Source organism: Ktedonobacter racemifer DSM 44963, assembly GCF_000178855.1.
Taxonomy (GTDB): Bacteria; Chloroflexota; Ktedonobacteria; order Ktedonobacterales; family Ktedonobacteraceae; genus Ktedonobacter; species Ktedonobacter racemifer.
The window spans coordinates 1,614,624-1,729,966 of the sequence record NZ_ADVG01000002.1 but is presented as its reverse complement, the minus strand read 5'-3'; the positions used below and the strand labels follow the sequence as shown (position 1 = coordinate 1,729,966).

The following is a 115,343-nucleotide window of genomic DNA, read 5'->3' as shown; positions in this document are numbered from 1 at the left end:
GTCCCGTTTCTCATTTGTGATGGACGTGGTTGGAGGATACTTCTCGGTCTCTGGCTCCTGGCGTTTGGGCCTGGAGTTCAGCTCTTCTACAGTGTATGCGCGGCTGATATGTTCCTGGCCAGGAGCACCAGTGAATGTCACCTGGGGAGTCGCTGCGTGCTGTTGCTGCTGGCTAGAAGACGTCGCAGTCACAATAGAGGCCAGGGGCGAGGCAATATTTGTGGCCTGCCCATAATTGTTAGGACGTGAAGGCGCCTCCGTACGCCGGCCCGGGTTCTCTGGGGGCATATTTGTAGGCCGCTCAGCGGGCATCCCCTCGATAGGAGCAGGGCGTAACGGTTGTGAGAATAGCTGCTCACTTACCTGTCGTGGTGGAACATCGGTAGCTGGATGAGTGGCATAGGCCGTTGTTTGTTGAGCCTGGGGGGCGACCTGAGAAGGCTCGTGCGCTGTTTGAGGGGCGCGGGCGAACAGACCCTGTTCCCCTAAGAATGGGCGTGCCCGGACGTGCATATCCTGTTCCGGTTGGACCATAGGCTGAGCGAAGGAAGGCTGCTCGCTTGCCTGATAAGCAACGCGTGCCTGGGCAGGTGCCTCGCTCCGTGTATACTGGGCAGGTGGAGGTGATACTGTTGCCTGCTGGGTGGACTGGATGGGGCGAAACGCCTGTCGCTCAGGAGTTGGCTGCATCGTGGGATGATTTTCAGCGGGCGGAGCCTGTCGTCCCTGAATGAGGCGCGAGAGTTGAGCCAGGCCAGATTCATTGGGAGCATCTACCTGGCCATTTGCCAGGCGCTGAAGGGTATTCAGGCCCGAGCTACCCAGGGGAGCCGCGGATGGTTGGGAGGAAGGATTGGCAAAGGAAGAGAGAATAGCGCTCTGAGCCTCGTATCTATTGTCAGATGTACCTGATTGGGAGGGCGTATTCGGCGCGCTCCAGGTACGCTGATTAGGATAGAGCACGGCATGGATTTTGTCCGTGTAGGAGGACTGAGCAGGATCTTCCATCATATTTGGCGTCTGGGGAGGCGTCATAGCGGAGGTGGGTGAGGAATATTGACCTGTGTTGTTGAAGGTTCCAGGAGCAGGCTGGTGAAAGCCAGAGACGCTACTTCGTAGAGGCGTAACTGGCTGCTCTGGTGATGAGTGCGTGCGATATGACTGTCCGGGTGTTTGAACAGGTTGTGTTGGACGTGGCGTCGCCGTTGGCGAGGCACCTGAATTGTTCGGAGCAGAGGGCGAAGAGGTGCGCGTCAGGCGTGGCTGGGTCGTTGAGGACGTGTTCGCTTGCTCTGAGGGAATGCGAGCGCGTACGGCGTCAACAAGGCCCATCACCCCAAGCATGCCATCGACCTCGACCTCGGCTGGTGTCGTATTGATATGATCATCTAAGTCGCGTGGCCCATAGCCTGCGATATTGGTGCAATTGAATGTCAGAACTTGAATGCCACGACCACGGCGTTGCGTATCTAAAGCGACCCAAAATTCGCGACGCGCGGCTGCCGCCTGGGCAAGATCGACCAGAATAAGCCGGATTGGGAGGCGGGCGATGGCATCAAAGACTTCAACGGCGGTACGTGCGGTATGACAATCGTAGCCCGCGAGTTGTAGTTCACCAATAAGTAAACCCGCTAACTGCTGATCTCGTTCAAATAGGAGAATGTGTGGTCCACTGGTACTAGCATTCATAATTTCGCTCCGGTCACTGCACGTTTGGGTTCTACTGGTGCAAAATTTTGCTCTATTATCAGACGTTGAGAAGGCGTGGCCGTGCTACATAACTCAACGGCATCGGGTGCGCAGAGAGAGTAAATATAGCCATTATTGGCGCTTAGTATAGCATATTGCTGCGAGTGTGGTATAGCAAATGTGACTAATGACGCATCACAGACACATGTGTTGCGCTTTTTGTATACCCTGAGTAACAGGGGGATGAGCCCTCTTCCTCTCCATAGGCCTCTGCGTATTGGAAGGCCAACTTTTTTTGTTTACACAGGTATATGCTCTGGTTGTATCATACCTTGTGTCCAGGTGGAGAGACTGTTTCTGGAGATGTCCTAGTACCATTTGGAGGTTTCTACCTATGAATCTATTGCGAGCGGATGAGGCCGCACCCGTTATTGCACTGCTGACCGACTTTGGCGTGGAGGATGGCTATGTGGGTGTTATGAAAGGGGTGATGCTGGGGATTGTTCCTGGCGTACAATTCCTGGATCTTACGCACCATATTGCACCTCAGCAGGTCGTCCAGGGTGCATGGCTGCTCTCGACCCACTATCGCTATTTCCCTAAAGGCACGATTTTTCTTTGTGTTGTCGATCCTGGTGTCGGCAGTGAGCGGCGAGCGGTCGCGCTACACGCAGGCGAATGGCTATTTGTGGGACCCGATAACGGACTGTTTACCTTTATTTTAGCTGAGCAGACATTGCACCAGGCTGTGGCCCTGACAACCCCTGAATATCGCCTCCCGACCGTGAGTAGCACTTTTCACGGTCGGGATATCTTTGCCCCAGCCGCCGCACACCTCGCGCGCGGAGTGGTTCTGGACCAGCTAGGACCCGGTCTGGAGGCTTCAAGCTTACGCCGCCTGGACGGACTGCTTGCTACCCGCCAGGGGAACGAGGTACAGGCCAGCGTAGTGCATGTAGACCATTTCGGCAACCTGGTTACCTCGCTACCGATGCAACTGATTCCAGAGTTCTTTAGTGCTCCCGAGGCCGTCTTAGAGTTTCCTGAACTGGGTGTTCGTGTGAGTGAGCGACGCACCACCTTCGCCCTGAGCGCCGAGAGCCAGGTGCAGCAGGGCGCATTCATGCTGGCCGACAGCTCCGGCTATCTCCTGGTTGCCATCCAGAATGGGAATGCAGCCCAGGTTCTCGGCATCAAGCGCGGAGCACGCCTTCAATTGCATCTCTGATGCGTACGTGACCAGGCAAAATGTCCTTTGGTGTTTTCTGCAACGTGTCTCGTCCTGGCCAGGGTTGATGGGCAAGGCGTGCTGTTTTACGCATGTTCATACAACAATTCCACATCTAGGCAGCTTCCATTTGGGATGCTTTGAAGTGTTGGAATTGTTTAGATGAGAGATGATGCAATTGATAAATTTCCACCAATTGCGTGTAGAATATAGTATCATAGAAGAGAATAATGTACAAGCGGATAAAGCAGGAGAGGGGCGATCCTCCCTTGTCCCTTGCGGTCGAGCACAGGAGCAAAGTGTTAAAAACTGCTATACTAACGATTTTATCTTCTCCGTAGAATTGTATGAGACAGAAAAATATGGTATAATTTGCCTATAACCCTAAGGAGGGTTTTGGTTCTAGACAAGGTTCAAAAATAATGAGGGTGGTGGTCAATAACTGCAAACTGAGTACATGCCTTTGAAATGTGTTGGAACAGGAAAGGACAACGTGTAACATTGCAGGAGCATCTGTAGATGCGTGTGACAACGCTACCTGGTTCTATTCAGTATAAGGGTTGGACTAAAATTATAGTAAACTCCAACCACAATATCCGCCAAAAAGTTGGAAAGGGCTGGTTCTCTTGCGACGTGTGTCGAGAAAGAAACTGGCCCTTTCAGTTTCCTGGTCACTGTCAAGCGGGGAGAGGGGAGGTCGAGGTGGTTCCGGTTGCAATGACAGTTCCTGCGCCATCCTCGTATAGTGTCTGTGCCCAACCAAAAGGAGTCTTTCCCTGGCTGTCTTATTCGTAGTATCAGTTCCTAGAGTAGCAACCATGGGGTGAAACGAATCCTGCAAGGAGGAATAGACGTTTCATCCTCGCGAGCGCTATTCAATCGTACAGCAAAGAGAGGGTAAGCCATGGATCTGGTGAAGCGGTTGGAAGAATATCGAGATCGTGAGCGAGAGCTCATGTGGGAGGGAACCTTCGCGCAATACTTTGAGATTGCGACTAAGAAGCCTGAAGTTGCCCGCCTATCGCATGAGCGCGTTTACCATATGATCATGGACGCGGGCGTCGAGACGACCCGCAACAATGAGCAGCACTACAATTTCTTCAGTCAGGAAATCTTTGGTATTGAAAAGCCTCTTCAGCAGATCGTTGACTACTTCCACTCGGCTGCTCAACGCCTGGAAGTGCGTAAACGTATTCTGCTTCTGATGGGCCCTGTAGGTGGTGGTAAGTCCACCATCGTCACCCTGCTTAAGCGTGGTCTGGAAGAATACAGCAAAAGCATGGTGGGCGCGTTGTACGAAATTAAGGGCTGCCCCATGCACGAGGAGCCCCTGCACCTGATCCCCCACGAACTACGCTCAGATGTGGAGCGTGAGTTTGGCATCTATATCGAGGGCGACCTCTGCCCCCACTGCCGCTACATGGTCGATACGCAATTTAAAGGACGTATCGAGGAAGTACCCGTCAAACGTGTGGCTTTTAGCGAGAAGTATCGCATGGGCGTGGGTACCTTCACCCCGTCTGATCCCAAAAGCCAGGATATCAGCGAGCTGGTCGGTGGTATCGACCTGTCAACGATTGGCGAGGTTGGCGTCGAAAGCGATCCACGCGCTTACCGCTTCGATGGCGAGTTAAACATCTCAAATCGAGGAATAATGGAATTCGTGGAAATGTTGAAGACGGATGAGAAATTTCTCTATGTTCTGCTGACGCTGAGTCAGGAGCAGAATATCAAGACCGGGCGCTTCAGCATGATCTATGCCGACGAAGTTGTAATCAGTCATACTAATGAGCATGAGTATCAGTCGTTTGTGGGCAATAAGAAGTCGGAGGCGCTTCAGGACCGCATTATCCTGGTCAAGGTCCCCTATAATCTGCGTGTCTCCGACGAGGTCAAGATCTATGAGAAACTGCTGAAACAGAGTGCCCTCAAAGACGTCCATATCGCGCCCTATACGCTGCGTATTGCAAGCGTCTTCGCGCTGCTCACCCGCCTGGAGCCTTCGAAGAAAGCTGGCATGAGCCTGATGAAGAAGCTGAAGCTCTATGATGGCGAGGATATGGAGGACTTCAAGCAGAAGGATGTGCGCGAGCTGCAAGAGGAAGCGGTGCGCGAAGGCATGGACGGTATCTCGCCGCGCTATGTCATTAACCGCCTGTCAAATGCGCTGGTCAAGCACAATGTGACCTGTATTAACCCCATCGACGCTCTGCGCGCGCTCCGTGATGGCCTGGATCAACATACCAGCATTACGCGTGAAGAGCGCGAGCGCTACCTCAACTTCGTCAGTGAGGCGCGCAAAGAGTACGATGAACTGGCTAAGAAAGAGGTCCAGCGGGCCTTCGTCTACTCCTACGAGGAGTCGGCGCGCACCCTGCTGAACAACTACCTGGATAACGTCGAGGCCTACTGCAACAAGACGCGTCTGCGCGATCCGATCACTGACGAGGAGATGGAGCCTGATGAGCACCTGATGCGCTCCATCGAGGAACAGATCGGCGTCTCGGAGAACGCGAAGCGCTCCTTCCGCGAAGAAATTCTCATTCGCATCTCGTCGCTGGCACGCAAGGGGCAGACCTTTGACTATACCAGTCATGAGCGTCTCAAAGAAGCGATTGAGAAAAAGCTCTTTGCGGACCTGCGCGACGTCGTCAAGATTACCACATCCACTCGTACCCCCGATAAAGAACAGTTACGCAAGATCAACGAGGTCGTTAACCGCTTGATGGCGGAGCACGGCTACTGTCATGTCTGCGCTAACGAAATTCTCCGGTATACGGGCAGTCTCTTGAACCGATAGTTACGAACCGGGCTGATGCAGTAGGGAATATGGATGCACGCGCGAGCCTTGTGCTCGCGCCGTGCGCCGCAAGCTAGTGGCATACCCGGGCAGAGATGCCTTCACGCGCCTCTTCTTGCTGAGGCCGGGTCACCCCCGCCTTTCCCATCACCTACAGTGTGTTCCCCTGGTTGCTCGATAGTAAGGAGAACGTACCATGTCTGTCTCACAGCACGATTGGTCGTTGCACCGGAAAGGACAAATAGACCAGGAGCGCCACAAGGAGAAGATACGCGACGCCATTAAAAAAAACCTTGGTGAGATCGTCTCAGAAGAGAATATTATTCTTTCGGATGGCAAAAAAGTTGTACGCGTGCCCGTGCGCTCCCTGGATGAATATCGCTTCCGCTTTGATCCCGGCCGCCAGACGCACTCTGGCCAGGGCAATGGAAAGAGCAAGGTTGGCGATGTCGTTGCCCAAGAGCCGCGCCCTGGCAAGGGGAAGAAGGGGGATGCCGGAAAGGATGCGGGCTACGACTACTATGAGGCCGAAGTCTCGATGGAGGAACTGGCCGCGCTCATCTTCGAGGACCTGAGTCTACCCAATCTGGAAGAGAAGCACCAGCAGGAGATGGAGACCGAGGCGGTTCGCTTCACCGACGTGCGCAAGAAGGGTCCCATGCCCAACCTGGATAAGAAGCGCACGATTATGGAGAATATCAAGCGCAACGCCTCCAAGGGAGAGGCCCGCTTCAAAGACATCAAATCCGAGGACCTCCGCTTCAAAGTCTGGGAGCCAACCATCAAATTTCAGTCAAATGCGGTAGTACTGGCAATGATGGATGTCAGCGGTTCAATGGGTGAATTCGAGAAATACATTGCAAGAAGTTTCTACTTCTGGATGGTGCGCTTCCTGAGGACAAGGTACAACAATGTGCACATTGTCTTTATCAGCCACCATACGGAGGCCAAGGAGGTGACGGAGGAGGAGTTCTTCCACAAGGGTGAGAGTGGTGGCACGCAGGTATCCTCGGCGTATGAGCTGGCACTCCAGATCATTCAGGAGCGCTATAACCCGAATGACTGGAACATCTACCCCTTCCATTTCTCTGATGGCGATAACCTGCCGTGGGATAACGACCGTTGTGTCCAACTGGTAAATAAGCTGATGGAGCAGTGCAACATCTTTGGTTATGGCGAGATACGCGAGGGCCACTATCGCTCGCCCAGTACCTTGATGTCGGCCTATGGCAAGATCAACGACAAGAAGTTTACCGCCGTGACCATCTCGGATAAGAAAGAGGTCTATCCCGCGTTGCGCAAATTCTTCGCCCAACGAGAGCCGGTGCCATCCAGGTAGTTAGGAGAACTCGTATGACAGGTATCGAATCCAATCGCGACCTTGAGCGCTTGCGCGATTCTATTGAAGGGGCCTGGGAGATCGCCCACGAGTTTGGCCTGGACCCCTTCCCAACGCACTTTGAACTCGTTCCAGCCGCCATCATGTACGAGTTCGCCTCCTATGGCCTGCCGGGACGTTTTAGCCATTGGACACATGGTAAGGCGTATTATCGTCAGAAAATGCAGTATGACCTGGGCTTAAGCAAAATCTATGAGATGGTGGTCAACACCAATCCTAGCTATGCCTTTCTCATGGAGATGAATGACATGCTACAAAATACTTTTGTAGCAGCCCATGTCTTTGGTCATACAGACTTTTTCAAAAATAACGCCTACTTTCAGCATACGTCCAGGCGCATGATCGACAAGGTCAGTATTCATGCCGAGCGGATCGCCAAGTACGAATTCGATCATGGTAAGCAAGAGGTGGAGCGTTTCCTGGATGCGGCCCTCTCCATTCAGGAACATATCGACTACAATCTGCTGCTGCATCACGATCAGGAGTCCAAGGAAAGCAAGTTCGTCAAGCAGTCGACCGATTACGATGATCTCTGGGAACTGGATACGCGTCTGAAGCAGGCGACAGAGGAACATGAAGAGCGCGCGAATAAGCCTGTCAAGTTTCCCGAGAAGCCGGAGAAGGACCTTCTCCTCTTCCTCATGCAGCACTCGCCCCACCTGGAGACCTGGCAGCGCGACATTATCGAAATCGTGCGTAGCGAGATGCTCTACTTTTTTCCCCAGATGCAGACCAAGGTCATGAATGAGGGCTGGGCCTGCCTGGTTGGCGAGAGCCTGGTGCTAACTGAACATGGCCTGCTGCGCTACGATGAGTTGCACAAACGGCTTGCCGAGGGGCAGAGCATCCAGGTTGCCAGCGGTGAGCGACAGTGTGATGTTGTCAGCGATCGGCATATCCAGCGTAACGCCAGGACCATTCGCCTGCGTACCCGTCGAGGGCTGATCCTGGAGGGGGCCGAGGGCCACAAGCTCAGCGTAGGACCAGGGCAGTGGATGGAGCTGAAGGATGTACGCGTGGGGCAGCGCATCCCACTTAGCGTGGGTAGCAATGTCTGGCCTGCTGAGCACGTCACCATTACTCACCCTACGCTGAAAACCTGGGCCACAGTAGAAGACGTCGCGCAGACAGCAGGTGTAGGCGTGCATACAGTTTATCGCTCGCTACGTGGGCAGACCACATATGCTCAGGAGCGTATCACTGAGGCCGTGACGCGTACCGGCTATACAGCGGGAACTGCTGGTAAGGCGCTCTATGCCAGCCGCTTCCCCTTGCAGGCTCCCACGCATGTCACTGAGGAGTTCGCCGAGTTCCTGGGCTACCTGGTCGGTGATGGCAACATTCATAGTCAGAAACAGGCCATTGGCTATACCAGTGGCGATCTCGAACTAGCCAAGCGCTATGCGGAGCTGGTGATGCGCCTCTTTGCCATTGAGGCACGTCCTGTATGGGATGATAAAACTGCGAATGGTAAGGGTGGTCGCTGGCGCGTTGTCTTCTATTCAGCGAACGTGCTGGACCTGCTGCAAACGCTGGGGATCGATTTGCAGGCTAAAGCTCGTACAAAAGCCATTCCTGACGTCATCTTACGTTCGCCCAAATCCGTGGTCAGTGCCTTTTTGCGAGCCTACTTTGACTGCGATGGCTGTGCCTCGCGCAGCGATGGCGTAATTCTCTCAACCTTTAGTGATGAGATCGCGCAGGCGCTCCAGGTGATCTTGCTCAACTACGGTATTCTCTCACGACGTTATGGTGTCAACATTCGTATTAAAGGCCAATCGGCTCGCCTTTTCGCACAGGAGATTGGCTTTAGCCTGGAGCGTAAGCAGCAAAAATTGAGCCAGTACCTGGAGAGCCATCGCTGGTTCTTAATCGAAGATCCAACCGATGAAGTCGTTAGCATTGAGCCTGGGGTTGCTGATGTTTACGATATCACTGTGGAGGAGACGCATCGCTATATCGCTAGTGGCATGCTGCACCACAACAGCATCTGGCACTCGCGTATCATGCGCGAGCTGGGCGATAGAAGCGTGATTACCGATTCGGAGACGATCGAGTTCGCGCAACTCCACTCAGGCGTGCTCTCGCCCTCGAAGACCTCGCTCAACCCGTACTATATCGGTTTCAAGGTCTTTGAGGATATCGAGCAGCGCTGGAACACTCCCAACAAGGAGGAGCAGGACAAGTTTGGGCGCAAGCCAGGGGCGGGCCGAGAGAAAATCTTCGAGGTGCGTGAGCTGGATAACGATGTCTCATTCTTGCGCAACTACCTGACCGAGGATCTCATCAAGGACCTGGATCTCTATCTCTACAAGAAAGAGGGAGATGAGTGGGTCGTTGTAGAGAAAAACTGGCAGAAGGTGCGCGACTCGATTGTGGGTAGCCTGACCAACTTTGGCTATCCCTACCTGGTGGTGGATAACGGCGATTATCGCGGCAATCGCGAACTCTACATCAAACATATGCATGAGGGCCAGGATCTCGACCTCAACTACGCGGAGAAGACCCTGCAGCATGTGTATGTCCTGTGGGGGCGCCCGGTCCACTTGGAGACCATCTTTGATGGCAAGCGTATCCTGCTCTCTTATGACGGTGAGCGCAGCAGTAAGAGTACGTTAGAGAAGTAGAGCTCGCTCTCTAGCACAGCATGAAAGGGTCCCCTCCACAAAAGCAGCCGTGGAGGGGACCCTTTTTTGAGAGAGAAAGTGGAGGTTGGAGAGAACAATTTTGCCCGCCTCGCGCGCTCTCTCATCTGCTAGTGGTTACCAGTAGCGCTCCTCTTTCCAGGGATCGGCGTGATTGTGATAGCCACGAATCTCCCAGAAGCCAGGGCGGTCCTGCTCCATGAACTCCAGCCCATCCAGCCACTTGGCGCTCTTGTAGGCATAGAGCTTGGGAACAATCAGGCGTACAGGGCCACCATGATCACCTGGCAGGTCTTTCTCATCATGTTTGAGTGCGATAAGAACATCGTCATCATCGAGCGCTTCAAGCGGCATATTGGTGGTATAGCCAGTCCAGGAGTGGGCCATCACATAGTGTGCGTTGGCGAGTGGGCGCGCGCGTTGCAGAATCTCGCGGATATGTACGCCCTCCCAGGTATTGTCATAGCGACTCCAGGTGGTCACGCAGTGAAAATCAGCGGTCAGCGTCGTGCGCGGTAATTGGAGAAACTCCTCCCACGTCAGCTCAAATGGCTCTTCGACGAGGCCCGTGACCTTAAAGCGCCAGTCTGGGGGCAAGCCCGCTGGCGTACGCTCGTAGCTGAGTACGGGCCATTTTTTGGTGAGATATTGACCAGATGGTAAGCGATCCTTGCCATCTGGGAGTTTCTCTGTGACTGTTTTGCGACCGAAGAGATTCATCGATAACGGCTCCTTGCTGTGCTTCTTTCATCGTGAAAGATGACTGGCTTGTACAATCTATGTAGACAAAATATCTGCGGAGTTTCCTTCTCTCTATGTCGTCTAAGAATGACGAACTCACATTGTCAATTCAGGTCACCTTTTTTAACGTTTTTATAACAGCGATTATTTCCTCTAGATCTCTCGCCACCAACATCACCTTACCCTTAAAAGGTGTCGCAGACGTTGAGAGTACCTTATAAAGAGAGGCTTGTATCAAAATTTATTGAGCAACCACAAAACTGTCGGGTCAAAGGCTTGATTCTTCGTTTGAAATAGTGGAAGCTATTTACACCTCACACATAGCATAGCACGTATATACATTGAGATTTTTTGCTACGTTAGCAGATATCGTCGTTCATTAGGAGAACTAATCATGGTCATCTTCCTGCTGGCGCTCATTGGCACGGTCATCGTGATGGTGATTTTAACGCTTGGGCGCCTGGTGTTTGGCCGGCGCGAGCGGTTCGAGCGCGGCAAATTTACGCGCTGGTTCCTTGGATATACTATCTTTAATTTCTTATTGAGCCTCTTGATCCTGTACTTCTCGCTTCCGGCCTTGACGGGTCCCTTCTGGGGCTGGCAATGGGTGCTCTGGCCCCTGTTTTTGAGTAGCCTGGGTAACCTCTTTACTTTTGCGGCCCCGGTGATGGAGGCTGCGTCAAGCGCAGCGGGTGGTGTGCGCATCAATTTGCAGCAGTCCTCTATTGGGCGGGCCGCGACTCGCGGGGTCTCGCGTGGCACCATCGCGGCGGGCATCCTAGGCCTGGTGGTGGTTGGCGTTATTGGTATCGCCGCGCCCGCGCTCATCACCATTTTTACAACCTGGTTTGATGTCAATACAAAGGCCCTGGCGGCGATTCCCCAGGTCACGATGCAGGCCAGCGATAAGCTGCCGCCAACCGATCAGAATCATATCGTGCTGGCGAGCAAGAGTGTCGCGGCCTATAAAGGGCAGCAGGTGCTGGGCTCGAATGGGCAGAACCTGGGGTCCGCTTACGGCATTAATTCAGACAGCTATACGCTTCAGTCCATCAAGGGCCACCTCTACTATGTGGCTCCGTTGAGCTACAATAACATCTTTGTAAATCTCTCAAATCCGCGGACGCCCGGATTTGTCGTCGTGGACGCCGAGAATCCCCAGGCCGTACCTAAGCTGTACACCGAGCAGGTTCAGGCGGGTACCTCTCTTGCCTACCTGCCTGGCGCGTTGCTGAACCAGGATCTCCTGCGCCATGTCTACTTGAATGGCTATACTTATGGTAAACTGGTTGACCCAACGCTAGAACTGGATGATAACTATCACCCGTACTGGACGGTCTCGTTGATGCAGCCTATTCGTGGCTATGTTGGCGATGTCCTGACCGAGGTGCTCCTGGTGGATGCGCACACCGGAGTGATTACGAAGTATGCCCCCAACAAGGTTCCCGCCTGGGTGGACCGGGTCATGCCTTCCGATACAGTACAACAGTATCTCTCCTGGTGGGGGCGCTATCATGCCGCGCCCTGGTTTAACCCATCGGGCGCCGGTCAGCAGGTAACCGCGAGCGACCCTGAGTTACTCTACAATAGTGTAGATCGTCCCGTCTGGCTTGTGCCAATGACCTCGTCTTCGAGCAGCGATAATTCAAGTACGGGTGTCTTCCTCTTTGACACGCATAAGAATCAGGCAACCTTCTATCCCTTACAGGGCGTTGGCATCGGTGATAACGTTATTAAGACCTTCCAGTCGACGCGCTCTAACATTCGCAACTATAGCGTGGCAAGCGTGCAGTTATACCAGATCTATGACAGGCCCACCTGGGTCGCGATCTATGTACAGGATACTGGCCCTTCCACCAGTGATACCTCGAATAGTGGTAATAGCGGTGTGGGATCACAGACCACGGGCGCGATCTTTCAGGCGGTAGGTATTGTTGATGCCAGGAACCTGAACGGGAGCAATGTTCAGTTTGATACCTCGCTCTCGCAGGCTTTGCAGGACTACCAGCAGTGGCTGACACAGTCTGGTGGTGGAGGCAATGTACCCGCCACGGGCCAGACACAGACGGTCACGGGCAAGGTCTTACGCGCCTCGGCAGTGCAGCAGGGAAGTAATACCGTGTACTATATCCAGCTTGAGGGGCAGCCGTATATCTTTACTGCTAACCTCTCGCTTTCTCCAAAGCTACCGCTGGTCCAGCCCGGTGACACGGTCACTGGAACATTTGAGAAGACAGATAACCAGGTAGTAAACTTCAAGACCTTTGACGATACCAGCATTAACCTGGGGCAGAGCGGGCCTACCTCAACTCCGACTTCCAGCCCAACGCCGGTATTAACCCCAATCCCAACGACTTCACCTAAGAAGTAAGCCTACTGGGCAGGTAGCATAATGGGTCCTGGCAGCCACAGGCTGCCAGGACCCATTATGCTACTAATAGCCTCGCTGATGCTCGTAGACGTTGCGCAGTGGCTGACCAGCGCGGTAACGACGCAGATTGTCGGAGAAGAGATCGGCCAGGCGAGCCTCATAATGCTCGGTGGCGCCAGAGATATGCGGGGTCAGAATCACGTTGGGAAGATCGTAGAGTGGGCTTTCGGCGGGCAGGGGTTCTGTGGCGGTGACATCCAGGCCCGCGCCAGCGATCCAGCCCTCTTGGAGCGCGCGCAGCAAGACCTCCTCGTCAATGACTTTGCCACGGGCGATGTTGACCAGGTAGGCATGAGCCTGCATGGCGCGTAGCTCGCGCTCGCCGATCAGTTTCTCTGTGTCCCGAGTAAGGGGAACGGCGATGACGACATAGTCACTCTGCTGCAATACCTCAAGCATACGGCTCTGGGGGAAGAGCTGATCGACATCGGGGTCTTGCTCTCCATCTTTAGCCGAGTGGCGGGTTGCCAGTACTCGCATGCCAAAGGCGCGCGCGACCTGGGCGATGCGACGCCCAATATTGCCCATGCCGATGATGGCGAGCGTTTGCCCATGGAGTTCACGCTCGCGGAAGGGCACCTGGTAGGTTTCGGGGAAATACAGCTCTATGTTGCGCGGCCAGGCATGCCGCCTCTGCATATCGACCAGTTGAGGCCAGGCTCGATTAAACATGATCATGCTGCCAAAGACATACTCGCTAATATTCGTGACATGAATACCCGAGCCAGTGGTGACGAGAACGCCACTGTCGGGGGTGAGAATGCTGTTCTCGCGCAGGCTATCGATGCCTGCGGCAGGTGACTGGAGCCAGCGAAGCCTTGGCGCCATCTCACGCCAGTTTTTTGGCAGGAAGCCGCAGATAATTTCGGCGTCTTTGACGCTACGGTTAAACTCCTCTCTATCCTCTATGACGTGAATATCAGTTTGTGCCGCAGCGCGCAACTTCTCCAATGAGGTCTGGCTAAAGCCAAAGCGGCTAACAATCGGGGGATAAGCTGTCATATAATACCATCCTTAATTTTTAGGGTCCATGCTGACATGGACTTCTCCTGCTCGCGCAGAGTCCATGCCAGCATGGACCCTACATCTGCATATTTTTTAGAACTATTCGGCAGTAGAGACGTTTGCCTGGCGTCGGTGGATGAGCCATTCGACGCCGAAATCGACGAGAGGGCGTTGGCGTAGGAGGCGGCACGTGGCTGAGCCAACCTGACCGATGATAGCAGCTCTTGAATGCTCAAAATCCGCTCCCAGCTCGGGAAAGATGTCGGAGTCGATATCAATATCTCGATAGGTTTTCCAGACCCGCTGGCCATTTTCAATAATGGGCGCGGCCCGCTCGATCTCACTCCCGCTGGGGGCGCGATACTCGGCCAGGTGGAGCGTTGTGCAACTATCATAGCCTACTCCTAGGAGTAGGATGGAGCCATCTAACTCGTACATGCGAGCCAGGGGAGAGCCCTCACCCAGGCCATAATCCAGGCTGTGATGCGCAATAATACGTTCCGCGTGCTTTCCCCAGGCCGCGAAGGAGACATTGGGGTGCGCGCTACGCAGCGTGTCAGGGTGGGCGCGAAAGACCTCTACGACCGCGCCCATCCCGCGCGTGGGGGTAAGATGTGGATCATAGGCAGGCATCGTCTCCTGAATGATTGGCCACCATTCGCGAGGTACGGGCGGACGTTGCCAGTGGGTTGGGTCGGAGAGGTCACCGCTCTGGGTGGGCATGACCAGCGTCCCCTCGCTAGTCAGGACGTCCATCAAGGCCTGTACGACCGCCACAGCCCCGCCACAGACCCAGCCAAGCGAGCTAAGGGAGGAATGGACCAGAAGTGTCATGCTTGGCTGTACACCTAGCTGGCGCAGATCGTGCGCCAGGCTCTGGCGCGTGCGTGGCTTGGGTGTCTCTTGAATCATTGTGTGTTCGCTCACGAGAAAATATCCTTTGCATTGTTGCGTCTCTCTGCTTGGTATTATACATAGAAATGGATGATGAAGGCGATTGCGGGCCATTGTCTGCAATCGCCTTCATCATCCATTTCTATGACCCACAGGCTATTTGTCGTTTCTTCGATATCTCGCGCGTTTGTGCCAGCTAATTTGTCCACATTGGCTTGAGAGGCGCCTTCATGCCTGTTGACCTCTCAGATAAATTGGCGTGGCATCTTACTTCATCTATTCACTTCTGTTCAGAGGCGGTGAAATGGCCAGTCTTTCTCTCATAAAATGGCGCGCCTCTCTCGAAAACCGCTTCCGAAGCAGCGTGAGTTTCTGTAAGCATAACTTCGCCCGAATCCCAGTTTGACGATATCTTCGCCAGTTTTGACTTGCGACAGATAAAAGCCCCTTTCGGCAAGAAAATGAGCCAAACGACATTGCCTTCTGCTCTCGCGATGAGTTTGGGATCAATTCGCCGTCCTATGAGTGAAAAGTGTTTACGATACTTGAAAAGGGCATCAATTATTAAAATTGGAAAGTGGTCGCTTGTTTGACAATCCTTCTCCATTCTGAACCAGATGGAAGGGTGGCTTGGCCTGATTGGAAAATCAATCAAGGACAAGCAAAAGCGATGACTTTTTTGATTACTAATTGGCAGCGATTCTAAGGTTATCAAGTTATCAAAAACATGAAAAGTGATCGATCTCATAGTAACCGTCATCTTCACCCAGGCGCGAGGTGCCTGGATGAAGGAAGCGAAAGTCGAAAGGACACCATCTTATGCGCAAAATTATCGAATCTACCCTGATCTCAGTAGACGGCGTTTTCGCAGGAACAAACTTCTCGGAGTTTTTTGCGTACCAGGACGAGACGTATCTGGGGGACGGATTGGGTCTTCTGCTCTCCAGTGACGCAATCTTAATGGGGCGCAATACCTACGAGAGTTGGGTAAAGATATGGCCCGGAAGCACCCATCTGTGGGCAGAGAGGCTCAATGCGATCCCGAAATATGTGTTTTCCTCGACATTGGAAACAGCCGCATGGAACAACTCGACCCTCGTTCGAGGCGATGTGGTGGCTGAGGTGAGCCGGCTCAAGCAGCAGGAAGGAGGCAATCTGCTCATCTTTGGTCATGGTCTTCTTGGTGAAACGCTGCTCAAGCACCACTTGCTCGATGTGCTGGATCTCTCGGTCCATCCGCTGGTTCTGGGTCACGGGAGGCAGTTCTTCCGGGAGGACGAAAACGCCAAATTGAGGTTCGTTGCGGCCAAGAGCTTCTCGACAGGCATTGTCACGCTCACCTATGAACCACAATCTGAAGGGAGGTAGGGACACACGATGAGCCAATGCCGGTTTTTCCGGCGCATATCTTCGCCCAAATCACATCTATGAGCGAAATGAAAAAAGGAGAGAAAAATGGGAGCGTTACTTTCGAATAAAAATGCGGTTATCTACGGGGCTGGTGGAGCTATTGGCGGTGCTGTTGCTCGCGCCTTTGCCTGCGAGGGTGCCACGGTCTTCTTGACTGGACGCGACCTTAAAGAGGTGGAATCGGTGGCCGATGAAATCAGAGCCGCTGGGGGTAAAGCCGAAGCGGCACAAGTCGATGCGCTCGACGAAGCTGCCATAGATAAGCATCTCAGCGACATGGAGGCTTCGGCCGGTAGCGTTGACATCTCGTTCAACGCGGTCGGCATCCCGGATACGAAGATTCTGGGTGTCCCTCTGGCCGAGCTGGATGCCAGGCAGTTCTCCCTGCCGATCACGACCTACACGACGTCGTACTTCCTGACCGCACGCCAGGCCGCAAGGCACATGATCCCGAATAAATCGGGGGTGATCATGACCGTTACCGCACTCCCCTCACGGATGGGCTCCCGATTGAACGGAGGCTACGGTTCGGCGCAGGCCGCCAAGGAGGCACTCACTCGAGATCTATCCGCCGAGCTCGCACCTCAGGGCATTCGCGTGGTCGGTCTGCGGCCACACGGCATGCCGGAGACAAACAGGATGAAGGAAGCCTTCGATGCCAAGGCATCGGGCATGACCTGGGAACAGTTCCAGGGGTACCTCGCCAGCACGACCCACCCGCGACGGGTCATGACGCTCGAGGAGATGGCAAACATGGCGGTCTTCATGGCGTCCGATAAGGCGAGCGGGATGACGGGAACTACCGTCAATTTGACCATGGGCAGCCTGGATGACTAGCGTCATTGTCCGGAGCTTCATTCCGGCGTACCTCGATCATCGGGTCGGCAGAAACGATGCATGGCCTGCTGGCAACGCTGCATCAAAGTAGTGAAGAGCTTCTGGCACCAGAACCAGCAAGCCATACAGTCGATATGTATGATTGCCCTGGGGTGAAAGAAGCGCCAGGTACTATCGTCATACGTGAGAGAGCATACCTAGCCCTCCCTGGGCTAGATATGCTCTCTCACGTATGGAAGGGTGGGCGGCAGGGCGAAGGACGAGAAGCTGGACAGTTCCAGGAACGTGACCATGTTTGCGATCTGCCCTTCCACCACACCCAGCACCATCAGACCAAAGAGCTGATAGCTGTCGGCCTGGGCCTCCTGCCGGTAGAGCCCGAAAGCCGGGCTGCCATTGGCGCGTGTCGGAAGCAGGCGCCAGTGCCTTCCAGGCACGCGGATCCTTGTCGAGAGTTCTGTGGCGATGGCTGCTCGTCCCTGGAGCCAGACGGGAAGCGGCGGCATGGTGAACCAGGCGTCCTCTCGCAACAGCGCCACCAAGCCAGGGATGTCCGCCTGCTCCCAGGACGTCACATAGCGGTCAAGCAGGGATTGGAATTGAGGGATTGGGAGAGCGGTCTCTTTCTCTGAGGGGCTGTTGCACTCCTGCAAAGCGCGTCGGGCCCGCTGGAGACCGGAATTGACAGCGGCGACCGAGAGGTTGAGCCATTCGGCCACCTCGCTGGCGGGCCATTCCAACACCTCGCGCAAGAGAAGAATGGCCCGCTGCGCTGGCGTTAAGCGCTGCAGCGCCACCAGAAAAGCCAGGGTGGTTCGTTCGTTCCTCTCCGCTCGGTCTTGCGGATCACTGTGCTGAGAGGCTTCCAGATCATCAGGGAATGGCTCAAGCCAGATTGGCTCCCGCACTCGTTGCGGGGAGGGACTATTGGGATCACTCCCCGGGTGTGTCTGTGTGGGCAGAGATCGTCGAGGAGCACTCCTGAGCCGATTCAGGCAGAGATTGGTGGCGATACGGTACAACCAGGCCCGGTATGATGCCGGACTCGTGAGGGTGGTGCGTTTCTCCCAGGCGCGTAGCAGGGTTTCTTGCACCAGATCTTCGGCGTCATGGAATGAGCCCAGCATCTGATAACAATGCACAAGCAGCTCGCGCCGGTATGCGCTCACCAACGCCTCGAACGCATTCTGATCGCCCGCCTGAGCGGCGAATACCAGGGCGGTTTGGGTTGACATTTCCATTGCAGTCTCTCTTCCTCTCGTCTGGCGGCCATCTGGTCCGGCCTGTTGACCTGTGTTTGAGCCTCGATGCCGCAGGATATGGTGGGTCTGCTTTACCTCAGCAAATCAACCTTTTTCAGGCATTTCTTGGCGCATTCTCCAAATATCTTGGCGAACGTGTTGCGGAATCTGACACGTGAAGAGAAATGGGAAACAGCAAGAGCGTTCTTTGCGATGCTACGCCATATTATGAGAGAAGCCGATTCGCTGAACGCGCAGGGCCTCGTGGCAGATTATCTGGAAAACCGTGTTTTTCTCCCGATAAATGACACTATTTGAGGGGGAGCTTGGCGCGCTCATACTGGCGAGGCCAGGCGATATCATGGCCCAGCTCATGCGCGGCGCGCAGCGGCCAGTGAGGATCGCGTAGCAACTCACGCGCCAGGGCGATCACATCCGCCTCGCCGCTGGCTACAACCTCATTGGCATGTGTAGGCTCTGTAATTAAGCCAACAGCGGCGGTGGGAACGCCAGCCTCGCGCCGTACTTGCTCGGCGAAGGGGATCTGGTAGCCTGGCTTGAGCGGAATCTTTGCCAGGGCATTGCCGCCAGAGGAGACGTCTACTAAGTCAACACCATGCGCTTTGAGTGCCCTGGAGATCTCAACTGTCTCCTCAATGGTGAGTCCACCCTCGGTCCAGTCGCTGGCGGAGAGGCGCACGAGCAACGGCAGGTGCTCAGGCCAGACCTGGCGTATGGCATCAGTGACCTCGAGTAGGAAGCGCATGCGGTTCTCTAGCGAGCCACCATACTCATCCGTGCGTTTATTGGAGAGAGGTGATAGGAACTCGTGGGCAAGATAGCCATGAGCACCGTGGATCTCGACGATCTCAAATCCCGCCTTTAAGGCGCGCTCGGCAGCGATCTTAAAGCTGGTGACGACCTGCTGGATCTCTTCGTGTGTCAACTCCTGAGGAAGAGGATAGTTCTCAGAGAAGCGTACCGCGCTGGGGCCGATGGTTTGCCAGCGGCCATCTTCTGAGGCCAGCTCGCCGCTTCCGCTCCATGGACGATAGGTGCTTGCTTTTCTACCCGCATGAGCTAACTGGATCGCCGGCGAGGCTCCCTGCTCTTTGATAAAGCGGGTAATGCGTGCCAGGGGCGCGATATGCTCGTCGCGATAAATACCCAGATCCTGGGGCGAGATACGTCCCCGCGCCTCGACTGCGGCTGCCTCCGTCATAACCAGTGCGGCCCCTCCAACGGCAAAGCTGCCCAGATTGACGAGGTGCCAGTCATTGGCGAAGCCATCTTCAGCCGAGTACTGGCACATAGGCGCGACCATGACACGGTTGCGCAGCGTGATGCCACGAAGCTGAAAGGGACGGAAAAGGGGGGGAATGCTGCTCTCTTGACCAGGCGTCAGCGTAGCTTCTTCAGCTATATGCATAGATAAAACAACTCCTTGACAACGAATCTATGTGAAGCGAGTAGAGAAAACACGCTTGTATGGTTTGTTTAGAGTACCTAAGTTTCGCCCAAAATAACAACAATCTGGAAGGGAGCAAGCAGCTCCTGCAAGGGATAGAGGAGTGAGTGAGCCAGGGGAGCGTCCTGATTGAGCTCGATCTCAACCACCTGATGCAACGCATTGAAACGGAGCAAACCGCTGACATGAAAGACATCACGCACCATACGCAAGATGCCATAACGATGGATTTTTGGGCTGTTCAGCCAGCGACGTGCCCAGACCACCACGTTGTGAGCCAGTGAGCCGAGCAGCGCCAGCATGTACTGCGCCTCAAAGCGCTTCTTATTGCGTTTCGTCAGTCCCAATCCCTGTTTATCACCCTTGAAGGAGGTTTCGATGCCTCCACCACGCTGATCATAAAAGGTCACATAGGCCAAGAGCACCGCCGTGGGATCAGCCGCTTGCGATGCCTCCCATCCCAGAAGGGGAAGAACCTGCTCAATCGAGAGCGAACACATCAGAATGCCATAAGCAAATGTGCCATCTCTTCTGCGACAGCGTACCGCAATACGTCGCATGGGACGGACGTAGCCAGCGGCTTCCTCGCTCACCCAGCCAAAGGAACGTTCCGACCAGGTGGGGTCCTGGACCCATTCCTTGACCGTTTGAGACAGTCGCGTGATACGTCGTCCCGAGTATTCTTTCGCCATGACCTCGTAGCCTCGGGAGAGCAGCCAATTGAGGTCGTCCTCGGTTCCCGCACCTGCATCGACACGGATAATGGTCCGTCTGCGTTTGGCATCGTCCAATTGCAAGGTCGTCTCAGCAGTCTCTACCAGCGGTTGCAGAGCCTTGATCAGTTGGACATTGCCTGCAAAAAGCTGATCGACCACGACTTCTTCATACTGGGTCGCCAGCACACGACCCAATTGCCGCCCTCGGCGATGATAGAGTCCTGCAAAATAGCCGCGCGTGGCAAACGCCGCTTTTGGTCCACAAGGCATGCCCGTCAGGTCCACGTCCAAGAGTTGAAAAGCGGCCTGATAGTCATGATGAAAGCCTTGGCTCTGAGCGCGGTAGATCTCATCGAGCGCCTGATGCAACTGAAGGACATTTTCCTCAGCACAGGCAGAAAGCGTCTCTTGCACCACCGACTGCTCAGCACAAGAGGTTCGACCGAAGGCTCGTTGCAAGCCCGGATCGGCTCGCAGCCGACTGTTGATTTCTACCAGTCCATGGGCTCCAGCCAACAGACTGATAAACGCATCCATCAGCTTGTCGAGAGGCGTATGCTTGATGGTTTTCTGCCTGATCTGCACTCTCTTGCGGATCGGGCTCAAGACATCCAATTGCTGCAATTTGGCTCCTATGGCGGCCAGGATGGCGCATCCAGTGAAATGGTTCGTTGTTGTTGTGATAGACTCGTTCATGGTGATACTCCTTTTTCTAATGAAAGCTCCTTTGTTCCTTCATTAGCTATGGAGTATCGCTCTGCTTTTTGCAAGCTCTGCACTGGCTCGCTGGACTGTCGTCAATTTGGGCGAAACTTAGGTAGAGTAAATTACTTATGAATACAAACAGCGAAGTTGCCAATGGTTATTCCCATGCAATTGACCAGTGCACTCGACAAATTGTAGGGTCCAAGCTTGCTTGGACTTTGTACTCGACAAATTGTAGGGTCCAAGTTTGCTTAGACTTTGTACGGGAGCAGAAAAGAAGCCCCCGCCCCTGATAGGGGGGAGAGGCTTCCGTGTAGTACAGGAAGGCATTCAGTCCACGGAGGAAGTGGTGGAATGGCGTATGCTAGGACGAGACGGTGAAGGCCGCATCGTCGATGAAAAAGGCGCTCGGGGCGCTGGCGTTGCCCTGGCTTTTCCAGACGACCTGCACCTGCTGGCCCTTAAAGGGAAGCAGGGCCTTGCTGACATCTCCGCTGACTTGCTGCCAGTCGCTGTTGGCGTTACAACTGGTGGCAACTTTGGTAATGACCTGCCCTCTGGTATCGCTGATCTGGGCTGTCAGTGTATCGTTGCAGCTCCCATTCTCACCCGTGGCGCCACTGAGCCAGAAGCTAAGCGTCATACTCTTGGCATTACCTGGGAGCGTAATGGTCTGAGAAAGCTGGTCGTCGCAGTTGTTATAGCCACAGAAGTAGCCGCTCGCGCTTCCACCATGCACACGCGTACCATCGATAAGCTGGAAGCCTGCTGCGGAACTCTCCTGCCAACCAGTCTGACCCTTTTCAAAGTTGCCATTATTCAGGAGTTGTGTCGTCGTGGTGCCGCCAGTACCCCCACCTCCCCCGCCGCCAGTTTCGCCATTGGCCAGGTCCTGGGCAATATTCCCGGCATCGGGTGTTCCCATGCCGCTGGCAAGGTCGTAGCCCTGGGTGGCTGGATAATGCAGGTTATTGCCAGTTGTGATGTCATGGTAGGGAGGCAGGGTCTGCTGCGCTGTAAAGAGGCTATAGAGCGCGGTGTGGGCATTGCCTAGCGTGGGTTTATTCTGTCCCTGTAGAGACTGGTTGATGTCCGTGGTGATGCCAGCCCAGAGCGGAGCTGCCGCGCTGGTGCCTCCAACGACTCCCCATTGCCCGGTGACAAACACGGAGTAGCCAGTATTGGGATCGGCATCGGCAGAGACATCTGGAACTGTGCGATTGGCGTTCTTCTGTACGCCATTCTGATAGGCGGGGCGGGTGAAGTGGTTACTGATGCCGCCACCGCCACCAACGCCCTTCGGGCCACGTCCCTGAGAGTTGGGATTACTCCAGACCGACTCGCTCTGGTAGGCCCCATTTGCGTCTACCTGGAGGGCGGTACCACCAACCCCTACGACATTAGGATCGCTTGCCGGGGAGTCCACCGCCAGTTGATTGTCGTTGCAATCATAGGCCCCCGAATCACCCGAGGCCGCGAAAAATGCCTGCCCCTGGGCTGCTCCCTGCTTAAAGATGTTGCTCAAGCTGTCAAGCATAGAATTGCCTGAGCTTGTCTCACAGAGGCCCCAACTGATGCTGACCACTTTGGCGGTATTATCGGTGACAATCTTATTATAGGTATCGATGACCCCAGCGTTACTATTAGGGCCGATGTAGATTTTCTGGTTGGCGCCAGGAGCGATGGCCGAGACCACCTCCATGTCGAGTTCAACCTCGATTGCGCCCTGCCCCGCTGTATTGGTCGCGCCATCGACCAGGACATTGGAGTAGCGGGGCGCGCCCAGGTCATACTGCTGTAGGTATGTATTAACGTCAGTCGGAGTATAGCCGTCCAGCTCAAAGAGGGCGACTGTTTGATTGGTCCCGTTGTTGCCTGCCTGGAGCAATGGGTTCACATCATAGGCTGTGCGCAGGTCAGTCGGAGTAAAGCCGCCCTGGGGACCCTGGCGTGGTTTCTTAGGATTGGGCTGTAACTGGGCATAGTGGTGATAGCGTGCCACGCTCTCTAGGCCCGCCACATTGGAGATCATACCCGCCATATCGGCTGGCACCGAGGGATCATTGAGAGGTGCATAGGCGACGCGGCCATCGATATTGTAATCCGAGATGGAGACACTGAACGCCTTCTCTACGTTGTCCATCGACCCACGTACATTGATGATCTGCCTGTTTGTAGATACATCGACAATTTGCAATCCATTGCTGCGCAAATATGCCGTGACCCGCTCTACATCCTCTTGCGTTGGGGCGAAGCGACGCATAAAATCCTGCGAGGTCAGGTAGTGGTGATAGAGCGTGGATTGGGGATTGTTTTGTGCGGCGAGCAAGGCGTCCAACTGGGCCTGGTTGCGCAAATTGAGTGAGACCGCCAGGCGCATCTCTTGCTGCCCATTGGAGGCGTGCATGGGAGTATATCTCTTCATAGCTGGCGCGATATGACCCAGCAACTTGTAGCGTTGACCAGCCAGGCGTCCCTGGTAGGGGCCGTTCGCCGAGGCCGCGAGATGGTTCCCTACAACCTGGGCTACTACAATCGCCCCGATGAGGAAAGCCAGGGCGAGCAGTGCCAGGGGGAGAGACCATGTACGTTTTGAAACCTGCATGTAAGCTCCTTTGATACAATGCCTTGCTTCCCACAAGTGCCTCATCGAAAACCTGAGAGCGTGAGCGCTAGCCGCGAGAGCGGCGTTGGTTTTCGCATAAGGAGTAATAGATGGCAAGCAAAAAGACGTTCACGAGAACATGTCGCGGCTGAATGCTGTCCGCGTACTGCTTGTGTAGCAGTCTTTAGTACAAAGCTTATAGTGAAACATGTTGATATTCCATGCATTTTAAATAAACAGATAGAAAAGTACCATTTAGGGTTGAGAAATCTTTACTGAGGCAGGTGAAGATGTAAGATAATGGTCCTATACGTGTAAATTTGGCTTGTACGTTTGCTGAACAGAATGGAGGTGATGTAAAAGAGGCGATTAGAGGCGCGCAGGCCAGGTCGCCACGCTTGTGTGATATGCTATGGCATAGATTGTCTGGAGCGAGGAGGCTTCGGACAAGCAAGTGGCGATTGCAATGCTACAGGGAGGTTTGTGTGAATATAGAAAAGGATACGATTGCTGTACGCAGCGGCGAGGCCTTTGATCCTCACGTAGTAGAAGACTATTTACGCGCACAGATAGCCGAGGTGCGCGCTCAGCCTGAAGGATCACTGGAGGTACGCCAGTTTCCATCCGGGGCCTCCAATTTGACGTACCTGCTGAAGATGGGTACCTGGGAGGGAGTCTTGCGGCGCCCACCTCTGGGACCGGTGCCGCCCAAAGCGCATGATATGGGTCGTGAGTCTGGACTCTTACGCCAGATCCATCCCGTCTTTCCTCTTGCTCCCAAACCATACTGCTTCTGTGACGACCCGGCGATTCTGGGTGCGCCTTTCTATGTCATGGAGCGCAGGCAAGGGATCGTCCTGGATAGCGCCCTGCCTTCTGGTATCGAGGCCACAGAGGAACTGGGGCGACGTCTCTCGCAGGCGGTTGTGGAGACGCTGGTGGATATCCACGCCATCGATTGGCAGCAGGCGGGCCTGGAGCACTTTGGCTATCCGCTAGGTTTTCTAGAGCGGCAGGTCAAGAGCTGGATCGAGCGTTATCAACGCGCGCAGACCGACGCGATCCCCGAGGTTGAGCCATTATTGCGCTGGCTCAGTACGCATATTCCAACCAGCCCTGCCGCCAGTTTGATTCATAATGACTTCAAGCTAAATAATATGCTGTTCGCCGAGGATGATCCGGCGCGCCCAGTGGCGGTTCTGGACTGGGAGATGGCAACGCTGGGCGATCCCCTCTTCGACCTGGCCATCTCGCTCAGCTACTGGGTGCGTCCGAGCGACCCCCCCGAATTGCGCAGCATTCTTCCCACAGTGACGGTCCTGCCGGGTTTCTATGAGCGAAATGAGTTTCTTGAGCTCTATGCGCGCAAGAGTGGTCGTGATCTCAGTGATATGCATTTTTATATGACGTTCGCTTACTTTAAGCTGGCCGTTATCTTGCAACAAATCTATGTTCGCTGGAAGCGAGGCCAGACGCAGGATGCGCGCTTCGCTGGATTTGACAAGCGTGTTTATACTCTTATTCAGCACGCCTACGCTGTATCTCAACAAGGGCAACTGACTTAGAGATTCATCGTCACGTGTTCACGGTCTCACATAGGATGTTTATCATGATTCATTAGGAACAGAGAGGTTCACACTAATGACGACAAACACCGCAAACTCGATTCAGAGTACATTTCTGCGCCAGCAGCCAGTGAAGATGCTCATTGGTGGACAATGGGTTGAGTCCGCCAGTGGCAAGACCTTTGCCACCATAAATCCAGCCACGACAGAGGTATTGGCGCAGGTCGCCAAGGGGGAGAGCGAAGACATCAATCGCGCGGTCGCCGCGGCCCGTAAAGCCTTCGAGAGTGGTCCCTGGCCGAAGATGACGCCCTCACAACGGGGGCGCCTGCTCTGGAAGCTGGCCGACCTGCTGGAGGCGCATGCCGAAGAGTTCGCCGCGCTGGAGACGCTTGATAACGGCAAGCCGATCAAATACGCGAAGGGTGGGGATGTCCCCCTGACAGTCGACCACTTCCGCTACTTCGCGGGCTGGGCCTCCAAACTGGAGGGCGAGACCATCCCGGTCTCTATCCCCAATATGTTTACCTATACCTTGCGCGAACCCCTGGGCGTCGTGGGCCAGATTATTCCCTGGAACTTCCCCCTTCAGATGGCCTCCTGGAAGCTTGCCCCTGCTCTGGCCTGTGGCAATACAGTCGTGCTCAAACCGGCGGAACAGACACCACTCACGGCCCTGCGCCTGGGCGAGCTTATCTGTGAGGCTGGTTTCCCCGATGGTGTCGTCAATATTGTTCCCGGCTTTGGCGAAACGGCTGGCGCGGCCCTGGCGGCGCACCCCGATGTCGATAAGATTGCCTTTACAGGTTCGACCGAGGTTGGCCGCAAGATCGTCCAGGCGAGCGCGGGTAACCTGAAGAAGGTCACGCTGGAGCTGGGGGGCAAGTCGCCGAACATTATCTTCCCCGATGCCGATCTCAAATATGCCGTGCGGGGAGCGATGAATGCCATCTTCTTTAACCAGGGCCAGGTCTGCACCGCAGGCAGCCGTCTCTTTGTGCATCAATCGGTCTATGAGCAGGTGGTAAGTGGCCTGGCCGAGTATGCGCAGAAAATGAAGATTGGCGCGGGCATCGATCCGGCAAGCGATCTGGGACCGCTGGTGTCGCAGGAGCAGTTGGAGCGGGTGCTGGGCTATGTCGAGAGCGGCAAGCACGAGGGGGCCAGCATCGTGACCGGTGGCGAGCGCGTAGCCACACAGGACCTGGCAGGCTACTTTATGCGCCCAACCGTTTTTGATGGTGTGCAGGACGAGATGCGCATCGCGCGCGAGGAGATTTTTGGTCCCGTAGTGGTGGCGCTCCCCTTTGAGAACGTCGAAGAGGTGGCGGCGCGCGCCAACGCCTCCATATATGGTCTGGCGGCAGGCGTCTGGACAAGCGATGTGAAGATTGCGCACAAAATGGCGTCAACCCTGAAGGCGGGTGTGGTCTGGGTTAATACCTATAACATGTTCGATGCCGCAGCCCCCTTTGGGGGGTATAAACAGAGTGGGTATGGCCGAGAGATGGGGCACGCGGTCTTGGACGCGTATACACAAACAAAAACCGTCTGGATGGGCCTGCGCTAAGGAGTAACCCGCTCCTGGTGTACGCGGCTACTGGGGCACCTATTCGTGAGTAGCCGCGTACACCAGGAGCGGGCCGTCTAAGAAGGTTCTACGATAGAGTAAGGCCCTCTTAACAATCCCCCGGTCCCTCACTCTATCGTTTACCTGACAAATAAAACGCACCTGCGTTCGTTTTTAGCGGATACAATTTTGATCCCTCTTCAATTTTGTATGCTCCTATCCCTTAAATGGCCGGGCTGTACCGATTCGTTAAAAACAAGAATAGCATGGTATAGCAAAAACAGTTTTTGGTGATTACATATGCTAACAAAAGATGCAATTTTAGATATTTATGTAAATGAGAATATATTCAGTGCTCTTGCAAAGCCACACCAGAGGGCATAGGTTATTACATTTGCGTATAAAGAAATTATTAAAATTAGTTATTTTATAGCTAAAACAGCGTATAAAAGCTCTTTTCATAGAGGGGATTTTGTAGTACTCTAGAGATGGGGGAAAGCATATTTTTTTGTGAGTCACCGCAGATTTAGGAGCTGGTGTTATGGTGAACGTTGACAGGTATGAACTATCATTTTCGTTTGAGCAACCTGAGTACATTCGCGTCCCGCTTTTGAATATTTTGCAGCAAGCTGAGAAGCAGGGACAGACCGCGACTGGGATGTCAATGCGTCCACAACATGTTCTCATTATTGACCCGAATGAGAATCGTTCACGCTACATCAAGCATCTTCTTGCAACGAGTGGGTATCCGTCGATGGTGACGACCAGTGCCTTAGATGCTTTTACGCTTATTTTACAGGGAACCATCCTGCCATTTGCTGTTGTGCTTGGCCATGCAGAAACAAATGACCGCTTCTTTCTGCAACGCCTTCTGACCCAGACGAAGCAGCAGCATGTCGTGATTATTCGTTTGCTCTCTCAAGCACGTGATGTTACCACTAGCAAGCCTTCTTTAAACTGGCCAGAGACGGGTATGCAGAGGAATACACGGCCTACAACAAACCCGCCTTCCTATGCGTTACCGCCTCTGAACTACCCGGACGCTCCCGCCTCTACACCCACGACCCCTGCGCCGCAGGCACCAATCTCTCGGCCTTCATCGCCTTTTAGCACCTCCTGGTCGGAAGGCAATGAGCGCAAGACACAGACTCCCGCTGAGAGGCAAGTGCCTCCCTACCAGTCACACTCTACACTACCTGGACCTGGCCGGGAAGCGCCAATAACCCAGGTCCCTCAGCGTGATTTCCCTTCTCAATCCTATCCAGCCTTGCCACACAATACCGATGCCGCCTTGAAAACTGGGAATACGGGCTGGCCACGTGAGCAAACGCCCTCTCCTGCCAAACGGGCTCCTGAGCTTCAACTGCCCTCATTAGAAGGTCAGGAGCTGGGGCGCTATCGTGTGAGTATCCCGCTTAGTAAACATGTGTATCGTACTTATGATCGTATGCGTGAGAGCGATATCGCCCTGAAAGCCTATCCAACTGATGCCATTCCCTACGCGCTTATGGACAGGACATTGGAAGAGGATAATATCTTTCAACTAGAATTTCGCTTGCTGGAATCGGTGAAGCACGCGCACATCCTGCCGGTTTTGAATACGGGAAAGTCCTATATCAGCGGCGTTCCTTTTATCTTCAAAACCATGCCATTGTGTTCTGAAGGCTCGCTGAATGAGTGGATACGAGAGCGGAAGAATAAGCTCTTTACACCACGCGACGTGGCCCCAGTCCTTATGCAGCTGGCGGAGGCCTTACAGTTCGCACACGAGAATAACGTGATCTATCAGAACTTTAAGTTCTCCAATTTATTGATACAAAAGAAAGGGAAGACGCTGAGCGACCTCCATCTCTTGCTCGGAGATTTTGCCGTGACGCAGGATGGCTCGTTCTTCTCGCATTCTCAGGATGCTTATCTCTATGTGGCTCCTGAGCGCTGGTCGGGCCGGGTACTGCCTGCCTCGGATCAGTATGGACTGGCCGCCATGATGTATGAGCTATTGACGGGCCGTCCTCCCTTCCAGAAAGCCGCTGAGCAGACGATGAAGCATATGCATCTCAACATGCCGCCTCAGCCGCCAAGCTCGTACAACGCCGCTTTATCGACATCAGTAAATATGGTCTTGCTCAAGGCGCTAGCCAAACGGCCTGAAGAGCGTTTTGCATCGGTATTACATTTCGCCGAGGCATTTCGCAACTATTGTGTCTGAGTGTAGAGAGCGACAAAAAGACGGGCGCGACGACGCTACTAAAGTACATGCGTACTTTAGTAGCGTCGTCGCGCTTTAGGGTTGCCCGCGTGTGCCTGAGAGGCGCTCGGCAAAATCCCCAATATAGGGAATCTTGAATTTGACTCCACGCCATGCCTGAAGCATCAGAAAGACCCAGACGAGGACCAGCGCCACAACGACAATGTTGAATACGCACCCAAAAAGCCCGATAATAAAGCCGAGAACGGGGAGAGACTTAAGCAGGCCAAGGATTACAATGAATGCAAGGACTGCCAGTGAGAAGAGCGTGGACTGCGCCGCTGAGAAGCGCACAAAACGATTCTGGCGCTCGCGAAAGAGAAAGTAGATGCCGCTCAGGGGTCCCAATGCATAGCTCCAGATGGCGGCCTTGCGCGCGCTCATACCTGTCGATGTTTGACCATAAGCCTGCTGGCGCTCAACCGCGCTGCGGGGCGGCTGGTAGGAGGTCGAACTCTGATATTGCTGTTGCTGTTGTTGCTGCTGCTGCTGACCTCCATAGCTTTGCTCGTAGCCACCAGAGGTCGGTGATTGTAATGTTGCTCCATAGGGATCGTCAGGGTTATATGGTGGTTGTGAAGGCGGCGTGGAGCCACTATAGCCCCCATAGGAATTAGGATCTTGATTTGATGGTGTGGCCATGAAGTCTTCCTCTTTTTCATTCTGCAAGGATGCTTATACCATATATTACGCTACAGGCAAAAAAAGGTTAGATGCTTTTATGTGCATGGTAAAGAGTGTGGGTTGGTTCTTGTCGGACCTCCGCCCGACAAGAACCAACCCACACTCTTTACCATGAGCGTTATAGGCGCTTTGGGAAGGACATGTCATGGAACATAGCTCCCCTGCGCATACTGAGCGTATTGAGGGGTGGGCGTATTCTGACCATAGAACTGTCCATTATATGCCTGTGCGGAGCCATTGTTACTCGGGGTGGATGTTGTAGACATCTGGTTTAGCGCGTATACTGCCGCCTCGATCATAACCGAGATGGTTGTGGGCGAGGCCGGTATGCCTAACTCTTTAAGTACCTGCTGCACCAGGGTTACTGCCGCCTGCTTTTTATCCGCGCTGGTTGTCACATCGTTGGCAGTCTGCTCGATAGCTGAAACTACGGAGTTGACGACCTGCTCGACCATTGAGCGACGCTGCTCAGGCAGATTTTGTATAAGCTTTTTGTAGAGCACGCTGGACACCGAGATGAGCGGTGGTAAAACGATGGGCAAGAGGACGATTAAAAGTTGATACAAATTTGCATCTTTCATAGGTAAAACCTCCTGTCAACTAAAAACATCGTTCCACTATAGAAACGCTAACGGTGCAGTATTTTTGGTGATGGAGTTTGAGTAAAAAAAGAAGGCGCTGGCAACGCGCCAGCGCCTTCTTTTTTGTAGATTATTTCTTCTCCGAACACCCTGAGCGCGAAGCGCTAGTCACATAAGTGACGCTGGGTTTCGGAATAAGATCTTAGCCGAGCAGGGCATAGGGATTCTGCAAGAGCCGTTTGACTTCCTGGAGGAAGCGCGCGACCATTGCGCCATAGAGAATACGATGATCGGCTGAGAGTGTGAGTGGCATAATATCGCGAATGACGGGTTGCCCATCGACGGGAACAAACGTCTTGCGCGTGGAGGCCACAGCCAGGATCGCGGCTTCCGGTGGATTGATAATCGCTGAGAAACCGCTGACATCCATCATACCCAGGTTCGAGATCGAGAAGGTGCCACCGCTCAGGTCCGCGACCGAGAGCTTATTGTTGCGTGCCTTCTGAATCAACTCGCGCACCTCGCGGGCGATTGTGCGTACCCCCTTAATATTAGCATCCTTGATCACGGGGACGACGAGGGCATTGGGTACATCGACAGCTACGCCGATATTGATGTGCTTATGGCGAATGAATTGTCCATCGCGATATGAGCCATTGACATCAGGGAACTTCTCCAGCGCCAGGGCACAGGCCTTAATGATCAGGTCATTGACGCTGACCTTGGCGCCCTCTTCGCTAGCCGCACCGTTGAGCACCTGGCGTAGTGCCAGGGCATCAGTCATATCAATCTCGTTGCTGACATAGAAGTGCGGCACAAACTGCTTGGATTCAAGCAGGCGATTGGCGATCCTCTTCTGCACAGACGAGATGGTTATGACCTCAGAATCCTCGGGAATTGCTGCCAGGGCAAAGGCTGGCGCCTGGAACTGCGGAGCCGCCTGGATTGGCTGAGCAGGAGCCGCTGCTGGGGCCACCGGGGTCGTCGCGCGCTGCTGGGAGAGGTAATCCTCCAGGTCGTCACGCACGATGCGCCCGCTGGGACCCGTGCCCTTGATCTGACCCAGGTCAATACCATGCTCTTCAGCGATGCGGCGCGCCAGGGGAGAGGCTTTGACGCGACCCTCAGCCGTAGTAGACACCTCGCTGGTAGACACAGTTGAAGCCACGACGACTTCTGGTTTGCTTTCTTGTTGAGGCGCGCTGGCCCCATTGGCGCTGGCAGCCACTTTGCTCTCCGCACTCGCGGCTACGCTGGTTGTTGCGCCTTTGCTTGCACTCGCGCCCGTGCCAATGACGGCGATGGTTTGACCAATAGGGGCAACCTCGCCCTCCTTAATGAGAATTTGTTCGAGAATGCCGCTGTCGTAGGCCTCGATCTCCATATTGGCCTTGTCGGTCTCGACTTCGGCGATGATATCGCCCCGTTTGATCTGATCACCAGATTTTTTGAGCCAGCGGGTAATGGTACCTTCCTGCATGGTATCGCTGAGTCGGGGCATGCTTACGTCGGGCATGGTATCTTATCTCCTTTTGCGGCGAGGTGCGAGTTCGTTGATGGCCTCGATCAACTGTTTCGCTCCTGTGAGCGCGGCCAGTTCGAGGGGTTTGGAATAGGGGAGGGGAACCTCAATGCTGGCGACACGCTTGATAGGAGCATCCAGGTAGTCGAACGCCTCTTCCTGAAGCGTGGCGGCGATTTCAGCTCCAACGCCATAGGTGCGCCAGTCCTCCTCAAAGATAACGGCACGGTTGGTCTTCTGCACCGATTTGACAATGGTCTCGCGGTCCAGGGGGCGCAGTGAGCGCAGGTCGATGACCTCGATGCTCAGGCCGCTCTCCTGCTCCATACGGGTGGCGACTTCAACCGCGATAGAGGCCATGCGTGAGTAGCTGATGACGGTCAGGTCATGCCCCTCTTTGGCGATGCGAGCCTTACCGAAGGGGACGGTATAGTCGCCCTCAGGAACGTTGCCTTTGGTATTGTACAGTGCCAGGTTCTCCAGGAAGAGGACCGGGTTGTTGTCGCGGATGGAGGTGCGCAGCAGGCCACGCGCATCTTCAGGCGTCGAAGGCGCGACGACCTTGAGGCCTGGTACATGTGCGAACCAGACTTCCAGGTTCTGGGAGTGGGTTGCCGAGAGCTGCTGACCACCGCCACCGGGGGTACGAATGACCATTGGCACAGCCGTCTGGCCGCCAAACATATAGTGAATCTTGGCCGCGTGGTTGACGATCTCGTCAATGGCGAGCAGGATAAAGTTGATGGTCATGATCTCGACGACCGGGCGCAGGCCGAGCATAGCGGCGCCAACGGCCATACCTACAAAGCCATTCTCGGCGATAGGTGTATCGAGCACACGTTTGGAACCAAACTCTTTGAGCAGGCCCGCGGTAATCTTGTAGGAGCCTTCAAAGATTCCAATCTCTTCTCCAAGCAAGAAGACATCCTTGTCGCGCAGCATTTCGTCGCGCAAGGTGTCATGAAGAGTCTGTCTAAAAGTCATCTCTGCCATGGAATACAATCCCTTCCCTGAACCTTAGTGAGCGGCTGTGTCATCAGCGTAGATATAGTCATAGAGCGTATCCAGCGAGGGGAAGGGACTCTCTTCTGCGAAGTTAACGGCCTCTTCAACCTCCCGCTCAACCTGCTCAGCAATCTCGTTGATCCTGGTGTCATCTAGCAGACCCGCATCCTTGAGGCATGCGGTATATTTGGCGACAGGATCATTGATATCGCGCAAGCGCCGAACCTCGTCTCTGTCGCGATAGCGATCAGGGTCAACAACCGAGTGCCCACGGAAGCGGAAGCTGACCGCCTCGATCAGGGTCGGCTCGCTCTTCTCGCGCGCCAGCTTAACGGCCGAACGCATGGCGTCGCGTACCGCGAGGACATCGTTGCCATCGACGCGGATATTGTTCATATCGAAGGCGTTGCCTTTGCGATGCAGTTCAGCGACGGCTGAACCAGCCTCTACACGTGTGCCCATGCCATACTGGTTATTGACGATGAAGAAGATAACGGGCAATTGGTAAATCTTAGCCAGGTTGAGTGACTCATAGAAGGGACCACCATTGGTTGCGCCATCGCCCATCTGACAGGCGACGACCTCCTTGCCCTCGCGATATTTAATCGCATAAGCGGCACCCACCGCCAGGGGCACCTGCCCACCCACGATGCCATAGCCACCCATAAAGCGACTATTGATATCGAAAAGGTGCATTGAACCGCCACGACCCTTGGTGATGCCTGTAGACTTTCCGAATAGCTCGGCCATAACCGCTTTCGCGGAGATGCCACGGCTGAGGGCATATCCATGCTCGCGATAGTTGGCATAGATATAGTCTTCTGGACCAAGACCGTGACAGAAGCCGACGACGGTGGCTTCCTCGCCCAGATTCAGGTGACAATAACCGCCAATACGGGCCTTGTTGTACATTTCGCCCGATTTCTCTTCGAAGCGGCGGATGAGCACCATCTCATAGTAATACTTGAGTAAGGTGTCCTTGTCTTCGTTCGCGATGATCGCGGCGTCTGGTCTGCTACTGTCAGCAAGCTCAGAGGCCTTCGACCGCTTTTTCTGTTCCGTGTTCATGACGGCTCCTGGTTTCTTTTTTTTAACATGATTGTAACGTGGGAGGCGCTATGTTTCAAACAGCCAGATAGGTAGCACAAGAAAAGGCTACATGTGGAAAACATGGCGGTGTGCTATCTGGAAAATTTCTAGAAAGTATGCTCAATGTTCAACTGATTATACGCCTCCATGCTAACTGGTTGTAACGCATCTATCCGATGACAGTCCAAGGATTATTATACAAAAGATATGCATGGTTATGTCTATACGTGGGGGTAGAATTTAAGGTTTTTTGCCTGAAGAGCAAGGAATATGAGCTAGCGCTTGCTCAGTTGAGCTTCTTCTGCCTTTCTGTCCGCTCTCTCCAGAGATACCAGCACATACCAGGAGTACTAGGGAAGTACTATGGTACGCTCGCGATCCCACCTGGTGGAGGCGTTTTTCTCCTCCCTCTTTCCATTGTGCCAATCGGATTAAATAGTGTTTTTAAGAAAGTTATTGGCAGTTGCTTTTTTCTCTCTCCTTTCGTCGTATTTTGTGTGTGAAAGGGAAAGAGGAGTGCCAGATGAATGAGTATAGATCACTCACTATGGTGTATGGGAGAAAACTCTCACTTTGAATCCATCCTGGTTGGTGTTCTCGTACCAGAAGCAACTTCTATCGAATTTTCTTAAAATCTGGGGTTGGGAGTAGCCAAAGACATGACGACGCCTTCTATTCTCATCGCTGACGATGATACCGCCCTCTTGCGTGCTTTGCCACAAACTCTGTATTTGCGTATGGGGGATATTCACGTTGATACATGTGATTCTGCCGAACGTGGTCTCGCCATGATTCGAGAGCATGATTACGATGCCATTGTAAGCGATATTAAGATGCCGGGGATGGATGGCCTGGAACTTCTGGCGCGTATTCAGGAGCTGCGCCCTGAGACACCCACACTGCTCATCACAGGCCATGGCGAGTATGACCTGGCCATACGCGCCTTGCGTGGTGGGGCCTATGACTATATCCTCAAGCCAATTGATCGAGACTCCTTTGTCGCGGCGCTTCAGCGTGCCATTCAAGCTTATCAATTGCGCCGCCAAGTGGTTGAACAGCATATTGCCCTCTCACAACATGCACGCTCGCTTGAATGGCAGGTGCAGAAACGCACCAGTGAACTGGTGAACGCCAATGAACTCAAAGACAAGTTTCTCCGTATCGTCTCCCATGAGCTAAAGGCTCCTCTCTCAGGCCTGAAGGGGATGACACAGTTCCTCTACAAACAACTGGATGAAGAGGTCAACAAGCAGGTCTTTAAGCAGGGATTGGAGGATATGTCACACGCAATTGGCCGTACTGAGGTGTTGGTGCAGGATCTGCTGGGTACTTCCATGATGGATAGCAATATGTTTGTGCTTCATCGCAAACGCTGTAACCTGGTGCAACTCTGCCAGCGTGTGCTGAGCGAATATACAGCTGGCGCAGGACCTGACGTTACAAGTGAGATCGTTGCTGAAACGGCTGAAGTAGAGGTTGATGCCGAGCGTATCTGCCAGGTCCTCATCAACCTACTCTCCAACGCACGCAAATATTCGGTCAGCCCCAGCACTATCACAATACGTTTACAGCAGGTTGGCTATGAGGCGTGGATCCAGGTAGAGGACCAGGGCGTGGGCATTCCTCAGGAGGAGCAACAGCCTATCTTTGAGCAATTCTATCGCGCGCCAGGGATCGAGGTGCAGTCAGGTGAGCAAACCGGCCTGGGTCTGGGCCTGTACATCGCGCGCAAAATTGTAGAGCGACACAGTGGGTGCCTGGATGTGGAGAGCACGCCCGGACAGGGAAGCACCTTTACCGTGATCCTGCCAATCTACATTAATCAGGAAGCGATCAGTCAAAATTCAGAAAATCTGGCGCGGCACACCCTGGCCACCTGGACACTCACGCATTAGGAAGAGATACACAAAAGAGGGTGGGCAACGTTGCCCACCCTCTTTTGTGTAGAGTTGTATTTTTATGCGTCATGAGTTAATCTTTAGCTAATATCGCGACAAGAAGGCTTGTAGGGACAGAGATAGCAATTTTCAGGGTTTTTGCTAATTTTTCTGTATACATGATAGAGATACAGTACCGGCAGTTGTCTCATGAGGATGAGAGCCTGGCCTATAGCGGTTTTAGTAAGAGGAGCAAGCAAGCCATGACGGAGAGTAAGATAGTGGTCCCCCAGGCAACGTCTGAGGAGGCAGTGCAAAAGTGGAGCTATATCAGCGGCATCGGTGATATTCCCCTCCTGGGGCTCACCATTGGCGATATGTTTGACCAGACAGTTGCCAGCTATCCAGATCACCTGGCGCTGATTGCGCATGCTCAGCAGATACGCTGGACATATCGCGAATTGCATGAGCAGGTGGAGCGCTGCGCCAGGGGTCTGATGAGCCTGGGAATTGAAAAGGGAGATCGCGTCGGCATCTGGTCGCTCAACCGCGCCGAATGGTGTGTGACCCAGTTCGCAACCGCCAAAATTGGGGCTATCCTCGTCAATATTAATCCAGCCTATCGTCTGCATGAACTGGAGTATGCGCTCAAGCAATCCGGTTGTAGCGCGCTGGTTATTTCCCCCGCGTTCAAGAGTTCAAACTATCCTGAAATGGTCATGGCGCTTACCCCTGAGCTTGTGACCTGCGAGCCAGGAGCGTTGCAATCAGCCCGGCTACCAGCGCTACATACAGTTATCTGTATGGGAGAAGACGCAACTGAGGGAATGTTCAGTTGGGAGGCGCTGCTCAAGCGAGCTGAGCAGGTTGGTATTGATCAGCTGTACGCTCGCCAGCGCACGCTTGAATTTGATGATCCGATCAATGTGCAATATACGAGTGGTACGACTGGATTTCCCAAGGGCGCGACGCTAAGCCATCACAATATTCTCAATAACGGCTATTTTGTAGCTCGCCTGCAAAATTTTACCCATGAAGACAAATTATGTATTCCTGTGCCGCTCTATCATTGCTTTGGCATGGTTATGGGCAACCTGGGCTGCGTGACGCATGGCGCAACCATGGTCTACCCCTCCGAGAGCTTTGATCCTCTGGCCGTGTTACAGGCTGTACAAGAGGAGCAGTGTACGGCCCTCTATGGTGTGCCGACCATGTTTATCGCTGAATTGGAACATCCAGATTTTCATACCTTTGACCTGGTCAGCCTGCGGACCGGAGTCATGGCTGGCTCTCCCTGCCCCATTGAAGTCATGCGCAACGTGATTAACCGTATGCATATGTCACAGGTAGAGATCTGCTACGGTATGACAGAAACAGCACCTGTTTCGGTGCAGAGCAGGCTCGATTCGCCGTTTGAGAAGCGCGTCGCCACAGTGGGCCAGATTCATCCGCATCTCGAAATTAAGATCGTCAATCCTGAAAGCGGCCAGATCGTGCCTCAGGGCATACCAGGAGAATTGTGTACGCGCGGCTATAGCGTTATGCTGGGCTACTGGGATAATCCTGAGGCGACGCAGGCTGCCATTGACCAGGCGCGCTGGATGCATACAGGTGACCTGGCAACGATGGATGAAGAGGGCTATATTAATATCGTCGGGCGCATCAAAGACATGATCATTCGGGGAGGGGAGAACATCTATCCCCGTGAGATCGAGGAGTTTTTGTATACCCATCCCCAGGTCAGCGACGTGCAGGTCATTGGGGTTCCCGATGAGCGCTATGGCGAAGAGATCGCGGCCTGGATTAAGCTAAAGCCGGGCGCGTCCGTCAGTCAAGAGGATCTGCGTGCCTTCTGCCTGGGAAAGATCGCGCACTACAAAATCCCGCGCTATATTAAGTTTGTCGATGCCTACCCTATGACCATCTCCGGTAAAATCCAGAAGTACTTGATGCGCCAGCAGGCCATCGCTGAACTAGGCTTACAGGATGCAGCCTCTATCGAGACTGCATAAGCACACACACGCCAACTTTTTTCAGAGAAAGATGGTGCATTTATGCAAAAGCACAAATGCACCATCTTTCTCTCTTCATGCGAGCAAGCGCATATTAGAATTTTGTTAAAAAACGGCAAAAGCAACACAAGCAATTGACGTAATAGTGCGAAGACTGTTATTATTTTGAAAGATATAATGATAAAAATGTAGCTACAAAAGCTCTGATTAAGGTAGGAACGTGGAGAAATATACCTCTTGGCGTGAACTACTTGGCAGTATCATTCAAGATATGCAGGAGCGACAGCGGATTGCGGGTCTGTTGGGTGTCAATGTTGTGACTCTGGGGCGCTGGGCAGGCAATGCCTCGAATCCACGCTACCAGCATCTACGTCGCCTGCTTTCTGTATTGCCGCAATATCGCGCCGAACTGCAAGAACTCATTGTAATCGAATTCCCCGATTTTTCTTTTGGCTTAGAACTGAGTAAGCAAGGGGAGGAACAGGACCTTATTCCTTCAGCATTGTATACACAGGTTTTCAATACATATACCATTATGCCGCACATACAGCGCTCCTGGAGTATCACTAACTTAATTCTACGTCACGCCCTTGACCAACTGGATTCACAAAAGCAAGGCATGGCCGTGATCCTTATTCAGTGTATGCCACCGTCTCAAAATGGCAAGGTGTGTAGCTTGCGTGAACGTATAGGGTTTGGGAATTCGCCCTGGCCCACAAATCTGGAGCCGCATGCTATTTTTCTGGGTATGGAATCGCTTTCAGGCTATGTAGTAGGGACCTGCCAATCCAGTGTGTTGCAGAATCGTTCAAAGGAGCAGCAGGGAGTACGCCCTGTGCATTGGGACCAATTGGAGAAGAGCGCGGTTGCCTATCCCATCTACCGCGAGTCAAAGGTGGCTGGATGCCTCCTGGTCTCAAGCGCTGTCCCCAACTATTTTCTGCCTCACCGACTTAAGCTGATAGAGCAATATGCCGAACTACTCTCGCTGGTCTTCGACTATGAAGAGTTTTATCCACTAGAGCAGATTAGCCTGCAAATTATGCCGCACTCAAGCTATCAGGAGAAGGTGCTCTTCAATTTTCGCCAGCGGGTTGCCGAGGTGATGCTGACCAGCATGCGTAGCGGCGAGAACCTGGATATACGGAAAGCGGAGGCACTCGTCTGGAGCCAACTTGAGCAAGAACTCCTGGGGTTGGCGGTAGATCTCAATATGATGCAAGAGGAATATCATCCCCTCCAGGCTGAATAGCGTGGGGCAAATCATTTTTGGGGAGTAGGGTGAAGCGTGCTGGTAGCCTGCGGCTACCAGCACGCTTCACCCTACTCCCCAACGTGAGCGCCGCAGGCGCGAGGGGGCAAGTCAAAAAAAACATGTGTATGTCAATCAGTTGATGCGTTTCTCATGCCCCTGCCATTCTTGCTCGCGTAACACATATTTCTGCACCTTGCCAGTTGAGGTTTTGGGGAGGAGGCCAAATTCTACTGCTGTGGGGCATTTGAAATGGGCCAGGCGTTCCCAGCAAAAGGCAATGATCTCCTCCTCTGTGGCCTCTCTTTCAGGTTTAAGCGTTATAAAGGCCTTGGGACGCTCGCCCCAGGTGGCGTCGGGGATCGCAACCACTGCGCATTCAAGTACCGCTGGATGACGGGCGATGAGTTGCTCGACCTCGATGGTAGAGATATTCTCGCCGCCTGAGATAATCACATCCTTGGCGCGATCACGCAATTCAATATAGTTATCTTCATGCCAGACGCCGATATCTCCCGAGTGGAACCAACCGCCAGCAAAGGCCTTCTCTGTGGCCAGTTCGTTGCCATAGTAGCCCTTGGCAACGTTATTGCCACGCATGACGACCTCACCCATGGTACTCCCATCTTTGGGCAGGTCCCCCAGATCTGGATTGACGATACGCGCTTGCTCCGCGGTCACATAGCCCTGTCCCTGTCGCGCCAGGAGGGCTGCCTGTTCCTCTTCTGAGCGCATATTCCATTCCTCGTGCCATTCACAGACGGTGTAGGGGCCATAGGTTTCGGTCAGGCCATAGACATGAAGTGGGCGAATATTCAGGCTTTTGAGCTGTCCCAGTAAGGTGGGCGAGGGAGGCGCACCCGCGATAGTCGCCGTCACGGGACGCGAGAGCGGATGAGCTTTGGGATGGTTGGCCAGAAAGATCTGGACGGTAGGAGCGCCATTATAGTGAGTAATGCTCTGGTTCTCCAGGAGCTCCCACACCTGTTCCGGCTCTACCTTGCGCAGGCAGACATGGGTGGCCCCCACAGCCGTCACTGCCCAGGTAAAGCACCAGCCATTGCAGTGAAACATAGGCAGTGTCCAGAGGTAGATGCTCTCGCTATTCAAGCCTGTTTCGATGACTTCACCAAGCGCGTTGAGATAGGCGCCCCGGTAGGTGTACATCACGCCTTTGGGGTTGCCGGTTGTCCCGGAGGTATAGTTGATGGAGATAGTCTCCTCTTCATCAACCAGCCAGCTATGCAGGGGGTGTGGATTGCCCTGGGCCAGAAATTGCTCGTATGGATCGTCGTCAGTGCCATCGTCGGCGATACGTATTACCTGGAGCGCGTCGAGGTTGAGCTGCTCCACGAGATGATAGAGCTCATTATCCACAAAGAGAAAGCTGGCGCCAGAATGTTGCAGGATAAAATTGATTTCATTGGAGCTCAGGCGCGTATTGATTGCGACAAGAATGCCGCCTGCGGCTGGCACGGCATAATGTGCCTCCAGTAGGGGTGGAATATTTGGACACAAGAAGGCAACGCGGTCGTGCTTATGGAGGCTATACGCCCGTAATTGCGCAGCCAGGCGGTAAACACGCTGCGCAAATTGCAGGTAGGAGTAGTGACGCTGACCATGAATAACAGCTACTTTTTCAGGGAAAATGAGCGCACTGCGCTCCAGGAAACTGACAGGTGTCAACTCTGTGCGATAGACTTTCTCCGTCATACATAGCTCCTTCGCTGTTGTGGTTCAGCTGGTAAAAAAGAGGAAGTGCAGAAGGACCTCCTCCTGTCAGGGTGAGGAACACCCATTTCTTTCTCCTTGCGGCGAATACACCGGTAAGGAGATAAAAAATATATTTTCCTAAGTATACATTGTGTAACAGGTAATGTTGTATATTTGCGTATAGGGATCTTGTAGAACTGCATATGCAAGAACATGACCAATGGGGTAAAAATTCGAGAATTATACTTATCCAATGTAGAATAGGGAAGAGCAATTATCTTGCATATTAAAAAATAAGCTGCTCGCGCTCTCAAGAAACTAGAGCGCTTCCAGGTGAGACCTTGATTGGGGTTGGTGGTTATAGTGCCTTTCAGGAGTGTTTTGATGCATCAATGTCTCCGATGTAACAATCCATGTGCGAATGATGTCGCGTTCTGTCAAAAATGCCAGATCGCTCTCTTGGAGAGTTCTCCAGGGCAGGAGCATTCATCTACATTCTTCTCGGCTGGTACACAAGGGCATGTTCTTTCGCCCGCGAAGCCGCCAGTATCTGCACTGCCGAAGCTACCAGTGACACCTGCGTTGTCAGAGCTGTCGCCGATCTCCGCGGAGCATATGTTCCCTTCTAGCCTGGTTCCGACAACGCCTCGTCCCGCATACCGACGCACATGGGTGCGCAGACATTGGAGAATCATTGCTGCCGTCTTGCTGCTGCTGGCACTTGCTGATGGGGCACTGGCCTTTTTCTATTTTCGGTTGGGTCAGGGAGGGAGTGCCCAGCCTGCATTGGTTTTGGAGAAGAGCGTGGTCGCGCATGGAGAGACAATCGAGTTGCGCCTGAGCAGCTTTACGCCTCGTGCCCATGTGCGTATCACGCGTGATATGCAGGTCGCGGTGCGCCTGCTTCAGACACTAGCGCTCCCCCACAATCAACCCGATAACTATGTGCAAATCGATGAAGCCGGGAAGGCGAGGGTGCGCTTGCGGATTGATGCAAACTGGGAGGCGGGAGAGCATATTGTACAGGCTGAGGATGCCACCACACGTAATGTTGCCCATGCCACATTGCATGTGGTTGGCGCGGTTCAGCCACCCAGTCTGCAACTGAGCCAGACCACGCTTGATATGGGAGCGAGCTTACAAGGCTCAAACTCTATTCAATCCCTGCGTCTACGTAATACAGGTGGGGGAACTATCTCGTGGACGATTGGCAATGTCAAGCCAGCCTGGCTGTTTACTACACCAACCTTCGGTACCTTTAGTGATGGCCAGACTATCTTCCTGGCCGTCTCTCGTGCAGGTCTACAGCCTGGCGAATATAAGGGATCGCTGCTGATTATGGCCAGTACAGGTGGCATGCAAAAGGTAACGGTGAAAATGACGGTAAAGCCTTTGCCAGGCGACCCGGGTCCTGTGTTGACGGTATCTCCACCAGCGATTGCAGCCAGCACCTTTGATGGCGCGACTGATGCAGTGGAAGGCACCCTGAAGATTACCAATACAGGCAATAAACAACTTCATTGGTCGCTTGCTAGCCAGGTGCAACTAGCTTCGCTCTCTGAGGAGTCCGGTTTTCAGCAGCGTATAGAGTGGTTGCATGTAGACCCAAGGATGGGGAATATCGCACCCGGTAAAACCGAAATTGTTCACCTATCTATGCATAGTCAGTCGCTCTTTACCGATGTCTATAGCGGCATTATCTCTTTCCAGGCAGACCAGAAGGCGTTGAACAGCCCGCAATCTATCGCGCTCTCCCTGGTGGTGCGCCCACCCTGTGAAGTGCGCCCCAGCGTGACAAGTATCATGGCGCGCGTGAGCGTTGGGCAACAGATGACTCTTCCGCACCAGTTGAGCTTGCATGTCCCCACTGGCTGTCATGCGAAATTGTCCTGGCAGGCCAGCTCGCAGAGCGACTGGCTGACGATCAGCCCGGCGCAAGGAACTCTAGATGCGCAGAGCTCGACGGATATGGCATTGACCGTGGATGCCACGAAGCTGGCACCCGGGATGTATACAGGCTCCTTTGTGCTGAAGACTGCGCAATCAAGTCAGATGGTCAGTGTGCAAGCGACAGTTCTGCCCACGGGGCCACAGACAACATCCATTCTGGTGGTTACACCTACTCACCTTTCGTTTACGCTTTCGCCGGGTCAGGCCAGTAGTACGCAACAGAGTCTTAGCCTGGCTAATACTGGGCAAGCAGGTCTCTCCTGGCAAATCACTGGTGGCGCATCCTGGCTGCTAATACAGACACTTCAGGGAGCATTGGATGCAGGTAGCTCTGTCGATATTCCTGTCCGTGTTACCGCTGCGGGTCTTGCCGCTGGTAGCTATACTACCCAGGTCCAGGTCACGGCGACGGATAACGCTGGCCAGGCCGTGATAAGTGGTCCACAAACGGTCGCGATCAATCTCATCGTTGCCCAGCAAACAGTGCAATCCTGCACGTTTAGTGCCTCGCCGAGCACGCTGACATTCCAGGCCACCTTGTTGGATACGACTCCGCAGGCACAGGAGATTGCTCTCGCCAGTACAGGTGCCTGTGGTGGGACCTGGAACGCGAGTACTGACGCATCCTGGATTTCGCTCTCTTCTACGACGGGAAGTAATACGAGTGGCGGAAACAAGCTAAGTATAGCCGTGAACTCTGCGGGAAAAATCTTAGGTACCTACCGGGGACATGTGACGTTGACAGCCTATGACAGCAACGGCGCCAGCATCAAAGGCAGTCCACAGGTTATTACTATTGTCTTAAATGTTCTGGGTTAAAAAAGGGAGGGCAGCATTGCATGATGCGGGATAATTTACCGCAGCCCCCAATGTCACAATTGGAGCACGCAATCGCGACAGTCCTGGCGTGCCTCAGTATGGTGAAATACAACGCTGTCTTGCGAGAGGAGCAGCGTGTGGAACTGGCTTCGGATATTGAGAAGACGCTCCAGTTTTTACGGGGTCCACTGGCCGCAACCCACGCACCAAAGGAGCAGGATACAAGCACAATGCCTGTCTCGCCTCAAATGACGGCACCTTCTTTGGCGATCCCTGCCCAGCAGAACCAGGGAGCGTTTACGGCTGCCGGAGCGCAACCTCACCTGGAGGCGCTCTATCGCGTATATAGCACATATTTGCATATGGGCAATGGCAATACTCTCGATGCATTCGTGGTGCGCTTCAATGAGGTTATGGCAACGCTGGATGAAATCCAGGCTACCACTGACCCAGAAGCGGAGGGGCAACTGCCCCAGAACCAGCAGCACTCTGTCGAGGATGCGCTTCATCGCGTCCGTGGCTTTATTGCCGACCTATATTATATGTTTCTGGAGTTTGTGCGTGCCTTATCTGAAACCCTGGAGATGCACGAACCCCAGTCCCATACCGAAGAACTCTCCTCACTTCCACGACAGGATACCATGGAGAACATTGAAGCCATGCCCAGATTACCCGCCAGCCCGCAATTGGCACAATTGGCCCAGGTGTATGAGAAGCACCTGCAAATGAATGCTAAAAAAGGTGTGCTCTATTTGCATGTTAAGGATGCGATGGTCTTTTTAAAATTTCTCGAAGAAAATTTGCGCAATGATTTGCAGAAGCGGAGTGAAATCATTGCGCAAATGAACCGGGTGGGACGCTTATTGCAGGATTTGTCCCAGCTTTTGGCGAGCTATGAAGGGGCTGTGAGCGCACTGGTGCATCCAGATCTCTAACCTGGAGGGCATACTAGGTACGATGCTGTCAAAGCACGCGTCTACATATCAACTATCATATGTAGACGCGTGCTTTGACAGGGTGGCTTACCTTACACCAATGCGGCGATAGCGTGCTTCAACAAAGGAATAGACGCCATAGGAGAGCATGCCCAGCGCGACAACACCCAGCATAAAGGCGCCAAATGGTTGCTGAGAGAGTACCTGTAAGGCCCCATCCAGACCTTTGGCCTCGTAGGCGTTATGCTGGATCGCGGCGACGAATAAGAAGATGCCGATAATCACAAAGACAATACCCAGCGCGGCATAGCCAAAGCGTCCCGCGAACACCGCCATTTTGCGAATATTTGGCTGAATTTTGTAGAGCGAGAGATGTTTGACGAAATCTGCTTTATAGGCCCTGAAACAGAGGTACCCTCCCAGACCTATCACAATGATACCAACAAGCACGAGCAGAAGCACGCCAAAGCTTGTATGCAGCAGGCGCGCCGTCCAGTCCTGGGTATGCTGTGTCGAGCTTGACTGGTGGCTGGATCCGCTCATTACTGTCTGAATGCCGCCGTAGGCAAGCAGGCCATACGAGATGCCGGTAATGGCATAGCCAATGCGGCCAATGATGCCCATGGTCTTTTTCCCCTTGTGCTCTGTGTCTAGAATGGCCTGAAAAAGAGACCAGATGGCATAACCAAAGAGACCAATGGCGACCACTGCCAGCAAGAATCTGCCAAATGGCTGCTGGTTGATGGTTTGAAGGGCTCCTGTCTGATCAGTTGTTTTGCCACCGTGTCCAACCGACAGCTCAATGGCAAGTAGGCCAATCAAGACATACACAATACCGCGCACGGCGTAGCCAATACGGGCGAAGACGGTCATGCCTTTGCTGTAGGCCACGTCTTTGGCGGCGTCACCCATATCCTGGCTTGCCTGGTTAATATGCCCTTTCATTTGTGTCATGAGAGTCACTCCTTTATTAATATCATTTCATAAGTTCTCTCTATGCCTAAGGGAAATGTTTATAAGCGAGAATTTCTGAAAAGATACATTGATGTCTAAATGTTGAAAGTATTCCTTCTAAGGCAAGTGCAATATATTACGCTACTCTTATCACGCGCTAACGGTGCGAAAGGATGCGTTAAGCTGTGAAGGATAACGTATACTAAGAGCATTATGTTGTAGGTTCCCTTACTGTAAGGAAGAGAAGGACAATGTGTCAGGAACCCCTGGCTCAAGCGCTGTCACTTATACACAAATATGAAAGTTTGCAGAAGATCCTCAGAATGATGCGAGGGAAAGGTGTTGAAAAAAACGCCCCTTGGTGCATAATGATGTGCTTTCAGCTTGGCGAGACAAGCGACGTTTTCACCGAAAGAGTGTCACCTCTCGTGTGGGGAAAAACGAGGCACCTGCAGCGCATCGCTTCCGTGTTCTTTCTCAAGATCGCATATTTGTGTATAAGTGACAGGGCTCAAGCGCAGGGGGTTCCAGAAGCAGAGGTTTTATGAGTCAACAGAGAGAAGTAAATGATGCTTCGACTGGCGTGAGCATGGAGCGTTACTGGCAGGAGGCGATGCGGAGTGTTACACGCTTACAGCAAACGCAGATGGAGGGTTTGCGGGAGGCGGCGCGCCTGTGTGCTGCCTGCCTGGCGCGTGGTGGCGTGATCCATACCTATGGGACAGGCCATTCACGCGCCTTCGCCATGGAACTGGCTGGCCGGGCTGGTGGGCTGGTCCCTGTGAATCGGCTGGATCTGGAGGACCTGGCCTTACGCGCGGGGTGGTCCCCTGAAGTGGTGATGCATCCTGATATCGAGCGCGATCTCCAGGCCGGTAAAGAGTTGCTTGGATGTTACCATATTGAGCCTGAGGATCTATTTCTTATTTGTTCAAATTCTGGTGGAAATGCCGCTATTGTTGAGGTGGCGCAACAGGTGAAGCAGCGAGGCCACACCTTGCTGGCAGTCACCTCGCTGGCCCATACGCACCAGTCCCCTGCTCGTCATCCCTCTGGCAAGAAGCTCTATGAGCTTGCCGACCTCGTCATCGATAACCAGGCACCCTTCGGCGATGCCTTGCTGGCCTTACCCGATGGCAGTACCGCCTGCGCTATTTCTTCCGTCACAGGTGCGCTTATAGCCCAGATGTTGACCGCGGGTATTATTGCCCTCTTGCTTGAACAAGGACTGGAGGCCCCAGTCTATCTCTCCGCCAATGTACCAGGAGGAATGGAACGCAATAACCGCCTGGTCCAGTACTACGCCGATCGTATCCGCCCAGTATAGAGTTAGGCAGCCGACGCTGCAAAAGCACGCGTCTACATATAATGGTACGAAGCATGCTTCGTACCATTATATGTAGACGCGTGCTTTTGCAGCGTCGGCCATGCTACTCAGCATTTAGGCCTGTTGCCAATGAGTGGTGCTCGTAAGATTACTTGCCCCCTGAGCCGCGCTGCGTGCAGGCTCATCCACAAGCGCGATCTCACCAAGCGTGAGGCGTTGGTTGAGTTGCTCTATGACCTGCTGCCGAAATGCCTCTTCGTGTATAAGTAAGCCACCACACAATGCCACGGCCAGTGGCTGTCCCGCAAAGTCCAGCTTCTTATAGACTGCACTGACGGCCAGCGCGAGTTCTTCAGCAGCATGGTGAACGATCTCTTTGGCCACGGCATCTCCTTCGCGTGCAGCTTGCAGGACACAGGTAGAGAGTTGAGCAATTATGGCTTTATCACCCAGAGGGTAAATGTGGGAAATCAGATCATAGGGATTGGTGAGCTGCCAGCGCTCCAGGATGCGGTGCATTAAGGTGGTGGCGGGTCCACGCCCGTCTGCGGCGCGTACAGCGGCCTGTAGGGCTTGCTGCCCCAGTGCGTAACCGCTCCCTTCATCTCCAAGGAGGTGCCCCCAGCCACCACTACGTTGTATGTTGCCATGCAGGTCACGTCCAAGCGCGATGGAGCCTGTACCAGCGATGAGGACGATGCCAACGGCCTGAGGCAGGGCACTTAGCCCCAGCTCAGCATCATTGGTCAAGAGCACGTGGGGAGCCAGTGCGCGCAGGTGAGGCGTGAAGTCGTGGCGCGCCTGGGGGGTATCGATGCCCGCGAGCCCAATCCAAGCGTTACGCACCTCAACTGCACCTGGCGCCTGGGCACGGGCCGCAGCCACAGCCTGGTAGATGCTTGCTTTGGCTTGCTCAAGCCCGACATTGGCATAGTTCGCGCTGCCAGCCTGCCCACGCCCAAGTTCGCGGCCCTGTTCATCAACCAGGATGGCCAGCGTTTTGCTTCCACCACCATCGATGCCCAGAAAGCCGAGGGGAGCTGAAAGGGTCTGTTCTTCTGTCATACTTGCTCCTTGCGAGACATATACCCTGTGCACACTTATGGAACTAACTGATTCCGTAGCATATGGGTGTAGAATGTGTATTTATGTCCACAGTAGACCGAGCGTGCATACTCAATGGGTAGATCACGATTGGTATAGGTGGTGCGACGCGTATAGAGGGCGGGACTTCCTATGGGAAGATTCAGCAGCTTTGCATCTTCTTCATTGGTGAGGCCCGCCTCAAGTTCCTGTTCTGCCTGGATGAGTTGGATGCCATACCTGCTTTCCAGAACGCGGTAGAGCGATTGTGTCTCCAGGTCCTCATCCAGAAGCCTTTCACAGCCAATAAATGAGAGGTGGGAGCGCTCAATTGCGAGAGGTTCGTTGTCGGCGAGCCGCAGGCGTTGCAGGCGGAAGATAGGTTGACCAACGTGCAGGCGCAGGCGTTCGGCAAGGTCTTCTGTGGCGGGAATCATATGCATGCTGAGGACGCGTGTTGCCGGGGCCTGACCACGCGCACTGATATCCTCGGTAAAGCCAGTCAGGCGAATCAACTGCTGGGTAATCTTGTTGCGACTGACAAAGGTGCCTTTGCCCTGTTCGCGATAAAAGAGACCCTCGTTCACCAGTTCGGTGAGCGCCTGGCGCGCGGTCATACGACTAATGCCATATTGTTCGCCAAGCTCGCGCTCAGAAGGAATGAGATCACCTGGCTTCCAATCGCCAGAAGTTACCTTCTCGCGCATGATCTCCTTGAGTTGGTAGTATCGTGGTAGGGGGCTTTTTCGGCTTTGCATAAAATAGGTTCCATACCTCTTTCCGTGGATGCTCTCCAGCGTACAAGCACGATGCTAGCGACATTGCTAAATGGTACAGCGTTCTATAGGGCAGTGGCTAGCCTTTTCTGCCCCGAAGTGAGACCTTCTCTATGACGTATTTGTGCCAGTTTGCTTGCTATTCTTCTGCTGTGAAAAGAGAGATGGTATAATTGGTATGTTGTATATACCAGCTTGCACTGTCATAATCTCATAAATGCAGGATGGCGTCAAGGGAGAGACTGGGAAGACAATGAGAAATGAAGGACGGTGAAGCTAGCAATGAAGCAGATCTGGATATCCAAGGTGCGTACATGTCCAGAAAGAAAATTGTACAATTTAACCGTGCTGTGTGTTACGTATCAATAGCAGGGGAAGCCGCACAAAAGATGTTATGTCGTTATCGTATTTTTTAGGTTTCGCCTTGAAGGAGAGGTCAATGCGTTTTACATTTAGTGGCGCTCGCTTAGTCGATGCTACAATGGATGTAGCTGAGGGCAATATGACTATTGCCCAGGGGACAATTCAAACGGTGAACCAGGCTGATGGGCAGTCTGAAGTGGTGATTGATGCCACTGACACGTTTATTTTGCCCGGCTTTATTGATGTTCACACCCATGGCGGCGGTGGTCATAATCTCCATACCACTAAGCTAGAGGAGATCCTGGCCTATAATCGCTGGGTCGCCTCCACTGGGGTAACATCGTACCTGGTTGCCGTGGTCGGCACGCCAAACTGTATGCCAGAGGCGCAGCTACAAACCGCGGTGTCGGCGATCAAGAACTGGCAACACAGGTCCGAGGGTGCTCAACCCCTGGGGATATTTCTTGAGGGACCGTATATCAATGAGAAGAAGCGAGGCGCCCATCCTCCAATCTGGTTACGCAGGCCCAGCCTGGTAGAGACTGAGCGCGTCCTTGAGCTGACTGAAGGCTATTTAAAGCTGGTTACGCTTGCCCCGGAACTGGCGGGAGCCAACGAGATGATGGCGCGCCTGCTGGCTGAGGGAGTGACCATTAGCATGGGCCATACCGAGGCCAGCTATGAGCAGACGCTTGAGGCGGTCAAACATGGCGTCTCGCATGTCACGCACTGCTTTAATGCCATGCAACCCCTGCACCACCGCAACCCCGGTCCACTGGCCGCTATCGCCCCTCTTGAGCATGTCATGGGCGAGCTGATCGCCGATGGTGTACATGTGCATCCCGCGATGATGTATGTGCTGGTGAAGTTGCTGGGTCCCCAGCGCACCATCGTGATTACGGATGCCCAGGCGGGGGCGGGCGTTCCGGATAGCACCTTTGAGTTCGCGGGCCAGGTCGCGCGTGCGATTTGTGGCGCGGCGCGCCTTGAGGATGGCACACTGGCGGGGAGTATTCTGACACTTGACCAGGGGTTGAGAAATATTCTGGAGATGACGCCGGTGAACCTGCAAGAGGCGTCTGGCATGCTGTCTTATAACGCCGCACGCTCGATCAAGGTCGCGGATCACAAGGGGCTTCTGCGACCAGGCTACGATGCCGACTTTGTCATCCTCAACCAGGCGCTGGAACTGCAAGCCACGGTGTGCCAGGGGCGCGTCATCTATACTCAGCCAGCCTGGGAGGAGCGTTTATCCCTCTTGAAGCAGCAAGAAGAGGCGCTTTAAACTAAGCGCCTCCCTCTCCGTTTCGTTGCGAGCCTGAAATAGCACTCACGCATGTGACTTTACAGCGTGCGCGTCACTTTCTGTAAGCCGCGTGGAACATCGGGATCCAGCCCCTTTGCCAGCGTAAGATGAAGCGCCAGGACCTGTCCAAGCAGGATGGCGGTGATGGGGCTGAGCCACTCAGGCACTGCTGGTGGAAGCGCCAGTGGTGTTGTCGCCTGAGAGAGAATTTCCTGCTCCTCTGAGATCACCAGGAGTTCGGCTCCGCGTTGCTTTAAATCTCTGGCGAGATCAAGCATATCATCATACGTGGCATCTCTGGGGGCCACCAGGAAGACGGGCAGGCCAGTATCCACGGTGGCGATTGGGCCATGGCGGAAGTCAGCGGAGGAGTATGAGGTGGCCATAACGTAGGTCAGCTCCTTCAGTTTGAGGCCGAGCTCAAACGCGGTGGCATAGTTATAGCCGCGACCAATAACCACGCATTGGTCCATGTAGCGATAGCGCTCAGCGCGCTGGGCCAGGGGAGCAGACATCTCAAGTGTTTGGCGCATGATCTCTGGCAGGCGTCGTAGCTCCGTCATGCGCTGGGGGTTCCCGCTCCAGGCTGCGGCGAAGAGCATCATCACCGCGAGCTGCGCGGTATAGGTTTTTGTCGCGGCCACGCTGCGCTCACGGCCCGCGTGCAGTTCGATGACATGATCGGCAGCAGCGGCCAGGGGAGAGCCACCGTCGTTTGTGATGGCAAGCGTGGGACGTCCCTGGCGTTTCCCCTCTTCAAGCACGGCGACAATGTCTGGTGACTGTCCCGATTGCGAAATACCAACTACCAGGGCGTTGCGCATATGAGGGGCTTTGTGATAGAGCGTATGGAGCGAAGGGGCCGCGAGCGCGATAGGATAGCCAGCCATGATCGGCCAGGCGTACTTGGCGTATGTCGCAGCATGATCAGATGAGCCGCGGGCCGCGATCAGGACATAATCAAATGGTGGCAACTGGGCAACCACGTTCGTAATATGCTCTGTCTCTTGCTCGAGTAAGTGGGTGATGACCTCGGGCTGGCTGTATATTTCTTGTTCGAGTAGCGAGGACATTGAGAACTCCTTCGTTGAGTAGCCTTGTGGTGATAAACATACCGACTTTCCAGTCCTTTTTACTATAACACACAATATGGTCTAGTGGTCTAGATGACTAGGCATTGCCTCTGCTGGAAAATGACCCCTTTGCTTCTTTACAAGGGAAAGGGATGAGATTTTTGTCCGGTAATCGAACGTAGTATTGATTACAGAGAAGAAACAGTTAACAAAGAGTCAGGCACAGAGGTGCAAAGGAGGATTTTGCAGGGAATAACGGAATTTTTGGTCTAGTGGTCTAGATGACTTGACATTTGGAGAAAGAAGAGTTAAAGTACTACTAAGATATTCAAGTCTTCACTCCCAAAAAAGATCCATAGATTGAATTGCTTGTATTGAGGGTCTGGGAGAATTCAAGTCTAGTAGCGTCCCCTGAGGAGAAAGGAGAAGAAGCAGCGTTTTACGCTTATGCTAAGTGGTAGCTTGCATAGAGATGATTTTGTCGGGTTGACCTTCTCTCATAAAGAAGGCTCGGCGCCGTTTGCCCTGTGGAAGGTTCTATAGTATATGCTTGCTGTTCTTGTCTTTCGCGCCAGGCAAACGACTTGACTATTTAGACGCTATCCCCCGCGCTGGCAGACAATGGGTGTCTGTGTATCTCGTTGGAGAGGTCCTGTTCAACCAATAACGTTTTATGTGTATTGAAGAGGCAAGTATATAGATGCTTTCGATGCTTTCGATGCTTTCGATATTTTCGATGTTTTCATATGCTTTGCCATTTCAGCGTCAGGAGGTCTTTCGTGTCTTCTGTCTCTTCTAGCTTGCGGACAGTGATGTTCCGTAAAAAGACGGGCGCCGGCATGTGGCTCTGTTCCTTGCTGGTCATCCTCACTATGCTGCTGGTCGCCTGTGGCGGCAACTCCCCATCTTCTGGTAATAGCAGCAAAAAGTCGGTACTCAACATTGGTGCGCATGTTGGTGGCGATTTCACCAAGGCGCTTAGCCCTTATAACCCCAATGCCAACGAGGGTGTCAAGGGCATGGTTTATGAAACGCTGTACTACATCAACAAAATTGATGGCTCCAACAAACCCTGGCTGGCTACAGATTACAAGTGGAGCAGCGACAACAAACAGCTTACCTTTACCATTCGCGATGGCGTCAAGTGGAACGATGGCAAAGACTTTAGCGCCGATGACGTAGCCTTCACGTTCAATATGCTCAAGCAGTACAAAGCTGCCGATGCGCAGGGCCTGTGGACAGGCGGTTATTTACAGAGCGTGACCGCGCCTGATAGCAAGACCGTTGTTATCAACTTCACGAAGCCCTATCCTCCCCTGTTCTGGTATATCGCTGGCCAGACCTTCATCGTTCCCAAGCATATCTTTGAGGGCGCTGGCGATCCTACCACCTTTGCGAACGAGAACCCGGTTGGTACCGGCCCCTACACCCTGAAGAAGTTCTCAGCTCAGTTGCTGGTCTACGCCAAGAGCTCCAGCTACTGGCAGGCCGACAAGGTGAAGATCCAGGAACTGCACTACCCATCCGTGAAGGACAACACCACCTTGCAGCTCGAACTGGCCAAGGGTCAGATCGACTGGGGTGGCTTCTTCGCTCCCGACCTGGATACCACCTTTGTTGCCAAGGATCCCGCGCACAACCACTACTGGATGACGCCAACCGACCTCTTCGCGCTTTATCTCAACCTGGGCCAGGCGCCTTTCAATGATGTCGCCGTTCGCCAGGCCATCAGCGCCGCGCTGGATCGCCAGCAGCTGTCGAAGCAGGCTGAGAGTGGCTATGTGGAGCCCGCCAGCACCACTGGCTTGATCCTGCCCAACAACAAAGACTACCTGGATCCCACCTACGCCGACGTGCAGAAGACAGCCCAGGTCGATAAGGCAACCAAGCTGCTTCAGGATGCCGGCTACACCAAGGGTTCCGATGGCTTCTTCAAAGACAAGAGTGGCAAGAAGATGTCCTTCAACCTGACGGTGGTCTCTGGCTGGACCGACTGGGAGCAGATGTGCCAGGTTATCAAGCAGAACCTGAAAGATATCGGTATCGATGTCAACATCAATGCCATTCAGGATACCGCGTACTTCGATGCCCGTAACAGCGGCAAGTACCAGATGCTGATCGGTGGCCTCTTCGGTGGCCCGAATCCCTTCTACCTCTACAACTCCCATTTGAATAGCGCGAACCTCTCCCCCAATGGCTTCAACTGGGAAAAGTGGAATGATAAGCAGAGCGATGCCTTGCTGAATGACTATGCATCCACAACGGATCAGGCGAAGCAGAAGAGCGACATCCAGGCTCTGGAGAAGATCTTCGCTACGCAGCTGCCAGTTGTGCCTCTGGTGAACGCCGCTGCCTGGTATGAGTACAGCAGCAAGAACTTCACTGGCTGGCCTGACAAAGACAATGCTTACGCTGTCGGTGCCGCCTATGCGGCGCCTGATAACCTCCAGATTGTACTCAATCTGACTCCTGTATCGTAAGTTTCTATCCGAAATCCGGTGGAGATGGTCCCGCAAGGGCCATCTCCATTTTCCCTACCTCCACCAGTGCCTTATAGATCTTATGTGGAAACCAACGCCGCTCCCGCGGCTAGCGCTTCGCGCTCAGGTTTCCGAATAGGCAGATACTGGTTTGCATTCTTTCTGTATCTCTATCGTGCTATGCTACTATTACGATCCGGTAAAGGTAAGCCCAGGATTTGTAGCTTCTACCCTGGCTTGGTAGAACTGGCTTGCACGCTATAAGGAGTACCGTTATGCGTCACCTGTTACGTCGCATTCTGTTTTATCTTGTCGCTCTCTGGGCTTCGGTCACGCTCAATTTCTTTATCCCTCGTCTGGCACCCGGTAACCCCGCTGAGGCCATGATGCTACGCTTCGAACGGCAAGGGCATCTGGCGCCAGAGACGGAGAAGGCGCTCCAGGCTGCCTTTGGTCTCAACACGACCGATCCTCTGTATGTACAATACTTTAAGTATCTGGGCGATCTGCTCCAGGGCCGCCTGGGCACCTCGCTCACCAACTATCCAACCCCCGTGAAAGATGTGATCGCACAAGGCATCCAGTGGACGCTGGTCCTGGGCGGCATTGCGGTCATCGTCAGCTTTATCCTTGGCTGTTTGCTTGGTATTATTATGGCCTGGAAGCGTGGCTCGTTCCTGGATACATTCCTGGCTCCGGCGACGACGTTTCTGTCTTCGATCCCCTATTTCTGGCTGGCCCTGATTATTGTGTATATCTTTGGGTATACGCTTGGCTGGTTCCCCTTCTCGGATGGCTTTGATACAGCGCTGGATATAGGCTGGTCACCTGACTTTATTTTCAGCGCGCTCTACCACGGCATTCTGCCCGCCCTGACGATTGTGCTCTCCTCCGTCTCTGGCTGGCTGCTGGTGATGCGCAACTCGATGATTACGACGCTCTCTGAAGATTATGTCTTGATGGCAAACGCCAAGGGTCTGGCGCCCAGGCGTGTGATGTTCTCTTATGCCGCGCGCAATGCTATTCTGCCCAATGTCGCGGGCTTCGCCCTCTCGCTGGGTACGATTGTTGGCGGGCAGCTTCTTACCGAGATTGTCTTCTCGTATCCGGGTATTGGCTATACACTCTTGCAGGCGGTGCAGGGCCAGGATTATGCACTTATCCAGGGCATCTTTTTGATTATTGCTCTGGCTATCCTGGCTGCCAATTTCCTCGCCGACCTGGTCTATACCCTGCTTGATCCACGTGTCCGCCAGGAAAGGAGCGCGTAAACGATGTCTAATACCTCTTCGCAATGGCCTCCTGCACCAAAGAATCTTAACGAACCTCTAGCTGGAGCGGCCGCAGTTGGTGTCGGCGCGCATGCCAGTACCAACGTGACGACTGCCACATCGGTGGCGTTGCCCCTGGGCAATCCTTTTCATGTGCAGGTGTTGAATGGCTTGCGCGGCTTCTGGCACGCCATCACAGTGAATAAAAAGGTAACGGTAGGCAGTAGTATCGTGGGCCTCTTTATCCTGGTGGCGATCTTTGGCCCATTATTCGTGCATACCGATCCCACGCTGCTCACTGATCTCTCGAAGTCTCCTCCCTCGGCCCAGCACTGGCTGGGTACAACTGTGACGGGTCAGGATATCTTTAGCCAGCTCATCTACGGTACGCGTACCTCGATTATGTGGGCCTTTTTCACGGGGTTCGCTGTGACCTTCATCTCCGTGGTCGTTGGCCTGGTGGGTGGTTACTTTGGTGGCATCATTGATGATGTTCTTTCGTTAGTGACGAATATCTTTCTGGTCCTTCCTGCATTACCCCTGGCGATTGTCCTGGCGTCGTACTTTCCGCGCGGCCCACAGATGGTGGCCCTGATTGTGACCTTTACCAGTTGGGCCTGGGGCGCGCGTGTCCTGCGTGCGCAAACTCTTTCTATGCGTAGCCGTGAGTTTGTGACTTCGGCGAAGGCAAGCGGTGAGAAGACCTGGCGCATCATCTTTTTTGAGATTTTGCCCAATGAAATCTCTATTGTTGCCGCGAACTTTGTAAGTACGACAATTTATGTTATTCTATACTCAGCATCGCTAGAATTTCTGGGCCTGGGCGATCTCAATTCCGTAAGCTGGGGTTGGATGTTCTACTGGGCGCAGAAGACAAACGCCCTGATTCTTGGTCTCTGGTGGTGGTTTATCCCGCCTGGTATCTGTATCGCGGCGCTGGGGGCTGGTCTGGCTCTGATTAATTTCGGTATTGATGAGGTCGCCAATCCACGCCTGCGTGCTGAGCCGGCACCCAAAGAGATCAAGCACAAGAAAGTGGTGAAATAATGCAGGACACGGCTGTAAAGAAGCAGTCAAAAGACCTTTTGCTAGAGGTGAACAATCTCTGCGTGGATTATTTCGCGTCTAATGGCGCTGTACACGCTGTCCGAGACGTGAGCTTTGTGTTGCGTCGTGGCGAAATTCTGGGCCTGGCGGGCGAGAGTGGCTGTGGTAAATCGACGCTGGCCTATGCCATCTCGCGCCTGTTGCGCCCACCCGCCTATATCACTGGCGGCCAGGTCCTCTACTACCCTCGAGGACACGAAGGTGGGGCAACTGCTGCCGTACAGAGCAAATTGCCGAAAAAAGGTAGACTGACAGGCAGTAATGGTGACGAGGCCATCGATGTGTTGCAGCTCTCTCCCTCCGAACTGCGTGCCTTCCGCTGGAGCGAGGTCTCTATTGTCTTCCAGAGTGCTATGAACGCCCTTAACCCCGTGATGTCGGTTGGTGACCAGATCATAGATGTGTTGAAGGCTCATCGCCCCGATATGGGTCCCAATCAGCGCAAAAAGCGCGCTATTGAGTTGCTCAACCTGGTTGGTATCGCCTCTGATCGTCTGAATAGTTATCCCCATGAGTTAAGTGGCGGCATGCGTCAGCGCGCCGTCATCGCCATTGCGCTGGCCCTCAATCCCGAGCTGATCATTATGGACGAGCCTACGACGGCGCTCGACGTTGTGGTGCAGCGCGAGATTTTGCAGCTGATCAGCGATCTCTGCCGCGAGTTTAATACCGCCCTGCTCTTCATTACGCATGACCTGTCGCTGCTGCTGGAGCTCTCTGACCAGATCGCGATCATGTATGCCGGTAAAATGGTGGAGAAGGCGAGCAGCGTGGCGATCTACGATCATCCCCGCCATCCCTATAGCCATGGCTTGCTCAATGCTTTCCCCAACTTGCATGGTCCCATTCGCAAGATGGTTGGCATCCCTGGTTCACCGCCAGATCTGCGTTTTATCCCATCGGGTTGTCCCTTCCGCGAGCGCTGCCCGCTGGCCTTTGAGGCCTGCTCTGAGGTTGTACCTCAGCTTCAGCCCGCGTCGCTTGAGAATCAGCAGCAACTGGCGGCCTGCCATCTCTATGATAGAAAGTTTCGGCCTCAGGGGGCACCATCTGCAGCCGAGGTGGCGGGTGCCTATGAGAGCCTGATAGAAGGGAGCCGTGCGTAATGAGCTTGTCAAACGTCACTGCATCAAAGCCAGTTCGGGATGCTGGCGCTCAGCCGATTATGGAGGCAGAGCACTTGCGCAAGGAATTCCCTTTGCGCCAGATAAAGATCTTTGGAGCCGCTCAGGCGGTTCGCGCGGTTGAAGATGCCTCTTTCTCACTCTACCCTGGCCGGGCCACGGCCCTGGTGGGTGAGAGCGGTAGTGGGAAGACGACCATTGCGCGTATGCTGGCGCGCCTCTATGAACCCACTTCTGGCACCCTTCGCTTCCGTGACGAGGCGGTGAAACTGGGACGAGGCGCCAATTTAAATGCCTATCGCAGCCATGTGCAGCTGGTCTTCCAGGACCCCTTTGCCTCGCTCAACCCCGTGCATAGCGTGCGCTATCACCTGAGCCGCCCGCTACGTATTTACGGTCATGCCCGCAACCGCATCCAGGAGACAGAGCAGATTTTGTCTCTGCTGCGGCGCGTCAACCTGACGCCTGCCGAGCAGTTCATCGAGAAGTTCCCGCACCAACTGAGCGGCGGCCAGCGTCAGCGTATCGCCATCGCGCGTGCCCTGGCTGTGCAGCCCGAGGTCTTGCTGGCCGACGAGCCTGTCTCCATGCTTGATGTCTCGATTCGCCTGGACATCCTTAACCTCTTGCGTCGCTTGAAGGATGAGGAGCAACTGGCTCTGCTCTATATCACGCATGATATCGCCAGTGCGCGCTACTTCGCCGAAGAGACGCTGGTGATGTACGCAGGCCAGATGGTTGAGGGGGGGCCAAGCGAAGAGGTCACGCAGCAGCCCAAGCATCCCTATACCCGCTTGCTGCTCTCGGCTGCGCCTGATCCTACCCGCGTGAAGAACAAGGATAAGGGTCAGCTTCCCGCGCGTGGTGAGATTCCAAGCCTGATCAATCCTCCGACTGGCTGTCGTTTCCATCCACGTTGTCCCCATGCTATGCCTGTCTGTAAGGAGCGCTTCCCTGGCCGCACCGACCTGGGGAATGGTCACTGGACTAATTGTTTCCTTTATGGTGATGGTGCTCAGCCGATACCGTATACTGGCACAACGGGAACCACGACCACGGCCAGAGCGGAATAAGCCTTTTCCGTTACGCAATAGAGTAGTGCGTTCAGTAAAAAAAAGAGGGGAGGTGCAGGAGGGTTCCCCCCTGCACCTCCCCTCTTTTTTACTGACACATTACCACTTAGACGAACATGCCCTGGAGTTTCTCGGCCTGGTCGACGGTGATCAGGTTATCGATGAATTCATCGAGACTGCCGTCCAGAATGCCCGGTAAGTTGTGGCGCGTCAGGCCAATACGGTGGTCCGTGACGCGGTCCTGGGGGAAGTTATAGGTGCGAATCTTCTCGCTGCGGTCGCCCGTCTGTACCTGTGAGCGACGTGCTTTTCCTAGCTCTTCCTGGCGTTTGGCCTCTTCCAGGTCCCACAGGCGTGACTTCAGTACGTTGAGGGCTTTCTGCTTATTCTTCAACTGCGATTTTTCATCCTGACAGGTGACAACCAGGCCGGTCGGCAGGTGCGTGATACGTACCGCCGAGTCAGTGGTGTTGACGCTCTGACCGCCATGGCCTGTGGAGCGGTAGACGTCGACGCGGATATCCGCGTCCTTTACCTCGATCTGGATATCATCGTCGGCCTCTGGCAGGACGATGACCTTGGCCGTTGAGGTATGGATGCGGCCGTTGGCCTCGGTCGAGGGGACGCGCTGCACGCGATGGGTGCCGCCCTCGTACTTCATCCGGCTATAGGCTCCCTTCCCTCTGATCACAAAGGTAATGTCCTTGAAGCCGCCTTGTTCAGTATCGTTCCCGTCAAGAATCTCGATCTTCCAACGACGGCCATCGGCGTAGCGACTGTACATACGGAAGAGGTCCGCGGCAAAGAGCGCGGCTTCGTCGCCACCCGCTCCACCCTGGATGGTCACGACGGCGTTCTTCTCGTCCATGATATCTTTGGGGAGGAGGGCGACCTGGACATCCTCCAGGAGTTGCTCTTTCCTGGCTTTGAGCTGTTCCAGCTCTTCAAACGCCATGTCGCGCAGCTCGCCTTCCTCGCTGTCGTACATCTCCTGAGCTTCCTTGATCTGCTTATCCGTATCAATCAGCTCGTGGTATTTTTCAACCACAGTCGACAGCTCAGACTGCTCGCGACCATAGCGCTGCAGGAGCGATATATCGGTAAGCACATCGGGCTGTGCCATCAAATTGTTTAGTTCTTCGTAGCGTGTAGCCAGTGTGGCCAGTTTGTCCATTAGATCCATAGCGACCGGGTTCCTCTCGCTTCTCTATCTCTTCTCTGTACGCCTGGCATACTCGTTGCAGCCAGGGGCATAAGTCATGCGCAGACAGGGAAGGTAAAATGCTCTATTTTTTCGTGAAAAGGACGGCTAATAATTATAGCTTCTATTAAGGCCTGCAATGAGGGTTATGCCATGCAATCAGGGACCTCGATTGCTCTCTACTCATGGCATGGTGGAAGGCAGAATGAGGCGTCGCTACCCGGCTGTAAGCAGGTAACGCTCAATGGTAATCAGGCAAATATGACGCGCAAGAGCTGTCGGTAACGACAGGCGTATATAGTGAAGCACGGCAGGTTTCATAGCCTCATTATAGCAGTAACCAAATGAACAATTCAACCCACTCCAACAAAAGAGCCCCACAAGCTTATTCCCTCTACAATACTAAGCAAATCTCATCTACATATGTCCAGCAAAGGCCAGCAAAATATACCACATAAGGTGTCAGGTTTAGGTGTCAAATTCATCCTACTATAAAGAACATATAGACTCTCTTATCGAGCCATTTTAAGCGTCTTTACCCTGTAAATCCCAGTATTAACCGGATCTTCCGCTACTTTAGTGAAGGATGAGTTTGTTTTTCTGATGGCTCTTGTTTTTCATACTCAGATAAAAACACGCTCCATCGTATTGAAGATCTTATCACCAAAGCAGCGGGAGACCCTAATGTCAAAATTTACATCTTGACCCTTCCTCTTCCTACTAAAGAGTTCTGCTTTCCTTACGGTCGGCTTACTCAGGATATCGACCACTCCCGAGACTTCATTGGGGTTTTCACGTTCCACATGTGTGAGATACAACTGGGGAGGATGCCTTCTATACTGCGAGGACCGGGTATCCTGTTCCATAGCTCAAAGCCTATGGGGGCCATTGTCCTTTCATCATCGTTTCAGCCAGTTACGATGACCTCAAATAACGCAGCCTCATCAAAGGTTCATTTCTATTCATCCTTCCAGTTTTCCTCTAGCCCGATTGCCTCATTCGGCTTGAAGATCTCTTGGGCGTTATCTCTCGCTTTCCACGTCACCGTTACCAGCGACGCAGGGAGAGATTACCGAATTCGGGAGAACCCTGATACCGTCCTGATCTGCCCGGATATACCAGCAGGTCACTTATTCCAGCAAATATCAATCTCCGGTCGTTCTGTGTTGAATTTTCATTAAGATTATTTATTCCTGAAAGTTCGATGGATGTTGTACAACCAAAAATTCAGGTTCTCAACGTATATTATGACAGAGTATTTAAGTCCATCTGAGTATCTCAGTGGATATTGAGTAGCCCTTTGATGGGAAATCAACACTGGCAGCTTGAAGGTATAGCTAAGGATGTAATTCTATTAAAATTGTAGCGCATCATTTCTCTGGATAGGAACACAGTAAACAGGTCCCATTAAGACAGGCTTTAACCTAAAATTACGGCTATCATAAAAAATTCATAAATCTTTTATAGAATTTATGCAGTTGTTAACGTAGGTTAGTAGTTGGTATCGTTGTATTGTTTTGGACATAGGTGACTATGTGCCGATCTCTCTAGAAAGAGAAATACTATGATAGAAGACAAAGACGGTCATCACTATCATGTGGTGGTAGACGAAAACGGGACACCTACCAGGTATCGTGTTGTCATGCCAGATGAACATCATCATTCTAACTATGAGGACGCGCAAAAGTTCTTCTCGGCTCTGGCAAACATCATGAACATTGCTGTCGGCTCAATAACATCTTACCAGTTTCTAAAGACTATTCGTAAGAAATAATATTGTAGGCTGTTAGCAAAAAGAACTTGTGCTAATTGTCTAGCACAAGTTCTTTTTGCTAACAGCGGGTATTGCTTTTTTCCATAAACAATGGGAAGGACGCCATCCTAAAGCAGGAGGACGTTTACTCGATGGAAGAACTTGGGATGAATTCCAATTTAACATCTTATACCTTAAAACAAGCAGTCCCCCAAAGAGCAAACATTGTAAAGAAGTATCTTAGGTTAAAAGCACAAAAATAACCGATATCGAATATAGCCAGCTATCGGTTAAGGTGTCGATATAACTCTGCTATTCTTCCTCTCCAAAGCGACGTTCTATTTCCTCAGCAGCCTCTTTATGTTGTTCTTGCGTTGTATGTCCATATGTACCATCTGTCATATTAAGGCTCGTATGCCCCAACATTTCCATTCTTACCACCGGATCGATTTTTAACTTCCTCAAAATGCGAGAAGCATTGTGGCGCAACGCAAGTGGAGCGATACCGCAGACATCGCTCCACTTGCTTTGCTACTTTTACTATGAGTTTTGGGCCGAGGGGATACTCAGGTGGGCAATGTCGTTCATTATATAGAGCACACGTGTGTCTCCTGAGGCGCGTACGAGGGTGAGCGAGGTATTGGCGCAGGGGAAAAAGAACTCTTTCTCCAGTCCCAGGACCTCGGCGACGTAGGCGTTGATGATGCCCCCATGGGCGAAGACGAGCACGCGCTGCCCAAGATGGTGACTCGCGATCTCGTCAAGTGCCTGGACGACGCGCTGGCGAAAGGCCTTTGAGGACTCGCTGTGCGCGAAGGCATCCCAGTTGCCCGAGGCGCCTGCGATACGCACGATCTTGTCCTGGCGCTCATGCAGTGCCTGGGTCAGCATGGCGAGATCGGCCCCTTCGGGGATCTCTGGAATGGGAACCAGGTCATCGAGGCGAATCTCTTTGAGTTGTTCTACAATAGTGGCCTGTAGCCCTAGCTCAGCCAGAAGTGGCGCGCCAGTCTCCTGGCAACGCCGTAGGGGGCTGCTATAGGCCGCGTCAAAATGGCCGTCCTTCAGGCGCTTGGCCAGTGCCTGGGCCTGCTGGCGTCCGATCTTGCTCAAGGGCAGGTTATCATACACGCCACTGGGAATAATTTCGTCCGCCTCGGGGATCGCATCCCCGTGGCGGATCAGAAAGAGTTCTGCCGCGTGCTGGCGGTGGATAAGAAACGGGTCTTGCTGTACGTTGCTCTCCATAAGGGTCCTTTATAGCGGTGTAGATGGATAGATTAGTCTTGTATGAGTTGCTGGATGATGGAGTGTGCCAGGGTGCGCTTATGAACCTCATCTGGTCCATCCACAATGTGGAGTGTGCGTCCATGCGCCCAGAAGGAGGCCAGCGGAAAATCATCGCTGAGGCCCGCGGCACCAAAGACCTGCATGGCTCGGCTGACGACATTGGTATGTACCTCGGGCGCCACGATTTTGATCATGGCAATGGCATCTTTCGCGGCCTTCTTGCCCTGGGTATCGATGAGCCAGGCCGCCTTCAGCGTAAGCAGCCGCGCCTGCTCGATCTCCAACTGCGACTGGGCGATCCATTCCTGAATAACTCCCTGTTCGACCAGCGGTTTGCCAAAGGCGACGCGCTGTGTCGCGCGCTGGCAGAGGAGTTCAAGCGCGTACTGGGCTGTACCAATAGAGCGCATACAATGATGAATGCGACCGGGCCCAAGGCGCGCCTGGGCGATGGCGAAGCCGCTCCCCTCCTCACCGAGGAGGTTGCTGGCAGGGACACGCACGTTCTCAAAACGCAGTTCGCAGTGGCTTTCATTATCGATATAGCCCATGACAGGCAGGTTGCGGACCACGGTCAGTCCAGGTGTGTCGCGTGGCACCAGGATCATACTTTGCTGCTTATGGCGGGCCGGGTTCTGGGGATCGGTCTTTCCCATGACGATAAAGATTTTGCAGCGTTCGCGAGCCGCCCCCGAGATCCACCATTTGCGCCCATTGAGTACATAGTCGTCTCCATCGCGCATGATGGTCAGTTGAATATTGGTCGCGTCAGAGCTGGCCACATCTGGCTCCGTCATGGCAAAGGCCGAGCGAATCTCGCCATCAAGGAGGGGACGCAGCCAGCGTTGTCGTTGCACCTCTGTGCCAAACTGAGCAAGTATTTCCATATTTCCAGTATCAGGGGCCGCACAATTGAAGACCTCCGATGCCCAGGTGACACGACCCATAATCTCAGCCAGGGGCGCATACTCCAGGTTAGTCAGACCAGCTCCGTATTCAGTGTCGGGCAGAAAGAGGTTCCAGAGGCCCTCTGCCTTCGCACGTTCTTTCAGTTCATCAACAATCTCCGCGTGATGGTGAGGATCGCCTGAGGCCGCGATCTGTTCTTTATAGCGTTGCTGGTTGGGATAAATAGAGCGTTCCATAAAGTCAGTCAGGCGCTGTCGTAGAGCGTTGACCTTCTCCGAATAGGCGAAATCCATAACCTTTGATCTCCTTTGTCTTGCTTGGCGACATTACCATACTTTTTGAATATATCACATCCTATGCGTCTCTTGTGATAAGGGCGTAGGATGTTGAAGGAAAGTGATGTGTCGATAATATTCTAATGTGATAGCTCTCAGGTGCAGCCGCATATATTTAGAGCGAGCAGCGCCTTTGTTACTAGAGGGAATAGTTGCGTATCTTTTCCATCTCTATGTTCGTAAAAGAAGAAAGTAACTTTTATCGGTCTCGTTTTACCGAAGCAGACAAACCTGACGTTGGGCACGTGCGATGGTGTGTGCAGAGAGCAAATGTGGAAGGGAATAAGCGTAGCAAGCCTGGCGTTATGGTTGATACACATGTGAAATGTTTTGCGACACTTTGAAATAGCATCCCGAAGAACGTATCAAGACCACTGCCAGAAGTGAACGCTATACCGGGAATAATACCAACGGAGCCGCTGTTATAAATGGTGAGTTAGCAATCAAGTCGCAAGAGTGCTAGACAGAGCAAAAAGAATATGCTATACTTTTAGCAGTCAGACGAACCAATTGCTAACTACTAACCGAAGGGAATCATCCCCCTATCTTGAGAAAAGATGAGGAGCATATAAATAATGAAATGTGAGCGTTGTCGAAAGAATCCCGCGCGTGTTCGTGTAGATCAGATGGTTGACGGGCGACGCGAATCGCACTACCTGTGCCAGTCGTGCGTTGACGAACTGATGAACGCGATGGGCCAGATGGGTGGCATTGACAATATGGATATTGCAGGTGCTCCCTTCCCATTTGGTTTCTCGGGTGGTTCACAGAAAGCTTCGGGCGGTCAGGGGAGTGTCAATACTGCGACGGCTGAACGGCAGCCGAAGCAGAGCAAGACTCCCACGCTTGATCAATATGGTCGCGATCTGACGGCTGAAGCGGCTGAGGGGAAACTTGATCCTGCCGCCGGGCGTGCGAAAGAGCTACGCCGCATGATTACCGTACTGGGTCGCAGGCAGAAGAATAATCCTGTCCTGATTGGCGAGCCAGGTGTTGGTAAAACTGCAATCGTTGAGGGCCTGGCGCGCCGCATTCAATCGGGCGATATTCCACCCAATCTGAGTGGCAAGCGCATTGTCTCGCTCAACATTGGCGGTATGGTCGCAGGTGCGATGTTCCGTGGTCAGTTTGAGCAGCGTATCAAATCTATTCTGGAAGAACTGCGCGATAATCCCGATACAATCGTCTTTATTGATGAATTGCACACTGTTGTTGGTGCTGGCGCGGCTGAGGGAGCGGTTGGCGCGGGTGATATGATCAAGCCTGCCCTGGCACGCGGTGAGTTGCGTTGTATTGGTGCCACTACCCTGGACGAGTACCGCAAGCATATTGAGAAGGATGCCGCCCTGGAGCGCCGCTTCCAGCCAATTATGGTGAGCGAGCCCAATGTCGAAGAAGCCATCGACATGCTGCATATCGTGCGCGCCAATTATGAGGCCCACCATGGCATTGGTATATCAGATGAGGCTATCGAGGCCGCGGTAAAGCTGTCTGATCGCTATATCAATGATCGCTTCCTGCCTGATAAGGCTATCGACGTCATGGACGAGGCCGGTTCCGCCCTGCGCCTGGAGGCGACCGAGAAAGGCATCTTGAGTCCAACTTTGATCGCTGACCTGGAGAAGGAGTTGGCAGAGATTCAGGCGCAGAAAGAGGCCGCGGCGAACGCGGAAGACTACGAGCATGCGGCTTTGATGCGCCAGCAAGAACTCCTGGTGCTGGAGAAGCTGAGCGAGGCGCGTGGTAAGTCTCAGGAAGAAGTCTCACTCATCGTGACCCCTGAGCATATCGCCAGGGTCGTAGAGACCTGGACCGGCGTCCCGGTGAGCCAGATGCTGGAGAGCGAGCGTCAGAACTTGCGCAACCTGGAGCAGGACCTGCGCAAGCATGTTATCGGCCAGGACGAGGCGATTTCAGCAGTGGCGCGTGCGATTCGCCGCTCGCGTGCGGGCCTCAAAGATCCGAAGCGCCCGATTGGGTCCTTCCTCTTCCTGGGTCCAACTGGTGTTGGTAAGACCGAGCTGGCGAAGGCTCTGGCCGCTGAACTCTTCGGTGGTGCCGACCACATCATTCGCTTCGATATGTCGGAGTATATGGAGCCGCATACCGTCTCGCGTCTGTTTGGTAGCCCTCCCGGATATGTGGGGCATGACGAGGGCGGTCAATTGACGGAGCAGGTACGCCGTCGCCCCTACAGTGTCATCCTCTTTGACGAGGTTGAGAAGGCGCATCCTGAGGTCTTCAATGCCTTGTTGCAGATCATGGATGATGGTCGCCTGACCGATGGTCAGGGTCGCACGGTCGACTTTAAGAACACCGTCGTGATCATGACCAGTAATGTAGGCGGTTCAGACCTGAAGAAGGCCGCGAACATTGGCTTCACCATCAAGAAGGGTGAGTCTTTGCGCGAGGAGCAGAAAGAGGCGATGCGCTCGAAGGCGTTTGAGGGTCTCAAGCGGGTCTTCCGCCCTGAGTTCATCAACCGTATCGACCAGATCGTTGTCTTTAACTCGCTGACCAAGAAAGAGCTCTACAGCATCGTTGAACTCTTGCTGGACCAGGTTCGCTCACGTTTGAGTGAGCAGCATATGGAGCTGGTGGTTAGTGATGCCGCCCGTGACTTCCTGCTTGAGGAAGGCTTCGACGAGGAGTATGGCGCCCGCCCATTGCGCCGAGCCATCCAGTCCTATGTCGATGACGCGCTGGCAGATGCCTTGCTGGCAGATGAAATCGTCAGTGGCCAGGCGGTATACGTCGATGTGGAAGATAAGAAAATCGTTGTTCGCCCCTACGAGGCGGTGAAAAATAACGCCTAGCACAGGCGAAGCCGCAGATAAGAAAAAGCCAGGCGACCGGGAATCCTCCCGGTCGCCTGGCTTTTTGACACAGAGTTCTATCCCTGGGGAAAAGAGGTTGCTTGCATCTATTCTGAGAACTCAGCCGTGTAAAGAGCAAGTGAAAGAAACTTCCCTTTTTTGGCAGAAAATCTAGGCATGATAATCTGTATGCGCCTATAAAATTGGGAGGTTTTGTCTGGTCTGGGAGGTGCCTGGAGGAGTAGGTGAGGGTGGTCATAAGCGGGTCAGGGCGGTGGTAAAAATGTCTATATCAGAACTTTTGAAGTTGAAGAATAAAGGCAGCATCGTATGATGGCAGACAAAATTCCTGAACGGGGACAATATAAAAGCGTGGAAGTAAACGATTTGCAGCGACAACTCCGCGAGAGCGAAGCGCGCTATCGTTCTCTGGCCGCGGCATTAGCGCAAATGGTGTGGGTAGTGGATGCTGAAGGGGCTATGGAGCGCCAGATGGAAGCCTGGCATGCTTATACCGGGCAGTACGGCAAGCGGTTGAGCCATCAAGATCTGCAAGCGATGGTTCATCCCGAGGATCAACAGTGGGTGGAGCATGCCTGGCAAAGCGCCTCCCTCAGCGGGAGGCCGTATGAGCTTGCATATCGTATCCAGCGCTTTGATGGCATCTACCACCATTTTGGTGTAAGTGCCATTCCCGTTCTGGGTGAGTATGGCAAGGTGCGGGAGTGGATCTTTATCGGCACCGACATTGATGAGCGCAAGCGTGAAGAGCTAGAAATGTCCCAGCACGTGGAGTCTGCCTTCCCTGATATACAAGAGCGTGATCTGGCACGAGAGACGCCTGCACTGATTCGCGAGCGGCAGCATCTCCTGCGTGCGTGTGAGGAGACACGGCATCAGGTCGTGTCTTCGCATGCCACGACCCAACGCCTGGAAGAGTTTATTGGTGTTGCCAGCCACGAGTTACGTACCCCATTGACTGCGATTAAAGTCAACGTTCAACTGGCGATGCGACGCCTCAAGACGGCTATGAAACAGTTGAATGTACATGAGGCAGAGGCATTTGATAAGATTAAGATGGCTAGCGACCTGATGGAGCGTGCCGAGCGCCAGATCGGTGTGCTTTCCAACCTGGTAAGTGACATGGTAGATATCTCGCGGATTCAGTCGGAGCGCTTTGCGTCCTACCTGCGGCAAGATGAATGTGATGTGCGCGCAGTGGTGGAGCAGGTTGTCAGTGAGCAACAAAAGGTCAACCCTGAACGTACAATACATAAGGAACTCTCTTCAGACGATACCCTGACAGTTATTGCTGACGCGGGAAGAATCTCCCAGGTAATAAATAGCTATCTACGCAATGCCTTAAAGTATTCGGCCGCCGACAAGGAGATTGCTATATCTCTTCGGCGAGCAGGAGCGTGCGTGCGCCTGGAGGTGCGTGATCAAGGGCAGGGTCTTACTGTGGAAGAGCAGCAGCGTGTCTGGGAGTGTTTCTATCAATGTCCAAAGATTCGGGTGTTAAGTGGTTCTGGCGTTGGGCTGGGACTGGGACTCTACATCAGCCAGACAGTTATAGAACATCATCATGGGCATGTAGGTGTAGAGAGTATTCCCGGTCAAGGATCAACGTTCTGGTTTGAGCTTCCACTGGCACACCGGGAGTTAATCTAGCTATGCCAGGAGAAAAGAATGCAGTCAAAGCGAGTGAATAAGTGGTTAGCCTGGGGAGCAGTATCGCTGACAGCGCTCGGTGTTGGGGCGGCGATCAAAAGTTTGATGCCTCCTCGTTTTAACATGCAATTGTTGCCCGCAGGGGAGGGTGGTACTGAGAAGCAACAGCGGGACAAGCAGCTACCCGACGTGGATATTCATATTTTGCGCTGTGGAAGCGTCTTCTGGCCCGAGCTGGTCATGGTTCGTGGCTCGCTCTCGCTCAAGCCGAGAAAGATTGCCTACAGTTCGGTCCTGGTCCGGCATCCCCAGGGTACCTTCCTCTATGATACGGGCTTGAGTGGCGACATCTATCAGCACCTGAAGGATCAGCCATTGCCTTTTCGCCAGACGCTGGCACGCTTCAAAGTAGAACAGACACTGCGTGGGGCCTTACAAGAGCAGGGCCTAAAACCGGAAGATCTGGACTTTGTGTTGCTCTCGCACCTGCACTGGGACCATGTCAGCGGTGTTCCCGATATCGTAGGCGTGCCGCTGCGCGTCAATCGCGTCGAGTTTGATGCGGCCAAGCAAGGTGTGATTCCCCTCCATAAGGGTCTGGTATGGCGTCTGATGGAGGGTAGCCCTCTTACCTGCTTCGACCTGGAGGGGCCCTCGTATGAAGGTTTCCGTTCCAGTCTGGATGTGTTTGGTGATGGCTCTATCGTGCTCGTTCCATTGCCTGGCCACACTCCTGGCAATACCGGTATGTTCATCAATCGTGCCAATGGTGCTCGTCTCTTTTTCCTGGGCGATGCCGCGCATGTGGCCGAAAATTACCTCTATCCGACGACGCCCCACCCGCTCTTCTGGAATGGTGTGACGAGCGATAAAGCTACGGCCTTACAAACATTGTTAGAGCTTCATCACTTTGCGCGCTCTCATCCAGAGGTCCCTTTGATTGCGATGCACGATGCGCGCATGCAAGAGGCGAGTATGCAGGTAGAAAATGAGCGCCTGGCAAGGATATAATAAAGCAACGCAGTCCAACTCCTGGAAAATGACTTTCAGGAGTTGATAATTGAGAAGAGCAGAGGCGTTCCAATAGGGATAGAGCGGATGGCGACCACGAAGTCAATACAAAAAGATACATATATCGATCACAAGGGAAGGCGTATTCGACGTATGACGTTCGAGCAGCGGGCGGAATTACGAAGAAATTTTACCGCCTCTCTTCCACTGTGGCGTCACCCACTGATTGGCTATCTCCTGAGCATCTTGCTCGTGGGCCTGTTTGGCTGGGGACAGCAAGCCCTTGATGGCTGGATAGGCGGAGGCGGGATCTATTTCGCGGGCTCGCTGCTTCTGCTCCCCGTGCTGTTTATTGCCACCTTCTGGGGTACCATGCCCTCGCTCTTTACGGTGCTGCTGGGCGCACTCTATATTGATTACTTCTTTATCGGTTATAACCAGGGCATTAGCTGGCAACATTGGGAGGATGGTCTACGAATCCTCCCATTCTTCATTTCTGGCATTACGATTGCCATCATCACAGCTCAGCGCGAGCGTGCGCGCTGGCAAACCTTGATTGCCGAGCAAGAGTTGAAAGAGTATGCTGCGGAGCTGGAAGTCAGTAACCAGAAGCTTGAGGATGCCAATCAAACGAAGGATCGCTTCCTCTCCATCGCCTCCCATGAATTGAAGACGCCTATTACCACTATTCGCGGTCAGGCCCAGTTGGCCCTGCGCCGCCTGGCCAAGCAGGATGGCGAGATGAATGTGAGCGATATGCATACTGCCCTTGAGCGCATTAATGAACAGACAGTACGCCTGACGACATTAATTGAAGAGTTACTCGATGTCAGTAGTCTGCGTACAGGCAAGACGGCGCTCAACAAGCGTAAGCTGAACATTAATGAGCTTTGCCAGCAGGTGGTTGATGACCAGAAATTGCTCACCGGGCGGCATATAGAGCTAAAGCTGCCGCCAAAAGAGGTCATGGTGAGCGTAGATCGAGATCGGATCGAGCAAGTCTTGATCAATCTTGTGGGGAACGCGGTAAAGTATTCTCCAGAGGGGAGCGTGGTCCAGATCTGTGTTGAGCGCAAATGGCGCAAGGCGTTGATCCATGTGCGCGATCACGGCAAAGGCATCGCCCCCGACCAGCTCGAAAAAGTTTTCGACACCTTTTATCGTACGCCAGACGCCGAGGCCTCCACGAAAAAGGGCCTGGGCCTGGGCCTGAGCATCTCCAAAGAGATCATTGAGCGCCACGAAGGCCGCATCTGGTGCGAATCCCAGCTCGGCCAGGGCAGCGAGTTCTTCGTCGAATTACCTCTGAAGTAGCTACCTTGATACCTATCCTTAAGCTATTATGTTTCAGCGTCTACGAGAATTGCTAACTCCCACGCGTTAAATTGTACTGCTTATATTGAACAAAGTAGAATTTGTACTATAATATACTTCAATAATTTAGATGATTGAATCTAATTTGGCAGAAATTAGAGCAAAAATAATTACCCTATAAGCCGCACATAGGTTTGCTTGGAAGGAGTAATTATTTGCTTTAAAGTAGATGGGTTGTGGGTATGGAGGGACAAGCATGCGAGATACATCACAGGTAGGGTTAATAAGCCATACCGCCGTTTTAAATCGACTGGTGCAATTAGGGTTTGAAGTGTTACTCCCCTGGGCTGATCATCTAGGATATGACCTTGCTTATTTTCTCACAGAGGAGCACCGAAATTTTGGATTTTTTGTTCATCAGGAGAGCCGCCTGATTCGTATTCAGGTTAAAACGGCACGTTTCTCACAAGATGGAACCTATCTTGAATTCAATACAGCCTCTACTGTTTCGGCGAAGAAAGGGAACAGAAAAAACAGTTATGATGGGAGAGCTGAATACTTTGCCGTGTATAGCTCAAATCTGAATAAAGTATACATGTTTCCAGTTGTTGGAGCACCCAGGAATACCTGTAATTTACGTTTCAAAGAGGCAGGTATATTGCGTGGTAATCGACATAAAACCTGGCATGAACCTTACTCTGAGGAAATTGCCCATTTAGCTTACTGGGCAGAGGATTATGAGTTATAACTTGCACAAAAAAGCGCCTCCTAGAGAAAGGAGACGCTTAAGTTACACAGGGGTGAAAGGAGTCGAACCTTCTGAAAGTCGTTTTGGAGACGACCGCCTCAACCGTTGGGCACCACCCCTACAAGGGTTTAAGCCTGTTAGCTCTACATAGCCTGTAAAACTAGCGGAGAGGGTGGGATTCGAACCCACGGAGGGTATTAACCTCAAGCATTTAGCAAACGCTCGCACTAGGCCACTATGCGACCTCTCCGGACAGTGTCCGCCGAAGTTATTCACTCCTTCGAACTGGAAATAAGTATATAGCACAGGCGCCATTTTGTCAACACTTTTTATCAGGTTTTTTAGAGGCGTTGATAGTTCCAACTGAGGCATTCGCCGTTGTGGAAGAGCATGTGCCCATGAAAGGGCTGGGGCTCGCCATCAAAGACCATGGGCAGGAAATACTTGTCGCTGGGCCACATGGGCAGAGCGGTGATGGTATCGCGTGGTACCCACTCCAGTGTGCCTTCAGCATTCCCGCTGTGTGCCGTGCCATGCCAGGCATCGATCAGGAAGATAAAGCCGAACCAGTCGGCCCCGTTCTTGCCAAAGCCCTGCCAGGAAATGGTGCCGCGAAGCTGCATATGGTCTGCTTCTAGCCCCGACTCCTCGCGTATCTCGCGGTGCATGCCCGTGATAATATCTTCATTGGCTTCTACACGGCCACCCAGGCCATTATATTTTCCATAGTGCAGGTCATCTGGCCGTTTGTTGCGATGAATCATCAGGATCTGCTTCCCGTCGGGGGAGAGAATATACCCCAGGGTTGCCAAAATTGGTTGGAACATAGCAATGTATCTCTTTCAGCTGTGCTTGACCTCTCGCGCCTGCGGCGCTTGCCCGCTAGGTGGTCTGGTGCGTGCTGCCAGCCGCAGGCTGGCAGCACGCACCAGACCACCTAGCGGGAATTTTAATCATCTCTCTCATTGTAAGCGAGCGAGTGTGTTGGTGACCAGTGGAGAGGAGATTTGGACTATCGCGCAGCGAGCTGGCCCTGTTTCAGGCAGGGCCATAAAACTATCCTAACACGCTTCAAGGGGGCTTTGATGAGGTTGTGGTTGAGGCAAACGTGCTTTGAACTGGCTAAAGCGTCCAATCGTCCTGAGTAAATGCGTCAAGCGAAATGGCATCTTGTGAATCGCAGGTAGATTATATTCCCTCGCCATACACACGTTCCCCTCATAAAAAGTAAGAATCAAGATGGGTATGCAATAGCCACGCATAAGCTGAGAAATGGCTGGAAAGCCTTGCCCGAACTCTCCTGGCTCAACAATGAGCAGGTCATATAAGCGGAATTGTTCTGGCATTGTGCCATAGATATCGACTCTATGACCCCCTAGCTCCAAAGCATGGCGTAGCATATCTCGGATCAGTGGTTCTTCCTCAATTACCGCGATATACATAACGTTACTTCCTTGTAGTAATGGAAATTAAGCATACTGGACACGCAACTGCTTATAAGCAATAATACCATGAAATACGTGAATTTTGATATTAAAATCTTATAAGTATTTTCAAATGTCAAAAAATGATATAGAAATGCAAACAAAAGTTTCGCATTTGCGAAACTTTTGTTTGCATTTCTGTTGTTCATTTATAGCGCTTCTGTCGTTAGGAGGGGAGTAATCCAGGGAGCTCACGGCGCAAGAGCTTCCCGGCTGAGTTGCGTGGAAGTTGTGCGACCGCGTAAATAGCCTTTGGCCGTTTGTAATGTGCTAGATGCTGTGTAACATATGGACCCAGCTCAGTGGCTGTGAGGCTACTCCCCTCTCTCAGACGTACAAAGGCGATGGGGAGCTGTCCCCACTGTGAATCATCAACGCCGCATACGCCTGCATCCTCTACCTCTGGATGGCTCATGAGCACAGCCTCAATCTCTGCTGGATAGACATTCTCGCCACCAGAGATGATCAGGTCGGTGCGCCGGTCAAGCACATACAGGTACCCCTCTTCATCCACATATCCCAGATCTCCCGTGGTGAACCAGCCATTGTGAAATGCGTGCGCTGTGGCCTCGGGACGATGATCATAGCCAGGTGTAATAGTTGGCCCCTGGAGATGAATAATACCTGGCTCGCCAGGAGGAACGGGCTGATAGTCTTCAGTAAGGATGCGCAACTGCACGGGGAAGAGGGGCTTGCCAGCCGAGCCAAGTTTGCGTAGCGCATCGGCAGGCAGGAGCGTTACTGCCTGCGCGCATGATTCGGTCAGGCCATAGGTCTGTACTACAGGAATATTTTTGGCGGCGCAGCGTTCCAATAGAGGCCTGGGGGCTGGTCCTCCTCCCAGGAGCACGCAGCGTAACGTCGCGGGATACCTTCCCTGGGCCTCTGAGGCGTCGAGGGCATCAAGCATCCGCTGGAGGACGACGGCCACAACCGAAATAATGGTAACTCGCTCCTCAAAGATGGCCCGATTGACGGCTTCAGGCTCAAATTTCTCGTGTAAGTTGACGCTAATACCGTTGATAACGCTGCGCATCAGGACGGTCAATCCGCTTACATGGAAGAGCGGTAGACAAGCAAGCCAGCAGTCATCGGCATAATGGCCAAGAGTGAGCGCCGAGCCGAGCGCGCCCCAGCAGAGCATGCCATAGGTAATCAATACTCCTTTCGGATGCCCCGTGGTGCCAGAGGTGTACATAATTGAGTGGACCGCATCCAGGTGAATGGTCTCTTGCAGCGCGATCACAGGCCCCTCAGTCTGATCCGCGACAAGAACGTCCTGCTGGACATCGCTCGTAATGAGCACATGCGCGAGAGGCGTAATTTCGTCAGCTAGTTGTTGGGCTATATCGGCGTAGCGCTGGTCACTACAGAGAAAGGTTGCCTGGACATCGCTCAACTGCCAGGCAAGCTCCTGCTGGGTCAGGCGGGTATTGAGCGGGATCAGGATGGCGCCCAGGCGCATCAATGCGTGGACTGTGACGACAAAGGGCAGACCGTTCGTCGCCAGCAGAGCAACACGACTCTCCTTGCTCACGCCACGAGCCGCGAGCTGGTAGGCCAGGTGATCGGCCTGGCGCAGCAATTCGGTGAAGCTCCAACGTACGGGACCACACTGTGCGGCCAAGTGGTTGGGCTGATTCTCAGCACAGCGTAGGAGCCAGTTGGGTAAGATGGTATCGTGAGATAAAGCGGTGTTCATCGAACTTCCTCTTGTGATGGCATGAACGTATAGCGAGCCAGGGCCGCCTGATCAAGCTGTACACCTAACCCTGGCGCTGTCGGAACGGGCATTAACCCCCCCCTGATAGTGAGTTGATTGATGAGTAAATCATCTTCGAGGAGCGCAAGCGTGGCTAAGCCACATTCCATAGTCACTTCGGGCGAGGCGGCTGCGAGGTGGAGCGTGGCTGCCAGTGATATACCTGCCTCAAGCGAGCTTGTAAGCACGCAACGCATGCCTGCGGCGTTGGCCGTTTGAATGATGGAGCGTGCTGGGTAGAGCCCACCCACCAGTTGTGGCTTGATAATCAGCACGTCGGCGGCCTGCAAGTCGGCTTGTAAGTCTAAAAGGCGACGCGCGCTTGCCAGGTCGTAGACCGCCTCATCAGCTGCCAGGGGGATTGCTACCCTTTGCCTGAGTTGATACATGCCTTCAAGGTCAAAGGCGCGCAGTGGCTGCTCTACGTATTGAATGTCATATTGGGTGCAGGCTTCCAGGATGGTTGCTGCTTGTTCCAGGCTCCATTTCTCGTTGGCATCCAGGCGCAGGTGTACCTTTGGTCCTATCGCGGCTCGTACGGCTGCGACTCGCTTAATTTCCTCTTCGGGATGATCAGACAGACCCATCTTGAGCTTTAGACAGTCAAAACCCGCCTGGATGGCTTTTTGTGCGGCCTGTGTCACGGCCTTGGTTGTGGCGGCGCCAATGACGGTGTTCACAGCGACATTAGCACGTGGTTGCGTGCCAGCGGGGGCTAATAGTGTATGCAGGCTCATGCCTTCGTGCTGGCCCCATGCATCAAGTAGCGCGCATTCCAGGCCATAGAGAGCTGAGGCGGGATATCTCTGCTCTTCAAGGAGGGGATAGAGGCTGCTTACTGCCTCCACACAATCGCGCTGGAGCAGCTGATCTCGCAGGGTGTTGAGAGCAGCATAGGTCTCGGCGAAGGTTGCGCCACCAAAATCTGGCAGTGGTGCCGCTTCGCCCAGGCCTATGATGCCCCCTGATATCGTGATCTTGATTAGACAGCCCTCACGCTGGGTAAATGTGCCGTGTGCCGTCGTAAAGCCCCCTGGCATGGGGATGCGATAGGGGTGAAGGTCGATTGCCTGTACCTGCATATGCGTGTTTTCTCTCTGCTTTGGGGAAAGAGGAAAAAGAAAACGGGGAGACCCCGATCCCCTTTCTCAAATATGCAGCTACCAGGTTGGTTACTGGTAGCTGCACACATGATGCTTCTTGGTCGTGTAGCTGGCTTAAGGCAGGCGTGGATACTTCGAGAAATCGGGCTTGCGCTTCTCCAGGAAGGCGTTTTTCCCCTCTTTGCCTTCTTCGGTCATATAGTAGAGCATGGTGGCGTTGCCTGCAAGCTCTTGAATGCCAGCGAGCCCATCTGTATCGGCATTAAATGCGGACTTGAGGAAGCGCAGCGCGATGGGGCTCTTCTCCAGAATTTCGCGGCACCACTGGACGGTTTCCTCTTCAAGCTTCTCCAGGGGCACGACTGTGTTGACCAGGCCCATGTCCAGGGCTTCCTGGGCATTGTACTGGCGGCACAGATACCAGATTTCGCGGGCCTTCTTGTGTCCAACGACGCGCGCCAGGTAGGTCGCGCCCCAGCCTGCATCGAAGCTGCCCACGCGAGGACCGGTCTGACCGAAGCGTGCATTATCGGCGGCGATGGTCAGGTCGCAGAGCAGGTGCAGGACATGTCCACCACCAATGGCGTAGCCTGCGACCATGGCGATGACAGGCTTAGGCAGGTATTTGATAACCTTCTGCAACTCCAGGGCGTTCAGGCGAGGCACGCCATCTTCACCAACGTAGCCACCTTCGCCACGCACACGCTGGTCACCACCTGAACAGAAAGCGAGGTCTCCGGCACCAGTAAAGATAACGACGCCAATCTCCTGATCTTCGTGGCAACGGCCAAAGGCATCAATCAGCTCGAACAGGGTACGTGGGCGGAAGGCGTTGCGCACCTCGGGGCGATTGATGGTGATTTTGCCAATGCCCTCGGCCTTCTCAAAGATAATATCGGTGTAGTCGCAGACTTTCTGCCAATCCAAAGACATGGTGTATTCTCCTTCGAATAAGTTATAGGTCTAAGAGATATGCTCTGCAAGCAGGCGCAATACACATATTATTGCACCTGCTTGCCTGATTTTTATCCCTCATGATAACACTTGTGTACAGAAATTCCCTACCTGGGCAACAAAGCGCTCAGGCTGCTCCAGGTGGATGGCATGCCCCGCTCCAGGAATGATATGCCAGCTTGCACGAGGCAAGTTCTGCTGCATCTGTTGCGCGATGGCGCAGAACTTGCCATCCAATTCACCTGTGAGCAAGAGTGCGGGGAGGTCGAGCTCGCCCAGGTGTGCATGGAGCACTGGTTGTGAGCCAGTACCAACTCCACGTAAGCTGTTTGCCAAACCCGTCGCCTGGTTGTCCATGCGCTGCTGGTGGATGGCGTCTCGCTCCTCTTCTGGCAATCTTTGCTGGCTCTTGAAGAGCGGTTGTTTCTCCCAGTAGTCAACGAAGGCCGGAATGCCCTCGCGCTCAATCCGTTTTGCGAGCGCCTCGTCACTTGTCCGGCGCTGAAGGCGCGCCTCGCTGTCAGCCAGCCCTGGCGAGGCGCTTTCTAAGATGAGCGCGCGGAAGAAGCCAGAAAAGGCGCTGTAGAGCGCGATCCGACCGCCCATGGAGTAGCCAAGCAGAATGGCTGTTTCTGGCTGGACATCCAGTTGGCGGAGCGCCTCCAGAATATCTTCCTGACAATGCTCCATAGCATAGCGCGCTGGATCGCTGGGGGTGTCAGATTGGCCATGTCCTAGCATATCAAGCGCGATCAGTTTGACGTTATATGAAGAGAGTGGCGCGAACAGTGGGCTCCAGGAGAGGGCACTCCCGGTAAAGCCATGCAGCAAGACCAGGGGGGGATGCTGTGGCTTCCCATAGATCACTGCCCCCATGTGCACACCATTCACAGCAAGCTGTCTCAGACTCATAATGCGTAGTGTACTGCCCATACCGTGTCTACCTCCCTCTCTGTTCTGCTTATGCCAGGTCCTTGAGGGCCTTATCGACCACCTGCCATAGTTGGCGATGCATCGCGACGTTACTTGCACGCTCGGTGCGTACTTCTACAACATTTAATCCGCCCTGGTCTATACCTGTCGTGATCGCCTGGCGGAAGGCGTTCCAATCCTCCGCGAGGGAGTAGTGCCCTCCATACATCCCAACCACGGGCGCGAAATCCAGTCCGGTTGGAGTGCCAAAGAGTTCCTCAAAATGTGCTGGTTGCGCGGCCTGGGGCAGGAATGAGAAGATGCCGCCTCCGTCATTATTTACCAGCACAATCGTCAAATTAAGCTTATGCAGGCGTGCTGCTAGAAGCCCATTGAGATCATGGAAGAACGACAGGTCGCCAATCACTAGCACTGTCGGCGCTGGTTGCTCCTGCACCGCGTTGGCGGCACTCGTTCCTAATGCGCTTGAGATCACGCCATCGATACCGTTGGCTCCTCGGTTGGCAAGGACGCGTATAGAACGTGACTGGCACCAGAAGAAGGTATCCAGATCGCGCACAGGCATGCTATTGCCTACAAAAAGCGTCGCCTCTGTGGGTAGCAGTTCCGCTAGCTCAGTGAAGACGCGCCCCTCGAAGGGTTCAGTGAAATCCTGAATCGCGGTATATAATGCCTGACGTGTTAGCTGGTCAGCCTGTTGCCACGCTGCGAGCCAGGAAGAGCTTTCCGGCGCCTCTGTATCGATTAGCGTGGCCAGGAGATCGCGACAGAACGCAGCGGGCTCGGTGTGAAGCATCATGCTGCTCAGGTGAGTTGGGTCCTGCCAGTCTCCCTGCCCATCAATCACGATCTGCTGGCATCCGGGATAGCGTTGCAGGTAGAGCAGGAACGGTTTCGCCACCGGCATAGGGCCAAAGCGTAACACCACCTCAGGCTCGTAGCGTTCAGCAAAGGTGTTGAGCCGCAGGAAGGCATCATAGCTGGAGATCACTAGCTGCTGATCGATAGGCGCGCAGCGTAGCTGCGAGAGAGGATCAGCCAGGATTGGGTAGCCCAGTTTCTGTGCTAGTGGGATGAGCGCGCTCGCCAGGGTAGGATCAGTACCTGGGCCAACTACAATCAGGCCGCGAGGCTGCTGCTGAAGGCGCGCAGCCAGCATAGAGAGTGTGGCCTCTGGCAAGCGTCCTAATGGCGCTTCATGGACCGCTGTATATGGAAGATCATTGTCGCGCCCCTGCCAGGCGGTGGTCAGGCGTTCTTCGGGTGGAGGAAGTGGCGCCCCAGGCTGTGGGCCCTGTGTGAGTGGCTCGCGGAAGGGCATATTCAGGTGAACAGGACCGGCGGGCATGGCGTGTGTCAGGGCGCTTGCTCGATGTGCGAGCGCGCGAATGTAACGGAGCGCTGGCTGGCTCGCCTCTGGCAGCGCGACATCCATAAACCACTTTGTATGCGTGCCAAAGAGGCGATTCTGATCAATGGCCTGGGGTGCGCCGCTCTCTCGTAGCTCGTGTGGGCGGTCGGCGGTCAGGACCAGGAGCGGAACATGGGTCAGGTGGGCCTCAACCACGGCAGGAAAGAAGTTTGCTGCGGCTGTACCGGAGGTGCAGAAGAGCGCCACCGTCTCCCCCAGCGCTTTGGCCAGGCCGAGAGCAAAGAAGGCCGCGGAACGCTCATCGACGTGAAGCCAGGCGCGTATGTGAGGTGATTGAGCAAAGATATATGCCAGGGGTGTAGAGCGCGAACCAGGACAATAGACCACGTGGTGAACGCCTGCTCGTGCCAACTCTTCAACGAAGGCGCCGACATAGGCATAGGTTGCGTTCTGTGGACGGAGATGTTCTTGTGACTGCATAAGATTGACTACGTTTTCCTCCCTACTGCGTCAGCTTGACTATTTTAATAGAGACTTGCTTACTCTTCATCTCCCAGGCTGCGTAACATCACTGGCAACTTCCAATTGGTTTCAGTATACTCCGCTTCGGGATCAGAGCTAGCGACTATCCCATTCCCTGCGAAAAGAGTCGCTTTGGCGCCTGTAAGCAGGGCTGAGCGTAAGGCGACCGCGAACTCTCCGTTGCCCCTGGTATCGATCCAGCCCAGGGGACCCGCGTACCATCCTCGATCAAGCTCTTCATGGTCTCGTATCTCTTTGAGCGCGGCTTCACGTGGTAAGCCACCAACGGCTGGCGTAGGATGCAGCCGCGCGACCGCCTCCAGCAGGTTATGACCGGGCTTGAGTCGCCCCTCAATTGAGGTCTCCAGGTGTTGGATATTCTTGAGCTTACGCACATGGGGCTGTTCCCCAATCTCGATCTGGTTGCACAGCTCACTCAAGGACTCGCGAATGAGATCAATCACAAACTGGTGCTCCTGGCGAATCTTGGTTCCATAGAGCTGTTGCTGACCGATATACTCATCCTCTGCAGGCGTATGCCCGCGGGGAGCCGAACCTGCCAGAGCCATGGTTCGCATCCTGCCCTCTTGTGCACTTACCAGGCGTTCTGGAGTTGCTCCTACGAAGTAGTGCTTCCCACGCTGTAAAGCGAAGACGAAGGTATCAGGATAGCTCTGGCGCAGGCGATAGAGCGTAGTTTCAACATCGAAAAAACCCTCTGGATGAAGCACCTCGACCGCGCGAGCCAGGACAATCTTCTGGTAGGCTCCCTGACGCATCTGCTCCACAGCCTGGGCGACAATCGAGATCCACTGCTGAGCGGGCAGCACTTCATGTTTGGGCATGGGCGTGGTCTGGGTGCTGAGTTCTTGCAAACGCTGGAATGGGAAGTGTTCAACGATGGCGCTTAAGCGTTGCAGCAGGGCCAGGGTTTCTGTGACCTGTTGCTCCAGGTCCTCTTCGGTCATCTGCGGACGGATACAGGCATGGATAGAGAGCGAGGCCTGGTCGTCATCGAGACGATACAGTATTTGGGGCAGGGTAAGTAGGCCAGCGGGAAAGCCCTGCCAGAGTTGTGTGCCGGGGCGTTGTGGATCGAAGGCAAAGCCACCAAAGAGAGCCGGAGCCGGGATACGTTTCATAGGAACTGTAGTGGCGACCAGGCAGGTATCCTGAAAGGTGCTCAAGGCCCGCGCCGTCACATCGAAGCGGTCAGCGCTGTCGGCTGCAATGGTCAGAACGGCGCCAACGCCGACTAATGCCTCACCACTGGCTGGTTTCTCCCAGAAGAAACGCTCGCCCAACTCAAGGACTTGAAAGGCGCTAAAGATATGTAAGGCATCGCGCGACTCGACGGGGAGCGTAAGGGCCGTAAAGATATTTTGCTGCTGCTGTTGGGCGCGTGTTGCCGCTTGTTGCAAGAGGGTAAGAAGCTGTGTTCGCTCGCAAGCAAGCACCCAGGAGGGGTGTGTGCTATGAATATGTGGTGTTGCTCTATCTGTAAAGACAGTCTCCATAATCCAGTCTCCAACGTGGCATCGTTCTCTGTTGATAGTTGCCCTTGTGATCAGGGAAGCACGCTAGTCGCTGTGCATACTGCACAGCATATACAATAGATGTGCTTATAGTCATATTTGAGCATGTATGGTATGCCAATATATTGTCTTTTTTTGAGCAGAGAAGGCAGGATGAATACGCGCAAGCAGAGCATAGTGCCATAAAGATGGGTTGTGAGAAGCTCACCCAGCCCATCGCGTGGTACCTGTGGCATTCGTGCTCAATAAGGCATGCATGGGTTAATAAAGATAATCTTGATAATCTCGATAATTTCTAATATATTATTCGACTCACATGTAGCTACCAATAGAGCAGGTAGCTATGCAAGTGGAAAAGATCAAAGCCAGTAGTCCTGTAGCAGAACCAGAAAATGGCCTGTAGGGCTGTTTGGTGGCGACGGCGCTCTGAAGGAGTTGGCAGCCAGAAAGCAATACCCGTAGTATTATAGCACGCCCGGAGAGATGCGACCAATGGAGTCCCAGGAGCCTACAGGGCAGTCTCATCGAATGGAATAATAATAGCTTAACTATAAATTAACAAACATTTAACGCCGTTATTATACAATCAGCAAGATAGGTGCATTTTTTTGAATATATTAAACAGGAGACTCTTCCTTGAAGAAACATCCACGTAAAATTCTAGCGATTCTGGTTGGTATAATGATCGCGCAGCATTATTTATACCCTTTTCTAGTAATCACTCAGCCTTCGCGGCTTCTACAGATCAGACTGATGGATCCAGCGCAGCAACACTGCTAAATGTTGCCACGCTCACCAATCCACCTGCCCTGGGCAATGGTATTAACCTGGGTGGATTTTCCGCATTGACTCATATCCCGGTAGTGACTCCGGAAGGGGGTGATAGAATAGAGAGGAGGAGGTGAACGATGAACAAGCGAGAAGCAGAGGAGCAGAGCAGTCTGCCAACGTGTCCCAATCCCGCATGCTCAGGGCCGCGCGTTGTGCGCAATGGCAGCCACCGGGGACGGCAACGGTATCTGTGCCGCACCTGTAAGACGTACTTTGGAGCAACGCAAGGCACGCCGATGTATGGGTTGAAGACGCCTGCCCCCGAGGTAGCGCAAGCGCTCTTGGTGGTGATGCGGCGCGGCAGCTTGCGGGCTGCCGAGGAGATCACCGGGCACAAATACGAAACGATCAGTGTCTGGCTCAAGCGAGCAGCAGAGCATGCCGAGGCCCTGACGCAGGTGATGGCTTGCGATCTGCACGTGAGCCAGGTGGAAATCGATGAGTTCTGGTCGTTTGTCCAGAAAAAAAGGGGACTGAAGGGGCGTCCGACGAAGGAGCACGCTGGGCTTGCCTCGTCCAAGATCGGGAGAGCCGCTTCGTGGTTGCCAGTGCCACCGGACCGCTGGGCGAGAACCTGATGACGCGGGCCGTCAGCAGGACGGTCCTGCGAACCCATCGCCGCCCGCTCTGCTGGTTTAGTGATGGCTGGCATGGCTATGCGGCCATTCTCCATCGTGCCTATCGCCAACCCCAGTCGCGTCAGGGCAAAACCGGACGGCGCAAGTTGGTGGTGCCTGACACCGTGTCGTTGACGCAAACAGTCAAACACCGTGATGAGCATGGACGCCTCCTGTCAGTAGCAATCCGCATGGCGATGGGAGCAAGCCAGGGACCCGCCGGGACCGTGCACGTGGAGCGACTTCATGGAGCGTTGCGTGATCGGTTGAATGCGCTGACCCGCAAGACGCATGCTTTTGCCAAACGAGACGCGACCTGGGATGCGCTGGTCGGCTTGCAGATCTTCGATCACAATTTCCATCGGGCTCATTACGCTCTACGCCTGCCGCTTCAGATTGTCGATGGCGTTCATCGCTATCACCATCGATCTCCAGCAATGGCTCTGGGCGTGACTGATCATCTCTGGTCCTTCCAAGACTTGTTGACTACTCGACTCCCTATCACCTCTTAGAGGAGTCACTACCGGAATTGTCTTCCCGAGCGAAAACGTCATTCTTGACCTCCTGAAGTTTGGCTATCCATTTGAGAAAGTCGAAGGCCTGGCTGTGGTTGGAGACAAGCTTTCAGTTGTCAACGATAACGATTTCGATATCGGAGGGACAGATCCAACCCAGATCTGGACGTTTCAGCTTCCTAAAAGCACCTTTTCTGACCAAAAGTAACTTATAGACTTTATCTGAGGAGATCACTCGCAGCCTATCACAGTGGTTCCCACTTCACAAAAAAAGAGGGCGAGTGGGCCAGGTCACACAACCTGGCCCACTCGCCCTCTTTTTTCTTTCACTCAGAATATTTCTAGTAATCTACTCCCTTGTTGCTTGTGTAAATTAGTGCATCTAGAATAGGATAATAGTAATTTATAGTGCTTAAAAGATTGTAATACGAGGCGCAACATTGTATACATTGAAATATACGAGAAAAAAAGCCAGCATGTAGAAACGATGGGTGGTTAATAAGCCATGGAAGTTGAGGTTGAGTAGAAGTGATGCAGGCCTCGAAAAATGTTGAAGTGGTTCAAGGGAGAGCAGAGCACGAGGTAGAGGCGAGAGGCCAGGGAGCGTTGCCTTCCGAGCAATATGTATCCAAAATTATGCCCTCTGTCGTTGGTGGGCGGGATCTGTTGGCATGCTATATTGTGGCCATGTTTCTCATTACAAACGCGGTTTTACAGGCCTCGGGTGGCGTAGTGGCATTGACCTATACTGTACTGGGCGCCGTGACGTTTTTTCTTCCTTGCGTGCTTGCGACCGCGCAGCTAGGCATAGCCTATCCCCATGAAGGTTCCCTCTATAACTGGACATATCATGCTTTAGGCCGCTTCTGGAGTTTCTTTGTCGGACTATGCTACTGGCTCAGTGGTGTACTGGCTCCAGTGACAGCCGCCAATGCCTTTGTCACCATCCTGGCAGGCTTAAATAAGAACTGGCTTACAGAGCCCTGGCAGCAGGGATGTGTGATGATTGGCTTGCTGCTGGTAGGTTCCTTCTTATGTACCAGGCGTTTGCGTATCGCCCTCAATATGATCAATATTTCGGCCCTGGCTCTCTTGCTGGCGGTGCTGGGTATTGTCATTGCGGCCGCTTTATGGATATGGAGTGGGCACCCTTTGCAGAAAGACCTGGTGGATGGAGCCTCCTGGCGTATTACCCCCGATAACTTCTCGCTCTTTAGTGTGGTCACTCTGAGCTTTATCGGTGCGAGTGGACCTTTGAATATGGCGGGTGAATTGAGGAGCGAAGCCGGGAGGGAAAAGCGACGTATGGTGCTGGCCCACCTCTTTGGTGGAACTCCCATTGTGTTTGCCTGTTACTTTCTGGTTCCCTTTGCCATTTTGATTGTGCTCGGACGCGCTGTCCTGCAGGAGGCGGTGCCGTCGTTTGCGGGCATTCATGTCATGGATGCGGTCTTTGGCTCGTGGGCTGGAAGTGTCGTCGCAAGTATCACCTTGCTCTCTTGCCTGGCAACAATTGTCTTTTATATCGGAGCTTCGGCGCGCTTGCTTTTTGTGGCTGGTGCGGACCGCTTTCTTCCCCGGCAGATGGTCTACCTTAATCGGCATCGACAGCCAGTGATTGCGATACGTTTCCATACAGCCGCGGCCGTGCTTGTAGTAGTTGTTGTGTTTATGATCTTGCCATATGTGGTAAAGCTGGGGACAACAACCATGCTGGTACCCCGTATCTATGCCATACTTTCGGCGGTACTGACGATCATCTGGACCATTGCGACGGCGTTCTACTTTATAAATCTCTTCAGCCTCTTCCTGGGAAAGAGGCGGCACGCACAAGGGCAGCAGAAAATCTTGCCTCGCCCTGTGCTCTTACTGATTAGCGCCGTTGGGCTGCTTACCTGCCTGGCGACGATTGTGAGCACCTTTGCCTATCCCTGGTCACCTCTGATCCGGGGTGATATCTGGATCGTCTCGGTTGGTGGAATCACAGCCGTATGCCTGGTGGTTGCCATCAATATTAGTATGATCGCGCACAGCGAAGCCAGGTGGGAATTATTGCGTGATAGCTAGCCGGGCCGTTAGAGATTGATGCTGGTCGTCTCGCGCTCTAGACGGGGGTGAATTTCCTCGATTGGGCGTTCATAGAGATCGAAGAGTCCGGGTTGGTTGAGGCTGAAAAGCTGCTCAAAATCTTCGGGCGCGAAGGCTTTACGCAGGCGCGCGGCGTAAGAGGTGACCAGCATCTGCACATAATGCTCTACATCGTAATCCTGGCGCACCTGTTGTTTGGGGGAGGACTGCTTCTCCGAGGCCTGGTGTTGTCGCCAGTGTTGCGGCGTGGTATTCTCCTCGGCTGCCTCCTCTGGAAGCCAGATGTAGCGTCGCTGCCCTCGCCCCTTATAGAAGCGCACACGCTCTCCTGGTAGCCACTCGTTGCGGCCAGCATTTAAGAGTGCTTCGTAAGCCGGCTCCTGATGTGAATTGCGGGATGTTCGATAGGTCGCGGGACTCTTGCTCAGGCGCACGCGGGTCGCCACATCAACGGCGGAGAACTGGCGATTGCGCAGGGCATTGACGGTTTCAAGGAAGGCCTGGCGCACTCCAGGAATATCGCCCATAAGCGTACAGCTCAGGGCCTTACGTAGGAAGCGCTCACCAAAGGGTTCTGAGCGGCTCGAACGCAGCGCTACGCCACGCACGATGAGCTTGCCATCATAGGTCAGGAGGGCATAGTTTTTGACCTCGTGGCTGAGCATGGCACGGTAGCGCCCCTCATATTCCAGGCGGATGCCTGCGGGTAGCTCGGCCCCGATTTCAGCCACGAGGGCGCGTTCTTTGTCGTCCGTCCATGTCTGAGGGACCGCGAAATAGACGCCATCGGTATCGGCTTCGATGGGTAGGAGTCCGCGTGTCTCCAATGCGCGCAGCACCTGTGAGAGGATTGCGCGCCCACGGCTGGTGACCTCGTTGGCAGCCTGTGGATCGGCGAAGAGCGCCATCTGTCCTGCCCCCATATAGCCATAGGCGGCGTTGATCAGAATCTTCATTGCGGCCTGCGTGGCGTTATGGTGGTTCCCCTCAATAGAGGTGGGGTCGGCGAGGCGTGCGGCCTCCTTGTGGGCCAGGCGCAGGTCTGTGAGGCGTGCCAGGATTTTGAGCAAGGCTCCCAGGCGATCGCAGGCGGGGCCAATCTGAAATGTACGCATGAGCGAGGGATAAAGCGAGGCAACATCGGCCTTGACGATGTGTTCGGCGACTCCGCTGGCGAAGAGGTGAACGGCCCCACCCGCGTGTGGCTCGACACCGGCGTTGTTCGTGGCATAATCGGCCTGGCAGGGGAGCGCGGTTCCGGCGCGCAGGTAGGCGCGCATGAGAATGGGTTCGAGGATGCCCATGGCGGGACCTGCCGAGGCGAGCCGTTCATAGCGGCGAGGGGCCATGGCTGCCAGGGCGAAGGGGGCGCCCAGAAGTTGACGCGAGAGTCCATCCACTTCATCGACATCGTCGAGGGCGTAGCGACGCACCTTCTCTGGCTGCTGGCGATAGGTATCATAGATCGCGCTTCCCTCGATATACACACGCTGGGGCGAGGCAATGCCAAAGTAGCGCGCGACCTCTTTCAGGCTATAACTGGGAATGTCGCGTACGACGAAGTCATGGCGGCGTACAGCATCAAGCGTATCAATCAACTCGCGTCCAGCCACGGTGTAGCGCGTGCGGTGGCGGGCCTCGGGACCCACGGCCAGCGTCTCTTCGCGGCTCTCAAGTATAGCATAGTAGCCTGCTGGTCCCATGCGTCCTATAGCCAGGGGAATCTCATGCACGAGTGCGCGGCGGCTGAGAAACGAGAGATCGAAGCCAAAGAGGTTATGATTTTCAATCACGTCGGGGTCGCGCTCACGTATAATCTGGCAAAGTTCCTGAATTAACTGGGGCTCGTCACCGACTTGCGGCGCCTCCAGGATCTTAGTGAAGCCACGGCTATCACGAATGGAGACGAGAAAGATGCGTCCCTGGCGTGGATCGAGCGAGGTCGTCTCCAGGTCGAATTGCAGGCGGTGTAGGTTCTCGTAGTTCATGCCATGGAAATAGGTGCGCCCTGTGCTCATAAGGTATTGCTCGACGGCTCCTACCCGGTAATAGGTATGCTCCAGGTCGGTTTCGGTAAGACTCTTGACCTGGTATTTGAGGCGATGGGATGCGCCAAAGAGAATCTCACGTTCTAGCAAACGCCCATCCGTGGACGAGAGGAGATAGCGGTAAGAGCCAGGTGGGCCATCAAGCTCACGGAACCAGATAGCATGCTGCGTCCTGGGAACACTTTCGTGTGGAAGCAGGTTTGAACCCAGGTGGGCCAGGTCCTCAAGGGTTGTGGCAAAGAGCCAGGGGCGGAAGCGGTCAGGAAGACAAACAACTTGTTCACTCTCCTGCTCTCGCACGCGCTGCCAGATGAGCGCGCGCCCATCCCGATGCGCCCAGACAGAGACAATGCCCGGCATGGGGTCCCAACCAAAGAGATAGCTATTATCAGTTGCATGCTGATCCTGCATAGGAGATCGGGCGACTACTGTAGATTGCCGGGTTTCTGGGTTTGTGGACGACGCTGTTTCTCCTGTGGCCATAGCACCTCTCGGTTTGCATTGCGTGGTTGACGAAAGCAAGAACGCCTATTCTAGAAGTTATTATACCATACCTCCGCTTAGGCTGTAGAGATCTTTTCTAGAGTAAGGGGCAACTAAATGAACAGAGGATGTGGACAAAGTGGATGTCTGCGCGTTTAATCAATAGGGTATTATCTTTTCTATTTTATTTGCTGTGTGTATGCCTGCTTGAGAAAGTAGTGAGAAGACCAATGAAGTATTCATCTCGCTCTGGCATGCTCGTTGTAAGCATGACATTTTTGTTGCTGGCTGTAGGTATTTTACTTATGTTTGCCGCGGCCAGCTCGCTCCCCTATACGGGGCGTCCATTACAATATTTTGAAACGCCGGTGCCCGCACCATCTCCTGGCGTCATTAATTGTTTGAGTCTCCGCTGCCATCACTAGCTTGCGTAGCGTCCTACAATTGAATTACCCAACCTCTTGTAGGGTCCATGCTGGCATGGACTGCGAGCGAAGCGACCTCCCTTTGCAGGGGTATCGGCCTGTGGGTCTTGGAGCCCATGCCAGCATGGACCCTACATTTGTTTAGAGGGGATTGGAGGGCATGGAGAGGGAGGCAAGCCAGGTACGGACCTCGGCCTCTTTGCGGTGCCCACTCATGACGAGGCTTGCAAGGCAGATGTCGCCGAGGCGGCGCGCTTCGGTAATATCGCCCCGCGCGGCGGCTACGCGTGCCAGGCCATACTGTCCCAGGATATACATCTCGTGGTCTCCCTCGGGGAGGGTCGTGAGCATGTGCTGATAGGCTGCCGAGGCTTGCTCGACCTGGTCGAGATGCAGGTAGAGTTCGCCATAGAGGTTATGTGCTGAGGCGATAATGCGCGGCGAGCCAATTTCTTTCGCGACTTTAAGGCCCCGTACAAGAAAATCTTCTGCCTGAGTGTACGTTCCCTGCTTGATCTTCATTTCACCAATATTAATGAGAAGGATGCCAATCCATTCGCGTAGGTGAAAGTGTTGTGCCAGGCCCAGCCCTTCCTGGAGGTGCGTCTCGGCCAGTTCATAATGTTCTTGCTCATAGGCCAGGGTTCCGAGATTGAGCAAGAAGATGATAGTGAGTTCACAGTGGACAATCTGGCGTGCCAGGCTAAGACCTTCGTTGAGGAAGTGTTCGGCCTTCTCATTCTGTCCCTGTTCGGCATACGTCACGCCAATGCTGAGATAGAGGCGACTGACCTTTTCGCGGTCCCCCTGCGTACGGGCGAGACTAAGCGCCTCCTGTAGATATACCTCGGAGCGGTTATAGTCGCCACCACTGGCTATGATGGAGCCGAGCACGCGGAGCTGTTCGATAAGATACTCGGGATAGTTATCCTGCTGGGCGATAGTAAGACCCTCGCGCAGATAGGACTCGGCGCTGCTATAATCGCTGCGCTTCCAGACGAGCCAGCCCTGGCCCGTGAGGTGCGCGCAGAGATAGCGACGGTTATTCCAGCTCCGCGCCAGTTCTATGCCCTGTTGATAGGTCGAGTGCGCGAGAGTATATTCGCCAAGGCGATAGGCAATCTCGCCGATCTGGAGCAGCGTATTGAGGATACCGTCACGATCCTGAAGAATATTCGCGGCCTGGTAAGCGCGCTGGAGATGAGTATGGGCAAGAGCATATGAGCCACGCATGAGCAGGAAAGGGGCGAAGGCACAGACGCCTTTGACCAACTCAGCCCAGTACTGGTGTTCATAGGCGGCGTCGAGTGCACCCAGGATAACCGCGCTCTCACCCTCAAGTAGCTCGTAGTCTTTCTCATGCTGCTCGACATAATCCAGGATATAAGCGATGAAGCGAGCGTAGGGCGCAGACTCCTCTAAGTGAGCACGCGCGTAGTCGGAGATGGTCTGATGTAGTGTATAGCGCTCACTCATGCTACACTCCAGGAGACCTGCATCAATAAGCACATCAAGCGTAGCGGGATCGCAGTCAGCGACAGTGAGCGCGGTCTCTTCAGAGAAGCTATGTGGCTTGGGTGGCAGAATAGAGAGCGCACAGAGCGCGGCACGAGCCGTTGAGGAGAGCTGCCGATCCGTAATAGCGATTACCGACTGAAGCGAGCGCAGTTTCGGCGCGCCCGGCTCCGGCTCTAAATTAGCGTCGTACGCCTCACTTAATTCCAGGCGTTGTCTGGTATTGCTCAGGCTCTGAATAGCGTTCTGAATATGCTGAGTATCGCCATGGCTGGCCTGCTTGCGCAGGTAGTTGCCCATGAGGGTCAGGGCCAGGGGGAGACCGCCCACAGCCTGGACAAGGTCACTCTCTTTATGAGAATCATGACGAAAAACGGTTGGTGCGAGATGACGCAGGAGGCGCATACTCTCCTCTTTATTCAACTCGGGGAGCGTCAATGGTCCATTGACCGCGAAATGCGCGGCGATGGCGGGGAAGCGCGTGGTCACCAGGTGCGCGCAATGTGGTCCTCCAATCTTGAAAGGAAGCACATCTTCAAGCGTCCAGGCGTCGTCGATAATGATCAGCAGGCGGCGCGAGCCGATGGCGGCATGCAGTGCCCGAGTCCAGGAGGTATAGTCTGCACTCTGTTCTGTCAGGGAGAGACCAAGCAGGCGGCCCCAATGGCTCAAGATGCTAGGAATATTGGCGCTTGGACCCAGACCTGCCCAGAGTATGCCATCCGCGAAAGATTCAAGCACCTCTTCGTCATAGGCCAGGGTGATGGCCAGCGTTGTCTTTCCGATGCCAGGCAACCCATTGAGCGTGGTAAGCGAGGCATTGCCATCCTCCCATAGATGCTGCTTAAGCAGCTCCAGATCATTGGCGCGCCCAATCAAGGGAGAACCTGGCTGGCGCGGGATCGCGGGATCAAAAATAGGAAGAGGGCGTGTGGGCACGGAGGATAGACGGTGCAGCCGCGAGGACGCTTGTGGCGAGTGCATCTGTGCTTTCGATGTGTTGTGTTGCATAGCGAGGGAAACCTCCTCCAGGTGCCGCGAAGGAGCCGGGCAGTCAGCCTTTGCCTGTAATGTACGAGAAGAGCCTACTTCATAATACCTATAATAACATAAAAGCTCATTAAAATACCGTAAAAATTTAGCCTGCTTCCCTGCTTTAATTGACGCAAACAAGCCAATGGAATCAAAAAAAGAAGGCCAGAGCACTAATGCAATCAGTGCCTAACCAAGCTCAATTATGAACATTGTGCTAATTTAAATCGCCCTACGTTCTTTTTCGAGACGTACGCCATTCCCTTAGCTGCTCGCGTTTGCCTTTTGCCCCAAGATGCATTTTCAACGCATCCACAGGAGAATAGCGAACATACAGATCCCTGTTATCCTGCTCTGCCAATCGCACATAGGTATTAATCATCTCAAGTGTCGCATGGCCTAACCAGCCTTGAAGGACCGTGCTAGTGCAAAATCACGCGACCTTTTCGGGAATAACGAGACGAGGCTCAAGAGGAGATCGATAGTAAGCAGAAACCCTCTCAATCAACTGGTTGGCAGTGAGCAAGCCATTTACCTCAACGACGTTGCGCTTGCCGTGGACCCATTTAGGTTCAATGGGATTGAGCCATGGACTTTGTGTAGGCAGATAGAAGGGTAAGATACGGACGCCTTTCTTTTCTTTCTTCACCTCTTGATTATGCTGGCGAATCCAAGAACGGACTTTTTTACTGTTATGCCAGGAGGCATTATCCCAGATCAGCAACCACGCTGTTTTGCCCTGTTTCTCTAAACGAGCACAACACCACGCTAAAAACTGTGTGGTGATGTCGCTGACAGGTCTTCCACTGACAAAGCGCAGGGACATATCTTGACGGATAGGATCAGCAGCCGTCCCTTTTTGCCAGAGAACGCCATAGCAGGCCAGGGCTTTGGGATCAGGATCACCTTTTTGCCAGGATTGTTGCTGCAAACGAACGGGATATTGCTTGCTCTGCCAAGCATGCAGATGTGGCAAAGCAAAGCGACTCCACCAAACCTCATCGGCAAATCCGATAGCCCACGTGGGCTGTTGGCTGGCCCAAGCCATCAATCGATCACGAGCGATTTTTTTTTGTAAATACTTGGGATCGGGACTGGTAATCCAGCACTTGGCACGCTTCCAGTTGGTCTTGAGCCTACTCAGGGCTCGACGCACGCTCTCAGTGGAAACAAGGGTGGCTGTGATCCCTTGCTGGAAGCTGACTGAAGCCGCCATTTCTAGTGTCCACTGGCTGCGATCATAGCCAAAGTCACGCGGACTGCGGTGCAAGAGATCTTGTAATTGCTGACACCCTTCCTCAGTGAATGTGGTCCGCAGATGATGGGGACGTGATGAGCCTTCTTGCAACACAGCCAGACCTGATGCATGAAAGTCGTGGATCACATTGCGAACAGTCTGGTCGTTGCAACCAAGCTGCTCTGCTATCTCTGGAGCTCGTTGCCCTCGCGCCGATGCCAACAAGATCTGACAACGCCGCAGCACAAAAGCATTTGACGAACGCAATCCTGCATGGATTTGACGCTGTTCGTCTTCAGTTAGGGATCGGATAAAGATGGGTTTTCTCATGGCTCATTTGTCTTCGATGAGTACGACAACCGTAGTTATTCCTCAATTGGAGATAAGGATGAAGAGAGTTGGAGAACAAGATCGATGCTCTATCTTTGCAGATTTTGGAAGGAGTGGAAGCAAGGGGCCTCATATGGTACAGTCACACTCCGCTGGGATAAGGAAGTGGGTTACAGAATCCCCTTTAAAGAACAGGCCCCGCAGACATATCCCTTGTTGGGCACAATGCTGTAGCCGCCATGAGCACGAATAATCACCTTCCCGCATTCCGCACATTTCGTCGGCTTATAGCTTGGTGGGTTTTGGAGCTTCTCGAAATTGTACTCATTTGTTGCCATATCCACATAGTCCTCGGTGTCGAAGCTTTCACGGCACGTTTTGCAGGTTTGCCAGGCACCAGTATGACCCTCATGATAGTGATAGGCACAGAGCGTGTAGCGATCGTGATTGCGCCAACAGCTATTGCGGGCATAAGAAAACATCACATATGTGTCGCTATCATCGCATATCCAGTGGTCACAACAAAGCGTTTTGGTTAATTTCCTGGTTTTCCCACACAGACCACAGCGAGGCTTGGATACCGTTTTGTTTGTCGTTTTTGCCATCGCGAACATTCTCCATTGGTTAGCTTGTTGCTCTCCCACTCTCTACCATAGTGTGGCTCGCAGACTTTCTCCTTATGGGGAAAGCTTCACTAGTGGGTTTTCTCATGTCTCATTTGTTTTCGATTAGGAGATCAACAGAAAGAGAGGTCTTCTCATCCCTTCTATTCTACTACATTCCCTATTATCTTTCGTGGGTTTGCACTAGGCACACCATTTTTAATGGCATTCACCGCAAACCAGTGTCTACACGTATGAGCACTTACCCTTTTATCAAAAATTTCTGCTTCACGTTGTAACCTATCGAAAATGTAGTCTGCTGCATGTTTCCTTAACGGGTTCCCCCAGGCATTAAGAAACACATAGTCATCATGGTTAGTCGAACCACCACGCCAGTAACGAATATATGTGTCTAGTGATTAGTCCAAATTGGAATTGACAGGAGTGAGATACTGATGGAAAAGCAAGGAGCCCGCCATGAAGCATCCCATTCCCGTCGCGTTGTCCGAATCCGATCGCGCCTCGCTGCAAACCTTCATCCATGCAGGCAAAGCCAATGCTCGCACGTTTACCCGGGCACGCGTCTTGCTCAAAGCTGCTGAAGGCTGGACCGACCAACAGATCTGTGACGCCTTCGATATCAGCCGCAATACCTCCATTCGTGTTCGACAGTTGTACCTACAAGGAGGACTCGAAGCGGTTCTGCACGACAAGCGGCAGCAGCGCCATCGGCAGGCACTCACGGGAGGACAAGCCGCCCATTTGATTGCCATTGCGTGCAGTCCAGTTCCTGATGGACATGACCATTGGACGCTGCGCTTGCTGGCAGGCAAAGTCGTTGAACTGGACTTTGTCGAATCGATCTCGCCAGAAACCATTCGCCAGCTCCTGAAAAAAACGAACTCAAACCCTGGCAACACGAGCACTGGTGCATTCCAACGGTAGGAGCCGAGTTTGTCGCGGCCATGGAAGACGTCCTCGATCTGTACGAGGAAGACTACGATCCACGCTATCCAACCGTTTGTTTTGACGAGAAACTGGTGGCCCCAGAGGCCGACGTGCGGCCTCCTCTGCCGATGGAACCAGGGCACGTTGAACGCATCGATTATGAGTATGAGCGTTTGGGCACCGCCAATTTGTTTTTCTTTGTCGAGCCGCTTGCGGGCTGGCGTCACGTCGAGATGACCCAGCGGCGGACGAAGATTGATTATGCGCACTGCATCCGATGGTTGGTCGATGAGGTCTATCCGCACGCCGAGTACATTCGCCTCGTGCAGGATAATCTTAATACCCATACCGCAGCGGCTCTCTACGAAGCCTTTGAGCCCGCAGAGGCCAGGCGCATTTTGCAGCGGGTGGAGTTTCATTACACGCCCAAACATGGAAGTTGGCTCAACATGGCAGAAATTGAGATCGGTATCTTTGCTCGTGGCTGCCTCTCGCGTCGAGTGCGAAGTCTGACGGAGTTGCGCCAGCGCATCGCGACATTGCAGGCAGAGCGCAATGCTCTGCGTTGTACCATTTCGTGGCGGTTTACCTGCAACGATGCTCGGGACACGCTCCATGATCTCTATCCTGCCATCAATAACAAACTGGACTGACTACTAGGTGCTGACGCGCTACTTTCCCAAAGGGAACTTTACGTTCCTTGGAACCCTTTCCCCTAACAAAGATCATTCCCATATCCCAGTCGATATCTGCAAAAAGCAGACCACATGCCTCCGAAATTCTAATACCCGTGGAGAGTAGTAACCAGAGAAATGCCCTATCACGAGCCGCTAGAGCCTTGCGCTCATCTTGTGTTAAGGATCTACCCTTAGGCTCACGATCACAAGCAGCATCTAAACGCATTAGTTCATCCTCTGTGAAAACACGGATAAGCGGCTTCTCTGTCTTTGGAGATTTTAGATCCGCCATAGGATTTTCTTCGAGATGTTTGTGAGCAACCAGCCAGTTAAAAAAGACCAGCACATCGCGGAAGTATGTTTCAATGGTACGGCTACTATAAGGACGCCCCCACCTGTTCGTACCATCTCGCAAATGTGAAAGCCAAACAATGATATCTATTTCCTCGATATCAGCCACATAAACGCGATCCAAGTCGCTTTTCATATAGCGTATAAAAGAGCCTATCACGCTTTTATAATCCGCAAGCGAACCCTTACACTTATTATGTGGTTAAGCAAGACGGCATCGTGACAGGCTTTCTATCTCTCACACCTTTCACCCAAGAAGCCCTTAATTCTTTTATGGGTGTCAAAGGATATGAGAAGGTTATTGAAGGAGCAGACGCCATTCTACCATTCAAACCAGGAGAGCTTATAGATAGTCTGTTCCTAGACATTGGTGTGAGAAGAGGCCTAAACAAAGGCACAAAATACGGCATGCGGCTAGTTATGGGCGGCATTCAGGTACTCGAAGACTTCGCCAAACAAGGAAACATAGTTAAAAAGCTACTAGCTACCAGCAGCGTACCAGACGGTATTAACTTATGTAAAGGATTAGGTTTCAAAGAGATACCAACAGCACCCGGAAGCACACGCCACCACTTTGAGTTAGATTTAGAAACATCAGATAATCCGCTCTTAAAAGAGTATCAACAGATCATCAAGCAGCACAAGACAAAAAAATAGCCAAACAATATAAAAAAAGCTCTCGTAACTTACGGTTGCGAGAGCTTTTTTCTTAACCTTGCAACCTGCAATCATAAGGTGGCTGGAAATAGCAAGCCATTTTTTTGAAGTTAGCATCGTGCACTAAGTATAAATGTTATCAATGGACTTTTTGGTAAATTTGTTCTAATATTAAAAGAGATAGCTTGCATTTTTTGCTGTATCCAGTACAAAATAACCTCCATGAAAGAAAAGATTTACTTCTCTCTCTTATAAATCGTCTCTAAGGAGAGAGAACAGAGTTATTTTAGGGAGTGGTGTTGTGTTTTATAGAAGAAAAATTTTACTCGCACTAATAGAAGCCTTTGGTGGCACTCTTACAAAGACAGATTGCCAAAAGCTTTTATTCCTGTTTTGTCAGCGTAGAGGGAAAAATTATTATGATTTCTTTCCTCATAAATACGGCAATTTTAGCTTAATCTTAGCTCAAGACAAGAACAGGCTCGCAGACTTAGGTTTACTGACATCACACAGCGATTTTCAATTACAAGATTCTCAATCCTATTCTGATCAGTTAGAGGCAAAAGACCGTGCAGCACTACACGATCTAGTTACTGAAATCGGAAGTGTACGTGGAGAAAAACTTATACGTAAGGTTTACCTAGAAGAGCCTCAATATGCATCTCGTAGTCAAATTGCCAGGGAGGTCTTAAAAGACACTGAATATATGCAAGTGCAAGCTTCTTGGAATAAAGAACATATGCCTTGCTTATTTACTCTTGGATATGAAGGACTTTCAATAGATGCGTATTTAAACCTGCTTGTTTCCTATAACATTAATACATTAGTGGATGTCCGAAAAAATCCCCTTTCTATGAAGTATGGCTTTTCTAAAAAACGTCTTTCAGACTACACAAAATTAGCAGGGATTAATTACATCCACATCCCAGGGTTAGGTGTGCCTTCAAACTTGCGAAAGGAACTAAATAGCGAGAAAGCGTACAAAGATCTCTTTGAGTTCTATTCTGCTCACATTTTGCCTGATCGTACTGATGAGCTAGAGAAATTAAAAAGCATCATATCTGATCAAGGACGTGTTGCAATAACATGTTTTGAGGCTGATCATCATTTCTGTCACAGACATAAAGTTGCAGAATATTTAGAGCATGATCCTAGCTTTGATACGCAAATTGTCCATCTTTACAAATCATATTCAGATAATGCTAAAAATAAAATGCAAAACCTTCAGAATGGACTTTGGGAACAAAATGGATTATATTATTCTATATAGCATTTTGTTCCAGTTCTCCGGAGGTGCAGCTTGTATCTACCAGACGAAATACCTAATGCTCAAGTGCTGATTACGGTTAAGACATACCCATTACCATCAGATAGGTATGATGAGCTAGTATGTACTGCTGGATTTCTCCCAGATGGGAAATGGATACGCTTATACCCAATTCCATTTAGATCCTTGCCATATGACAATCAATATTCAAAATATCACTGGGTAACGCTGGATTTAATTCGGAACAAAAAAGACTTTCGCCCCGAGAGCTATAGACCTAAAGATCCTGACAAAATACAGGTCGGTTCAAAGATCGATACTGGTAAAAATAGGGATTGGTCAGAACGCAAAAAATATGTGTTAAATGAAGTATTCCACTCAATGAACGAAATTATCCAACTAGCTAAGGGAGAAGAAAGGAAATCTCTCGCAACGTTAAAGCCTTTAAAGGTTTTAGACCTTGTAATTGAAGAGCAAAAGGAACGAGACTGGAAGCCTAAATGGAAAGAGCAGCTTCGTCAATATAATCTATTTGATCTCGATGAACAAGGCCAAGGGAAAATTCGTAAAGTCATTCCTAAACTTCCATACAAATATTCTTATGTATTTACTTCTGAAGGTGATAAGACTCCTAGAAAGCTCATGATTGAAGATTGGGAACTAGGAGCACTCTACTGGAATTGTTTTCGCCGTTATGGAAGCGAAACAAAAGCAAACAAGCTCGTAAAGGAAAAATATTTTGATGAGTTCACAAGTAAAGACCTTTATTTGTTTTTAGGTACCACATTACAATACCAATTAGTTTCTTCAAGCCCTTTCTTAGTTGTCGGTGTTTTCTTCCCCCCGAAGCCGAAAAATGATGAGCCGAAAAACGTTAAGCAGAGTGATTTCAAGTCAGAGGGAGTCCAACAACAAACTCTATTTGACTTTTAGCACTCAAAAGAAAACACTAAAAATGCTGCCAATGCATACAAAACAATGCTACTACTATGTTGAGGTCTCAGATGACAGCTCTTAGCCAAAGATTTGAGGGAGTAACCAAAGCAATTTTGCATAGATTGCGTGAGCAATTTGGTTTTGTGTATATTGAAGGAAGTAAGAAATATCCAGCTAAAGACTCCGGTGTTATGAGGCAGATAGATGTCACTGCATACACAACAGAAAAGGAGCAAATTATTGTCGAATGTAAGCTCCATAAAAGTCCGATTGACATCAATTACATCGACGCTTTTTACACAGTCATTCATATAGATATAGGAGCTGATGGAGGCATCATTATTAGCTCTAGCGGTTTTACTGATGGTGCTATAAAATCCGCATCGGCGAAACGTATTAAACTAGCAACACTTAATTCAGGCGCGACAGAAGAACAGTACATGCTGCAACTAGACAACCTCATATGCATTAGCATATCTGAAACAAATGTAGGAACCGAGGAAGTAATTGCAATTTCAATTCCAGTAGATCCAGAAACAGAACAAATAAACGGCAAGCCATAGAACTCCGCAAACATATACCAGTACAACATGGTACAGCATTTAGTACAGCGACACCCACAAACTTCTACAAGAAACCGCCAGCACCCAGAAACGCCAGAGCCAGATTTTAAGCATCAGGAAGACGACAACAAACACCCACAAATAAGCCGAATAGATCCCGACCTTCGAAACCTCAAAAATGCGATATATTAAACAAACTCTTGTAAAGCTTCTATTAGATGAAGTAAAATAAGCAAACATTCTTACATCTTATTATGTCAATAATCAAGAAGAAAGCCTAAGTAATGCGTACACCTACTTATTGGTTAGATCTCTTTACTGAGGTAACCTGGCAGGAATTTCTTAATGCAGGAGGAGAAACTTCTGGCTTTCGTGAAAGTCGGTGGAGAACTGTTCAACAGATCAAACCAGGAGACTACCTCATTTGTTATTTAACACGCGTTTCTCGCCTGGTCGGCATTTTAGAGGTTGTTTCAGAAGCTTTTAAAGATAATACTCCTATCTGGGAAAAAGATGTCTTTCCCTGTCGTCTCAAGGTGAAGCCTGTTATTCACCTTACACCCGAGACAGGCGTACCAATTACGCATTTACGCGACCAGCTTACCATCTTTGAAAACCTCAATAGCCCTTTTGCTTGGACTGGACACGTACGCGGCTCTCCCACTAAATGGAAAACTTCAGACGGAGAAGTTATTGTCAATGCACTCAAAGAAGCTCAACAGAATCCTGTTATTCGCCCTTTAACAAAAAGCAGAGTAGAAGATCAACCAGCCGTACTCCCTGCAAAGATAGGGACAGTAACAGTACCAGGAGATGAAGAAACATCGGATGAGGTAACCAAACCCTCTAAAGAGCCGAGACTCCATACAGAAATCCAATGGCTTCTTCTAAAACTGGGAAATGATATGGGTCTTGATGTATGGGTAGCAAATAACGACCGAAGCCGAGAATTCAATGGACATAGGTTTTGTGATTTACCACCAGGGCTTCACTCCAGTAGACACCCTGCGCATCTATAAGTAGATAGCTCAAGCAAGATGTCTACTTATAGATGCGCAGCAACAAGTTGTGGCGTGAGACCCTGACCACGTATGAAAAAAGAGCTACCCCTCCAATTTGATGCAGCGACCAATCGAACCATTGAGCTAATTGACGTTCTATGGCTAACTGGTAATGCCATTATTGCAGCATTTGAAATTGAATGCACTACATCGATCTATTCAGGGCTACTACGAATGGCTGATCTGATTGCAATGCAACCAAATTTAAACATTCCACTTTACTTAGTAGCTCCAGATGAACGTCGAAACAAAGTCATTACCGAAGTTAATCGCCCAACATTTTCGCGTCTATCTCCACCAATGAAACAAATGTGTCGTTTTATTTCTATACCCACCCTACAGGACCGCATCAAACAAGTCTCCTCTGTTATACGATACTTAAAAGCGGAATTCTTGGAGGAGTTATCGGAATCATGTGAGATAGAAGGAGAATAATCCTTGACTATCAGGCAATTTCCAGATCAAAGTGAGAGCAAAACCGCTTAACAGGAGTTCAAATCCTCTCACCCCGACACTTATGAAGGCTCGAAGTAGAATCGATAAACCTGCTCTAGCCTTCTTAAACATATCAATGGCAAGCCATACAGTATAAATTCTGACATCTATTTTGACATCTTAGAGGTTAAGGTCATATACAGATGCCATACCGATTGTTGTGTAATGATGCGCCACAAGAAAACATGATGGAGGACAAATGAGTGATTATCACAACCTATATGCAAGCCAGCGATTTTCTTGAACGAGCACGAGCGGAACTTGAACGTAACGAGGTATTGAACGGTCTGCCGCTGGGTATCGCGCTGCGCCTGCAAAAATCCCCTGAGCGTATCGAGGTACCGCCCTATCTGGCAACGGTCGAAGACGAGGTGAAACTGATAGTGGCGGCAGTAATGACGCCCCCTTTCAGGCTGATCGTAACGAGCAATCAGTTCGATGCTTTCGGTGAGGCTCTGTCGCTGCTCATCCATAATCTGCGCGAACATGGGTGGCCAGTTCCTGGCGTGATAGGACCGTCTTCTCTCTCAGACCTCTTCGCCCAGACGTGGACCAGCCTGACCGGTGAAGCGTCTCACCTGCGAACACACCAGCGACTCTTTGAGTTGACGCAAGTAATCGCTCCACGACCCGGACTAGGCTCGCTACGCATCGCTACTCCAGCCGATACCGTGCTGGTAGTTCGCTGGATCAAAGCCTTTCAGGAGGAGGCATTGCATACGTCTATCAGTGATGAGGAGGCACTGGCCTGGGCTCGGACGCGCATCGGCAATAGTGAAGTCTATCTCTGGGTGCTGCCGGATGAAACCATCGTCTCACTGGTAGCCACATCGCGTCCCATCTCGCGTGTCATCAGCATCGGTCCCGTCTACACTCCTCCAGAACTGCGCGGTCATGGATACGCCTCACGCAGTGTTGCTGCTCTCAGCCAGCATTTACTTGACAGCGGTTGGGAACGTTGTAGCCTCTTTACCGATCTCTCCAATCCCACTTCCAATAGCATTTACCAGCAGGTAGGCTACCGACCCGTCTGCGACTTTAACGAATATGTCTTTTCGCACAAATAGTCTGCTTTACACAACATTAGAAATGGCGTCCATATACATTTGATTCACCACGAATGGACAAAAATAAAATGCCCTTCCGCTTAACAAGCCAATGGAACCGCATCAGAAGAGCGTCTAGTTTCTCGCTTCGTGGACTTCAACTCTCCCCGAACAAAAATATATAATGGAGCATTATATATTCCTATAATAGGGGCAGAATGTGCAAGACCTATCTCCCCCCATAATGAGAGGAAAATTGTTTTCCTTTTCGTAATGTGTTTGTAGAGGACCTAATAGACAGAAGGGCACCATTCATGAGTAGTAAACATAACATCTTACGACAAGAAGATTCCAAACCTATTGTGAATTTAATGGGCCAGAAAATAGTATTAGGACCGATACAGCGAAGTCTACTACCATATTATCAGAAGTGGATGAATGATCCTGAGGTTAATGAGTCACGTATTTATACCCTCAGACCTCTCACATGGGAAGCTACAGAGGCCTGGTATGAGCAAACAAGCAAAGAAAGCAACTTAGATGCAGTCTTTTTTACTATCTACGAACGCGTCGGTATGCGACCTATCGGAACAACAATGTTGTTTGATATTTCTTTTTTCAATCAATCTGCTGAATTTGCTATTAGCATAGGAGAGAAAGATTGTTGGAATAAAGGCTATGGCACCGAGAGCACTATACTAATGCTCAATTATGCTTTCCAAAACGTCTGTCTACATTCTGTGAGATTGCGAACGCTCAGTTTTAATGAGCGCGCTATTCGCGTTTATTTACGTGCTGGTTTTCAAATTGCGGGTAAATGGAGAGATGCCCATCCCTTTAAGGGACAAAAACATGATATCGTGTTGATGGATTGCCTCGTTAATGATTTTTTCAATAGATAAGAGCAAATCCTGAGCAATAAAAGTCCATAAGGTCATGCTGTAAACCGCCCACGAAGCCCAAAATCGCAAACAAATGAGAGCAAAAGTGAGAGCAAAACGGCTCAACACACATCGAAAAAGTTAGACAAGAATGGACAAAAATAACCCACTCTCAAGCTCAAAAAGGCCACGAACAGAGCTTCAAAGCCAGGCCAAAAACCCATCAAAGGGGGTTCAACTCTCCCTCATCAGGCATCCAGGGTGTATACCACTGCCCCTCCTATGCATCCTGTCATTACTACTATAAATTCGCCATTTTTGACACATAAACTCATCAGCTAATTGAGCTTGATTAGAATACATGTTCCCTTATTTGCTGACCCCAAGTATGACCTGGCCGGTGCGGGTAGCAGAATGGCCCTACGCAGTGATCTATTGAGAGATATGCGGCTGACCGGGGATCACTTGCATTACCCCTTGTGGGTCCGCATGCTGCGCGTTGCACGACACTCACAGCTTGGCTTGTCACGTTCACATAGCCCAACGTTGGGGTATCAACCAGTATCGGTATATGGATAACTTGTAAAGAATGGAGCGAAGCAAAAGGACGCGCAATGTGAGGGTATGCCTTGCAACAGAAAGATTTGTTAGGAAATCCACACCTGCACTGTGTGATCATCGCTCCCAGAGGCAATGCGCTTACCATCAGGCGACCAAGCCACTACTTCCACGCCATCGGCATGGCCTTTGTACGTGTAGGGTTGGCTGCCATCAGCAGCATTCCACACCTGTACTGTGTTATCCCAGCCCCCAGAGGCGATGCGCTTGCCATCAGGCGACCAGGCCACTGCATACACGCCACTTGCATACACGCCATGGAAATGGCCTTTGTAAATATAGGGTTGGTTGCCATCAGCAGCATTCCACACCTGTACTGTGTTATCTACTGTGTTACCCCAGCTCCCAGAGACAATGCGCTTGCCATCAGGCGACCAGGCCACTGATTCCACGACACTGGGATTGCCGTTGTAGGTATAGGGTTGGCTGCCATCAGCAGCATTCCACACCTGTACCGTGAAATCAAAGCCCCCAGAGGCGATGCGCTTGCCATCGGGCGACCAGGCCACTGCATACACGCCAAAACTGGAATGGCCTTTGTACGTGTAGGGTTGGCTGCCATCAGCAGCATTCCACACCTGCACTGCACCATCATCGCTCCCAGAGGCGATGCGCTTGCCATCAGGCGACCAAGCCACTGCACGCACGATAGCGGAATGGCCTTTGTACGTGTAGGGTTGGCTGCCATCAGCAGCATTCCACACCTGCACTGTACCATCATCGCTTCCAGAGGCAATGCGCTTGCCATCAGGCGACCAAGCCACTGCATACACGGTACCGGTATGACCTTTGTACGTGTAGGGTTGGCTGCCATCAGCAGCATTCCACACCTGCACTGTACCATCATCGCTCCCAGAGGCGATGCGCTTGCCATCAGGCGGCGACCAGGCCACTGCATACACGGTACCGGTATGGCCTTTGTACGTATAAAGGTGGGTTCCTATTGGAACTAGGTGGGTTCCTATTGGAGCTACATGAGTACTGGTTGGAATGACGTGCGTACTCGTCCACCACATGACACTCCCTCCTGCCCCCACCAGCACCACCAAGCCTGCTACGACACTGCGGCGTGAGAGACGTTGGGGAAAGGGCGAAGATGCCTTTGCCGTAACGTTCGTTCCATCAAGGAAGGTAAGAGATGACCTGGATGGAGAAGACACCGCAAATGCGGAAGGTTGCATGCCGGGAGCGTCCAATGGTGCTGGAAGCTCTTCCTGATTTTTCGGCTTCGCTCTCTCCTCAGCGTGGGGTGGCGATTGTGTTGTTGGCCGTCTTAGCGGTGGTGGTGGCGTTATAGATGGAGGCTCGATCGTACTTGCCTGCTCCAAAGCGGTGACGAAGGAGCCGATCGAGGCAAAACGATCTTCGGGCTTCTTCGCAAGCACTGTGAAAATAACCCGCTCCACGGCTGGTGGAAGCGAGGGAAGTTGCTCGACAAGCGAAGAGGGCGGAGCGATGCTCTGCTTCATGGCAATCTCGGTAAATGAACCACGAAAAGGATGCTCTCCACAGAGCCACCCATAGATGACGATACCAAGAGAATACTGGTCACTGGCGGGACGAGGATGAGCTTCGATTTGTTCAGGAGCCATGTAGGCAATGGTGCCGGCTATATCTTTGGTACTCTGGGAGCGCGAACTCTGTGCGATCAAGGCAAGGCCGAAATCGCTGAGCAGGAGGTCGCCATTGCGACCGATGAGCATGTTTTCGGGCTTGATATCCCGGTGAATAAACTTCTGATCATGTGCATACTGAAGCGCTTGTCCGATCTGTTTGACGTACTGCACCACCGTCGAGAGTGGCAGACGAGTGCCTTTAGGATGACGTGTACGCAGCGTCCCACCAGGAGCATAGTCCATAATCAAATAGGGGGTACGATCGTCGATTCCAAAGTCCAGGATACGGACAATATTGGGATGGATCAGGTTGGCAAGCATGCGTCCCTCTTGCTGGAACTGAGCGATGTCGCTCTGGGCAACGTGGGTATGGAGGAGCTTGATGGCCGCTTGTGAGCTTAAATAGAGATGTTCGCCCAGATAGACTTCCGCGAAGCCGCCTTCTCCTAAGAGACGGACCAGTCGATAGTTGCCAATCTGTTGCCCAACACGATCTCTCATCTGGTCGATCTCCTTAGAGTATCCGAATAGAGTCCATGCGATGGAGGGAGCAATCATTTGGAGTATAACATAACTCAAGTAGTAAGACTAGTATTGTAGTATATTACATGATCGCTTCCTTTAGAGAGATCTAGACGGTCGCTATTTGCTTGCTCTGTTTATCATGGGGTCAGCGCATCTAAACCTTAGCGTACAGTTTTCAGGTTTGGATGCGCTGACCCCATAAAGCCTATAAGCGCTTACACCAGTATAGCTAGTACAGCATTTAGTACAGCGACACCCACAAATTTACGTAAGTGAACACCAATATACACAAACAACAAAGCCAGATTTCAAGCACCAGGAAGGCGACAACAAACACCCACAAATAAACTGAATAGATCCCGGCCATTGGCATCAATGGCAAGCTATAGAACATGTTCCCCTTTAATAGTTGATCAAAGCATAACCATCTATTGCAATGATTATCCTTCTCACTTTAACCTACGCCTGTTTACCAAACAGCGGACTAGGCGGGAGGATGCACTACGAGCATCCTATGCACCTCTCTCTACTGAGAGATGTTCACTCGTGAGATGATTCCAGGAACATCTCTGGGGGATCCCAGAAGCTCAACTGGACGGGAGGCCCAGCATCCTGGATCCTCTGCTGATTCTGCTGTTTCCACGCTTCATGCCGCGTCATGAGGAGCGCCTTGACCTCCGAGGTCGAGCGACATGCCGCCAGTTTCCGATCCCCCCAGCGTCCCGCGAGCGTCTGTGCGGCTTTGCGGTCGGCCTGGTCTGCGTAACCACAGACCAGGCACTTGAAGGTTTTCTGGTTCGGCCGATTAGCGCGATCGACATAATGGCAGCGGGGGCATTCCTGAGAGGAATAGGCGGCTCGGACCGTGTGGGCTGCCATGCCCTGTTTGGCGGCGGCCCAGGCCAGCTGCTCTGGGATATGCCCCAGGTGAGAAGCATACAGATAACTGTTCATCACCCTTGCTTTGAAGCGCATCGAGGCCACATTGAGGTCCTCATAAATGAGTCTGGCATCTCGATGATCTTTGACCAACGCATTGACCGCCCGGTTGATCTCTTGCTTGACGTGACGGCTCAAGCGTTGCGACGTTTCAGAACTTGTCGAAGGAAGCTTGCCCTTTGGGACGCCTTTCTTTTCCAGACAGGCTCGCAGTTTCGCCTTGCGGCGACGCTTTTCCCGATCGTGCTTGTGCTGTCGGGCCATCTTGCCATGAAAACTGCCATACGCTTTATTGGTGGAGGTCGTGAGGAAATGGGCAATGCCCACATCGACGCCTACTGTAGGGGCGTCAGGCTTGGTTTGAAGAGGAACGTCCTCGTCAAAGGAGAGCGTCAGCCACCAGACTCCATTGCGCTTGTGAAGTGTTGTGGATGCATTGAGCGTGCGGCCTTCGAGTGCTCGTTTGTGATAGGAGGCGAGTTTGACTGGGACTCGAAGCGGATTCCCGACATCTAAGGTGGACACGCGCAGCCAGTAGTCGAACGTGGAGTCCTCCGACTTCTCGAGCACCACCACGTTGACATTGGCTTGGATGACTGGCACACGCAGCACAGGGAGATCCCATTCGGTCCAGGTCGGTTCGCGGCGTTTGAAGGCGGACATCCGGCCTTCCGCCTGAGCCTTGGCCTGAGCGTAATCAGCCACATCTTCCAGGTACGCCTGATAGGCGTTCGCTCGATTGGTGCGAACGCTTTTGGCAATGCCTGCGGCTTGCTGTATTGCCACTCGATGCAAGCGGTCGGAAAGATCGGTTTTGAAGACGGTTTCTTGGTACTTGTCCGGGCTTGTCTCGGCCTCGCAAAACAGGGTGGTGTACTGTTGGCACAGCGGCAAGTAAACCGCCACAAGCTGATCGAGCGCCTCAAGTTTGCCAGGATTGGCCTCAATGAGACGGATATGGGTCACCGCTCGAGTGATGGTCTGCTTCGTCTTCTTTTTGCGCTTGCGCTTTTTTTTCTCATCAAGCGAGGCTTTTTGGGGCTTCTTGCTCACGGGCGGGTCCATTCTGCTGCAAAGCCGCTAGCACTTGTTCCGTCTTGCGTTTGGCTCGTCTGCGACCATAAAGACGAGCGCAAAACGAGGGAATGATGCTGATAAAATCGCCCATGAGATCATCTTCGGCGGTATCAGCGGTGTTGACGATGACCAGTTTCCGTCCTTGCATAGCCAACAAGGTCTGAATATAGGCCACGCCAAAGCGAGAAGCGCGATCTTTGTGTTCAACCACGATCTGCCCGATTTTGGGATCTGCCAGCAGCGCCAGAAACTTGGGCCGCTGATCGTTGATGCCACTGCCGCACTCTTTGACGACTTTGCTGACCGACCAGCCTTGGGCATTGCACCAGGTCACCAGCCGCTCGGCTTGCCTTTCCAGGTTGTCTTTGTTTTCGCTGCTTGAAACACGAGCATACACAGCGACGACGTGGACCGGAACCGAGCGAAGCTCTGGCGGATCAATGATCACGGTGCCGGTGGGCAATTGATAGCCGGGAATCTGGCCGCGTTTCCACATACGCCAGGCGCTGTTATAACTGATCCCAATCTTCTTGGCATAACTCGATAACTTCATACATCCAAGTATACTCTATCTGCTTGAGATATGCAAGAGATGATGATACTTTGTGATGGTTGCTTATACAAAATGGATACCTCGCGCTTCATATTTTGTGGATAAAAATGTGGATAAAACAAAAGGTAGATAGGTCATTTGTGGTTAAATATAATAATGAAAATCACTAAAGCGGCAAAGAAGACCTCGCTAACGCCCTCAACATGATTAACAATCTCAAGGCGACATTTTCAGTAACAAATAAAAAGAGTCGGGACTTCTCCCGACTCTCCGACCTGCAGTTAGTGGGGGTTATTGTGACTCCCGCAGTAATTGATGAGATTATATCGTAGAAGAATTAATTCCAGATGAGTCTCTCATAGACCGATATCATTCTGCTTGCTAATATGGTCTTCCCAGTCGCGGCCTCCCTGGGCTTCGCTCTCATCTGCTTTATTAAGTCGAAACTACCAAAGAACCAGCAAGCCAAGAGTAGAGGACATTGTGAACACGTTATAGCGGCTGTCAAGCAGGCACGACCCGCCCTGGTTGGCTCGGAGAAGAAAGCAGAGGCTATGCATGTCGCGTCATACAATAGAAATTCTGACATCCATTTTGACATCTTAGCGGTTGAGATCATATACATTAGATTCATCACTAATGGACAAAAATAAAACGTCCTTCCGCCTAACAAGCCAATGGGACCGCATCAGAAGAGCACCTAGTTTCTCGTGTCGTGGACTTCAACTCTCCCCCTCTGCACCCACAAGAAGGCTAGAAGTAAAATAGATAAACCAGCTCTAGCCTTCTTACACATATCAATCACATATCAATGGCAAGAGGTGATAGTTATAAGCTCAAGAGGGTAGAATAGTTAAGATGAGCTTCTGAATCAACAAAACCCTGTTCCTTGCCAGGAAGAAAGACAACCACCTTGTCTTCTTCAAAGAGCAGTGCAGTTCCAATTGGCATAGCGATATATGGGAACAGAGCTGGCAACCCCTTCACGATATGCATTAGATGAACCTTGCCCAGCTCATCAGGATTATCATGGTCGTGGCTCTTATCACAACAGCCAATAAACCAGCCACTAAACTGGCCCTCAGGCTCATGGTACCGTTCGGCCATCAGAGGGCGTAATTGCTGGATAGTCTCTGGTGTCACACAACTACCAATAAGTGCGAAATGTGCGGGAAAAGGATATTGCACATTACCCGTAACCCGGTTGCGCTGCATGGCCTTATGCTGGATTTGCATAAGCTCCAGAGTTCGCGCTACCCCAGGCACAAAAGGCACATCATCAAATGCGAAGAGGGACTCCTGCTCCTCAATAAGCAGCGTATCTGAGCCTGTGCCACTAATATTATCCTCGTCACTTACAAAGCGCAATAATGACCAGTCATACTGAAATGTCTGCCCAGGCAGAATACGCTTCGGCTGGCTCTGAATATAGCACTCTATAAACTCCAGCAAGTTAAGCAGGAGCCTGTGGCGCAGGTCATCATTCGACCAGGGAGCCAGGACCGCGAGCTCACGCTGCCCTAAAACGTTCAATCCTTCTGTATATGCCCAGCGCTGCTGATCTTCGGCATTGTGAAAATAAATATGCATAACAAAGCTATTCTAGCAAAACGGCTGGCGTAATAGCAAGCCATAAGGCTCATAAACACCTTCTGAAAGCTTGTAAAGCTTAACAAATATATCGAACTTAGCGCTAATTTCTCAAGGAAACTTAATACACGAGCAACCTTGAGAAATCGCTTTTTTGGCTATATACCAGCGTAAAATCCCAAGATTGCCCTATCTTAACTATAGAAACCCTTCTGTAAAAACCAATACAATGACCCGCTTGTGGAGCGGTTTTAAACAACCATCCATGGACAAAGTCTAGTGCTCCGTTCGTTAAGTGCAGTAGCAAAACGGATTGGCTTCTAGAACCGGATCATGCGATAAGCCTGCTTGTTTTTGTTACTGGTGGATTTAACAAAAGCAGCACTAAGCAATAAAAGCTCATTAAAATACCGTAAAAATTTAGCCTGCTTCCCTGCTTTAATTGACGCAAAGGTACCAACAAAATCAAAAAAAATTCCCAGGCGACTTTCCATAACGGAGATGCCGAGAAGAGCGCCCCCAACCCACATAGGGCACCCGATAAATGACTTTGCTGGGAAATCTTATCAGATTGTTCGAACAAGCCTCTGCGAAAGGCGTCACAACCTCGGTAGGGACCCGGTTTTACCGCGTCCGAAGGCGATTGATCGCCTGTGTATGAAAGGGAGGCAGCCTCCAGATGCTGTGAACGTGTGCCCATGTTTGGCAGATTCGCCCTTCTGTCTCGCACGTAATTCTCTGAGAAGAGAAAAGTGATGCCTACAAAGCATCACTTTTTGCAGAAATAAGTATTGGACAATATCAAGCAGGAGCGGGTATACTTGGACTGTGCACAACCTTGAGGATATGCCCGGGCTGTAGAAGAGGAGAAAACTTATGACCGATGAGCGTAATGAGCGGATTCAGAGCCGCTTTGGCGTGGCTGCCAGCGATTATGTCACCAGCGCAGTGCATGCCCAGGGACCTGATTTACAGTGGCTAGTCGAGGCGGCGCGGCTGGATGGGAGCGAGGTAGTGGTGGATGTAGCGACCGGGACGGGGCATACCGCGCTGGCGCTGGCCCCCCATGCCCGCGAGGTTGTGGCCATTGACTTCACAGCACCTATGCTTGAGGCGGGCCGCAAGCTCGCTCAGGAGCGCCATATCGCCAATGTGCGTTTTATCGAGGGGGATGCGCACGCGCTTCCACTACCGGATACATACGCGGATGCCGTGGCATGCCGTCACTCGGCGCACCATTTTGTGGACTTGCCCCAGGCGGTGAGAGAGTGGGCGCGTCTCCTTAAACCCGGCGGGCGACTGGTATTGATTGATGCAATCGTACCAGAGGAGCAGGTGCCGGACGACTTTATTAACCAGATCGAGGTCCTGCGCGATCCCTCACATATACGCAACCGTTCTGTGAGCACGTGGCTACACCTATTGGAGGAGGCAGGTATTTCGGCGCGCCTCGAGCGTAGTTGGGGCATTCACATGGACGTGCCAACGTGGACGCAGCGTATGCGCACGCCCACGGAGAATGTGCAACGCATCCTATCTATGTTCGCGGCGGCCACCCCAGAGGAGCGAGCCAGCCTCAAGCTACAGCAGGTAGATGGCGTCGACTGGTTTGATCTCCCAACCGGGCTATTTGTCGGCGAGAAAAATAAGTAAGAAGAGGTTCTGGCTGGGAAGGGCACGCCCTTCCCAGCCAGAACCTCTTCTTATTCACCGGGTTTTAGATGGCGCCGGGATGACTAATGGGGAGGAGACAGCGATCTGACTGAACGGTATCGGGCATAACCTGGCGGTAGACATCGAGGTACGCGCGAGTCATGGCCCTGGACGAGAAGTGTTCGTCGACATGGGCACGCACCTGGGTGCGGTCGAGGTCTTTCACACGCGGCATGGCCTCGACCATTTCGTCGAGTGTATCCACAACGAAGCCACTGACACCGTCATACACAACCTCGGGCGCCGCGCCGCGTCCAAAGGTAATCACGGGACAGCCCAGGGCCATGGCCTCGACCATAACCATGCCAAAGGGTTCTTCCCACTCGATAGGGTTGAGAAACGCCGTGGCGCGGCTAAAGGCCTGGATCTTGCCCTCTATATCCAGGGGGCCGAGATAGCGTATCTGCTTATCATCAAACTGAGGCTCAAGCTGCTCATGGAAGTACTGCTCAGCCTCAGGCGAAGATGTATCAATGGTTCCGCCCAAATGCAGAGGAACTCCAGCACGTCGTGCCGCCTCAATAGCCAGGTGCGGTCCCTTTTCGGGCGAAAAGCGACCCAGCCAGACATAGTACGGCTCAACCTGGGCATCGGCTGGAATAGCGTACTCGTTCATGGAGATACCATTGTAGACAACGCCTGCCCAATTTAAGGCCCCCTGTCCCGCCTCCACCTGGCAGGCCTTGCGACTGATCGCGACGACGGGGCACTGACGCCCCCATTCATAGAAGAAGTAGTTGTCCGCGTCACCCTGCCAGGTGCCGACCCGGTCAAAGGGTATATGGCTATGCATCGTAATGATATGTGCCATCTCCAGCGAGGCCAGCATAGGCAGAAGATACATATCTGTGGATGAAGAGAGATGCCCATGAACGACATCGTAGTCATTCTCCTGCTGGATGTGCTGCACGGCTTTATACATATGGAAGTAGGCCTTAAGGTGTGCTTGCCAGGGGGTACCCTCTTTCAAGAGCGAGTCATGATAAAATGAGATATGCCGGGCCGATGTCTGTGCATCGGCAGGTGCATAGAGGGTAACATCGTGTCCCTCGGCGACAAGCTCTTCCACAAGATTTTTCAAAACAGACTCTGTCCCGCCATAGTTTTCCGGAGGAATTGGCAGCCAGGGCGGTGCGATCTGCGCGATTTTTAAGCGTTTCTTTTGCTTTATACTCATAAATGACTTTTTGTGCCTTTCGTATATTCATAGAATCAAAGTATTCTTCTTCCAACCAACACAATCTTACTTACCTCATCCCTTTATAGTACGATTCTCTCTGGGTAGAAGGTTACTCATGCATAGTAGTCTGGTGGGGGTGCCCTTGCATATATTGCCCTTTGTTTTTGCCACTAAAAATAGATGGAGGGGATGCTGACGGTGGGGCTGGTGGCGGAGAGATGCCAGGTGCTATGCTTCTGGAAGCTGGTGGCGCGGTAATAGAGGTCGATGGTGGGGAGGTGCCAGCGTACATCTGAAGGCAGATAGGCGCTGTTCCCGGCCGTCAGGAGGAGGTTGGCAATATTCTTGCAGGCCAAGGATTGGAGACAGTTCAGTGTGACATGAGTCATGCTGGGCGTGATCGTTACCTGTGAGAGGCTATATGGCGCATTGTGGCTGGAGCGGGGTGTGGGAATGATCTGCCCAGTGTGAAAAGGCAGGGTGAATTGAAAACGGAGCGGCTGTGACCCCTTATAGACGGTAGTGGTGCCGCCTGTCGTCTGGTCGACAAGCCACATCGAGTGGATATCCAGGGTTACATGAAGCTGGTGAATTTCGCCTGGGGTTGGACTTGAGGGCAGATAGAAGAAAGAGATATCGTTGTTGGTGTTGTACTGGCCAAAGAACGTGCTATAGGCCGCGTACTTGTGCCCTATGGTTATGCTTGTGTGTAGTTCCTGGATGGAGAGCGTGCCAAACATGTCCGGGACATCGTTCAGGTTGTTGTAAGCGGACTGGAGGAGGGTATAAGCCAGGCCGATAGCATTAGCATCGGCGTAGGCCTGTTGAAGCCTGAAAATAAAGCCGGGGCGCGTAGATTGTTGCTGATTAATATCGCTATAGAGATGTGAGTTGCAGATGGAGGGCTGCGCGTGGCTATCGTTGGACTCGTCGGCGAAGAAGCAAGCTGGCCGGTCGACGCGGGCATCATAGTACGCAGGGGTAAAGACTGGAGGTGCTTTAAGCTGGCCTGAAGAGACTAACTGATTTTTATTCACAAGCAGTAGAGCCATACCGGACGTGAGTAGAGAGACGACGAGAAGCAGAGAGGTAAGCATCAGGCCCAGGCGCAGGAAGATGCGTTGGCGTAGTGGGCGAGTATAGGAGGCCGAGGATGAGAGGCGAAGCAGAGTCAGTCCCTGCTGATCGGACTGTTCACCCTCCTCTTCTTCTCTAGCGAGAAAGGGTGAGTTGACCTGCTCGCCAGGCTGTGGCAGAGCCAGAATTGCCTCGCGAAGCTCCTCCTCCGTCGCGGAGGCATATTCACCAGAACGCAGCCAGGACCAGGCCGACTCCAGATGGGTGCGCACGCGCCGCTCCGGTAGGCCCAGGCAAGCGGCAACCTCAGCCAGCGAGAGCCGGGCCACCACATGTAGGACCAGGCAGGCTCGTTCATAGAATGGCAAGCGAAGCACCGCCTTAATGAGTGGAGGGGTGCTTGTAGGCAGCGCGAGGAGCTGATAGAGGGGCCAGGAATGGCGACGCAGACCGCGAGCAGAGGGCTCCTGAGCATCATAGGCGATATTGGTCGCGATACGGTAGAGCCAGGTGAGAAAATCCGCACCAGGCTCCAGACCTGGCAGAGCCTCCCAGGCACTCCGAAAGGTATGAACAGTCAAAGGGGTGGCTTTCTCTTCCCCCAGCAGGCGAACAAGATAGAGCTGAATGCTGGAGCTATAGCGCATGAAGAGCCCCTGCATACCCGCGATATCGCCAGCCTGCGCCTGCGAGATAAAATCCTTGTCACCGGAACTGCTCATAGTCTTGGCTCCTCGATTGGAAACAAATTTTCTGCGGCCCCCATTTACGGCGCTTCCAATTCCCATGGGCGCCCGATTTATGACGTTGCTGGGAAATTTCATCAGGTTGTTCGAGCAAGCCTCCGCGAAAGGCGTCACAACCGAGGGGGGCGCGTTCCTCAATTTCCCAGCAACGTCATAAATCGGGCGCCTATGAAGGGAAACGGGATGGCTTTACAGCGCTCTTCAGGGTTACAGGTGATGTTGGTATTATAACATTACAATATATGGAAATAACATGTACTTGCGGTGGCTTATTGGTACTAAGGAAGTTGAAGGTTGAAGAACAAGATATACCAATTTTTGTGGACGTCACGCATAAATTTGATGGCTTTGATGAGTGCAGAAGGTGTTTTTGTGCTATAATGGGGCAAGATTGCTCGTTGAGCAGGTTATTTTTTTCAACCTTCGGGACCATGCTAGTACTTTTTGCCAGAAAAGATGCTAGACATGACGATTGGCAAAAAATCTTATACTATCTTTTCTAGGTATCGATACTGAGGTATAAGACATTTGACCCGTGAAAGTTCTGTTTTCAGTCTTTTAGAATAAGACACAACCTCATCACCCAGAGGGGTTGAGATCGGGAATATTTCTGGCGGGTTGGTCGCAGGATACGAGATTACTTTGTTGGCGCGTGAGCTGGCTCACACATGCTCGCCGCCAATGGCAGGGTTCGCGCGGATTGTGGTAGCCCAGAGCTGGCACCCAGTGACCACAATCCCCCTGAACGCCAGTGGGGCATTTGCTAGCACGACCCCACTGCGAAAGGCAGCACTGCACATCCGTGGATCGGAAAGTAACAATGTATGGATCATGTGCGTCAGGCACCCAAGAGGCACATGATAGTAATTTTGGGGGATGTACACGTATTGATGCTTGAAGCCCATAGGCAGAAACGGGTATCCTGAACACCAGTGGGACTGGTGGCGAGTAGGCAGGCTCACTCACGCCTACTAAATTGGAGATCATGGATATGCCGGGTTGGACCGCAACTTGAGGCTTCAGGTAGTGAATACGCGCGATTATTTCCCAGGGAAAGGTAGAGAAATCGTATGTTCAGAAATATGCTGCGTTGGATTATTCCACTGGTCGTCTTGCTCATCGTCATCACCGTCGTCGCCATCGGCTCATTCGCCTACACCCACGCCGCCGGCGTCACCCCGCCGCGTCACCAAGCCACTGACCAGACTACGCCAACTCCAAGCGCACAGCCAGATATATACTGGCATGATTAAAAAGCCTATGGGTAAATTCAGGGAGCAGCGCCACCTTCGCTCGCTGGCGCTCCCTGGCGGGGGATGCGCTATTTACGTACGCGCCTACGGGTAGTTGTTGCGTGTTAGCATTGTTATTTTTGTTATCCTTATTTGATGGAAGATAGCCACTCGCGTACCTCTTCGGCATTGCCATGACCTATCTGTTCTAGAACTTTCAAACTCTGTTCGCCTAATTGCTGTGCCTTCTGTGTATTTTCTTGTATGGCGGCAATGCGTGCCAGACCATATTGAGCCTGGGCTTTTTGATCAATAGCACCTTCAGGCAGGATATCTAGCATCTCAGAGAAAGCGCCATCTGCTTCTTGAAGCCTATTCTGTATGAGGAGAACATTACCCAATTCGTACAGAGCTCCTGCTGTCATCTGAGGAATGCCAACTTGTCTTGACAAGGTTAAACTTTCTTGTAGATAAGACTCTGCTTGTTTATAACTTCCTTTTCTACGAGTTACTAAGCCTAAGTTGATAAGCAAAATACTAGTCCACTCTCGATGCTCAATTTGACGGGCAACTTCTAGCCCCTCTT

The 115,343-nt window shown here is 52.7% G+C and carries 88 protein-coding genes and 2 tRNA genes (2 of these 90 cut by a window edge); 44 read left to right on the top strand and 46 right to left on the bottom strand.

Annotation, left to right across the window (positions count from 1 at the left end; translation table 11 throughout):
* On the bottom strand, positions 1-1,689 hold the 5' portion of the coding sequence (locus tag KRAC_RS23750; RefSeq protein ID WP_007911525.1) for a response regulator transcription factor. 531 nt of this gene lie to the left of the window's left edge; the window shows 1,689 of its 2,220 coding nt (coding positions 1-1,689); the start codon lies at positions 1,687-1,689; its stop codon lies off the left edge, out of view.
* Positions 1,690-2,083: 394 nt separating this feature from the next.
* Here KRAC_RS23750 and KRAC_RS23745 point away from each other — a divergent pair, with 394 nt between their 5' ends.
* From KRAC_RS23745 to KRAC_RS23730, 4 genes are all read left to right on the top strand, one after another.
* The gene (locus KRAC_RS23745; RefSeq protein ID WP_007911524.1) at positions 2,084-2,917 is read left to right on the top strand and encodes an SAM hydrolase/SAM-dependent halogenase family protein; all 834 of its coding nucleotides are present in this window, start codon (positions 2,084-2,086) and stop codon (positions 2,915-2,917) included.
* A 904-nt stretch (positions 2,918-3,821) separates the two neighbouring features.
* Complete coding sequence (locus KRAC_RS23740; RefSeq protein ID WP_007911521.1) at positions 3,822-5,717, top strand: PrkA family serine protein kinase; 1,896 nt, start codon at positions 3,822-3,824, stop codon at positions 5,715-5,717.
* A gap of 196 nt (positions 5,718-5,913) precedes the next feature.
* Complete coding sequence (yhbH, locus tag KRAC_RS23735; protein WP_007911520.1) at positions 5,914-7,056, top strand: sporulation protein YhbH; 1,143 nt, start codon at positions 5,914-5,916, stop codon at positions 7,054-7,056.
* 14 nt (positions 7,057-7,070) lie between these two features.
* Entirely contained in the window at positions 7,071-9,743 is a 2,673-nt protein-coding gene (locus KRAC_RS23730; protein ID WP_007911517.1) for a SpoVR family protein, read from the top strand.
* Between the two features lie 135 nt (positions 9,744-9,878).
* Here the strand turns inward: KRAC_RS23730 and KRAC_RS23725 are convergent, their stop codons facing one another.
* A complete protein-coding gene (locus tag KRAC_RS23725; protein WP_007911516.1) occupies positions 9,879-10,481 on the bottom strand; it encodes a sulfite oxidase-like oxidoreductase in 603 nt (200 codons plus the stop codon).
* 415 nt (positions 10,482-10,896) lie between these two features.
* On the opposite strand from KRAC_RS23725, the gene KRAC_RS23720 reads away from it, so the two are divergent.
* The gene (locus KRAC_RS23720) at positions 10,897-12,873 is read left to right on the top strand and encodes a hypothetical protein (protein WP_007911514.1); all 1,977 of its coding nucleotides are present in this window, start codon (positions 10,897-10,899) and stop codon (positions 12,871-12,873) included.
* 63 nt (positions 12,874-12,936) lie between these two features.
* Here the strand turns inward: KRAC_RS23720 and KRAC_RS23715 are convergent, their stop codons facing one another.
* The 3 genes from KRAC_RS23715 to KRAC_RS23705 form a co-directional block, all read right to left on the bottom strand.
* The gene (locus KRAC_RS23715) at positions 12,937-13,935 is read right to left on the bottom strand and encodes a D-2-hydroxyacid dehydrogenase (protein WP_007911513.1); all 999 of its coding nucleotides are present in this window, start codon (positions 13,933-13,935) and stop codon (positions 12,937-12,939) included.
* A gap of 102 nt (positions 13,936-14,037) precedes the next feature.
* Positions 14,038-14,865 (bottom strand): AAC(3) family N-acetyltransferase, encoded by an 828-nt coding sequence (locus tag KRAC_RS23710; protein WP_040444072.1) that lies wholly within the window; start codon positions 14,863-14,865, stop codon positions 14,038-14,040.
* A gap of 247 nt (positions 14,866-15,112) precedes the next feature.
* Positions 15,113-15,580, bottom strand: a complete 468-nt coding sequence (locus KRAC_RS23705; RefSeq protein ID WP_040444071.1) for a hypothetical protein — start codon at positions 15,578-15,580, stop codon at positions 15,113-15,115.
* A gap of 71 nt (positions 15,581-15,651) precedes the next feature.
* Between KRAC_RS23705 and KRAC_RS23700 the strand changes: the two genes are divergently transcribed.
* Together KRAC_RS23700 and KRAC_RS23695 are read left to right on the top strand one after the other, a co-directional pair.
* A complete protein-coding gene (locus KRAC_RS23700) occupies positions 15,652-16,200 on the top strand; it encodes a dihydrofolate reductase family protein (RefSeq protein ID WP_007911510.1) in 549 nt (182 codons plus the stop codon).
* A gap of 87 nt (positions 16,201-16,287) precedes the next feature.
* Positions 16,288-17,079, top strand: coding sequence for an SDR family NAD(P)-dependent oxidoreductase (locus KRAC_RS23695; protein WP_007911508.1), 792 nt, complete (start codon positions 16,288-16,290; stop codon positions 17,077-17,079).
* Positions 17,080-17,291: 212 nt separating this feature from the next.
* On the opposite strand, the gene KRAC_RS23690 is transcribed toward KRAC_RS23695, so the two are convergent.
* Complete coding sequence (locus tag KRAC_RS23690; RefSeq protein WP_169460936.1) at positions 17,292-18,314, bottom strand: RNA polymerase subunit sigma-70; 1,023 nt, start codon at positions 18,312-18,314, stop codon at positions 17,292-17,294.
* A 72-nt stretch (positions 18,315-18,386) separates the two neighbouring features.
* On the opposite strand from KRAC_RS23690, the gene KRAC_RS23685 reads away from it, so the two are divergent.
* Positions 18,387-18,638 carry a hypothetical protein gene (locus KRAC_RS23685; protein WP_007911505.1) on the top strand — a complete coding sequence of 84 codons (252 nt, stop codon included), beginning with the start codon at positions 18,387-18,389 and terminating at the stop codon, positions 18,636-18,638.
* On the opposite strand, the gene KRAC_RS23680 is transcribed toward KRAC_RS23685, so the two are convergent.
* The 3 genes from KRAC_RS23680 to KRAC_RS23670 form a co-directional block, all read right to left on the bottom strand.
* Complete coding sequence (locus KRAC_RS23680) at positions 18,631-19,749, bottom strand: NADH:flavin oxidoreductase/NADH oxidase (protein WP_007911503.1); 1,119 nt, start codon at positions 19,747-19,749, stop codon at positions 18,631-18,633. The two genes, KRAC_RS23685 and KRAC_RS23680, sit on opposite strands and share 8 nt — an antisense overlap.
* A gap of 77 nt (positions 19,750-19,826) precedes the next feature.
* A complete protein-coding gene (locus KRAC_RS23675; RefSeq protein ID WP_007909494.1) occupies positions 19,827-21,200 on the bottom strand; it encodes a transposase in 1,374 nt (457 codons plus the stop codon).
* Between the two features lie 373 nt (positions 21,201-21,573).
* Entirely contained in the window at positions 21,574-23,814 is a 2,241-nt protein-coding gene (locus KRAC_RS23670; RefSeq protein ID WP_007911501.1) for a S53 family peptidase, read from the bottom strand.
* Between the two features lie 485 nt (positions 23,815-24,299).
* On the opposite strand from KRAC_RS23670, the gene KRAC_RS23665 reads away from it, so the two are divergent.
* The 3 genes from KRAC_RS23665 (at position 24,300) to KRAC_RS23655 (ending at position 29,158) form a co-directional block, all read left to right on the top strand.
* Positions 24,300-25,379 (top strand): phosphotransferase family protein, encoded by a 1,080-nt coding sequence (locus KRAC_RS23665; RefSeq protein WP_007911499.1) that lies wholly within the window; start codon positions 24,300-24,302, stop codon positions 25,377-25,379.
* Positions 25,380-25,455: 76 nt separating this feature from the next.
* Positions 25,456-26,949 (top strand): aldehyde dehydrogenase family protein, encoded by a 1,494-nt coding sequence (locus tag KRAC_RS23660; protein WP_007911497.1) that lies wholly within the window; start codon positions 25,456-25,458, stop codon positions 26,947-26,949.
* 541 nt (positions 26,950-27,490) lie between these two features.
* Positions 27,491-29,158, top strand: coding sequence for a serine/threonine protein kinase (locus tag KRAC_RS23655; RefSeq protein ID WP_007911495.1), 1,668 nt, complete (start codon positions 27,491-27,493; stop codon positions 29,156-29,158).
* A gap of 75 nt (positions 29,159-29,233) precedes the next feature.
* Here KRAC_RS23655 and KRAC_RS69220 read toward each other — a convergent pair whose 3' ends face one another.
* The 5 genes from KRAC_RS69220 to pdhA form a co-directional block, all read right to left on the bottom strand.
* On the bottom strand, positions 29,234-29,839 hold the full coding sequence (locus KRAC_RS69220) for a DUF4870 domain-containing protein (RefSeq protein WP_007911493.1): 606 nt from the start codon (positions 29,837-29,839) through the stop codon (positions 29,234-29,236).
* 185 nt (positions 29,840-30,024) lie between these two features.
* Positions 30,025-30,462, bottom strand: coding sequence for a phage holin, LLH family (locus tag KRAC_RS23645; protein WP_007911489.1), 438 nt, complete (start codon positions 30,460-30,462; stop codon positions 30,025-30,027).
* A 202-nt stretch (positions 30,463-30,664) separates the two neighbouring features.
* Complete coding sequence (locus KRAC_RS23640; RefSeq protein WP_007911488.1) at positions 30,665-31,978, bottom strand: dihydrolipoamide acetyltransferase family protein; 1,314 nt, start codon at positions 31,976-31,978, stop codon at positions 30,665-30,667.
* 6 nt (positions 31,979-31,984) lie between these two features.
* The gene (locus KRAC_RS23635; protein WP_007911479.1) at positions 31,985-32,977 is read right to left on the bottom strand and encodes an alpha-ketoacid dehydrogenase subunit beta; all 993 of its coding nucleotides are present in this window, start codon (positions 32,975-32,977) and stop codon (positions 31,985-31,987) included.
* Positions 32,978-33,001: 24 nt separating this feature from the next.
* A complete protein-coding gene (gene pdhA, locus KRAC_RS23630) occupies positions 33,002-34,057 on the bottom strand; it encodes a pyruvate dehydrogenase (acetyl-transferring) E1 component subunit alpha (RefSeq protein ID WP_007911477.1) in 1,056 nt (351 codons plus the stop codon).
* Between the two features lie 680 nt (positions 34,058-34,737).
* Here pdhA and KRAC_RS23625 point away from each other — a divergent pair.
* The 3 genes from KRAC_RS23625 (at position 34,738) to KRAC_RS23615 (ending at position 39,219) form a co-directional block, all read left to right on the top strand.
* Entirely contained in the window at positions 34,738-35,973 is a 1,236-nt protein-coding gene (locus KRAC_RS23625; protein ID WP_007911462.1) for an ATP-binding response regulator, read from the top strand.
* Positions 35,974-36,218: 245 nt separating this feature from the next.
* The gene (locus tag KRAC_RS23620; protein WP_007911460.1) at positions 36,219-37,967 is read left to right on the top strand and encodes an AMP-binding protein; all 1,749 of its coding nucleotides are present in this window, start codon (positions 36,219-36,221) and stop codon (positions 37,965-37,967) included.
* 220 nt (positions 37,968-38,187) lie between these two features.
* Positions 38,188-39,219, top strand: coding sequence for a GAF domain-containing protein (locus KRAC_RS23615; RefSeq protein ID WP_007911458.1), 1,032 nt, complete (start codon positions 38,188-38,190; stop codon positions 39,217-39,219).
* A gap of 135 nt (positions 39,220-39,354) precedes the next feature.
* Here KRAC_RS23615 and KRAC_RS23610 read toward each other — a convergent pair whose 3' ends face one another.
* Entirely contained in the window at positions 39,355-40,932 is a 1,578-nt protein-coding gene (locus KRAC_RS23610) for an acyl--CoA ligase family protein (protein WP_007911456.1), read from the bottom strand.
* Positions 40,933-41,391: 459 nt separating this feature from the next.
* Between KRAC_RS23610 and KRAC_RS23605 the strand changes: the two genes are divergently transcribed.
* Both KRAC_RS23605 and KRAC_RS23600 read left to right on the top strand, forming a co-directional pair.
* Positions 41,392-43,701: a BACON domain-containing protein gene (locus tag KRAC_RS23605; RefSeq protein ID WP_169460935.1), complete on the top strand. Its 2,310-nt coding sequence runs from the start codon at positions 41,392-41,394 to the stop codon at positions 43,699-43,701.
* 20 nt (positions 43,702-43,721) lie between these two features.
* A complete protein-coding gene (locus tag KRAC_RS23600; protein ID WP_007911453.1) occupies positions 43,722-44,636 on the top strand; it encodes a hypothetical protein in 915 nt (304 codons plus the stop codon).
* Positions 44,637-44,723: 87 nt separating this feature from the next.
* Here KRAC_RS23600 and KRAC_RS23595 read toward each other — a convergent pair whose 3' ends face one another.
* Complete coding sequence (locus KRAC_RS23595) at positions 44,724-45,590, bottom strand: DUF1206 domain-containing protein (RefSeq protein ID WP_007911451.1); 867 nt, start codon at positions 45,588-45,590, stop codon at positions 44,724-44,726.
* A gap of 544 nt (positions 45,591-46,134) precedes the next feature.
* On the opposite strand from KRAC_RS23595, the gene KRAC_RS23585 reads away from it, so the two are divergent.
* Positions 46,135-46,917 (top strand): sugar isomerase domain-containing protein, encoded by a 783-nt coding sequence (locus KRAC_RS23585; RefSeq protein ID WP_007911446.1) that lies wholly within the window; start codon positions 46,135-46,137, stop codon positions 46,915-46,917.
* Positions 46,918-47,031: 114 nt separating this feature from the next.
* On the opposite strand, the gene KRAC_RS23580 is transcribed toward KRAC_RS23585, so the two are convergent.
* Both KRAC_RS23580 and KRAC_RS23575 read right to left on the bottom strand, forming a co-directional pair.
* Positions 47,032-47,982, bottom strand: coding sequence for an N-acetylglucosamine kinase (locus tag KRAC_RS23580; RefSeq protein ID WP_007911444.1), 951 nt, complete (start codon positions 47,980-47,982; stop codon positions 47,032-47,034).
* Positions 47,983-48,017: 35 nt separating this feature from the next.
* Positions 48,018-48,758, bottom strand: coding sequence for a GntR family transcriptional regulator (locus tag KRAC_RS23575; RefSeq protein ID WP_007911442.1), 741 nt, complete (start codon positions 48,756-48,758; stop codon positions 48,018-48,020).
* Between the two features lie 457 nt (positions 48,759-49,215).
* Here KRAC_RS23575 and nagA point away from each other — a divergent pair, with 457 nt between their 5' ends.
* Positions 49,216-50,424 carry an N-acetylglucosamine-6-phosphate deacetylase gene (gene nagA / locus KRAC_RS23570; protein WP_007911440.1) on the top strand — a complete coding sequence of 403 codons (1,209 nt, stop codon included), beginning with the start codon at positions 49,216-49,218 and terminating at the stop codon, positions 50,422-50,424.
* Positions 50,425-50,483: 59 nt separating this feature from the next.
* On the opposite strand, the gene KRAC_RS23565 is transcribed toward nagA, so the two are convergent.
* Positions 50,484-51,518 (bottom strand): SIS domain-containing protein, encoded by a 1,035-nt coding sequence (locus KRAC_RS23565; protein WP_007911439.1) that lies wholly within the window; start codon positions 51,516-51,518, stop codon positions 50,484-50,486.
* 779 nt (positions 51,519-52,297) lie between these two features.
* Here KRAC_RS23565 and KRAC_RS23560 point away from each other — a divergent pair.
* The 5 genes from KRAC_RS23560 (at position 52,298) to KRAC_RS23540 (ending at position 58,573) form a co-directional block, all read left to right on the top strand.
* Positions 52,298-53,998, top strand: a complete 1,701-nt coding sequence (locus KRAC_RS23560; protein ID WP_007911437.1) for an ABC transporter substrate-binding protein — start codon at positions 52,298-52,300, stop codon at positions 53,996-53,998.
* A 275-nt stretch (positions 53,999-54,273) separates the two neighbouring features.
* A complete protein-coding gene (locus tag KRAC_RS23555; protein ID WP_007911436.1) occupies positions 54,274-55,269 on the top strand; it encodes an ABC transporter permease in 996 nt (331 codons plus the stop codon).
* Between the two features lie 3 nt (positions 55,270-55,272).
* The gene (locus KRAC_RS23550; RefSeq protein ID WP_007911433.1) at positions 55,273-56,316 is read left to right on the top strand and encodes an ABC transporter permease; all 1,044 of its coding nucleotides are present in this window, start codon (positions 55,273-55,275) and stop codon (positions 56,314-56,316) included.
* Positions 56,316-57,482, top strand: a complete 1,167-nt coding sequence (locus KRAC_RS23545) for an ABC transporter ATP-binding protein (protein ID WP_007911431.1) — start codon at positions 56,316-56,318, stop codon at positions 57,480-57,482. The genes KRAC_RS23550 and KRAC_RS23545 overlap by 1 nt, the downstream gene beginning before the upstream one ends.
* A complete protein-coding gene (locus KRAC_RS23540; RefSeq protein ID WP_007911429.1) occupies positions 57,482-58,573 on the top strand; it encodes an ABC transporter ATP-binding protein in 1,092 nt (363 codons plus the stop codon). The genes KRAC_RS23545 and KRAC_RS23540 overlap by 1 nt, the downstream gene beginning before the upstream one ends.
* A 106-nt stretch (positions 58,574-58,679) precedes the next feature.
* Here KRAC_RS23540 and prfA read toward each other — a convergent pair whose 3' ends face one another.
* Complete coding sequence (gene prfA, locus KRAC_RS23535) at positions 58,680-59,756, bottom strand: peptide chain release factor 1 (RefSeq protein ID WP_007911428.1); 1,077 nt, start codon at positions 59,754-59,756, stop codon at positions 58,680-58,682.
* 171 nt (positions 59,757-59,927) lie between these two features.
* Here prfA and KRAC_RS78415 point away from each other — a divergent pair, with 171 nt between their 5' ends.
* Positions 59,928-60,059 carry a hypothetical protein gene (locus KRAC_RS78415; RefSeq protein WP_007911427.1) on the top strand — a complete coding sequence of 44 codons (132 nt, stop codon included), beginning with the start codon at positions 59,928-59,930 and terminating at the stop codon, positions 60,057-60,059.
* Between the two features lie 1,279 nt (positions 60,060-61,338).
* Positions 61,339-61,548 carry a hypothetical protein gene (locus KRAC_RS23530; protein WP_007911424.1) on the top strand — a complete coding sequence of 70 codons (210 nt, stop codon included), beginning with the start codon at positions 61,339-61,341 and terminating at the stop codon, positions 61,546-61,548.
* Between the two features lie 519 nt (positions 61,549-62,067).
* Here KRAC_RS23530 and KRAC_RS23525 read toward each other — a convergent pair.
* Both KRAC_RS23525 and KRAC_RS23520 read right to left on the bottom strand, forming a co-directional pair.
* Positions 62,068-62,775 carry a histidine phosphatase family protein gene (locus KRAC_RS23525; protein ID WP_007911423.1) on the bottom strand — a complete coding sequence of 236 codons (708 nt, stop codon included), beginning with the start codon at positions 62,773-62,775 and terminating at the stop codon, positions 62,068-62,070.
* A gap of 32 nt (positions 62,776-62,807) precedes the next feature.
* Positions 62,808-64,019, bottom strand: a complete 1,212-nt coding sequence (locus tag KRAC_RS23520) for an acyl-CoA dehydrogenase family protein (protein ID WP_007911415.1) — start codon at positions 64,017-64,019, stop codon at positions 62,808-62,810.
* A 617-nt stretch (positions 64,020-64,636) separates the two neighbouring features.
* On the opposite strand from KRAC_RS23520, the gene KRAC_RS23515 reads away from it, so the two are divergent.
* The 5 genes from KRAC_RS23515 (at position 64,637) to KRAC_RS62330 (ending at position 71,621) form a co-directional block, all read left to right on the top strand.
* Entirely contained in the window at positions 64,637-66,877 is a 2,241-nt protein-coding gene (locus KRAC_RS23515; RefSeq protein ID WP_007911414.1) for an ATP-dependent Clp protease ATP-binding subunit, read from the top strand.
* A 330-nt stretch (positions 66,878-67,207) separates the two neighbouring features.
* Positions 67,208-68,548, top strand: a complete 1,341-nt coding sequence (locus KRAC_RS23510; RefSeq protein WP_007911413.1) for a PAS domain-containing sensor histidine kinase — start codon at positions 67,208-67,210, stop codon at positions 68,546-68,548.
* An 18-nt stretch (positions 68,549-68,566) separates the two neighbouring features.
* The gene (locus KRAC_RS23505; RefSeq protein ID WP_007911412.1) at positions 68,567-69,559 is read left to right on the top strand and encodes an MBL fold metallo-hydrolase; all 993 of its coding nucleotides are present in this window, start codon (positions 68,567-68,569) and stop codon (positions 69,557-69,559) included.
* 153 nt (positions 69,560-69,712) lie between these two features.
* Complete coding sequence (locus KRAC_RS62335) at positions 69,713-70,873, top strand: sensor histidine kinase (protein ID WP_169460934.1); 1,161 nt, start codon at positions 69,713-69,715, stop codon at positions 70,871-70,873.
* Positions 70,874-71,129: 256 nt separating this feature from the next.
* Entirely contained in the window at positions 71,130-71,621 is a 492-nt protein-coding gene (locus KRAC_RS62330) for a group I intron-associated PD-(D/E)XK endonuclease (RefSeq protein WP_007911410.1), read from the top strand.
* A 47-nt stretch (positions 71,622-71,668) separates the two neighbouring features.
* Here KRAC_RS62330 and KRAC_RS23490 read toward each other — a convergent pair.
* From KRAC_RS23490 to KRAC_RS23445, 10 genes are all read right to left on the bottom strand, one after another.
* A tRNA-Trp gene (locus KRAC_RS23490) sits at positions 71,669-71,741 on the bottom strand.
* A 44-nt stretch (positions 71,742-71,785) separates the two neighbouring features.
* A tRNA-Ser gene (locus tag KRAC_RS23485) sits at positions 71,786-71,871 on the bottom strand.
* 91 nt (positions 71,872-71,962) lie between these two features.
* Positions 71,963-72,448: an NUDIX hydrolase gene (locus KRAC_RS23480; RefSeq protein WP_007911409.1), complete on the bottom strand. Its 486-nt coding sequence runs from the start codon at positions 72,446-72,448 to the stop codon at positions 71,963-71,965.
* A 234-nt stretch (positions 72,449-72,682) separates the two neighbouring features.
* The gene (locus KRAC_RS23475; protein WP_007911406.1) at positions 72,683-73,063 is read right to left on the bottom strand and encodes a DNA-binding transcriptional response regulator; all 381 of its coding nucleotides are present in this window, start codon (positions 73,061-73,063) and stop codon (positions 72,683-72,685) included.
* 208 nt (positions 73,064-73,271) lie between these two features.
* Complete coding sequence (locus KRAC_RS23470; RefSeq protein WP_007911404.1) at positions 73,272-74,807, bottom strand: o-succinylbenzoate--CoA ligase; 1,536 nt, start codon at positions 74,805-74,807, stop codon at positions 73,272-73,274.
* The gene (gene menC, locus KRAC_RS23465) at positions 74,804-75,949 is read right to left on the bottom strand and encodes an o-succinylbenzoate synthase (RefSeq protein ID WP_007911402.1); all 1,146 of its coding nucleotides are present in this window, start codon (positions 75,947-75,949) and stop codon (positions 74,804-74,806) included. Before menC ends, KRAC_RS23470 begins: the two co-directional genes overlap by 4 nt.
* A gap of 135 nt (positions 75,950-76,084) precedes the next feature.
* Positions 76,085-76,903 carry a 1,4-dihydroxy-2-naphthoyl-CoA synthase gene (gene menB / locus KRAC_RS23460; RefSeq protein ID WP_007911400.1) on the bottom strand — a complete coding sequence of 273 codons (819 nt, stop codon included), beginning with the start codon at positions 76,901-76,903 and terminating at the stop codon, positions 76,085-76,087.
* A 99-nt stretch (positions 76,904-77,002) separates the two neighbouring features.
* Complete coding sequence (gene menH, locus KRAC_RS23455; protein ID WP_007911398.1) at positions 77,003-77,857, bottom strand: 2-succinyl-6-hydroxy-2,4-cyclohexadiene-1-carboxylate synthase; 855 nt, start codon at positions 77,855-77,857, stop codon at positions 77,003-77,005.
* A 28-nt stretch (positions 77,858-77,885) separates the two neighbouring features.
* Positions 77,886-79,709: a 2-succinyl-5-enolpyruvyl-6-hydroxy-3-cyclohexene-1-carboxylic-acid synthase gene (menD, locus tag KRAC_RS23450; RefSeq protein ID WP_007911396.1), complete on the bottom strand. Its 1,824-nt coding sequence runs from the start codon at positions 79,707-79,709 to the stop codon at positions 77,886-77,888.
* 59 nt (positions 79,710-79,768) lie between these two features.
* Complete coding sequence (locus tag KRAC_RS23445) at positions 79,769-81,268, bottom strand: isochorismate synthase (RefSeq protein ID WP_007911393.1); 1,500 nt, start codon at positions 81,266-81,268, stop codon at positions 79,769-79,771.
* Between the two features lie 926 nt (positions 81,269-82,194).
* Here KRAC_RS23445 and KRAC_RS23440 point away from each other — a divergent pair.
* From KRAC_RS23440 to KRAC_RS23430, 3 genes are all read left to right on the top strand, one after another.
* The gene (locus KRAC_RS23440) at positions 82,195-82,695 is read left to right on the top strand and encodes an IS1/IS1595 family N-terminal zinc-binding domain-containing protein (protein ID WP_007905782.1); all 501 of its coding nucleotides are present in this window, start codon (positions 82,195-82,197) and stop codon (positions 82,693-82,695) included.
* The gene (locus KRAC_RS23435) at positions 82,656-83,246 is read left to right on the top strand and encodes a hypothetical protein (RefSeq protein WP_244421978.1); all 591 of its coding nucleotides are present in this window, start codon (positions 82,656-82,658) and stop codon (positions 83,244-83,246) included. Before KRAC_RS23440 ends, KRAC_RS23435 begins: the two co-directional genes overlap by 40 nt.
* Positions 83,247-83,780: 534 nt before the next feature.
* A complete protein-coding gene (locus tag KRAC_RS23430; protein ID WP_007911384.1) occupies positions 83,781-85,316 on the top strand; it encodes an APC family permease in 1,536 nt (511 codons plus the stop codon).
* Positions 85,317-85,324: 8 nt separating this feature from the next.
* Here KRAC_RS23430 and KRAC_RS23425 read toward each other — a convergent pair whose 3' ends face one another.
* The 5 genes from KRAC_RS23425 to KRAC_RS79660 all read right to left on the bottom strand — a co-directional run bounded on the left by KRAC_RS23425 (position 85,325) and on the right by KRAC_RS79660 (position 93,413).
* Complete coding sequence (locus tag KRAC_RS23425; protein WP_007911382.1) at positions 85,325-87,868, bottom strand: DNA polymerase domain-containing protein; 2,544 nt, start codon at positions 87,866-87,868, stop codon at positions 85,325-85,327.
* 566 nt (positions 87,869-88,434) lie between these two features.
* On the bottom strand, positions 88,435-90,819 hold the full coding sequence (locus tag KRAC_RS23420; protein WP_007911379.1) for a tetratricopeptide repeat protein: 2,385 nt from the start codon (positions 90,817-90,819) through the stop codon (positions 88,435-88,437).
* Positions 90,820-91,273: 454 nt separating this feature from the next.
* Entirely contained in the window at positions 91,274-92,407 is a 1,134-nt protein-coding gene (locus KRAC_RS66415) for an IS630 family transposase (RefSeq protein ID WP_007911377.1), read from the bottom strand.
* A 170-nt stretch (positions 92,408-92,577) separates the two neighbouring features.
* Positions 92,578-93,012 (bottom strand): hypothetical protein, encoded by a 435-nt coding sequence (locus KRAC_RS23405; protein WP_007911375.1) that lies wholly within the window; start codon positions 93,010-93,012, stop codon positions 92,578-92,580.
* A gap of 161 nt (positions 93,013-93,173) precedes the next feature.
* The gene (locus tag KRAC_RS79660; RefSeq protein WP_083814800.1) at positions 93,174-93,413 is read right to left on the bottom strand and encodes a tyrosine-type recombinase/integrase; all 240 of its coding nucleotides are present in this window, start codon (positions 93,411-93,413) and stop codon (positions 93,174-93,176) included.
* 73 nt (positions 93,414-93,486) lie between these two features.
* On the opposite strand from KRAC_RS79660, the gene KRAC_RS70250 reads away from it, so the two are divergent.
* Positions 93,487-94,610, top strand: a protein-coding gene (locus tag KRAC_RS70250; RefSeq protein ID WP_420795812.1) for an IS630 family transposase whose coding sequence is annotated in 2 segments (ribosomal slippage) — positions 93,487-93,901 and positions 93,901-94,610 — 1,125 coding nt in all. Because the reading frame shifts where the segments join, the coding sequence is not laid out codon by codon here.
* On the opposite strand, the gene KRAC_RS62325 is transcribed toward KRAC_RS70250, so the two are convergent.
* Positions 94,591-95,094, bottom strand: coding sequence for a tyrosine-type recombinase/integrase (locus KRAC_RS62325; protein ID WP_157506992.1), 504 nt, complete (start codon positions 95,092-95,094; stop codon positions 94,591-94,593). The genes KRAC_RS70250 and KRAC_RS62325 overlap by 20 nt on opposite strands.
* A gap of 110 nt (positions 95,095-95,204) precedes the next feature.
* Between KRAC_RS62325 and KRAC_RS23385 the strand changes: the two genes are divergently transcribed.
* From KRAC_RS23385 to KRAC_RS23355, 8 genes are all read left to right on the top strand, one after another.
* The gene (locus tag KRAC_RS23385) at positions 95,205-95,642 is read left to right on the top strand and encodes a hypothetical protein (protein WP_157506989.1); all 438 of its coding nucleotides are present in this window, start codon (positions 95,205-95,207) and stop codon (positions 95,640-95,642) included.
* Between the two features lie 301 nt (positions 95,643-95,943).
* Positions 95,944-96,912 carry a DUF488 domain-containing protein gene (locus tag KRAC_RS23380; RefSeq protein ID WP_007911367.1) on the top strand — a complete coding sequence of 323 codons (969 nt, stop codon included), beginning with the start codon at positions 95,944-95,946 and terminating at the stop codon, positions 96,910-96,912.
* 30 nt (positions 96,913-96,942) lie between these two features.
* Positions 96,943-97,842, top strand: coding sequence for a hypothetical protein (locus KRAC_RS23375; RefSeq protein ID WP_007911366.1), 900 nt, complete (start codon positions 96,943-96,945; stop codon positions 97,840-97,842).
* A 71-nt stretch (positions 97,843-97,913) separates the two neighbouring features.
* On the top strand, positions 97,914-98,408 hold the full coding sequence (locus KRAC_RS23370; protein WP_007911365.1) for a restriction endonuclease: 495 nt from the start codon (positions 97,914-97,916) through the stop codon (positions 98,406-98,408).
* Positions 98,409-98,692: 284 nt separating this feature from the next.
* Positions 98,693-99,427 carry an EVE domain-containing protein gene (locus KRAC_RS23365; protein WP_007911364.1) on the top strand — a complete coding sequence of 245 codons (735 nt, stop codon included), beginning with the start codon at positions 98,693-98,695 and terminating at the stop codon, positions 99,425-99,427.
* A gap of 72 nt (positions 99,428-99,499) precedes the next feature.
* Positions 99,500-99,904, top strand: coding sequence for a hypothetical protein (locus tag KRAC_RS71570; protein WP_157506986.1), 405 nt, complete (start codon positions 99,500-99,502; stop codon positions 99,902-99,904).
* 263 nt (positions 99,905-100,167) lie between these two features.
* Positions 100,168-101,031 (top strand): GNAT family N-acetyltransferase, encoded by an 864-nt coding sequence (locus KRAC_RS23360; protein ID WP_007911363.1) that lies wholly within the window; start codon positions 100,168-100,170, stop codon positions 101,029-101,031.
* Between the two features lie 293 nt (positions 101,032-101,324).
* Complete coding sequence (locus tag KRAC_RS23355; RefSeq protein WP_007911362.1) at positions 101,325-101,912, top strand: GNAT family N-acetyltransferase; 588 nt, start codon at positions 101,325-101,327, stop codon at positions 101,910-101,912.
* A 626-nt stretch (positions 101,913-102,538) separates the two neighbouring features.
* Here the strand turns inward: KRAC_RS23355 and KRAC_RS23350 are convergent.
* The 4 genes from KRAC_RS23350 to KRAC_RS23330 all read right to left on the bottom strand — a co-directional run bounded on the left by KRAC_RS23350 (position 102,539) and on the right by KRAC_RS23330 (position 108,809).
* Positions 102,539-104,626 (bottom strand): serine/threonine-protein kinase, encoded by a 2,088-nt coding sequence (locus KRAC_RS23350; protein ID WP_007911361.1) that lies wholly within the window; start codon positions 104,624-104,626, stop codon positions 102,539-102,541.
* 564 nt (positions 104,627-105,190) lie between these two features.
* Positions 105,191-106,642, bottom strand: coding sequence for an RNA-guided endonuclease TnpB family protein (locus tag KRAC_RS23345; protein WP_040441717.1), 1,452 nt, complete (start codon positions 106,640-106,642; stop codon positions 105,191-105,193).
* Entirely contained in the window at positions 106,611-107,219 is a 609-nt protein-coding gene (locus KRAC_RS23340; RefSeq protein WP_007911359.1) for an IS607 family transposase, read from the bottom strand. Before KRAC_RS23340 ends, KRAC_RS23345 begins: the two co-directional genes overlap by 32 nt.
* Before the next feature lie 828 nt (positions 107,220-108,047).
* On the bottom strand, positions 108,048-108,809 hold the full coding sequence (locus KRAC_RS23330; protein ID WP_007911357.1) for an immunity protein Imm33 domain-containing protein: 762 nt from the start codon (positions 108,807-108,809) through the stop codon (positions 108,048-108,050).
* An 876-nt stretch (positions 108,810-109,685) separates the two neighbouring features.
* Here KRAC_RS23330 and KRAC_RS23320 point away from each other — a divergent pair.
* Positions 109,686-110,462 carry a class I SAM-dependent methyltransferase gene (locus KRAC_RS23320; RefSeq protein WP_007911356.1) on the top strand — a complete coding sequence of 259 codons (777 nt, stop codon included), beginning with the start codon at positions 109,686-109,688 and terminating at the stop codon, positions 110,460-110,462.
* A 64-nt stretch (positions 110,463-110,526) separates the two neighbouring features.
* Here the strand turns inward: KRAC_RS23320 and KRAC_RS23315 are convergent, their stop codons facing one another.
* From KRAC_RS23315 to KRAC_RS71565, 3 genes are all read right to left on the bottom strand, one after another.
* A complete protein-coding gene (locus KRAC_RS23315) occupies positions 110,527-111,699 on the bottom strand; it encodes a glycosyltransferase family 4 protein (RefSeq protein ID WP_007911355.1) in 1,173 nt (390 codons plus the stop codon).
* A 173-nt stretch (positions 111,700-111,872) separates the two neighbouring features.
* Positions 111,873-113,501 carry an RNA polymerase sigma factor gene (locus tag KRAC_RS23310; RefSeq protein ID WP_007911353.1) on the bottom strand — a complete coding sequence of 543 codons (1,629 nt, stop codon included), beginning with the start codon at positions 113,499-113,501 and terminating at the stop codon, positions 111,873-111,875.
* A gap of 686 nt (positions 113,502-114,187) precedes the next feature.
* On the bottom strand, positions 114,188-114,358 hold the full coding sequence (locus tag KRAC_RS71565; protein WP_157506983.1) for a hypothetical protein: 171 nt from the start codon (positions 114,356-114,358) through the stop codon (positions 114,188-114,190).
* A 237-nt stretch (positions 114,359-114,595) separates the two neighbouring features.
* Between KRAC_RS71565 and KRAC_RS23305 the strand changes: the two genes are divergently transcribed.
* On the top strand, positions 114,596-114,778 hold the full coding sequence (locus KRAC_RS23305) for a hypothetical protein (protein WP_007911349.1): 183 nt from the start codon (positions 114,596-114,598) through the stop codon (positions 114,776-114,778).
* Positions 114,779-114,906: 128 nt separating this feature from the next.
* Here the strand turns inward: KRAC_RS23305 and KRAC_RS23300 are convergent, their stop codons facing one another.
* Positions 114,907-115,343: the 3' end of a tetratricopeptide repeat protein gene (locus KRAC_RS23300; RefSeq protein WP_007911346.1), read on the bottom strand. The gene runs 2,167 nt beyond the window's last position; only the last 437 of its 2,604 coding nucleotides appear in the window; its start codon lies beyond the right edge, outside the window; the stop codon is at positions 114,907-114,909.

Bases quoted from the DNA above. Each gene is read 5' to 3' on its own strand.
- KRAC_RS23745 (WP_007911524.1), top strand. From the start codon at position 2,084: ATGAATCTATTGCGAGCGGATGAGGCCGCACCCGTTATTGCACTGCTG.
- KRAC_RS23740 (WP_007911521.1), top strand. From the start codon at position 3,822: ATGGATCTGGTGAAGCGGTTGGAAGAATATCGAGATCGTGAGCGAGAG.
- yhbH (WP_007911520.1), top strand. From the start codon at position 5,914: ATGTCTGTCTCACAGCACGATTGGTCGTTGCACCGGAAAGGACAAATA.
- KRAC_RS23730 (WP_007911517.1), top strand. From the start codon at position 7,071: ATGACAGGTATCGAATCCAATCGCGACCTTGAGCGCTTGCGCGATTCT.
- KRAC_RS23725 (WP_007911516.1), bottom strand. From the start codon at position 10,481: ATGAATCTCTTCGGTCGCAAAACAGTCACAGAGAAACTCCCAGATGGC.
- KRAC_RS23720 (WP_007911514.1), top strand. From the start codon at position 10,897: ATGGTCATCTTCCTGCTGGCGCTCATTGGCACGGTCATCGTGATGGTG.
- KRAC_RS23715 (WP_007911513.1), bottom strand. From the start codon at position 13,935: ATGACAGCTTATCCCCCGATTGTTAGCCGCTTTGGCTTTAGCCAGACC.
- KRAC_RS23705 (WP_040444071.1), bottom strand. From the start codon at position 15,580: ATGAGATCGATCACTTTTCATGTTTTTGATAACTTGATAACCTTAGAA.
- KRAC_RS23700 (WP_007911510.1), top strand. From the start codon at position 15,652: ATGCGCAAAATTATCGAATCTACCCTGATCTCAGTAGACGGCGTTTTC.
- KRAC_RS23695 (WP_007911508.1), top strand. From the start codon at position 16,288: ATGGGAGCGTTACTTTCGAATAAAAATGCGGTTATCTACGGGGCTGGT.
- KRAC_RS23690 (WP_169460936.1), bottom strand. From the start codon at position 18,314: ATGTCAACCCAAACCGCCCTGGTATTCGCCGCTCAGGCGGGCGATCAG.
- KRAC_RS23685 (WP_007911505.1), top strand. From the start codon at position 18,387: ATGCCGCAGGATATGGTGGGTCTGCTTTACCTCAGCAAATCAACCTTT.
- KRAC_RS23680 (WP_007911503.1), bottom strand. From the start codon at position 19,749: ATGCATATAGCTGAAGAAGCTACGCTGACGCCTGGTCAAGAGAGCAGC.
- KRAC_RS23675 (WP_007909494.1), bottom strand. From the start codon at position 21,200: ATGAACGAGTCTATCACAACAACAACGAACCATTTCACTGGATGCGCC.
- KRAC_RS23670 (WP_007911501.1), bottom strand. From the start codon at position 23,814: ATGCAGGTTTCAAAACGTACATGGTCTCTCCCCCTGGCACTGCTCGCC.
- KRAC_RS23660 (WP_007911497.1), top strand. From the start codon at position 25,456: ATGACGACAAACACCGCAAACTCGATTCAGAGTACATTTCTGCGCCAG.
- KRAC_RS23655 (WP_007911495.1), top strand. From the start codon at position 27,491: ATGGTGAACGTTGACAGGTATGAACTATCATTTTCGTTTGAGCAACCT.
- KRAC_RS69220 (WP_007911493.1), bottom strand. From the start codon at position 29,839: ATGGCCACACCATCAAATCAAGATCCTAATTCCTATGGGGGCTATAGT.
- KRAC_RS23645 (WP_007911489.1), bottom strand. From the start codon at position 30,462: ATGAAAGATGCAAATTTGTATCAACTTTTAATCGTCCTCTTGCCCATC.
- KRAC_RS23640 (WP_007911488.1), bottom strand. From the start codon at position 31,978: ATGCCCGACGTAAGCATGCCCCGACTCAGCGATACCATGCAGGAAGGT.
- KRAC_RS23635 (WP_007911479.1), bottom strand. From the start codon at position 32,977: ATGGCAGAGATGACTTTTAGACAGACTCTTCATGACACCTTGCGCGAC.
- pdhA (WP_007911477.1), bottom strand. From the start codon at position 34,057: ATGAACACGGAACAGAAAAAGCGGTCGAAGGCCTCTGAGCTTGCTGAC.
- KRAC_RS23625 (WP_007911462.1), top strand. From the start codon at position 34,738: ATGACGACGCCTTCTATTCTCATCGCTGACGATGATACCGCCCTCTTG.
- KRAC_RS23620 (WP_007911460.1), top strand. From the start codon at position 36,219: ATGACGGAGAGTAAGATAGTGGTCCCCCAGGCAACGTCTGAGGAGGCA.
- KRAC_RS23610 (WP_007911456.1), bottom strand. From the start codon at position 40,932: ATGACGGAGAAAGTCTATCGCACAGAGTTGACACCTGTCAGTTTCCTG.
- KRAC_RS23600 (WP_007911453.1), top strand. From the start codon at position 43,722: ATGATGCGGGATAATTTACCGCAGCCCCCAATGTCACAATTGGAGCAC.
- KRAC_RS23595 (WP_007911451.1), bottom strand. From the start codon at position 45,590: ATGACACAAATGAAAGGGCATATTAACCAGGCAAGCCAGGATATGGGT.
- KRAC_RS23585 (WP_007911446.1), top strand. From the start codon at position 46,135: ATGAGTCAACAGAGAGAAGTAAATGATGCTTCGACTGGCGTGAGCATG.
- KRAC_RS23580 (WP_007911444.1), bottom strand. From the start codon at position 47,982: ATGACAGAAGAACAGACCCTTTCAGCTCCCCTCGGCTTTCTGGGCATC.
- KRAC_RS23575 (WP_007911442.1), bottom strand. From the start codon at position 48,758: ATGCAAAGCCGAAAAAGCCCCCTACCACGATACTACCAACTCAAGGAG.
- nagA (WP_007911440.1), top strand. From the start codon at position 49,216: ATGCGTTTTACATTTAGTGGCGCTCGCTTAGTCGATGCTACAATGGAT.
- KRAC_RS23565 (WP_007911439.1), bottom strand. From the start codon at position 51,518: ATGTCCTCGCTACTCGAACAAGAAATATACAGCCAGCCCGAGGTCATC.
- KRAC_RS23555 (WP_007911436.1), top strand. From the start codon at position 54,274: ATGCGTCACCTGTTACGTCGCATTCTGTTTTATCTTGTCGCTCTCTGG.
- KRAC_RS23550 (WP_007911433.1), top strand. From the start codon at position 55,273: ATGTCTAATACCTCTTCGCAATGGCCTCCTGCACCAAAGAATCTTAAC.
- KRAC_RS23545 (WP_007911431.1), top strand. From the start codon at position 56,316: ATGCAGGACACGGCTGTAAAGAAGCAGTCAAAAGACCTTTTGCTAGAG.
- KRAC_RS23540 (WP_007911429.1), top strand. From the start codon at position 57,482: ATGAGCTTGTCAAACGTCACTGCATCAAAGCCAGTTCGGGATGCTGGC.
- prfA (WP_007911428.1), bottom strand. From the start codon at position 59,756: ATGGATCTAATGGACAAACTGGCCACACTGGCTACACGCTACGAAGAA.
- KRAC_RS78415 (WP_007911427.1), top strand. From the start codon at position 59,928: ATGCAATCAGGGACCTCGATTGCTCTCTACTCATGGCATGGTGGAAGG.
- KRAC_RS23530 (WP_007911424.1), top strand. From the start codon at position 61,339: ATGATAGAAGACAAAGACGGTCATCACTATCATGTGGTGGTAGACGAA.
- KRAC_RS23525 (WP_007911423.1), bottom strand. From the start codon at position 62,775: ATGGAGAGCAACGTACAGCAAGACCCGTTTCTTATCCACCGCCAGCAC.
- KRAC_RS23520 (WP_007911415.1), bottom strand. From the start codon at position 64,019: ATGGATTTCGCCTATTCGGAGAAGGTCAACGCTCTACGACAGCGCCTG.
- KRAC_RS23515 (WP_007911414.1), top strand. From the start codon at position 64,637: ATGAAATGTGAGCGTTGTCGAAAGAATCCCGCGCGTGTTCGTGTAGAT.
- KRAC_RS23510 (WP_007911413.1), top strand. From the start codon at position 67,208: ATGATGGCAGACAAAATTCCTGAACGGGGACAATATAAAAGCGTGGAA.
- KRAC_RS23505 (WP_007911412.1), top strand. From the start codon at position 68,567: ATGCAGTCAAAGCGAGTGAATAAGTGGTTAGCCTGGGGAGCAGTATCG.
- KRAC_RS62335 (WP_169460934.1), top strand. From the start codon at position 69,713: ATGACGTTCGAGCAGCGGGCGGAATTACGAAGAAATTTTACCGCCTCT.
- KRAC_RS62330 (WP_007911410.1), top strand. From the start codon at position 71,130: ATGCGAGATACATCACAGGTAGGGTTAATAAGCCATACCGCCGTTTTA.
- KRAC_RS23480 (WP_007911409.1), bottom strand. From the start codon at position 72,448: ATGTTCCAACCAATTTTGGCAACCCTGGGGTATATTCTCTCCCCCGAC.
- KRAC_RS23475 (WP_007911406.1), bottom strand. From the start codon at position 73,063: ATGTATATCGCGGTAATTGAGGAAGAACCACTGATCCGAGATATGCTA.
- KRAC_RS23470 (WP_007911404.1), bottom strand. From the start codon at position 74,807: ATGAACACCGCTTTATCTCACGATACCATCTTACCCAACTGGCTCCTA.
- menC (WP_007911402.1), bottom strand. From the start codon at position 75,949: ATGCAGGTACAGGCAATCGACCTTCACCCCTATCGCATCCCCATGCCA.
- menB (WP_007911400.1), bottom strand. From the start codon at position 76,903: ATGTCTTTGGATTGGCAGAAAGTCTGCGACTACACCGATATTATCTTT.
- menH (WP_007911398.1), bottom strand. From the start codon at position 77,857: ATGGGCAGTACACTACGCATTATGAGTCTGAGACAGCTTGCTGTGAAT.
- menD (WP_007911396.1), bottom strand. From the start codon at position 79,709: ATGCAGTCACAAGAACATCTCCGTCCACAGAACGCAACCTATGCCTAT.
- KRAC_RS23445 (WP_007911393.1), bottom strand. From the start codon at position 81,268: ATGGAGACTGTCTTTACAGATAGAGCAACACCACATATTCATAGCACA.
- KRAC_RS23440 (WP_007905782.1), top strand. From the start codon at position 82,195: ATGAACAAGCGAGAAGCAGAGGAGCAGAGCAGTCTGCCAACGTGTCCC.
- KRAC_RS23430 (WP_007911384.1), top strand. From the start codon at position 83,781: ATGCAGGCCTCGAAAAATGTTGAAGTGGTTCAAGGGAGAGCAGAGCAC.
- KRAC_RS23425 (WP_007911382.1), bottom strand. From the start codon at position 87,868: ATGGCCACAGGAGAAACAGCGTCGTCCACAAACCCAGAAACCCGGCAA.
- KRAC_RS23420 (WP_007911379.1), bottom strand. From the start codon at position 90,819: ATGCAACACAACACATCGAAAGCACAGATGCACTCGCCACAAGCGTCC.
- KRAC_RS66415 (WP_007911377.1), bottom strand. From the start codon at position 92,407: ATGAGAAAACCCATCTTTATCCGATCCCTAACTGAAGACGAACAGCGT.
- KRAC_RS23405 (WP_007911375.1), bottom strand. From the start codon at position 93,012: ATGGCAAAAACGACAAACAAAACGGTATCCAAGCCTCGCTGTGGTCTG.
- KRAC_RS23370 (WP_007911365.1), top strand. From the start codon at position 97,914: ATGACAGCTCTTAGCCAAAGATTTGAGGGAGTAACCAAAGCAATTTTG.
- KRAC_RS23365 (WP_007911364.1), top strand. From the start codon at position 98,693: ATGCGTACACCTACTTATTGGTTAGATCTCTTTACTGAGGTAACCTGG.
- KRAC_RS71570 (WP_157506986.1), top strand. From the start codon at position 99,500: ATGAAAAAAGAGCTACCCCTCCAATTTGATGCAGCGACCAATCGAACC.
- KRAC_RS23355 (WP_007911362.1), top strand. From the start codon at position 101,325: ATGAGTAGTAAACATAACATCTTACGACAAGAAGATTCCAAACCTATT.
- KRAC_RS23350 (WP_007911361.1), bottom strand. From the start codon at position 104,626: ATGAGAGATCGTGTTGGGCAACAGATTGGCAACTATCGACTGGTCCGT.
- KRAC_RS23340 (WP_007911359.1), bottom strand. From the start codon at position 107,219: ATGAAGTTATCGAGTTATGCCAAGAAGATTGGGATCAGTTATAACAGC.
- KRAC_RS23330 (WP_007911357.1), bottom strand. From the start codon at position 108,809: ATGCATATTTATTTTCACAATGCCGAAGATCAGCAGCGCTGGGCATAT.
- KRAC_RS23320 (WP_007911356.1), top strand. From the start codon at position 109,686: ATGACCGATGAGCGTAATGAGCGGATTCAGAGCCGCTTTGGCGTGGCT.
- KRAC_RS23315 (WP_007911355.1), bottom strand. From the start codon at position 111,699: ATGAGTATAAAGCAAAAGAAACGCTTAAAAATCGCGCAGATCGCACCG.
- KRAC_RS23310 (WP_007911353.1), bottom strand. From the start codon at position 113,501: ATGAGCAGTTCCGGTGACAAGGATTTTATCTCGCAGGCGCAGGCTGGC.
- KRAC_RS71565 (WP_157506983.1), bottom strand. From the start codon at position 114,358: ATGATCCATACATTGTTACTTTCCGATCCACGGATGTGCAGTGCTGCC.
- KRAC_RS23305 (WP_007911349.1), top strand. From the start codon at position 114,596: ATGTTCAGAAATATGCTGCGTTGGATTATTCCACTGGTCGTCTTGCTC.